We start from the raw sequence: 112,733 nt of genomic DNA on the forward strand, positions 1-112,733 counted from the left end.
AAGATATTATTTTCTAAATGAATATGTAGATGTAAATCTTTTTCAAATTCATCTAACATAGCATACGTTACTTTATAGGTATTACAAGCATCTGCAGGTGGCGTGTAATCTGCTGTTAATTTAGCTATTTCTCTAAATCGGACACCTTCATTATCATGCTCATGCATCATCATAGCAATAGGACTCTCAACACTACCAAAAGCCGGCGCTTGTAAAACACCATTGCTTAATTTAACTTTAACCATTTTCTTTATAAACGGAAACAAGATCAATTCCTCTTTTTTCATGTGTGATGCCAATTCGCCAGCAGACGCAGTAAACAAGTCGTTTATTTTAAATAATTCTGGATGATTTGCACCATGTACTTTGCATAATTTATCTAAAAACTGACGTAGTATAGGTGTTTTTTCTTCAACATAACGGTGGTGTTTCTTTTGGATATAATCCACTAACAAATCTATAGGCCAAGATTGATAATCTATATTTTGACCAGTAGTGCTTCGCATGATAGCATCCAATTCATCTAACAATAAATTACTATCAATATTATTTTTAGTACATACCTCCTCTACCGTCCTGTTTCCTCTACAACAAAAATCTATTTTATACTTACTAAAAAGCGCTGCTGTTCTAAAATCTTCGGCTACAAATTGCCCAATCTCTTTTTGACTATTTTCATGTAATGTTTCCATATCAATTCTATTTCGGATAAATCTATCCTATTTATGTTTAAATTTTTTTTAGGTCTTTAAAAACGAGGCTCCAGATTTTATACCCAGTGCCAATTCTTCTAAATTAGTAGTTTCTAACATCACTTTAAGTCCATCTCTTATAACCTTAAATTTATCATGTACCGGACAAGGATGATTTTCGTCACACTTACTTAAGCCCAAACCACAGCCACTATAAACAGCATCTCCGTCTATAGCCTCAACCACTTGAGATAACTTAATTAAAGCAATGTCTTTTTTATCAATTTCAAAACCACCGTAAGCTCCTTTTACAGAGTTAACAATGTTATTTTTAACTAATGCTTGTAAAATTTTAGCTGTAAAAGCTTGAGGCGAATCAATTTCTGCTGCAATCTCTTTAGGGCTAACGCGCTTGCCATCAAACGAATTTTTAGCAATAAAAATCGAGGCTCTAATACCGTATTCGCAAGCTTTTGAAAACATTATAATTCTTAATTAGTTACACAAAGATAATTAATATTTTTAAATAGGACTAATTTATCCTATTAAGAATATTTATGTCTAAACCAAACCTTTTGCCATTCTCTTTTTAAGATTAAAAAAGAAACCTGATCTGCCAATTGCAACGTATCACTACCATCCAATTGTTTTATCACCTCTTCAGACACATCTATGATGTATAATAGGTTTAGGTACTCTGCAAATTTTTCCTGAATAAGTTTATAAACCGTTTCGTGCAATAATAACTTTAAGCTACTAGGTAAAATATCTGGATCAAAATCCAAATCTATATTAGCGTATAAAAAATCTTTATTAAGTTGTAAAACTAATTTTTGATAGAGATCTAAAGTGTTTGCCTCGTCTATTAATTGATTAAATGTAGAAGGTAATTTCATTTATATTATACGCTTCTTGTCATCAAACTAGTTCCAAAAGTTTTTAATAAACTTTTCTTATCATCAGCAATACTAAGTGTATCTAAAACTTTAAAGGCTTCTTCTGTATATTCCTTTATAGCATCTTGTGTTGCTTTTGCAGAACCCGAAGTAATAAAGTACTGTTTTACTGTTTCTATCTTATCTGAATTATCATCTAATTGTACTGAAAATAATTGCTCTAATTGTATTCTATCTTTCTTATCTAAAAAAGCCAAGGCTTTTAAATATAAATAGGTCTTTTTATTTTCAATAATGTCTCCTCCCACTTGTTTACCAAAGGTTTCTGGATCACCAAAAGCATCTAGATAATCGTCTTGTAACTGAAACGCGATTCCTAATAAACGACCAAATTGATAAATATTATTCTGATTCTCTTCAGACGTTTCTGCAACAATAGCACCCATTTTCATGGCAGCTCCAACCAAAACCGCAGTTTTGTATTCAATCATTTTTAAATACTCAGGGATAGTGACATCATCTCTAGTTTCAAAATCAACATCGTATTGTTGTCCTTCGCAAACCTCTAAAGCAGTTTTACTAAATAACTTTGCTAACGCCTGAAATGTAATAGGATTATAGTTTTCAAATAACTGATAAGCCATAATCAACATCGCATCTCCAGATAAAATACCAGTATTAAGGTCCCACTTTTCATGCACTGTCTGCTGTCCTCTTCTTAAAGGCGCATCATCCATAATATCATCATGTACTAAAGAAAAATTATGAAACACCTCGATACTTAAAGCAGCATCTAAAGCTTTGTTATAATCAATACCAAAAATTTCGGCAGTCATTAATGTTAACACGGGGCGTAATCGCTTTCCTCCTAATTGCAAAATATAGTGTATTGGACTATATAAATTCTCTGGTTCTTTAGGTGACGCGTATCCTTCTAAGTAATCTGTAAAAGCAGATTGATATGATAAAATGTTTTGCATCATGCAAAAATAAAGCAAATAGTACTAACAAACTAAACTCTAGTAAAAAGCCAATGTTAAAAAACGACTAATACTTTGGAAACTTTTATTGTTTTTAAAGTTTCCTATTGTATATTTGCAGTCAAATATGAGAGAAAAAATTATAAATAAATCTGGAGAATTATTTTTAACACTTGGTTTCAAGAGTGTTACAATGGATGACATCGCTAATGAATTAGGGATCTCTAAGAAAACAATATATCAGCATTTTGCTAATAAAACTAAATTAGTAGAAGCGACCACACTAAATATGTTTAATAATATTTGTGATGGAATAGATTGTATTTGCGAAGCATCACATAATCCAATAGAAGAATTGTACGATATTAAGATGTTTGTAATGAATTATCTTAAAAACGAAAAAACATCACCACAGTTTCAGCTAAAAAAATACTACCCACAAATACACCTTCAATTACGCATGAAACAATTTGAGAAAATGCATGTTTCCGTAAAAGAAAGTATACAAAAAGGAGTTGACACAGATTTATTTAGAAAAAATATTGATGTGGATTTTATTTCTAGAATGTATTTTAATGGTATGTCTGGTATTAAGGATGAAACCATTTTTCCTTCAGAATTATTTACGATGGAGTATTTAATGGAAAACTATTTAGAATACCATTTAAGAGCTATTTGTAACGATAAAGGGTTACAAACTTTGAACAAATTTATAACTAACAATCAATCCTAAATAATGAGAAACATACTAATAATATTTAGTTTACTTCTTAGCACTATTGCCTATTCTCAAGAGACTGCCACACAGTTGTCTTTACAAGAGGCTATTAATTATGCTTTAGAAAATAACCGAACAGTAAAAAATGCTGCTTTAGATATTGATGCAGCCATAAAGCAAAAATGGGAAACTACAGCAACAGGACTGCCACAACTTAGTGCTGCAGTAGATTACCAAAACGCGTTAAAACGTAATGTATTTGTATTTGGTGATCAAATCATACAAGTTGGATCTCGACACACGTTAACTGGTACAGCTACTTTAAGTCAATTATTATTTGATGGGTCTTACCTTGTGGGATTACAATCTGCTAAAGTGTATTTAGAAATTTCTAAAAACGCAAAAACTAAAACAGATTTAGAAGTTAGAAAAGCGGTAATTAATGCCTACGGAAATGTCTTATTGGCAGAAGAAAGTATTTCGATTTTAAATCGAAATATTACTGTTTTGGACAAAAACCTAAACGAAGTAACAAAGATTTTTGAAAACGGTTTAGAAGAAGAAGAAAGTGTAGAGCAATTAAAAATCACACTATCTAGCGTAAAAAGTAGATTAAACAATACCACACGTTTAAGAGATTTAGCTTACCAAATGCTAAATTTAACTATCGGAAAACCTATTAATGACAAAACTGTTTTAACTGAGGATTTAGATGCGCTAACATTACAAAACATAAAATTAGAAGTACTAGATACTGATAACAACGTAGAAAATAATATTGACTACAAAATAGCCGAAAACGATAAGACAGCAAAAGAGCTATTAGTTAAGCTAGAAAAAAGTAAAGCATTACCAAGTTTAAGTGCTTTTATTAATGGTGCTTACACAGGAAACCGAGAGTCTTTCAACTTTACAAATACACAAGAAAAATGGTTTGGTTCTTCTATTTTTGGTGTGAGTTTAAATGTGCCAATATTTAGCTCAGGAATGAGAAGCGCAGCAACACAACGTGCAGCAATCAATTTAGAAAAAGCAGAAATTAATCTTACCGAAACTGAAGAGATGCTAAATCTTCAAGTAAATGCTGCTAAAAGTGATTACCAATTTGCAATAGAAGATTACCAAAACAAAAAAGATAACTTAACCTTAGCAGAGCGTATCGAACAAAAAAATCAAACTAAATTTTTTGAAGGTATTGGCTCTAGTTTCGATTTAAGACAAGCACAAACACAATTATATACTGCACAACAAGAATTACTTCAAACCATGTTAGATGTTATTACTAAAAAAGCAGAACTAGATACTTTACTAAACACAACTAACTAATCCCTTTACAAACACTAATTATGAAACATATAATAACACTTTCTTTTTTAGCTATTTTATTAGCCTCTTGTAATGGAGATAAAAAAAATACAGTCGAAAAAGTTCTAGAAAAAAACAACTTAGAAGACATTAGAACTAAAAGAGCAGCATTGGTTGCAGACCAAGATGCTATTCATTCTAAAATAAAACTATTAGATGACCGTATTAAAACATTAGATACGACACAAAACATTCCTCTAATAACAACCATTATTGCAAAAGAAGAGATCTTTAATCATGTGTTAGAGCTACAAGGTAACGTAACAACCAAAAACCTTTTAACTATTACACCTGAGTTTAGCGGTATCCTTACAAACGTATATGTTACAGAAGGGCAACGTGTTTCTAAAGGTCAAATTTTAGCTAAAATTGATGATGGTGGATTAAGCCAACAATTAGCTCAATATAAAATACAAGCAAACTTAGCTAAAACAACTTTTGAACGTCAAGAGCGTTTATGGAATCAGAAAATTGGAAGCGAGATTCAGTTTTTACAAGCTAAATCTTCTTACGAAGCGCAACAACAAGCTATTAACCAAATACAGCAACAACTTAATAAAACAACAGTTAGAGCGCCATTTAGTGGAACTATAGATGATGTTATTACAGAAAAAGGAAGTGTTGTTGGAGCTGGTCAAACACCATTAATGCAGATTGTAAACTTAAGCAATATGTATATTGAAACTGATGTCCCTGAAAGCTATGTAGCAGATGTCGTTAAAGGTAAAAATGTAATGGTTGAGTTTCCTGTTTTAGGAAAAACAATAGATACTAAAATCCGTCAAGCTGGAGATATTATCAATCCTGCAAACCGAACGTTTAAAGTAGAGATTGATGTACCAAACAAGGATAAAAGTATCAAACCAAACTTAACTGCAAGACTTAAAATTAACGACTATACAAACACGAAAGCCATCCTAGTACCACAAAGCATTATCTCAGAAAATGCAGAAGGAGAACAATACGTGTATGTTGTAAAAAACAAAAAGGATAACGACGAGGGTGTTGTTAGCAAGGTTATTATCAAAACAGGAAGAACGCAAGGTGATGTTATAGAAGTGTTATCAAACATAGAAAATGGTGCCGAACTTATTAAAGAAGGTGCACGTAGTGTTAAAGACGGACAAACTGTTAAAGTAATTAAATACTAAACCAAAAAAATATGACTAAAAAGAAAAAACAAGTCGATAAAGAATTTGGTTTATCATCGTGGGCAATTAATAACAAAACCACAATGTATGTGCTAATTGCTGTTATCTTTTACCTAGGTATTGCTGCCTTTTTCAGTATGCCTAGAGAAAACTTTCCGGAAGTAAACGAAACCAAGATTTACGTTAGTTCTATCTACCCAGGAAACACTGCTGAGGATATTGAAAAACTAATTACGGATCCCTTAGAGGACAAACTAAAAACAGTAAGTAATGTTGTAGAAATTACCTCAACATCGCAAGAAGATTACTCGATGTTAATTGTGGAGTTTGACGAGGGTATTACTGTAGATCAAGCCAAACAAAAGGTTAAAGATGAAATTGACACAGAAACGTCAGGCGAAGATTGGCCAACCTTTAATGGTGCTAAAGTAGAACCTGATGTGTTTGAATTAAGTTTATCTGAAGAAATGCCAATCCTGAACATTAATATTTCAGGAGATTATCCAATTCAAAAATTAAAAGATTTTGCTGAATACCTTCAAGATGATATTGAAGATTTACAAGAAATTAAAAAAGCAGACATCCGTGGTGCCCAAGAAAAAGAAGTTGAGGTTGCTGTAGACATCTATAAAATGATGGCTGCACAAGTTACTTTTAATGATATTATCGGCGCTATAAACAATGGTAACTTAACCATGTCTGCAGGTAATTTAAAAGCAAGCGGACAACGACGTACTATTAGAGTTTTAGGTGAAATTGAAAAGCCATCAGAATTAGAAAACTTTGTGGTTAAATCTGAAAAAGGAAATTCTATTTACCTTAAGGATATTGCTACTGTTACATTCCATGAAGAAGATAAAACAACATTTGCTAGAGAATACGGAGCTCCTGTTGTTATGCTAGATGTTAAAAAGCGTGCTGGTAAAAACATGGTTGCTGCTGCAGAGCAAATTCAGGTTATTGTTGCAGATGCTATTGCTAATGTATTTCCTCCAGATTTGAAAGTTACCATTACTAATGATCAGTCTTCAAAAACTATTGGTCAAGTAGACGATTTAGTAAACAACATTATTTTTGGTGTTATACTAGTAGTAACTGTCTTAATGTTCTTTTTAGGGTTTAAAAACGCACTATTTGTTGGTTTTGCTATTCCAATGTCGATGTTTATGTCTTTAATGATATTAGAGCTACTTGGACAAAGTTTAAATACAATGGTCCTGTTTGGTCTTATTATGGGACTTGGTATGTTGGTTGATAATGGTATTGTGGTTGTAGAAAACGTGTACCGTTTAATGGAAGACGAAGGTATGGGCAGGATTGAAGCTGCCAAGAAAGGTATTGGAGAAATTGCGTTTCCTATTATTATTTCAACAGCAACAACTGTTGCAGCCTTTACACCATTAGCCTTCTGGCCAGGAATTATGGGAGAGTTTATGAAAATTTTACCAATAACATTGTCTGTAGTTTTAGGATCGTCCCTATTTGTGGCCATATTTTTTAACTCGGTATTGGTATCAAAATTCATGACTATTGAAGATAAAGACATGCCATTAAAGCAAATTATCAGAACAACATTAATAGTGGCTACTTTTGGTATCCTTATACTATTATTTGGTGGGACTTATAAAGGTTTAGGAACCGTTATGATTTTTACAGCTGTAATGTTATGGGCGTATCGTTTCTTTATCCGTAAATGGGCAAATAGCTTCCAAAACAAAGCATTAGTAAATTTAGAAAACTGGTATGAGCGTCAATTACGTGGTGCACTTTCTGGATGGAGACCTTACGTTTTAAGTATTGGTACTTTCTTATTATTAATTGCGTCATTTATCGCTTTTGGTATGTCTTTAAGTGCTAAAAGAACTAAAGTTGAGTTTTTTCCAGATAACAAACCAAATCAGATTATTGTTTATATCGAGTATCCTCAAGGTACAGCAATCGAGAAAACAAATGCTATTACTAAAGAAATCGAAAAACGTGTCTTTACAGTTGTAAACCAAGAAAAATACATGTTTGAGGGTAAAAACTTTTTAGTAGAAAGTACCGTTGCTCAAGTTGGTGAAGGTGCCGGAAACCCACAAACTGATGGCGGATCTGCTGCAGAGATGCCTCATAAAGGGAAGATTACAGCATCCATGCGTGAGTTTAAATTTAGACGTGGAGAAGATAGTGAGTTACTACGTCAAGAAGTACAAGCCGCATTAGTTGGTATTTATCCTGGAGTATTAATTTCTGTCGAAAAGGATGCTAACGGACCGCCTGCTGGACCACCTATTAATATTGAAATTGAAGGTGACGACTATAACGAGCTAATTGCTACCGCAGAAAACATGCGAGAGTTTATTAATACTAAAAACATTTCTGGTATTGACGAGCTAAAAATAGACGTTAACAAGGACAAGCCAACCATGCGTGTTACTATTGACAGACAGAAAGCAGGAGAACTTGGTATTAGTGCTGTACAAGTAGGACAACAATTACGTAGTTCTATCTTTGGATCTAAAGCCGGTATTTATAAAGAAGATGGTGACGATTTTGATATCTACGTTCGTTTTAACGAAGAAAACAGATACAACAAAAGTGCTTTATTTAATCAAAACATTACGTTTAGAGACAATACTGGACAAATAAAAAGTGTCCCTGTTTCTGCAGTTACTAAATACGAAAACAACTCAGGATTTAGTGCCATTAAACATAAAGACACCAAGCGTGTTGTAACAGTGTATTCTGCATTATCTCCAGGTTATACAGATGCTGCTGCCATAGTAAGTCAAATTCAAAACGAAATGAAAAGTTATGAAGACTTACCTAAAAACATTAAAATTGATTACACAGGACAAATAGAAGAACAAAACAAGCAAATGCTATTTTTAGTTGGCGCGTTCTTTACAGGTTTAGGATTAATCTTTTTCATCTTAATCTTTCAATTTAACTCGGTATCAAAACCAACAATAATCATGATTGCTATTTTCCTTAGTTTTATTGGTGTATTTGGTGGTATTGTAATTTCTGGAAGTGCTTTTGTTATTATGATGACCATGGTGGGAATTATATCGCTAGCCGGAATTGTAGTAAATAATGGTGTGGTGCTTTTAGATTATGCACAATTGCTTATTGATAGAAAAAAAGCCGAATTAGATTTAGAAAAAGAAGACTACCTAACTAATCAAGATCTTTTTGAAAGTATTGTTAAGGCTGGTAAAGCACGTTTAAGACCTGTATTACTAACAGCAATCACGACTATATTTGGTCTAATACCATTAGCTATAGGATTAAATATTAACTTCTTTACATTGTTTGCTGAGCTTGATCCAAACATATATATGGGAGGAGACAACGTAGTCTTTTGGGGGCCATTAGCATGGACCGTAATTTACGGTCTATTAATCGCAACATTCTTAACATTAATTGTAGTGCCAATATTATTTTTCTTATCGGTTAAATTAAAAATGTGGTTAAGAGCTAAGTTTTCTTCAGATACAACAGAAGAAACGTTAACTATAGAATCACTAAATGAAGAATAATTGTTCTTTATAATAATAACAACAATGATTTAAACAAAAAATCCGAAGTCTTTACTTCGGATTTTTTACTTTTGCATTTCTAATAAAATATTATGTACAGAAGTCATAACTGTGGTGAGTTAACAGCATCACATATAAATACAGAAGTTACCCTTTCAGGTTGGGTTCAAAAATCAAGAGATAAAGGTTTTATGATGTGGGTAGATCTTCGTGATCGCTACGGAATAACACAACTTATTTTTGACGAAGAGCGTACACCTAAAGCAATGATGGAGCAAGCACAAAAGCTTGGTCGCGAATTTGTAATACAAGTTACGGGTACGGTTATAGAGCGTGAATCAAAAAATAAAAATATCCCAACAGGAGACATCGAAGTTTTAGTAAAAGAATTAAACATTCTAAACCAATCTTTACTTCCTCCTTTTACTATCGAAGACAAAACAGATGGTGGTGAAGATATTAGAATGAAATACCGTTACCTAGACATTAGACGTAATCCGGTAAAAAACAACTTGATTTTCAGAGCTAAAGTAACACAAGAAGTTAGAAACTTTTTATCAGGTAACGACTTTATTGAAGTTGAAACACCATACTTAATCAAGTCTACTCCAGAAGGTGCTAGAGATTTTGTAGTCCCTTCTAGAATGAATGAAGGCGAGTTTTACGCCTTACCACAATCACCTCAAACCTTTAAGCAATTGCTTATGGTTGGTGGAATGGACAAATACTTCCAGATTGTAAAATGTTTTAGAGACGAAGATTTACGTGCAGACAGACAACCAGAATTTACGCAAATTGACTGCGAAATGGCGTTTGTAGAGCAAGAAGATATTTTAAACGTGTTTGAAAACTTAACACGTCACTTACTTAAAGAAGTAAATGGTGTAGAGGTTGACAAATTCCCACGTATGTTATATGACGATGCGATGCGTTTATACGGAAACGACAAACCAGACATTAGATTTGGAATGGAGTTTGGCGAATTAAATGATGTTGCACAACATAAAGACTTTGGTGTATTTAACTCGGCAGAATTAGTCGTTGGTATTGCTGTTCCTGGCGGAAACGCATATACACGTAAAGAAATAGATAAATTAATTGATTGGGTAAAGCGTCCACAAGTTGGTGCTTTAGGTCTGATTTATTGTCGTGTAAACGAGGATGGAACATTCAAATCATCTGTAGATAAGTTTTTTGACCAAGACGATTTAGCTAAATGGGCAGAAAAAACTGGCGCAAAAGCAGGAGATTTAGTCTGTGTATTGTCTGGAGACACTAATAAAGTGCGTGCACAATTAAGTGCTTTACGTATGGAACTAGCAACACGTTTAGGTTTGCGTGACCCTAAAGTATTTGCTCCATTATGGGTTATTGATTTCCCATTATTAGAACTTGATGAAGAAACCGGTCATTACCACGCTATGCACCACCCTTTTACATCACCTAAACCTGGTCAAATAGAATTATTAGACACTAATCCTGGAGACGTAAAAGCAAACGCATACGATTTAGTCCTTAACGGAAACGAAATTGGTGGTGGATCAATACGTATACACGATAAAGCGACACAAGCTATCATGCTTAAACATTTAGGTTTTAGTGAAGCTGAAGCTAAAGCTCAATTTGGATTTTTAATGGATGCTTTTGAATATGGCGCACCACCACACGGTGGTTTAGCTTTTGGTCTTGACAGATTAGTTGCTATTTTAGGCGGTCAAGAAACTATTAGAGACTTTATTGCGTTCCCTAAAAACAATTCTGGTAGAGACGTCATGATTGACGCGCCTGCTCCAATTGATGATGCACAATTAAAAGAATTAAATCTTAAATTAGATTTACAATCATAAAAATAAAAATCCTGCAAATTGCAGGATTTTTTATTACATTTAATTAATGCCAAAGCAGCCACTACATAAACGTTTTTTTATTTGGAGAATTAAAAACATCTCCGAAAAAAACTTTACTTATATTTTAAGTGGACTAGTTGGACTATTGGCAGGATTGGCTGCGGTAACATTAAGAAACATTACGTTTACTATAGAGAGTGCTTTAGATAACCTTGTCGTATTTTCTAAAAATCAAGTCTATTTTATACTACCCGTATTTGGGTTGTTTTTAGTCTATTTATTTACCAAATATGTAACTAAAAAAAAGGTAGAACACGCCATCCCTTCCATATTATTTAAATTATCAAAACGTAGTGGACTAATAGAGCGTTCCAAAATTTACATTCCTTTAATAACCGCACCTTTAACTGTTGGTTTCGGGGGATCTGTCGGATTACTTGGACCAGCTATTGCTTCAGGATCTGCAATCAGTTCTAACTTAGGTAAGCTGTTTCATGTTAATCAACAAACACGTACATTATTAATTGGTTGTGCAGCAGCAGGCGCTATTTCATCTATATTTAAATCACCAATTGCAGCAATTATTTTTGCGGTTGAAGTATTTAGTTTAGACCTAACCTTCGCCTCGTTATTACCTTTATTAATAGCATCAGTATCTTCCGTGTTAACGTCGTACTTTTTTTTGGGTGACGACTTATTATTCAACTTTAATTTTGCTGATAAATTCGAAATCAAAGACACTCTGTTTTACGTCGCTTTAGGTATCGGAACTGGTTTTGCCTCAATTTATTTCACTAAAATGTATTTCTATATTTTAAAATTCTTCGAGCGTTTTAAATCTAGACTTGTCAAATTAACTATTGGTGGATTAGCTATTGGTGTCATGTTATATTTTATCCCTCCTCTTTACGGAGAAGGGTTCGGTTTTATAAACAACCTATTAGCCGGAAACCATTTAGCAGCATTAGGCACAACACCTTTTGATAGTCTAAACGATAATATATGGGTCGTCATTGCATTACTAATTGGTATAACAGTATTTAAAGCCATAGCCATGACCACCACATTTGCGGCTGGTGGAGCTGGAGGAATCTTTATTCCAACCATGGTAATGGGTAGCGCATTAGGTAATGTGGTTGCCAAAATTATCAACAATTTAGGTTTAGGATTTAATGTGTCGGAAACCAATTTTACCTTAATTGGTATGGCTGGATTAATTGCAGGTGTGCTACATGCACCACTAACTGCTATTTTCTTAATTGCAGAAATTACGGGTGGTTACGAGTTATTTATCCCATTAATGATTGCGGTATCCATGTCCTTTATTATTAAAAAAAACGCCATAGATTTTACCATTTACACCAAAGAATTAGCCTTAAAAGGCGAATTACTAACCCACGATAAAGATCAAAGCGTGCTAACCCTAATGTCTTTAGATAGTGTAATAGAAACTAATTTTGTAAAACTAAACCCCAACATGACGCTTGGAGATATGCTACATAAAGGCGTTGCAAAATCTACACGAAACCTATTTCCAGTGGTCAATAAAAACAAAGTGTTAGTAGGTATAATCCTTTTGGATGATGTCCGAGAAATCATGTTTAATCAAGCACTGTACGACACCACTTTAGTCGAAGACTTGATGCATAATCCACCCGATATTATAGACTACAAAACCGATTCCATGAAAGCCGTAATGGTCAAATTTCAAGACTCAAACGCATGGAATTTGCCCGTAATCAAAGATGGCAAGTATCTCGGATTTGTTTCAAAATCAAAATTACTAACCGCTTACAGACGCCAATTAATTAACTATACCACCACTTAGTAAAGCATTTTATATCTTTACAAAAAATAACGTCTTTTAAAACATGAAATACATCATCGCATTATCTTTTATCGCCTCAGTTGCTAGTATTATTTGTGGCTATTGGCTAGAAGTAGACTATGCACAAAAGTTAATAGGCTTTGGTGTTTTAGGCTTGTTTTTTGTAGTTATCCCATTATTTACGTACCACAGATGGAAAGACAGAGACGCCAAAGAGTATATGTTAACTAAAGAAAAAATAGAAGACATGCGTAAAAAAGAAGGCGACAGGCGTAAACTTTAATACCCGTTATTTGGGCATTACCCTTTTCCGCAAAAAGCTACAAAGCGTCGCGCTATCCACTGTATCTTTTTGTTTTTTTTTAGTAAAACAAAAAGGATGTCGTTACTATCGCTAATGCACTAAACCGCAAACACAGTCTATTAATTTAAGTTTCGTTTTTCGACAAAAAAGCGTTTTAATAAAGCTGATGCTTCTTCAGCTAACACACCACCTTCCATTTTAGTTTTAGGATGTAGCTTTGTGTTTAGCGCAATACAACCGCGGTCGTCATCTCTTGCGCCATATACAATTCTAGAAATCTGACTCCAATACAAAGCACCAGCACACATTTGGCAAGGCTCCAAAGTCACATACAGCGTACAATCTTTTAAATACTTACCACCTAAAAAGTTAGCAGCAGCAGTAATTGCTTGCATTTCGGCATGCGCTGTAACGTCGTTTAAAAGCTCAGTTAAATTATGGGCTCTGGCAATAATACGGTCTTTAATAACAATTACAGCACCAACCGGAATTTCGCCTTTATCAAAAGCTTCTTCAGCTTCCTGAAGTGCTTTTTTCATAAAATAAGTATCGTCGTATGGGTTTATCATATCAGTAAAAATACAATTTCTGATAAAATAAAGTGTAATCGGCAAGACTTTTGATGCCTATTAAAAAAATATCAATAATATGGCTAACTATTATTCTATTAAAATACCAGAGCCTTGTCATGAAGGTTGGGATACCATGACACCAAAGGACAAAGGTCGTTTTTGCGGATCTTGCAACAAAACGGTTGTCGATTTTACTAAAATGGACACTTATCAAATTCAAGATTTTTTACAAGAAAATAAAGACAAACGCATTTGTGGACATATTAAGCAAACACAACTGGATTCTATAAACTTAATAATTCCGTTAAGCTTAATTCAGCAAAAACACAGTGTTTATAAATCGTTCTTTTTAGCAGCTATGATTATTATGGGAACAACATTATTTAACTGCTCTTCAAAAAACGGAACACCAAAAAAAATTGACACGATAGAAGTTATTGATTCGACTAAAAATAAAGTTATTGATATTTTAGGATTAATCGAGAAACCTATTGAGACAGATAGTGTTGTTACTAAAAAGAAAGCCCCTAAACCTCCAAAAATCATTAACGCAGTAATCCCTCCTATTGATGGTGTTTTAATCGTGGAAAATGTTACTACTGGCGAAATAATAATGAAACCCGATCCTGTAAAAATAGATTCGTTAAAAATAGAACCTCCTATAATAGATATTATGGGAGATATGGAATTTATAGAATATCCAACAACAGAACCCTTTTCTATTTATAACATAGAAACATTACCAAAGTTTAAAAATACGCCTAAAAATTTATCAAAAAAAGAAGAACTAAAATACTTCCAATCACAATTAAGCACCTTTATAAAAGCCAATTTCTCTAAAGATTCAGCTATAAATTTAGACCTAAAAGGCATCCAACGTGTTTTCGTAAATTTTAAAATTGAAAACAATGGTGACATAACACTTATTGATATTAAAGCACCTCATCTTGGATTAAAAAAAGAAGCAGAACGTGTTATAAAAAAATTACCAAAACTTATCCCTGCTGTAAATCATGGTAAAAACGTTTCGATTATACATACTTTACCCATAATTTTTGATGCAGAAGATTAATAAAATCTCGTATTTTTGCTAAGTGCAAAACAATCTATTACATACCATTGACAACCCAAAACAGCTACGTCTTTTAAAACAAGACGACTTACCTGTTATTGCTAAACAGTTACGCGATTTTATTATCAATATCGTAGCTACAAAAGAAGGACATCTTGGTGCAAGCCTTGGTGTAATAGAGTTGACCATAGCGCTTCATTATGTATTTAATACACCAAAAGACCAACTAGTTTGGGATGTTGGACACCAAGCCTATGGACATAAAATATTAACCGGTAGACGTGACAATTTTGAAACCAACAGGCAACTAGATGGTTTAAGTGGTTTTCCAAACAGATCAGAAAGCAACTTTGACACGTTTGGCGTTGGACACTCCTCTACTTCTATATCAGCAGCTTTAGGTATGGCAATTGCCTCTAAATTAAAAGGTGATTTAGACACGCAACATATTGCAGTAATTGGAGATGCCTCAATTGCAAGCGGAATGGCTTTTGAAGGCCTAAATCACGCAGGCGTTACAGATGCTAACCTATTAGTTATTTTAAACGACAATGCTATTGGTATTGACCCAAGTGTTGGTGCGTTAAAACAATACCTAACCAACGTCAAAAAAGGCACAGAAAAACAAGACAATATTTTTGAAGCTTTAAACTTTGACTATTCTGGACCAATAGATGGGCATAATTTACCGCTGTTAATTGAAGAATTAAAGCGTTTAAAAAACGTAAAAGGCCCAAAGTTTTTACATGTTATAACCACAAAAGGGAAAGGACTACGTCAGGCAGAAGAAAATCAAGTCACCTATCATGCACCAGGAAAGTTTAATAAAGATACAGGCGAATTAAATCCAAAATCAAACACTAAGCAAGCGCCTAAATACCAAGATGTTTTTGGGCATACTATTGTTGAATTAGCAAAACAAAACGAAAATATAATTGGGATTACACCAGCAATGCCAACAGGAAGCTCTTTAAAATACATGATGGAGCAAATCCCAGAACGTGCTTTTGATGTTGGAATTGCAGAACAGCACGCTGTTACCTTTGCTGCAGGACTTGCTACACAAGGTATGGTCCCATTTTGCAACATATACTCGACCTTTTTACAACGTGCTTACGACCAAGTAATACATGACGTGGCACTACAAAACTTACCTGTAATTTTCTGTTTAGATCGTGCTGGTTTGGTGGGCGAAGATGGCGCAACACACCATGGTATTTATGATATAGCCTACTTACGTTGCATCCCTAACCTAATACTATTTGCGCCTAGAAACGAAATTGAACTACGTAATATTATGTACACTGCGCAGTTGGGACTAAAACAACCTATTGCTATTAGATATCCTAGAGGACGTGGCGAAAACTTAGATTGGCAACAACCATTTTCTAAAATTGAAATTGGTAAAGGACACTGTCTAAAACAAGGAACAACAACCGCAATTCTTTCTATTGGAAGTATCGCAAAAAACGTTACGGAAGCGCTAGATTTCTTGGAAGATACCTCAGCATTTTCTCATTATGATATGCGCTTTGTAAAACCATTGGATGTAGACATGCTTCATGAGGTTTTTAAAACACACAAGACTATTGTTACTATTGAAGATGCTTCAGTTATAGGTGGATTTGGTAGTGCAATAGCCGAATTTTCAGCAAAACATAATTATAAGAATACGGTAATTCTAAAAGGAATCCCAGATCAGTTTATTGAACACGGAACCGTTTTAGAATTACAGCAATCTATTCAGCTTGACTCTAAAAGCCTAAGCCTATTTTTAACACGTTTAGCTTAAAAACTAAACCCTCTTAATTTTTTATATTGAAGGATGGCTTGACTATCCGATAAACTAGACACAAAATGACACACGTCTAATAATCTAACATACAAACTTTCAGTATTTAAATCTAAGGTAGAAGGTAAGCCTTTTAATATCAACTTATCGTAATTAGAACCAGTCCCAGCATAGTTATTATTAATAGCTTTACTGTACGTATGCAATAAGGTATTTAAAACTTGATAGCCAGCAATCTCTTTATCTACGACCTCTTCCGACTGATAGACTTTATCAATACTTAATTTAATAATATCATTAATCTGCGCCTCGTACTTACTTTTATCTAACAAGCTAATATTAAAATCACCATTTAAAATCGCGTCTTCATTATCCATAAAAATGGTAACTGCTTCGTTAATTAAAGTATTAATCGCTAATGCTCTTAAATAACTTACTCGGTCTTTAGTATTTGTAAGTTGGTGGTATTTTTTAGTATTTATGGAGTCTCTTACTAAATTAATAAGGTATTCTAAAGCGTATTCCTCTGGGATTAACCCTAAATTAATACCATCTTCAAAATCAATTATAGTATAACAAATATCATCTGCTGCTTCTACTAAAAAGGCCAATGGATGACGTGAGTAACTAATATCTCCATCTTGACCTCTACTAGCTAAACCTAACTCATTAGCAACATCAATAAACGCTTCTTTTTCAGTTTGAAAAAAACCGTACTTTTTATCGGCTATATGCTTGGTTGGTTTTTTTGGTAATGATTCTTTTGGATATTTTGTAAAAGCACCTAAAATAGCATAACTTAATCTTAAACCACCTTCACGTCCAACCCTACTCTGTGTTACAATTTTAAAACCATTAGCATTTCCTTCAAAATCACAAAGGTCTTGATACTCTTTATCTGTTAATTGGTCTTTGTATTGTTGTCCTTCGCCAGAAATAAAATATTCTCCTATTGCCTTTTCACCAGAATGCCCAAAAGGTGGATTTCCTATATCGTGCGCTAAAGCAGCAGAAGCAACTATGGCTCCAAAATCGTTTGGAAGGTAACCATGTATATTTTGAAGATGTGGGTGTTTCTCTAAAATTTTCTGCCCTACCTTTCTACCTAAAGATCGTCCTACGACACTAACCTCTAAACTATGTGTTAAGCGTGTATGCACAAAATCTGTATTGGATAAAGGGATTACTTGTGTTTTGTCTTGAAGACTTCTAAACTCTGAAGAAAATATGACACGGTCATAATCTACCTCAAACCCTAAACGGGTTTCGTCTTGTTCTTTTCGTAATCTTTTATTGGTATCGCCAAAGCGTTTTAAAGAGAGTAACTGTTCCCAAATCATAGTCCATATTTTGAAATGCAAGATAACTATTTGATAAATAAAGTAAAGCACTTTCCAATGTTAACTTAACGTTTGGAAAAAATTACAGATAGATTAATTACATAACATTATCCTAACTTTTTGGTCATCAACTATTAATCCCTAGTTAACCTTGACTTTACAAGTTCGAAGTTTCTTTGCATGAAGAATTTAATAGTCAAAATGAAAAATTTTACATACTTACTTTTTGCTTTACTTAGCATTGCAACTTACGCACAAAACGGATCTGTTTCTGGAACACTAACAGATAAGGAGTTTAATAACGAACCGTTATCTTTTGCAAACATCCTTATTAAAGGAACTACAACCGGAACAACATCTGATATGGATGGAAGCTACACCTTTTCTGATCTTAAACCGGGAACCTATAATATAGAGTTTAGTTTTGTTGGATATGAAACGCAAACTATACCAGCAACGGTTGAAGCTGGTAAAAACACAGAAATCAATGTTGCGATGGGCGCAAGCGCTGCAACATTAGACGAAGTTGTACTAGAAACTGTTACTACTAAAAGAGAAAGTGAAACGGCTTTATTATTAGAACAGAAAAAAGCAGTCGAAATAAAACAAATTATTGGTGCTGAAGAATTATCTAGAAAAGGAGTCAGCGATGCAGCTGGTGCTGTTGCCAAAATATCTGGTGTGTCTAAACAAGAAGGCTCAAGTAATGTGTATGTAAGAGGGCTTGGTGACAGATACCTTAACACAACAATGAATGGTTTATCATTACCATCTAATGATGTTAACAAGAAAAACATTGACTTAAACTTATTCTCTTCGGACGTTATTCAAAACGTTTCAATAAGTAAGGCTTATGCGTCTCAGTTTTATGGCGATTTTGCTGCCGGTAATGTAGACATTACTTCTAAAGAACATAAAGGAGGTAGTTTTGTAGAAGCCTTTTCTGGAACAGGTTTTAACACCAATGCAATAGATAAAAACTTTGTAAGAAGCGAAGGGACTGGATACTTTGGATATTACGGACGTGGCGAGCATAATCCGTTTGCGATTGTATTATCTCATGGTGTAGATGCAGTTGCTGTGGACACACCTATTAATGTTGCCTATGGCGCTTCTGGAGGAAGTTCTTTCAATTTTGAAAATGGTTCTAGATTAAGTTTCTTTTTAACGGGTGGATTTGAAAACAACTACGAGTACAGAAAAGGAAAGTCTGTAGATTTCTCTACTGTAGAGAAAAAAGCATTTGAAGCCTCTGAAGAGTTTGAGTATTCTACGACTACAACTGCTATGGCTAATGTAAACTATAAAATAAATAGTGATAATTCAATTAGCTTTAATTCGGTATTCATAAACAGTTCTTCTGACGAGGTTGGCTACTTTGGTATTGACGGACAGGGACGTAACAGAGATGCCATATTAAACACAGACAAAGGTTTTTACCAACAAAACATACAATTTGACCAAACTAAAATGTTTGTCAATCAATTAATAGGAAATCACAAATCAGGTGATTATGAATTAGACTGGGGTTTTGGATACAACAAAGTATTCTCTGACCAACCAGACCGTAAGCGTTTTAGTGTAGAAAATTACGATTACGCATTGGATAACGATCCAACAACAAATCCAACATTTTATAGTAATGTCGTGTTCGATAACCAGCGTTACTTCCAAAAAATTGAAGATGACGAATATAACGGTCGTGTTAACCTTGCTTATAACGTTAACGATAATCTTAAATTCAATTTTGGATACAACGGTAGACACAAAACAAGACAATTTAATAACATCAGATATGGATATGACATCATTGATGGAGGTTACCAAATTGCAGATGTAAATAACCTTAATGCTATTTTTAACTTAGACAACCTAAACTTAAATACTGGAGATTCTGGATTATATCAAATCAAGGTTTTAAAACCATATCCTACATTATCAAACACTAACAGACCTGGGCTTTTTGAAAACACATATAATGGTAAACTAAATGTATATGCAGGTTATGCTGACGCAGAAATCAAAGCCGGAGACAAGTGGTTATTTGTACCAGGTGTAAGATTAGAAAACTTTGAACAAAGTATAGATTACAATGTAATAAACTTAGGTAACAACGGGGTAGATTCTAAAACCTCTAAAGAAACATTTATACTACCAAGTTTAAATATTAAATACAGTTTAAGCGATGATCAAAATCTTAGATTATCTGCTAGTAAAACGGTATCGACACCAGAATTTAAAGAAATAGCACCGTTTGTATATGAAGACGTATCGACACGTATTGGTGGTAATCCTGACGTCCTTGGTTATTCAAATGTTTTAAACATAGATCTTAAATACGAATGGTTTTTTAGCAGAAGTGAAATAGTATCTATCGGTGCTTTTACAAAACAAATTGAAGACCCAATCAACCTTGTAGTTGTTGGAGATGCTACCGGAACACAACGATATGTTAGAACAGGAGACAAAGCAACCGTTTATGGTATTGAAGTCGAGTTAAGAAAAGACATTTTAGTGGACGAAGATGATAATACTAATTTATCCTTCGGAGTTAACGCGACTTACATGAAAACAAATCAAGATTTATACGAAAATATAGATGGTACATTTGATTTAGCATTCAATAAAACTGAAGATCAATTACAAGGCGCATCCCCTTTTATCTTAAATGCAGATGTTAGCTACTCGCCTACTTTCGAAAACTACAAGCCTGTTGCCAACCTAGTCTTTTCATATTTCTCTGACAGAATAGACGCTTTAGGATCTGGAGATTTAGGAAATATTGTTGAGAAAAGCGTTCCAACATTAGACTTTATCTGGAAAAACACAATCAACGACAATTTTGAAATCAACCTTAGCGCTAAAAACTTATTAAACCCAACCATTCAATACGTAAGAGAAGACCAAAACCAAGGCGATGTACTAGTAGTATCTGCTAACGGAAAAGGAGTAACAGATTACAAAAGAGGACTAAATGTAGGACTTCAACTTAAATATAAATTTTAACAAAATAAACTTAAACACAAAATACAACTAAAACCAAAAACAATGAAAAAACAAATAATTTTAGGCTTAGCATTAGTATCAATGGTATTCTCTTGTTCAACAGATGACACTTCTGATATTGTAATTAATGACAATAGTGTTACAAACAACAACTCTGGAGGAGACGGAACAACAGACCCTGCAACTATTTTCTTATCTGGAACTTATACTGAAGACTTAACTTTAGATGCAAACAACACTTACAAGTTAAATGGATCTTTAATAATGACAAGTGGTACAACATTAACTATCCCTGCTTGTATGACAATTCAAGCATTAGCTTCCGGAGCAGATGTATACATTGCAATATCTCAGGGTGCAAAAATTATAGCAAACGGTACTGCAGATTGTCCAATTGTATTTACTTCTGACGCTGCAAGTCCAGCTGCTGGAGATTGGGGAGGATTAATCATATTAGGAAAAGCACCTATCAATTCTGTAACAGGAACAAACACTGCTACATCAGAAATTGCAAGTTTACCTTACGGAGGAAATGTAGCAAATGACAATTCTGGATCTTTAAACTATGTACGTGTAGAGTATTCTGGTGGTGCTGCAGATGGACAATCTGAAAACAACGGATTCTCTTTTTACGGTGTCGGTAATGCAACATCTGTAAACTACATTCAAGCATACGCAGGAAAAGATGATGGTATCGAGTTTTTTGGAGGAACAGTTAATGCTAGCTACATCTCTGTAATTAATGCAGAAGACGATTCTGTAGACTGGACAGAAGGTTTTTCTGGAACATTAGAACATGTATACATTTCTAACAGAGCGTCTGACGACAAAGCTATCGAAGCAGATGGTTACAACACGGACTTTAGCAATGCTACTGGAATATTCTCTAAACCAACAGTAAACAATGTAACTATAGTTGGAGAAGGTTCTGCTAACTCTTCTGAAGCAGTAAGATTAAGAGCAGGAACACAAGGTTTATTTAGTAACATAATGATTACTGGATATGCTGAAGGTTTTGACTTAGATGATTTAGAAACTGGAAACGGTGTTGTTAGTGATGATCTTCAAGTAACAGGTGTTACTTTTGTAGACGTAACAGATAAAGTAAAAAATGATACAACTGTAACATTTACAGATGCTGACTTTGCAACTGGAGAAGATACTGCAACAGGTACAGATTACACAACTTGGGGAGCAGGTTGGACAATCAACTAAATCTAAATTATTATCAAAAAAAAAAGCCTTGCGAATGCAAGGCTTTTTTTTTGTATTGTAACTTAATTACTTGTTGCTACTGGATTTTTTACTTTCCATTCGCTAACGTTAGCAATTTTGTTATTCGTATAATCTACTTCTTTAAGAGTGGCATCATTCCAATAAAACCACTTGCCGACTTTTTTACCATTATCATAATTTGCTGAAACTTGTTTCTTGCCTTCCGTGTCAAAACTCAACCACTCACCTTGTAATTTACCATCTGTAGTATAAGCACCTGTTTGGCTTACAACTCCATTGTCATGATAATAAACAACATCTATTAAGTTAGTGTTTGCATTTAGCTTTAAATCTCTTTTGTCTTGAGCAAAAGAAACCACAGTAAATAAAAAAGCAATTGAAACTAAAATTGATTTCTTCATAAATATGGGTTTTTAATATTATATACCAAATATACACATTACATAACATTTATACAACATTTACGTAACATTAAATTAACATTAGAAACGCAATAGCCTGATTCACAATTGTTTAATTAAATTATTTAACACAATAATCCTTAATAATTAGATAATATTAGGGTTACATTAATATCACCTTACTTAGTGATATTTGTTAGTGTCTTAAGACAACACAATTAGTACGTCATATAATCTATTAGTTTTTGTCGACTACATTATTATGATTTCTAATAAGGCTGCTTTAGGCCAAAGCAGCCTTTATTTGTTAAAAAAAACATAAAATAGTAATACTTAGGAAACGTTAAATTAACATTAGTGTTGGTTATTTGCAGCGACAAAAACTAATAACTTAACATGACACGTATTCTATACTTAGCACTTTTTATGTGCTTTACATTATCTGTAAACGCACAAGAAATAAGTGACACCTCTTTTGGAAAAGGGTTAATCAATTTTACTGCAAAGGACAGTTCTTTTAGCGTAAAGTTTGCGCCTCGCTTCCAAGTAAGGTCAATGTCATCATGGGATCATGATGGATCACAATACACAAGTCCAGAACATAATTTTATTGTACGTCGTGCACGTTTAAAATTTGATGGTTTTGCTTACAGTCCAAAATTAAAATACAAACTAGAATTAGGATTATCTAACAGAGACATCTCTGGAGCTAATCAATTTAACCGTAATACACCTAGATATATCTTAGATGCTGTTATTATGTGGCATTTTGCAGAAAACTGGGAGCTTTGGGCAGGTCAAACAAAATTACCTGGTAACGTAGAGCGTGTGGTATCTTCAGCCAATCTTCAACTTATTGATCGTTCTATGTTAAACAGTCGTTTTAATATTGACCGTGATTTAGGACTTCAACTTAGACATAAATCAGACTTAGGTGGTGGGTTTTTAATGCGTGAAAAATTAGCGATTTCTCAAGGAGAAGGTCGTAATGTTTCAGAAGGAAACGAAGGTGGTTTACAATACACTAGTCGTTTAGAACTTTTACCTTTCGGAACATTTAAATCAAAAGGAGATTATGTTCAAGCAGATTTAAAACGTGAAGAAACGCCAAAATTAATGGTAGGATTCACATATAACTACAACCAAAATGCAGTTAGAGAACGTAGTGGTCTAGGAGACTATATGTTTAAAAGTGATGGTAGTTTATACGAAACTAATGTGACAACGCTTTTTGCTGATGCCATGTTTAAATACCAAGGGTTCTCTTTTATGGCAGAATATGCTAATCGCGACGCCGACAACCCAATTGCTTTAGACACAGATGGTACAACGCCAACTGGAGATGTTGTATTGGTTGGAAATGCAATAAACCTACAAGCCGGTTACTTATTTAAAACTAATTATGAAATTGCAGGTCGTTTTACATCATTAACATACGACAGCGTTACAGGAAGTCTTCCAACAAAACAATATACACTAGGAGGTTCTAGATATCTTGTTGGACATAAACTAAAAGTACAAACGGACTTAAGTTACACAACAGTTGATGGTAACGAGGATAACATTACTTTTAGACTAGGATTTGACATTCATTTTTAAAGTCAAAACATAACATTGTCGTAACATTGCAATGGAAAACAGTAAAGATATTTGCAAACTTATTTTAATTAAAAATTATGGATAATATTTATTTATTTATGTTGATTGCCATCATAGTGTTGGCGGTAGTTGATATTGTTGTTGGTGTAAGTAATGATGCGATCAACTTTTTAAATTCTGCTATTGGTTCTAAAGCCATTTCTATGCGTACTATAATGATAGTCGCTAGTTTAGGGATCTTTATTGGAGCTGTATTTTCAAGCGGAATGATGGAGGTAGCACGAAAAGGTATTTTTGTACCTGCCATGTTTAGCTTTGAAGAAATCATGTACATCTTCATGGCTGTTATGATTACCGACATTTTACTATTAGACTTTTTTAACACCTTAGGATTACCTACATCTACTACAGTTTCGATTGTATTTAATTTGTTAGGGGCTGCGGTTGTTATGTCTTTAATTAAAATTAGCGGGTCAGACACGCAAACTTTTGCAGATTTAGGAAACTACATTAATACCAAGAAAGCTATAGAAATTATAACAGGAATAGTCATGTCCGTGTTTATAGCCTTTTCTGTTGGTGCATTAGTACAATGGGTTTCTCGTTTAATATTCACGTTTCAATATGAGAAAAAATCTAAACATTTTGGTGCAATATTTGGAGGAGTATCATTAGCTGCAATCACCTATTTTATTTTCTTAAAAGGATTAAAAGGAACACCTTTTTATAAAAGCATCAAAGGATCAATAGAAGGAAACGAGCTATACATCATACTTGGAAGTATTGTAGTATGGACTTTGTTCTCTTATGCTTTTCAAAAGTTAACTAAAAAAAGTGTTTTAATTATAGTAATTGCTGTTGGTACATTTGGTCTTGCATTAGCCTTTTCAGGAAATGACTTAGTAAACTTTATTGGTGTACCTATGGCAGCATTCCACTCTTTTGAAGCCATGCAAAATGCTTTTTTAACATCAGGGACATTACCAGCAGATTTCTCTATGGCAGTCTTAGAGAAAAAAGTACCTGCAGAGCCATTATTATTATTTATAGCTGGTGGTATCATGGTATTAACGTTATGGTTTTCTAAAAAAGCAAAAACAGTTGCTGAGACGGAAATTAGCTTATCTAGTCAAGGTGATACACATGAAAAATTTGAGCCAAACATATTATCAAGAGGAATCGTTAAAGGAACCTCTGCTTTATCTGATTACCTAAGTGTAATAATACCAAAATCTACACAGGAAAAAATAGGAAGAAGCTTTGAAAAACCAAGTGCAAAAGCTTTAACTAAAGCACAAAGTAAAGACTTACCTGCTTTTGATATGATTAGAGCAGCAGTAAACTTAATGGTGGCTGGAGTATTAATTGCATTAGCAACCTCTATGAAATTACCTTTATCTACAACTTACGTGACGTTTATGGTTGCAATGGGTACTTCTTTTGCTGACCGCGCTTGGGGACGTGAGAGCGCTGTTTACAGAGTAGCTGGTGTATTAAATGTTATTGGTGGTTGGTTTGGAACTGCATTTGGAGCCTTTTTTGCGGCTGGAACTGTAGTATTCTTAATCAATTGGAATCCTAAAGTAATGGCGCCAATATTATTATTACTGACGGCAATATTACTAGTAAGAAACTATTTAGCACACAAAGAAACATCTAACAAAACAATTCCTGAAGATAGCTTAACAGACTCAGAAAGTAGTTCTGTACAGGGTGTTATTCACGAAAGTGCAAAAAACATTGCTAACGTTGTAAAAAGAGGAAACAAAATTTACACTAACGCTATTAATGGTTTAGCTAAACAAGACAGTGTTTTACTTAAGAAAAACAAAAAACAGGTCATTAAATTATCTGACGAAGTAGATTCTCTAAGAGATAACATATTCTATTTTATTAAAAATTTAGATGAATCTAGTTTAAATGCAAGTAACTTTTATATTAACATATTAGGATACTTACAAGATATGACACAGTCTTTAGACTACATTACTAAAATGAGTCATAAGCATGTGAATAACAATCATAAAAAATTGAAATTCAGTCAAATTAAAGAGTTAAAAGAAATTGATGGTCGTTTTGATTTATTTTTCAATAACACGCAAAACGCTTTTAATTCAGGATCTTTCGAAGAAATAGGAGACATTCTAGGTAGAAAGAAAGAAATCATGGAACTAGTGACTTCTAAAATATTAAAGCAAGTAGAACGTACTAGAACGGAAGAGTCTAGTCCAAAAAACACAACTTTATATTTTAACTTATTATCAGAAACTAAAGATTTACTTAGCGCAACTATGAATCTTTTAGAAGAGTATCACAATGCACACGATGCGTCTGTTACTCCTGCAAAAATAGAAGAAGAATAAACTACAGTTAACTTATAATTTAAAAGCCACCTTTTATTAAGGTGGCTTTTTTTATTTAAAACAAACCAAATAATATATAACCTAAGGCTGCTCCAATTATAATAACCCAAATAGTGCTAACCTTGGTTTTAAACACTAAAAACAAAGCAGTCAAGGCTATAACTATTGTTTTCCAGTCCACTAATGTTTCTTTAGTCATAATAATTAAAACGGCTAGCATTATAGCAACTGCAGCAACATTTACAGCATCCAAAAAGTAACGCAATACTTTAGATTGTTGCATTCTTGAGATATAGGGGTTTAAAATAAGCACAAATAAAAAGGAAGGTAAAAAAATACCAGTAGTAGCAGCTAATGCTCCCGATAATCCAGACAATTGATACCCTATAAAAGTAGAAGTAGATAAAACTGGACCAGGCGTAAATTGTCCCACTGCAATAGCATCTAACAGTTCTACCCTAGTTAACCAGCCTTTAGTTACTAATTCTGCATCTAAATACGCAAATAAGACGTATCCACTACCATATAAAATAGCACCGACTTTTAAAAAAGTCCAAAACACATTAATAGCTGTTATTTTTAAAATAGAAGCACTAACACCAGACACCAGAAAAAAGGGCATTATAGAATTTAGACTATTAACCTTGCGCTCTTTTAAATAAAAATAAAGCATCCCAACTACACCCGCTGTTAGCAATGCAAAAACCTCATTGACACCTAATAAACTAGCTACCAACACCAAAACACCAATTACAGTAAGTTCTATTGTTTTGACCGCTTTTTTACCTAATTTGATAACCGCAGACGCAATAATAGCCAAAACTGCAGGTTTTATACCAATTACAAAAGGTTTAACTTTTGGCAAATCACCATACTTAACATAAAAATAAGCCAAAATAGCAGTTATAATAATGGCCGGAAAGATAAAAGCCAATCCTGCTACAAACAACCCTTTTTTACCAGCACGCTCATAACCGCAATGCATGGTCATTTCGGTAGAGTTTGGTCCTGGTATTAAATTAGTAGTCCCAATTAAATCCAAAAAATACGATCTAGTCATCCATTTTCTTTTGGTTACTACCTCCTCTTCCATCATAGCAATATGTGCTGCTGGACCACCAAAAGCAAAACACCCTAATCTAAAAAAAACAATTGCTACTTCTTTAAGCTTTGTATTCATCAAAAATCAATATTTAATGCTAAGTTAATTAATTACAAAGATCTTCAAAAGACAACAAGAATACTGCGGATTAGTTTAACCTTACCTATATTTTGTATTTTAGTAAATAAATTATAATATGAAATTATCACAAGTCGCATTTATATTAGTGTTCAGCTTAAGCTTAACCTACTCTTTTGGTCAAACTCTGACTGGTCAGCAATTACTAGAGAACGCTATAAAATATCACGATCCAAATAACCAATGGACCAACTTTAATGACACTTTAAATGTAACAATGGAACTGCCTAAAAGTTCAAGTAGAGACAGTCAAATTATAATAAACCTACCACAAGAAACTTTCTATTTAAAAGCTGTAAGAGATACCATAACTACAGAATATACCGTTAGAAAAGACACCTGTAACATAACCTATAACGGTAATTCTAAAATAACAGCAGCCTTTGCTAAGACACATAATTTAAGTTGTGAAAGAGCCAAAATGTTTAAAAATTACTATACCTATCTTTATGGTTTACCTATGAAATTAAAAGATCCAGGAACAATAATAGACCAAACAGTACAACAAAAAACATTTAAAGGAAAAGACTACTTAGTCTTAAAAGCATCTTATGATAAAGCTGTTGGAAGCGATGTTTGGTTTTTCTATTTTAACCCTGAAACCTTTGCAATGGAAGTATATCAATTTTTTAAAACAGATGACCAAGGAAAACTAAAATTAGATACTGGAGAATATATTTTGCTAACAGAGCAATTAGAGGTAAATCAAATAAAGATTCCAAAAGTACGTGCTTGGTACTATAACAAGGATGACAAGTATTTAGGAACAGATATCTTAAAAAAATAGACTTTAAAACATCTAAAAAGTGATGCTGTGCGTAAATACTATAATTAATTAGTTAAAACAAAATATGAAAAAAACAGCAATCTCACTACTAGCATTAATAGTATTAGCATCATGTGTATCTAAAAAGAAATATGTCGCACTAGAACAGCAAAATGGCGAAATTACTAGCCAATTACAAAAAACTCAAGTTGAAAAAGAAGACTTAGAAGCTAAATTCGCGAAAATAGAATCTAGAGTAAATGATTACAACTCTAAGATTAACAACCTGACTAATGAGGTTGGCGTTTTAACTGAAGAGAATCAAACTAAATTTGATGCAGTTGGTAATAAAGCTGTTATTTCTGAAAAAGCAAAAATTGGAATGCGCGAAACGTTAAGTAAAGTTAGTCCTGATGTAATGAAATATTACACAACGGTAGAAGACTCTATGAATCTTGCCTTATCCTTAAACCTTAAGCGTTTTGTGGATACAACAGATTTAGATGAAAGCGATGATATCTCAATAAGCATAGACAAAACTGTAGTAATGATATCTATATCTGACAAAATGTTATTTAACAGCGGAAGTTACAGAATTAACAAAAAAGCAGATAAAATTTTACAAAAGTTAGCTGATGTTATAAATTCTGAGCCAAGTTTAGATGTTATGATAGAAGGTCATACAGACTCTAGAAGTATTAGCACAAGTAAAGTTGCAGACAACTGGGATTTAAGTGTTTTACGTGCCACTTCTGTGGTTAGAAAACTTGAAAAAGACTTTGGTGTTGCGCCAGAAAAATTAATTGCATCTGGAAGAAGTAGCTACCAACCGCTAACAGAAAACGATACTAAAGAAGGACGTTCTAGAAACAGACGTACACGTATTGTTATATTACCAAACATTGATAAGTTTTTTGCTTTAATGGCGTCCAACTAAATCAAACAAAATACAGTAAAATAAAGTAAAAGAAGCATCCATAATTGGGTGCTTTTTTTTGTTTTAAAACGAATAAAAATTATAGTAATCTAGCATCAAAACAATCAAGTTGTGTAAAAAATGAATAATCATTCCTAACCATAGTGTATTGTATCGACTTCTTAAATACCCTAGCAATAAACCAAAAGGGAAAATCCAAAGAAAGGATAGCACAGAAAAATGTATTAAAGCAAATAAAAAGGCAGTTGCAACAATGGTTAACTTGTCCGTAGTAACCTGTTTTAATTGATTAAAAAGAACACCTCTAAAGGCCAATTCTTCAATAATTGGAGGTGTAATAGCTGTAAATAATATCGCCCAGAATAAAGGATGATCTAAGTATAAGTAACTCTCGTAATAGTTTGCAACATCTCCTGCCGAAAATAGGTAATTAACAAATTCGATAAAAAAGTAAACAAAAAAACTAGTAATAATAGGCGTTATGATTGAAAACCCAATCAGTTTTAAATTCACATTATCAAAACTATACAGCTTTAAAAGCGGTTTTAAATTTAAAGAAGCAAAACCAACGACGATGCAAGCAAAACCAATTTCGACAAGAATATCAGCTTCTAGATTAAACGGAAATGTGAGCTCTATATAATACACTAATACGATAAATACCAACATTGCTATATAAAAGCCAATAATAGTATTTACATTTTTAATTTTTGTTATGGTTGTCGTTTTGCCAACAGCGGTTCCGCATTGAGAACAGAATTTTACTTCAGTTTCAAAAGCTGCATGACAATGCTTACAAGATAACTCCATTAAGCAGATTTGGTTATTGAAGACGCAGAATAGATTCCTTTAGCTAAAAATACAATAATTAAGACTTTCCAAATTATACCTGCAACCAATGTTAACGGATCAGCAATAGCTGATATAACTATAACAGTCAAATATAATAGCAAACCTAAAAGTAGCGCTACTAAAGGTTTTCGGTTGGACCACGATCCTAATATTACATAAATAAAACCGACAATAACATTTATAAGTAAGGCACCAACATCACTATCTTGAAAGTATAAAAACAAGCCAAAAACAAGAACAATACCCGCTATAACATACAGCGTATTTCTAGCTGATTTTATTTTTTCAGCTGCATTATTGTTTTTACGCTTATTCATCACGCGTTTAGCATAAAACTTAGCAACGTCCTGTTCTGTTCCTTTTATTGGATACCCACATTCTTCACAAAATGAATCTTCTTCTCGTATAACCGAATCGCAGTTTTTGCATTCTAATGCGGATGTGATAATTTTAGGAGCTTCCATTAAGGGTTCGTTTTGAAATAGAAAGATACTATAATATTGTAGTTTTTAAATAAAAAAAGCATCCATTTCTGGATGCTTTTTTAGATTATAACACTTTAATTTAGATAAGCTCAGCAATCTTATCCATTCTTTTTAAGACCCGCACATAAGGCAATCATCACCTTCTGCTTCTTTAGCCTGAGCAATTAATGCTTTCATTTCTTCCGGCGACATTGCTTCTCCTTTAACACTAGAGGTATTTGCAAATTTAGCTGCTGCATCTGCTGCTGCTTGCTGCTTTTGTGCAACACCATCATTATTAGCAACCTCAACCGTAGCTTTAACTTCTACTGGCTCAGCTTTCTTTTGTTTTGTAACTGTCATTTTCTTAGCGTCCACTGCACTCTTAGATCTTAAGTAGTACATTCCTGTTTTTAAACCACTTTTCCATGCGTAAAAATGCATAGATGTTAGTTTAGCCATAGTTGCACCTTCTAAGAATAAGTTAAGCGATTGTGATTGATCTATAAAATAACCACGTTGTCTAGACATGTCAATAATGTCTTTCATGCTTAACTCCCAAACTGTTTTGTATAAATCCTTTATGTCTTGAGGAATAATATCTACATCTTGAACAGAACCGTTAGATCTCATGATTTCGTTTTTAAGATCATCATTCCATAATCCTAAGTCTACTAAATCTTCTAATAAATGCTTGTTTACTACAATAAACTCTCCTGATAATACACGACGTGTATAAATGTTAGACGTGTAAGGCTCAAAACACTCGTTATTACCTAATATTTGACTTGTAGATGCTGTTGGCATTGGCGCAACTAATAATGAGTTACGTACACCATGTTTTTTAACATCTTTTCTTAATTTATCCCAGTCCCAACGACCGCTTAAAGTATCTTCTTGAATATTCCATAAGTTATGTTGGAATTGTCCTTGACTTATTGGAGATCCTTCATACGTTTGGTATGGTCCGTCTACTTTTGCTTCTTCCATACTAGCTGTTAATGCAGCATAGTAAAGTGTTTCAAAAATATCTTGATTTAATGCTTTTGCTTCATCACTAGTAAAAGGCATACGCAATTTAATAAATGCATCTGCTAATCCTTGCACACCTAAACCAACTGGTCTATGACGGAAGTTAGAGTTTTCTGCTTCTTTAACAGGGTAGTAATTACGATCAATTACTCTGTTTAAGTTTTTAGTGACACGCTTAGTAATACGGAATAACTCTTTATGGTCAAATTCTCCATTTTTAATAAACATTGGTAACGCTATAGACGCTAGATTACAAACAGCAACTTCATCTTTAGAAGTATACTCCATAATTTCCGTACATAAGTTAGACGACTTAATAGTCCCTAAATTTTTCTGGTTTGACTTACGGTTTGCTGCATCTTTATACAACATGTAAGGTGTTCCTGTTTCGATTTGAGACTCTAAAATTTTCTCCCAAAGCTCACGTGCTTTTATAGACTTTCGTCCTTTTCCTTCTGCTTCATACTTAGTATATAATGCTTCAAACTCTTCACTATGCACATCAGATAATCCAGGACATTCATTTGGACACATTAACGTCCACTCTGCATTGTCTTGCACACGAGCCATAAATAAATCAGGCATCCACATGGCGTAAAATAAATCACGTGCACGTAACTCTTCTGCTCCTGTATTTTTCTTTAAATCTAAAAAGCTAAAAATATCAGCATGCCAAGGTTCGATATACATTGCAAAACTTCCTTTACGTTTTCCACCACCTTGATCTACGTAACGTGCTGTATCATTAAAAACCTTTAACATAGGCACAATACCGTTACTAGTACCATTTGTTCCTGCAATATAACTACCTGTAGCACGTACATTATGGATAGATAATCCAATACCTCCTGCAGATTGCGATATTTTAGCAGTTTGTTTTAATGTGTCATATATACCATCAATACTATCGTCTTGCATTGCTAATAAAAAGCATGAAGACATTTGTGGTTTTGGCGTTCCGGAATTGAAAAGTGTTGGCGTTGCGTGTGTAAAGAATTTTTTAGACATCAGCTCGTATGTTTCGATAGCTGAATCTAAATCGTTTAAATGGATTCCGATAGAGACACGCATTAACATATGCTGTGGTCTTTCGGCAATTTGTCCATTAAGTTTTAATAAGTATGAACGCTCTAAAGTTTTAAATCCAAAATAATCATAACTAAAATCACGATTATAGATAATCGTTGAGTCTAATTTTTCTTTATTATCCATGATAACTTTGTACACCTCATCAGATAATAAAGGAGCTTCCTTACCTGTTCTTGGGTTTACGTATACATACAAATCATGCATTACTTCACTAAATGTCTTTTTAGTGTTTTTGTGTAAGTTAGATACTGATATACGAGCAGCTAAACGTGCATAATCTGGATGAGACGTCGTCATTGTTGCTGCAACCTCTGCAGCTAAATTATCTAACTCACTAGTAGTTACACCATCATATAATCCTTCAATTACACGCATGGCCACTTTTAATGGATCTACAAGTTCGTTTAAGCCATAGCACAACTTACGCACTCTGGCAGTAATTTTGTCGAACATTATTTGTTCTTTTCTTCCGTCTCTTTTAATTACATACATACTTTACACATTTTTTAATGCTTTCCTGATTCGCCTTTCAGAAAAGGGGTTAACATCCTAACCTAAACTTACAATAAGCTGTATTCCAGCAACCTACTTGTTTAGTGATTAATTATATTCCTAGCATTGGAGCAAAAATTAGTACTTAGCATTACATACGTAATGCCTATATTATTTATGTCTCCAAATAAAATTATTTACGATTTGACGTCGATATTAAAAATCGAAATCCATATTGTATTTATCCTCATCAACTTCTTTGTTCATAACACCAGCTTTTTGGTAATCTCCCACTCTTTTTTCAAAAAAGTTAGTTTTACCTTGTAGTGATATCATTTCCATAAAGTCAAATGGATTAGCGGTATTATATACCTTATCGCAACCTAAGTCATCTAATAAACTATCGGTTACAAACTCAAGATACTGAGTCATTAATTTAGAATTCATACCAATTAAACTTACAGGAAGAGATTCTGTTATAAATTCTCTTTCAATGTTTAAGGCATCTACTATAATTTCTTTAATACGTTCTTTTGGTACTTTATTAACTAAATGATTTTCATGAAGGTGTACTGCAAAATCACAATGCATTCCTTCGTCACGAGAAATCAATTCGTTAGAAAACGTTAAACCTGGCATAATACCACGTTTTTTCAACCAAAATATAGCACAAAACGAACCTGAAAAGAAAATCCCTTCTACTGCTGCAAACGCAATTAAACGTTCTGCAAAACTTGGAGAATCAATCCATTTAAGTGCCCAATCTGCTTTTTTCTTAATAGCTGGAAACGTTTCAATTGCGTTAAATAAACCATTTTTCTCAGTTTCGTCTTTAACATATGTATCAATTAATAATGAATACGTTTCACTGTGTATGTTTTCCATCATAATTTGGAAACCATAAAAGAATTTTGCTTCACTATACTGTACTTCGTTTACAAAGTTTTCAGCTAAATTTTCGTTAACAATCCCATCACTAGCAGCAAAAAATGCTAACACGTGTTTGATAAAGTAACGCTCGTCGTCAGTTAATTTTTCTGTCCAATCCGTAATGTCTTGATGTAAATCAATCTCCTCTGCTGTCCAAATGCTAGCCATAGATTTTTTATACCATTCCCATAAATCATGATGTTGAATAGGGAAAATAACAAATCTATCTTTGTTTTCTGCTAAAATTGGCTCTATTTCTTGCGACATTGTATTGGGTTTTTCTGTGATTTTAAATTGCGATTATCTGCCTTGACTTGGGACTAACAAAGATTGGAAATAATCTATGATTTTAAAAGGTGGTTTGTGCTAAATTTTCTCAAAGTTTTTAACATTGATTGTTGAAATGTGGGGCTACAAGTGGCTGTTACTGATGTTGCGGAATTATTTAGTTTTTAATAAGTTTTTATTCCGAAAATTAAACCGAAAAAAGTCTGAAATAACAAAAAAAATCACTACTTTATAACTCCTTTTTTATGATAATTTTCAGAAATCCGCAATATACTGACGCTTAAATAGAAACAACTTTTTACAAGAAAAACAAGCGGTCACAACACTGAAAGTCAACAAAATACACAAAAACAAAATCTAAAAAAGCGTCGTTTTGACTCTCCTAAAAATATTAAAATGATTGTTTTTTATGAATTTAATCGTAAAATATTTATTGATTAACAGCCTTAACAAACACAATTATTATTTGAGAAAATAATTGACATCAATTAGTGTGTCAGATTTGCTTTACAAAACAAGAATTAGACATCAAATCGAACAATAAGCCACTCTGATTTTTACAAAAAACAATAAAGAAAAGACTCCAATTATTATCTTGACATTTTACTTGCCACTTTCTCTAATTCAGTATACCAATCTTCACCAAATCTTCTTACCAAAGCTTCTTTTACAAATTTATAAACTGGCACTTGTAACTCCTTACCTAAAGAACAGGCATCATCACAAATATCCCATTTATCATAATTTACGGCAGAAAACTCAGTATAATCCTTAACTCTAATCGGGTATAAATGACATGACACAGGCTTCTTCCACTCTACCTCACCAGCATTATAGGCTTGTTCAATACCGCACATCGCTGTTTTTTTGTCATCAAAAGTAACATAAGCACATTCTGCACCACCAACTAGAGGTGTTTCAAGATCCCCAAAACCAGTAATTATTGATGTTCCTTGAGCCTCAATAGACGCAATACCTTCTTCACGCAAATACGGCTTAACCTTAGGATAAATTTCTTTTAAAATCCGTGCTTCTTCTTCGCTCAAAGGTGCTCCCGCATCCCCTTCTACACAACATGCCCCTTTACAAGCAGACAGGTTACACACAAAATCTTTTTCGATTATAGACTCAGACACTATTGTTTTACCTAATTGAAACATAATTACGTCTTAATTGTTTTTTAGCAAATATAAAATATCTAATTAAAGTATAAGGTGTTTATCTAAAAAGTAAAACTTCTAGTTAGTTTACTATTGTATTTCAATCAATTACCACTATTTTTGCCGAAAATTTCAGGATAATTTAAATTATAAAATCATGCCTATCAATTTTAAAGAAATATTCACGGTCTTTATGGTGCTATTTGCAGTAATCGATATTGTTGGAAACATCCCGATTATCATAGATTTACGTAAAAAAGTTGGACATATTCAAAGTGAAAAAGCAGCAATTATAGCTGGAGTTATCCTAATTGCATTTCTATTTTTAGGAAAAAGTATCCTAAATCTAATTGGTATTAACGTGAGCTCTTTTGCGGTAGCAGGATCCTTTATTTTATTCTTTATTGCTTTAGAAATGATTTTAGGTATAACCTTATATAAAGAAGAAGACACAAATCCTATAACAGCTTCTGTGTTTCCTTTGGCATTCCCTCTAATTGCAGGACCAGGAAGCTTAACAACCCTATTATCATTACGCGCAGAATACGACATAAAAAACATTATAATAGCGGTTATTTTAAACGTTATTGTTATTTACATTGTGTTAAAAACTTCAAGACGTATAGAACGCTTTATTGGACAAAACGGGATAAACATAATTAGAAAAGTATTTGGAGTGATTTTATTAGCCATAGCAGTCAAGCTATTTACTGATAACATCAAAATACTATTAGCTTAATCCGTAATTATTGTATTTTTGTAAAAATTTTTTCAATGAAACTATTTACCTATATCACAACTATTTTAGCTATTGCGTTAATAATTTACAACGCTGGCAAACTTGATTTTTCTGCTTTATTTCAAGGCGAAAGTATTGTTGCCATGATTACCATTTTAGCTTCGCTTTGCGCTATTGCTTTAGTACAAATCTTACGTGTTTCTAAAAAAATTGAAGCAAAAACCAAAGGCTAATGCAATTTGACACTATAATAATAGGTGGCGGTGCTGCAGGCTTATCTTGTGCTTTAGTTTTAGGCTCTGGTTTAAGCAAACCCTTTGCGGAAGGCAAAACGGTTGCTATTGTTATGCATCAAAAAACATCGCATCTACAAAATGCTTTATTCAATAATGTTTTAGGTTTACAACCTGGTAGTTTAGGTAAAGACATACTTGAGGAAGGTGCGCAACAATTAGCCACTTTATACCCACAAGTAGTACAAATCGATAAAGAAAAAGTAGAACAAATAACTGAATCCGAACATGGTTTTAGCATTATAACCAACAAAACAACTTACACCGCAAAACGTGTTGTAATTGCAGTTGGCTACACCAATCTACTAAACATTAAAGGTTTAGAAAACTACATTAAACCACATCCAAAAGCCGCTATTGAAAAAGATAGAATCTGGTTAGAGAACACAGACCACCTAATCAAAGACAATTTATATGTTGCTGGCACATTGGCGGGTTGGAGAAGTCAGTTTGCTATCGCTTCAGGAAGCGGAGCACATGTTGCTACGGATATTTTAACGTTATGGAATAATGGAAAGCACACTAAAGTGCATGATAAAGCCTAGTTACTAGACGTTTGATTTAAATCAATGACTTTATCTATCATAATATCATGCTTGTTTAAAATTTTAAAGTAAGCACCAAAACCAAATAACTGTTCTGCTAAAGTAGCTTTTAAGTAGTGTTTAACCTCTTCTTTATAGGCAACAAAAACAATATTTGATCGTGTTTTTAGTTTTAAGTAATCCTCTAAAGCATGCACCATAGTATCACTAATTGTAAAATTCTCAAAAAAATCTGATTTAGAAATAGCTGCATAGGTAGCTCTATCTTTATCCAACTGTTCAAAAATAAAATTATTTAAATACCCTCTTTTTTCTAAAAACGTAAGGGTTTCGTTTTGCATACTAGTATCGTAAGGCACAAATACATCTGGTATTATACCACCGCCTCCATATACAATGTTTCCTTTAGGTGTTTTAAATTTTAATGAATCTGCTACCTCTATTTTCTTTTCATCTAAAAGCTCCCCTCTATTTAAACGATCTGCAAAATCATCGTAATAATCTCTGTTCCCGTTTTCATAAGAACGTTGGATTGACCGACCTGTTGGTGTATAATACTTTGAAACCGTTAAACGGACCGCACTACCATCACCTAATTTCATTTCGCGTTGCACTAAACCTTTACCATAAGATCGTCTTCCAACAATAGTCCCTTTATCGTTATCTTGTAAAGCACCAGCAATAATCTCGGATGCAGAAGCAGAGTTCTCGTCAATCATAACATAAACATGACCTTCCTCAAACTCGCCTCTACTTGTTGCGTAACTCCTATCTTCTTTTCCTTTTTTATTCCTAGTATAGACCACAAGTTTGTCATCTTCCAAAAACTCGTCTACAATATTTACTGCAATCTCTAAGAAACCACCTGGGTTTCCTCTTAAATCTAAAGCTAAACCAGTAGCACCTTGCTGCTTTAAATTTTTTAATGCTTTACTAAACTCTTTATAAGTACTTTCTGCAAAACGGTTTATTTTTATATAACCTAATGTTTCCGTTAACATGTAAGCAGCATCAACACTTTTAATAGACACCTCATCCCTTGTGACGTCAAACGATAATAGATCTGGCGTTCCTTTTCTAAAGACTTCTAATATTAAATTAGAATACCGCTCCCCTTTTAACTTATCTACTAGCGTATCATTATCATAACCACCACCTAAAAGCGACTCTCCATTAGCAGACACAATCCTATCACCACCAACAATTCCAGCTTTAGCACTAGGACCATTCTCAATCGTTTTAATGACCGTAATTGTATCTTTAAACGTGTAGAAGTTTATACCAATACCAACAAAATTACCTTTCATGTTTTCGGTAACTTTCTGCATGTCTTCTTTAGGAATATAAACAGAATGCGGATCTAAGTTATTTAGAATACCATTTACCGTAACATCTACGATGCTATCCGTATTAACATCTTCTACATACTCATAGTCTATATAATCAATAAGCCTATTAAGCTTATCCTTTTTACTATTAGCAGTAAATAACTTATCTGATGTATCTCCAAAATTTAGTTTTCCGCCAATAAAAATACCTGCCGCAATTGCAACACCTATTATTAAAGGAAAATATATTTTGGCTTTAGACATTATTCTTCTAATTGTTCTATTAATTGCAAATCGATACCAGCCTTTTCTAAAAATTTAAGCCCAGAATCGTCTTTATATCCTTGATTGTAAACCACACGAATAATTCCTGCTTGGTGTATTAACTTACTACACTCTTTACAAGGCGACATGGTTATATATAACGTCGCCCCTTTACAAGATTGGGTAGAAGATGCTACTTTTAAAATAGCATTAGCTTCCGCATGTAAAACATACCATTTTGTATAACCTTCGTCATCTTCACAATAGTTTTCAAAACCACTTGGCGTACCGTTATAACCATCTGAAATTATCATTCGGTCTTTAACTATTAAGGCTCCGACTTGCTTACGTTTACATGAAGATAATTTCCCCCATTCTGTAGCAATTCTAAGATAAGCTTTATCGTATTTAAGTTGTTTTTGTTTTGACATAATTTGGTAATATACAAATGAAAACGCGCACAAAGACGTGTTTGAATACTAACGAAGATACTCGCTTCATATTTCAATTACAATTCTAAACAATAAGTTTTATGAAAACTTTAGTGAAAACTAGTCTAGCATAGGACTATTTAAAAGCATCGGGATAACAAGACCAATAACTATTGCAGATATAACCATTACCCAATCACGTTTAGAAAATCTAAATACGGTTTGAAAAATATATCCTAAAAACAGGATTATAAACACTATAATAATTTGAGCAATTTCAATACCTAAAGCAAACTCAAAAAGCCTAAGTAACTTACTATCTCCTTTATCTAAACTCATCCTAAACTCTCTTGCAAATCCAAATCCATGGACCAATCCAAAAAACAAAGTAGAAACAAATAACAGACCCATTTTTTGACTTTTAGACTGTTTTCCTGCTGTAAACACATTATATATAGCCACAATCATGATGGTAACAGGTATTAAAAACTCTATTAAATTACCATCAATTTTAACCATTCCATAACTAGCCAACACTAACGAAATAGTATGACCAACAGTAAACGTAGTAACTAGCCAAAGCACTCGTTTCCAATCTCTAAACAAATACGGAACAGCTAAAACTATTAAAAATAAAACGTGATCATAAGCATTAATATCTAGCACGTGATTAATACCGTATTGTACGTGTAGCCAAAAGTCTTGGAGCATAAACATTGAGTTTTAGGGTTGCTGTAAAGATACATAAAAACAAAAATGCTTTCCAAATTCTGTGATTATAACACCATAAAAAAAAGGATTTGCTAAAAAACTATAAAATATACTGATAGTTTGGTAAATTTGACCCCAGACTATTATGCAATCAATGACATTATACCCACTAAAATTTAAACCGCTTTACAAATATAAAATTTGGGGTGGCAACAAACTGAGAACAGAATTAGGCAAAAGCTTTACCGAAGAAAACATTGGTGAATCTTGGGAAATTTCTGATGTTAAAAATGACGAAAACGAAGTTTTAGAGGGCGAATTAAAAGGTTTTACATTAAAACAATTAATAAAAAAATATAAAGACGCCTTTTTAGGCACATCAGTTTACAATACTTTTGGCAACGACTTTCCATTACTAATTAAGTTTATTGACGCAAAAACACCGCTTTCTATTCAAGTACACCCAAGTAACGAAATCGCAATAGAACGCCATAATTCGTTTGGAAAAAATGAAATGTGGTATGTCATGCAAGCTGAAAAAGAAGCAGAATTAATTGTTGGCTTTAAAGAACAAATTACTTTAAATCAATTTGAATCAAGCCTAGAAAACAACACACTCTTAAATGTAATGCATAACGAAGTTGTAAAAAAAGGAGACGCTTTTTACATTCCAACTGGTTACGTACACGCTATTGGAGCAGGTGTATTATTGGCAGAAATACAGCAAACATCAGATATAACCTACCGTATTTATGATTACGACAGAATAGAAGAAGCTACTGGACTAAAAAGAGAGCTTCATACAGAGCTAGCAAAACATGTTATTGATTTTGAAGTACACGAAAACTATAAAACAACCTATAGCAAAGCACCTAACAAATCTAACACGTTAATACATTCGCCTTACTTTAAAACTAATTTTATACAAGTAGAAGGTGATTTACAAAAAGATTATTCAACTTTAGATTCTTTTGTAATATACATCTGTGTAGACGGAAGCACGACATTACAGTGGAATAAGAATGTATTTAGTCTAAAAAGAGGCGAAACCATATTACTTCCCGCTGCTATTGAAAACATTTTATTATCTTCCGACTATTGCCAATTGTTAGAAGTTTATTTATAATACAAGCTATGAAAAAAATTACTTTAAAAGATATCGCTATTCATTTTAGTGTTTCAATTTCTACCGTTTCTAAAGCGCTAAACGACAGTCCTGAAATAAGTAAAGCTACATCTGAAGAAATTAAAGCTTACGCCAAAGAAATAAACTACACACCAAATTTTAACGCGTTAAGTTTAAAAAACCAACGCACAAAAACTATTGGGATAATTATCCCAAACATGCTTAACTATTACTTTGCTCAAGTATTAAAAGGAATAGAAAAAGTAGCTACACAAAAAGGATATAAAATAATAACCTGTATATCTAACGAGTCTCTTCAAAAAGAAATTGAAACAATACAGATGTTGTCAACAGGTGTTGTAGATGGATTTATTTTATCTGTTGCTGAAGAAACAGAAGCTCAAAAAGAGTATCAACATTTTAATTCTTGCATCGAAAAAGAAATCCCACTAGTCATGTTTGACCGTGTTGTAGAAGACATTAATTGTGACAAAGTTATTACTAACGATTTTATGGCTTCTGTAAATGCTGTAAACTATTTTAAAAATAAAGGCAGTAAAAAAATAGCTTTTGCTGGCGCAAACATGGATTTAAGTGTTGGAAAACTGCGTCATGAAGGGTATTTAGCCGGATTAAAGAACAACAATATAGAGGAAGACAAAGACATTATAATTACCACTCATGAGATGTATTACAGAAATCATGATGCAGTTGTAAGACCATTGTTTGACCATACATTTGATGCCTTAATAGCCTCAAACGAATCTGTTGCGATTGCAGCTATGAAAATAGCTCAAGAAAAAGGAATAAAAATACCAGAAGACCTTTCCATCTTAGCCTTTTCAAACGGTATTTTAGCAAGACACTCCAATCCAAGACTTACTACTATTAGTCAGCACGGTGAAATTATAGGAGAAAAAGCAGCTACTCTTTTAATTAACAAGCTTCAAAACAATATCACCACAACTAGTATTGAGACCGTGGAAACAGATATAGTTATTAGAGATTCTTCAAAATAAAACAGTTCTAAAAATAAAAAACCTTCAACTTATAAAGCTGAAGGTTTTACTTAGTACTCAAGGCGGGAATCGAACCCGCACTCCGAAGAATCGGATTTTGAATCCGACGCGTCTACCAATTCCGCCACTTGAGCAATCTGAATTTGATTTGGCAAAAATAAATATATTTTAGACAAATCCTTTAAAAATAGCGTCTAATATCTTTTAAAGCTGAAAAATTATAGTAAATTTGCACCTTATTAAAAATCACGCAGGCTAAAAACCTACACAACAACAGATTAACAATGCCGAATACAAAGCCCGAAGCTAAAATATTTTCAATTACGCAAAGTAAAGCTTTAGCAGAGAAAATTGCAGCTGCTTACGGAACTGATTTAGGTAAAGTAATTACCTCTACTTATAGCGATGGTGAATTTCAACCATCTTACGAAGAATCTATTAGAGGAACACGTATTTTTATTATAGGATCAACAAATCCTAGTTCTGAAAATTTGATGGAAATGTTGTTAATGATTGATGCTGCAAAACGTGCGTCTGCAAGACACATCACTGCAGTATTACCTTATTTTGGTTGGGCTAGACAAGACCGTAAAGACAAACCTAGAGTACCAATTGCTGCTAAATTAGTAGCTAAAATGTTGGAAACAGCTGGTGCAACTAGAATTGTAACAATGGATTTACATGCTGATCAAATACAAGGTTTTTTCGAGAAGCCAGTAGACCATTTATTTGCTTCAACAATTTTCTTACCCTATTTAAAAGAGTTAAATCTTGACAACTTAACTATTGCTTCTCCAGATATGGGAGGATCAAAACGTGCTTATGCTTATTCAAAAGCGCTACAAAGTGATGTTGTAATATGCTATAAGCAACGTGCTAAAGCTAATGTTATTTCTCACATGGAGTTAATTGGAGATGTAACAGGAAAAAACGTAGTATTAGTTGATGACATGGTAGATACAGCCGGAACATTAACAAAAGCTGCCGATTTAATGATGGAACGTGGCGCCCTTAGCGTAAGAGCAATCTGTACACATCCAATTTTATCAGGGGATGCATACAATCGTATAGAAAATTCAAAATTAGAAGAACTGATAGTAACAGATTCCATTCCACTTAGACAAGAAAGTAAAAAAATAAAAGTATTAAGTTGTGCAGATTTATTTGCTGAAGTAATGCAAAATGTACATTATAATAAGTCTATTAGCTCTAAGTTTTTAATGTAAAAACGAGCTCAAAAAAAAGAATACAAATAATTAAATATAAATAAACACAAATGAAATCAATTACAATCAACGGATCCAAAAGAGAAAGCGTGGGCAAGAAAGTAACAAAAGCCTTACGTAATGCTGGTCAGGTTCCTTGCGTATTATACGGAGGAGACAACCAAGTGCATTTCTCTGCACCAGAATTAGCCTTCTCAAAACTTGTATACACACCAAATGCGCATACAGTTGTTATTGAGTTAGAAAGTGGTGAGAAATTTGACGCTATCTTACAAGATATCCAATTTCACCCTGTAACAGATAGAATCTTACACGTAGATTTCTACCAAACATTTGCAGATAAAGAAGTAACAATGGACATTCCACTTAACTACATTGGAAACCCTCGTGGAGTTAGAAATGGTGGTGTTTTACGTAAAAACAAACGTAGCTTAAGAGTTAAAGCGGTACCAGGAAATTTACCTGATTTTATCGATGCAAACATCGAAGATCTTAAAATTGGTAATAAACTTTATATTACTTCTTTAGTAAACGAAGACTACACTTTCATGCACCCAGATAACACTGTTGTATGTTTAGTAAGACGTTCTAGAGCTGCTATTACAGTAGACGAAGATGATGATGAAGGAGAAGCAGAAGGAGCAGATGCACCAGAAGCGACTCAAGAATAACATCTTTAGTTAAATATTTAAAAAAAGCATTCTGTTAATTCAGGATGCTTTTTTATTTTTACAAAAAAAGTATCATGTTTGATTGGATTATTACACGCTTTAAAACAAAAAAAATATCAAACACCATTGAAGAACAAGATCCTATGAAAAAATTCTTAATTGTTGGCCTAGGAAATATTGGTGCTAAGTACGAAAATACGCGTCACAATATTGGTTTTAAGGTCTTAGATTTTTTAGCTGAAAAAGAAAGCATAACCTTTGAAACTCAAAAACTAGGTGATGTTGCTACTTTTAGATTTAAAGGACGTACGTTTATACTCCTTAAGCCTAGCACATACATGAATTTAAGCGGGAAATCAATCCTATACTGGATGACTAAAGAAAAGATTCCTTTAGAAAATTTATTAGTCATTACCGACGATTTAAATCTACCTTTTGGAAGTTTAAGAATAAAGACCAAAGGAAGTGATGGTGGTCACAATGGACTAAAAGACACACAAGAAAAATTAAACACCAGCAAATACAATAGGTTTAGATTCGGAATTAGTGATGCCTTTAGCACCGGAAGACAAGTGGATTATGTTTTAGGCGAATGGGAGGATGAAGAAAACAAAAAACTACCAGAACGCTTAGAAAAATCGGCAGAAGTTGTAAAATCATTTGGAACAGCAGGAATAAATAATACCATGAATACATATAATGGTAAATAAAAAAAAGGAAGCTAAATAGCTTCCTTTTTTTTATTATTTAATAATTGTATTACTACTACTTAACAATAACTTTTTTAGTTTGTTTATTAACCCCATCACTAACTTGTAGCATGTACATTCCTGATTGTACATTTTCTAAGTTAACTGTTTCGTTAAAAGTAGGAGAACTTTGGTATGTTTTATAAAATACACTTCTTCCTCTAATATCATAAACCGCTAAAACAACATTTTTAGTTGAAATGCTATTTAACTTAACATTAAACGACCCATTGTTTGGGTTAGGATATACTGTAAAATCTGAGATTGAAGTATTAAAATCTGATGCTGATAACGTACGCATTACACAAACTTCTAAATCAAAACTATTGAAAGTACCTCCGTCAAAATTAGCATCATCAACAATAGTTAACACCCAGTCTCCAGCAGACATCTCACCATATAAAGTAGATAAATCTCCTTCCGGAATAAAACTACCTGTAAACGGAGCAGCACCTGCTGTAATTAATCCATCAGTTCCCTCTTGATCAAAAATAGTACCTGTATAGTTATCTCCACTACTTCCATTATCCGACGTTAACTCAACCACTGTCCCATTTGGACTAGTTAAAGTTATATCTAAATCAGCAGACCACGTATGTGTAATATCAACAGTTACATTAACATCTGTAATTGGAAAATCTTCAGGGATATTGACAGTAGAAACAACCGTATTTCCTGCTCCACTTGCAGAGATATTTTGTGCTACACTATCCGTATATATTCCACAAGTCAAATTAGCAGTTTTAAAAGTAAATACCGCTGATGGATTGGAAGAAGCACACTGATTAGAACTAGTTACTCTCCAAAAATAATCAGTATTTACATCTAACATTGACGCTGTATACATATTAGTTTGTATTGTTGCAGACTCTACAATAGTTCCAAAACTAGCATCTGTTGCTATTTCAACTAAATAATCTACTGCATTAGGATCTAAATCCCAAGACAATTCTACATCAGAAGCAACATCTATAGCCCCATCTAAGGGTGATGCCAAAACAACACTTGCTAAAGTACCATTATACACATTAAGCGTTAATGGCACTGATTTAGTAATCGTACCAGATACAGCTTCTAAAGAAAAAGGATAAGAACCAATAAGTAATGATCCTGTCCCAGATACCGTTACAGTACCTGTTGTTCCATCAGCAGTAGCAGATGCAGGACTAACAACTGCAGATGCTCCTGCAGGCAGACCTAATACTGAAAAATTAGTAGTACCAGTAAAGCCTAAAAATGTATTGTATGTAAAGTTATAAACTGCATTTGCCGGTTCACAAACATCCATTTCTGGATTTGTTACACTAACAACAAACTCAGACTCTTGAATTGTAAAATTAGTTGAGTTAACAGCATAAAATATATTATTATTCCCTTCTACTATTACTCTTGCCATAGAAGTCACTGCTCCAATTGGCACAACAACATCATGAGATCCATCATTAGGCACATTGGATGCAATAGTCAAAGGAAATGTTAATCCACCATCCGTAGATAATAAAATATTAACTGTAGGCGTATTTACAGCACCTCCATCTGTTCCCGAAACATCCCAATTTACTACTTGAGTCGAACCTGCATCCCAAGTAACATTTGTAGTTTGAGAAGTGACAGCAAAAGGTCCAGAGGCACCATCGACTGTTACTAACATTTCATCAAAATCTGTTTGAGGCATTTGGCCAACACCACCACCTTCAGATCGATCCCTTACAGTTAATGCAAAATTTAAGTTTCTTCCTACGGTTGAAACAGTTTCCCAAGAAGTATTATCTACAGTTTCTACTGGATTAGACTCAGTCAACTGTCCATCTAAAACTCTGCTTAAAATTGGCATATATCTGTTAGGAGATGTACTTGGCGGTCTTGACCTCCAAACTGCTCCTGTTGTTTTTGTAGGCGCAAAATTTGTAAACGATGTTACCCCGTCATCTGTTTGCTCCCAAGTATACGTTAAAGTATCAGTAGCATCAGCATCTGTAGCAGCTCCTTTTAAAATAAAAGCTGTACCCATTGGGATCGTATAATCTGCACCAGCATCTGCAACTGGAGGATTATTAGTAATAGCAGTAGTTACTGCACAATTATTAGGAGCAGTCGTTACATTATCCAAAATTTGAGTAATACTGTAATAGTGAAAATAAGGATCACTATGATCCTGCACATCATTACCTCCGGTAATACCTGCATATCCCATAATAGTTGTTCCACTACCTGGTTCTGCATTTACTCCTGTTCCTTCAGAACTATTTGACCATGTATGATTTGCTCCCATTTGGTGACCAATTTCATGCGGTACATAGTCAATATCAAAAAAATCAGCCATAAAAGGGCCTCCATCATTATCCGTAAATTGGTGAGCTGAAAAACCACTCCCCTTACCACTCTGACAAACACAACCTATACATCCTGCATTACCATTATTTGCTGCAAAAGTCAAAAGATGACCTATATCATAATCAGTTTCTCCTACAGTTGCTGTTAAATTAGATTGTAAATCTGAGTTTAAGTTACTCCCATAAGGATCTGGAACTGCTGTAGAATAAATTAAATCCAACGCAGGGTCATCCGCAGTATCAACTAAAACAAATGTAATAGCCATGTCAACTTCAAAAACTTCATTATTTCTATCTAAAGTAGAAATCATTTGGGCCAATGCATCTGCTCTAGCATCTCCATTTGCTGCATTTCCATCATCCCAAAAAGAAGTATACTCCTGAGTTACTGACATTGCCATTCTAAAAGTCCTTAATAATTGGTCATTAGCATCGCGAGACACCTCGCTGCTAATAATTCTTTTAGAAATATCGACATCCTCTGTTAAACACTCAAATGTTTCAGAAGAATTTAATTGAGCCGTTCTATTATAAATAATATACTGCCCATTAGACACTTTAGTAATAGGTTGAATGTAAACAGTTTCTTTACCTGGCTCTGAAATCATCCCTTTCAAACCCAAAGGTGTTACACTAAATCTTACTCTAGTTCCTGAATTATCAGTTCTTGAACCTAGATATGTTTTAATATTAGGATGCTGTGCAATATTATCATTGGACGAGAAAATTTGAGTTTCTACAACTCTAAATTCATGCTTTTGTCCATTAATACTTGGAAAACTAACTATAGTATTAGATTTTCCATGAGATGTTCTTCTTAATGGCGCTCCTAATAATTGTTGTCTAAAATTTTGAATATTAAATTGAAAAACTTCAGAGTTATCCTTGTCTAAATTTTTTAGAGAAATACCAGTGGCATTCTCATTAAATGTTGTTTTTGACCATATTCCATCTTGAGCTAAAACAATATTAGCGAAGAGCAAAAAAGTTAGTAAAAAAACATAATGTATTTTTGTTTTCATAAGTGAGAGATTTTTGAATACTCAAATCTAAAGAAACTATTGTTTAATTAATAAAAATTTAACAACAACTTTAATGCATGCATAATTAAATAGCCACTTTTACAAAAAAAAGTTTAAATAAACCATTACTCTTTTTTAAATCAACCAATTGCAATCGCAAATGCTTAGATAAAAATATGGATGAGTCTGTTTCAAGAAAACTTATAAGAACACATACAAACTACTAAATTACAAGAACTAACATCAAACATACTTACATCCAATCTGTAAAAACTGTTAACCTAGATTATTTTAAATTTTAAAGGAAAACAAACTAAAAATACAATACAATAATTTTTGTATTGTATAATAACTTCAAAAATAAACTCGAATTATACCTTTTTAGAATCTTAATGTGTAAAATTTCCTACTAAAACAAGAAAATTACTGTTAAAATTTAAAAAAAACACAGATAACTTACCAATTTTAACAGACTACTTCTAAAAATTTACATAATTTCATCGCATAAATTCAAAAATCCCGTTTAATGAAAAAAATTACATTTTATTTTTTCACTGTTTTACTTGCGTGCGCATTCACATCCACCGCTCAAACATCAAAAAAAATAATAGACAGCTCGCCTAATACCGATAACATTATTAGATGTCATGCCGATGAAGTAAATGCCGAAAATTTAAAAAGCAACCCTAATATGATGGGTAGTGATGCTTTTGAAGACAAATTAAAAGCAAAAATACAGGAATTAAGTCAGCAAAGAAGTGCTGAACAAATGGTTGTTTTAACAATCCCTGTAGTGGTCCACGTCCTTAATAACGGAGAAGCTATCGGTGTAAACTCTAACATCTCTGATGCGCAAGTTTTATCTCAAATTGAAGTGTTAAACGAAGATTTTAGAAGAATGTTAGGAACTAGAGGTTACAACACCAACCCTATTGGTGCCGATGTAGAAGTTCAATTCTGCATGGCTCAAACAGCTCCGGACGGTAGCCCAACAAGTGGAATTAACAGAATTAACATTGGTCAAAATGGACTAACAGGTTCTGGGACTACTGCCAACGAAATAACTAATGATTTAGTAAACCAAGTTGAAGCTTTAAAGCCAAGTAGTATTTGGGATGCTTCACTTTATATGAATATGTGGTCAGTAAAGTTTAATAATGGAGGTCTTTTGGGTTATGCACAATTTCCAGGAGGAGCTGCAAATACTGACGGAGTAGTATCTAGACACGATTCTTTTGGAAGCAATGATGCTGCTGGTGTTAATATATCTGGAGACTTTAATTTAGGAAGAACAATGACTCATGAAGTGGGACACTTTTTAGGATTACTTCATACTTTTCAAGGAGGATGTACTGGTACAGGTGCTAACGCTGGAGATTTTTGCGCAGATACTCCTGCGGTAGCAAGCGACACATCAAATGGTAGTATTTGTAATACTGGAAATGACTCATGCCCATCAGACCCTGGTTTAGATATGGTTGAAAACTATATGGATTACAGTACAGATGCATGTATGGATACCTTTACTTTAGATCAAAAAGCAAGAGTCCAAGCAGTTTTGGCTACAGCAACTAATAGAGCTTCTTTAACCTCTTCAAATGCATGTAACTCGCCAACAACTCCGTATATTAATTTTGCTCCAGGATCAATATCTCCTGGTCAAGTAGCAGAGGGTAGTGATTGTAATTATACAGACTATGTTATTGATCTAAGCATGAACATTCCTGCAAATGCTAATGCTACAGCTTCATTGACTAATTCTGGTACAGCAACAGAAAACGTAGATTTTACATTATTAAATAACGCGGTAATATTTACAACCGGATCAACTACACCAAGTAATCCAATAACGTTAAGAGTTTTTAATGATAGTAGTATTGAAAATGACGAAACAATTACATTATCAATTAACGTAAACACGACAGGAGATGCATTAGCCGAAAATGACATATATGCCTACACTATTGAAAACGATGATAATGTTTTAGTAGACGAAGGTAACGCAGTACTTTTTAGCGATGGGTTTGAAACTTATCCTGATTTCACAATAACACCTGTTGGAGGTTGGACTTTAATTGATAATGATGGAGACTCAACATACTCTTCTGATGCATCTGACTTTCCAAATGAATCTTATACTGGGTCTTTTATCGTTTTTAATCCATCTGCAACAACACCTGTATCAAACGCAGGTTGGGACGCACACTCAGGAAGCAAAGGATACTATTGCTTTAACGCAACAGGATCTGTAAGCGGGACACCTGTAAATGATGACTACGCTATTACTCCTCAAATTGCCTTAAACGGAACGAATAGTGAGTTAAAATTTTGGGCAAAATCACTAACAGATAACTATAATGGTGGAGAACGTTTTAAAGTAGAAATTTCAACTACAAACACAAACGCTTCAAGTTTTACAACAATTAGCCCTGCACCTTACACTGTACCGCCTTTAACATGGACAGAGTATACCTATGACCTTTCTAGTTATGATGGTCAAAACATATACATCGCTATTCATGTTGTATCTGCGGATGAATTTGTATTTCTATTAGACGATGTTTCAGTAACAGCAGATGTAACGACATTAGTTCAAACGGAAGTAAATACAACTTCAGCAGACCAAATTAATCTTACTGGAGTTGGACAATCTTACGCAACAGATGCTACTACAAATAACATCATGTTAGATATTGATAACACAGGTGGTGATGACTATGGTTGTACTACAGTGGCTGTATCAAGAGATGCTACAACTGCAGGAGCTGCAGCAGTAGGCTATAACGGTGCTACTGACGCTACAGGATTTGTAACCGCTAAAACGTTTGACGTAACAGCAACAAATGCAGTAACTGGAACAGCAACTGTAAGCTTCTATTTTACAGAAGCAGAACTTGCTAACTGGGAAACTATGACTGGACAAGACAGAGCATCAATAAGTGCTAAAAATGATACTACAAGTGAAGTACAACCAGTAACAATCACTGCTTTTGGATCAGATTCTAAATTAACTGCAACATTTACAAGTGGATTAACCGGAACGTATTACTTTGGTCTTTCATCTACTTTATCTGTCGGAGATTTTGAATTAGCAAGTACTATTTCAATTTATCCTAATCCTACAGTTTCTGCCTTAACTATTAAGGTAAACAACAGTGATTTACCTACTGCTTACCAGGTATACAACATGTTAGGACAGTTAATTACTAAAAGTCAAATTAACAATGCTCAAGACTTAACTATCGATACTACTCCGTTTAGTAATGGAATGTACTTTATTAAAATATCTAAAGCAGGTAACGCTATTACATTACCTTTTATTAAAAAATAAAAACTAATTTTAAATAACTTAAAAGCCAATTGATTTTATTCAATTGGCTTTTTTACTTTTGTAGAATAACAATTACACATTGAAAACAAATCAAAAGCAACATACAGTACTAACTATTGGCACATTTGACGGTGTACATATAGGCCATCAAAAGATCATTAAAAGATTAGTTGAAGTTGCTAACATAAAAGATTTACAACCCTCACTACTAACGTTTTTTCCGCATCCTAGAATGGTGCTACAAAAAGACGCTAACATTAAGTTAATTAATACAATAAGCGAAAAAGAGCAACTTTTAAAACGTTTTGGTATTACTAACCTAGTGGTTAAAAAGTTTACAAAAGACTTCTCTAGATTAACCGCTGAAGTTTATGTAGAAGATATATTGGTAAATCAACTAAAATCTAAATATGTAATTATTGGTTATGACCATCATTTTGGTCGTAACAGAAATGCAAATATTGAAGATTTAAAACAATTTGGAACGCAATTTAACTTTGAAGTTGAAGAAATTTCAATGCAAGACATTAATGATGTTGCCATATCCTCTACAAAAATTAGAAGCGCATTACTCGAAGGAGATATAAAAACAGCCAACACTTACTTAGGGTATAATTTTATGCTAACCGGAACCATAATAAAAGGTAAAGGTTTAGGAAAAACAATCCACTACCCTACTGCTAATTTAAATATAGAAGAGTCCTACAAACTAATACCAAAACAAGGTGTTTATGTCGTCAAAGCTTTAATTGACGACAAAATTGAATTTGGTATGATGAATATTGGTAATAATCCAACAGTAAATGGTCAGTCAGAAACTATCGAGACACACTTTTTTAATTATGACCAATCGCTTTATGGCAAAAAAATAAGCATCGAATTATTGGAGCGTCTTAGAGACGAACAAAAGTTCGAAAATTTAGAAGAACTAACCAAACAATTAGATTTAGATAAGATTAAGGCAAAAGCCTTTTTAAGCCAATATGCTAAATAGATTTCTTTTTAAACAAATTGATAATAGTGCATTAATAGTTTTCAGAATTATTTTTGGACTACTTTGTTTTCTAGAATCTGTTGGTGCCATATTTACGGGCTGGGTCAAATACACTTTAATAGATCCAAAATTCACGTTTAACTTTATAGGTTTAGATATTTTACAGCCATTACCGGGTAATTGGATGTATGCCTACTACTTTATAATGGGTGTTTTTGGACTACTAATAATGGTAGGTTACAAATACAGACTTAGTATAATTGCTTTTACACTTATGTGGACAAGCACCTATCTAATGCAAAAAGCATCTTATAACAATCATTATTATTTACTATGCCTATTAAGCATTATAATGTGCTGTCTTCCTGCTAACAAATACGCGTCTATAGATGTCAAACTAAAGCCTAGCATAAAACAAATAAGTATGCCTAGTTGGTGCAAATGGATTTTTGTGATACAGCTTTTTATAATGTACACTTACGCTGCTATTGCTAAGCTATATCCAGACTGGCTTAATTTAACCGTGCCAGCACAATTAATGAAAGGTAAAATGGACTACCCAATTATTGGCAGTCTTTTACAACACCAATTTTTCACTTATCTAGTTGGTTACGGAGGTATATTGTATGATGGTTTAATTATCCCGCTACTACTTTATAAACCTACACGAAAATTTGCTTTTTGGGGTTCAATATTTTTTCATTTATTTAACTCAATAGTCTTTGGCGTTGGTATTTTCCCATACTTAGCACTGGCCTTTTCATTGTTCTTTTTTAACTCAGAGACAATCAAAAATATCTTTTTAAAAAGAAAACAATACTACAATCAAGCAGAAATCAAAATACTAAACTACAAACCGTATTTAGTTACATTAGCAACTATTTACTTTGTGATTCAAATACTACTACCTATTAGACATCATTTTATTGAAGATAACGTGTTATGGACAGAGGAAGGACATAGATTATCTTGGCGCATGATGCTAAGATCAAAATCTGGCTATGCTAATTTTAAAGTGGTGGATAAAGACACTAAAAAAACAACCATTGTAAACCTAAACAACTACCTTTCTAAAAAGCAAAAACGTATGATTGCCACCAAACCGGATGTTATCTGGCAATTTGCACAGCATTTAAAACAGGATTATAAAAGCAAAGGTCAAGATATTGAGGTTTATGTAACTGCCAAAACTAGTGTAAATGGTAGACCGTTTAAAACACTAATTAATCCTAAGGTTGACATGGCAAATGCCCGTTGGGAAGTCTTTAAACACAACAATTGGATATTACCGTCTCAATTAGATAAATAATTTATTTTAAAGCAACCAAAATCTTATTACTTTTACAGCTTAAAGTTGTAGTCAATAGACTGCGTTAAGGATTGAAGTGGCATCCTTTTTTTTGCTGCCATAAATGGCAAAAAAAAGATATAACGGAAAGCCTGACCTTTAGGTAACGCCAAAAAACAAAAAAACATGTTACAAGTACCATTTATTAGAGAAAACAAAGACTTAGTAATCAATAGACTTGCAGTCAGAAATATTGATGCTACTGCAATGATTGAAGAGGTGATAAATTTAGATGAAGCCCGTCGTGCTTTGCAAACTAAATTGGATGCAATACTAGCAGAATCCAATGCTATCTCTAAAGAAATTGGTATTTTATACAAATCCGGTCAAGCCGAAAAAGCAAATGCTTTAAAAAGTAAAACAGCTGATTTTAAGGAAGAATCTAAGGAATTAAACGACCAGTTAACATCGACTGCCGAAGCTTTAAACCAAGCACTTTACAAAATACCAAATATCCCACATGCGTCTGTACCTAAGGGTAACAGCGAAGAAGATAACGAAGAAGTGTTTTCTGAAGGTGAGATCCCTAAATTACATGATGGCGCATTACCACACTGGGAATTAGCTAAAAAATATGACATTATAGATTTTGAGTTAGGTACAAAAATTGCTGGTGCAGGTTTTCCTGTTTACAAAGGTAAAGGCGCTAGACTACAACGTGCTTTAATTGCTTACTTTTTAGACAAAAATACCGCTGCGGGTTACCAAGAGGTACAAGTACCACATTTAGTTAATGAAGCATCAGCCTTTGCTACTGGTCAATTACCAGATAAAGATGGACAAATGTATCACGCAACTAATGTTACGCCTAGTTTATATTTAATTCCGACGGGAGAAGTACCGGCTACAAACATTTTTAGAAATGACTTAATAGACGAAAAAGACCTACCTAAGTGTTTGACAACATACACACCGTGCTTTAGAGTAGAAGCTGGTAGTTATGGTGCACACGTGCGTGGATTAAATCGTTTACATCAATTTGATAAAGTAGAAATTCTACGCGTAGAACATCCTGACAATTCTTACAAAGCATTAGACGGTATGGTTGATCATGTTAAAGCAATACTTAACGAATTAAAATTACCTTTCAGAATATTAAGACTTTGTGGTGGTGATACAGGGTTTACGTCTGCTTTAACTTTTGACTTTGAAGTATTTTCTACAGCGCAAGACCGTTGGTTAGAAATCTCAAGTGTTTCAAATTTTGAAACCTTCCAAGCTAACCGTTTAAAACTGCGATTTAAAAACAGTGATGGTAAAAACGAACTGGCACACACTTTAAACGGAAGTTCTCTTGCATTACCTAGAGTATTAGCTGGAATCTTAGAAAACTATCAAACCGAAAATGGAATAAAAATCCCTGAAGTATTAATCCCGTACACTGGTTTTGAATACATTAACTAAAAATAAAGTAAGATTAAGATTACTTTTGTGTTAAAAAAAATCGACGAAAGGTTAAAACAAGCGTTGTTACGTTAGTTTTAACCTTTTTTCTTTTGTCTTTAGCTAAAAATAACTTTTCTTTGATTGACATGAGACTAGTTAACACAACTAGAAAACAATAAAAAAAATAAATTACATAGATAAATACCAATCAAAGTAATTGAATCTTATATTGAATATATATGATTAATAGCACATTTATGAGATTGGCTTAATGCCTGAACACTGTTCGGGCATTTTTTTTGCATAATATTTACAATGACTGACTTTGGTATTTGTTATATTTACAATCATGATTATTAAACGCGTACTAATACTATTACTATTAACACTCTCCTTTGCAGTTAACGCTCAGGAAGACCTTGTTGCGCGTGAGTATTTTAATACTGGTGAATTTGAAAAAGCTTTAATCAGCTATAAAAAATTATACACTAAAAACAGTAGAAACACCAATTACCTAATACAGATAATAAAAATAGAGCAACAATTAGAGCTGTATAAAGATGCTGAAAACAGATTAATTGACGCCATTCAAACCAAAGCTCAGCCTGACCTAATAGTGCATTTAGGATATAACTATCAATTACAAAACGATACTATAAATGCTAACATCTATTACAAACAAGCCTTAGCAACTTTGGATGAAAATCCAAATAATGTGTACCGCGTAGGACCTACTTTCCAGAAACTATCTCTTTTAGATAATGCTATTACAGCATACAACAAAGCTTCAGAATTAAAACCAACATTAAACTTTAATATGCAATTAGCGCGTATTTATGGAGAGCAAGGTGATGTTGAGAAAATGTTTACTAGTTACATTAATCTTATTGAGGATAGTGACAACTATCAAAACACGATAAAACGGAATGTTAGCGAGTTTATATCCGAGGATGGTAACAGTGAGAATAACATTTTTCTAAGAAAAATTCTATTAAAAAAAAGTCAGCAATCTCAAGATCTAATCTGGAATGAGATGCTAAGTTGGTTATTTATTCAACAAAAAGACTACAATAAAGCTTTTGTCCAAGAAAAAGCCATTTATAAAAGAGAGTTAGAAAGCTTAAGCCGTTTGGTAGAATTAGGTCTAATTGCACAAACGCAAAAACAATATGATGTCGCTTTGGACGTTTTCAATTTTATTATTGAAAGCACACAAAACAATGGTATGAAGTTAGCGGGACACTTAAAAGTCCTAGACATACAAACACAAATTGCGGTTTCTAAAGATTATCCAGCAATTAAAGACAGCTATGTTTTAATCTTAGAGACTTATGGCAAAACACCACAAACCTTAGAACTACAGATTAATTATGCTCATTTTTTAGCCTTTTATTTAAATCAAAAGGAAGACGCTATTAAATTATTAAAAGACACTTTAAAATACAATATTTCAGAATTAGACTTAGCATCAGTAAAACTAGAACTAGGTGACATCTTAGTATTAGAAGAAAAATTTAACCAAGCTTTAATATATTACACACAGATTGAGCGTAACTTAAAAAATAGTACAGTTGCACAAGAAGCAAGATTTAGAATAGCAAAAGCTAGTTATTATAAAGGTGACTTTAAATGGGCAGAATCTCAGCTAAAAATACTAAAATCGTCTACCTCTCAACTAACAGCTAATGATGCTTTAGATTTAAAACTACTAATTAGTGATAACAGAGCGGAGGATTCTTTACAAATTGCTTTAACCAAATATGCTAAAGCAGACTTACTGGCTTATCAAAATAAAAACGACGACGCTATTAATGTACTAGACACTATTCTAGAAGCACATAAAACGGAAGTTATCATACCACAGACCTTGCTAAAACAAGCAGCCTTATTTGAGGCAAAAAAGGACTATCAAAAAGCAAAAACAAACTACCAACGCATAATTGAAGATTTTAAGGACAGTATTTTAATGGATAACGCCTTATATAATCTAGCGGAACTATTAGTTAATCATTTAGCACAACCAGAGGAAGCTAAAAAATTATACGAAACCATATTGTTTGAACACGCAGATAGTATTTATGCTGTTGAGGCTAGAAAAAAATTTAGAGCACTACGCGGCGATGCTATAAACTAACCACTATTATGATCGTAGCAGAAACAGAACGTCTTATTATAACTAAATTTACAGTGGACGATGCACCGTTTTTTATGGACTTAATTAACACCCCAAAGTTTAAAAAATTTATTGGCGATCGTAAAATTAACACAATACAAAAAGCACAACAACGTATAAAAGAAGGGCATTTAAAAAATTATGCCGAGTTAGGCTATGGATTTTACAAACTGTTACTAAAATCAGAAAACAACATGCCTATTGGAACATGCGGACTAACTAAAAGAGAACATTTAGAGCTACCTGATCTTGGATTTGCAATGCTACCGGAATTTGAAGGTAAAGGGTTTGGGTTAGAATCCTCTAAAGCCATTTTAAAATTAGCAACGGAAACATTTAAAATCAAAAAAATTGGCGCAATAACGGCTCCAAATAACGCTGCATCCATAAAACTGATAGAAAAATTAGGTTTAACCTACGAAAAAAAGGTAAAACCCTTTGAGGACGACCAAGAACTTATGTTATTTGCAAAAACTTTACGCTAATAGCTATTTCTGCTTAAGCAGAAATCCTTTAAATCTAAAAAATGTACATATACAACGTCACAGTAAATATAGATGATAGCGCTCATGACGAGTGGTTAATCTGGATCAAACAACACATTCCAACAGTTTTAGCAACTGGTAAGTTTGAAAAAGCAACCTTAACAAAAGTACTTGTAGACGAGGAAATGGGTGGACAAACCTATTCTATTCAGTATAAATCATATTCTAGAGAAGCTTTAGATGCGTATTACAAAGAAGACGCAGATGCGCTTAGAAATGAAGGATTAAAAAAGTTTGCAGACAAAATGTTAGCCTTTAGAACGGAGCTTCAAATTGTGGACGAGTATTCGGTAACGTTTAAATAATTCAGCTTAAGCTGAAAAACAACCTATTTTATGGCACATCAAAAACATAACAATCATCAAGTTAAAGCAAAAAAATTCTTAGGGCAACACTTTTTGGAAGACGAAAGTATTGCAGAAGCTATTGCGGATTCCTTAACTTTAAATGGTTATAAAAACGTCTTAGAGATTGGACCAGGAATGGGTGTTTTAACCAAATACTTACTAAAAAAACCAATTACAACTTACGTTATTGAGATAGATAGAGACAGTGTAGAATACCTACAAAACAACTATCTTAATTTAGCGCCTAGAATTATAGAACAAGATTTTTTAAAATACGATTTAAGCACAACTTTTAATGAAGAGCCATTAGCTATAATTGGAAACTTTCCATACAATATCTCGACACAAATTGTATTTAAAACATTAGAGCTTCGCGACCAAATTCCAGAATTTTCAGGAATGTTTCAAAAAGAAGTTGCACAACGTATTTGCTCTAAAGAAGGTAGTAAGGTTTACGGTATTTTATCCGTGTTAACCCAAGCGTTTTATGATGCAGAATATTTATTTACTGTACCTCCAACCGTATTTAATCCACCGCCAAGAGTAGAGTCTGGCGTACTGCGTTTAATTAGAAAAGCAGATTACAGTTTACCATGTGACGAAAAACTATTTTTCAGAGTTGTAAAACAAGCATTTCAACAACGTCGTAAAACCATGCGTAACAGTTTAAAAACAATGGAATTGTCTGATAGTCTAAAAGCAAACCCTATCTTTGACAAGCGACCAGAACAAATTAGCGTTGCACAATTTTTAGAGTTAACAAGCCTTATCGAAAATGACAAATAATTAGTTGGTGGAAGACAATCAAAACATACAATTTCAGCTTACAGATGCCCTTATAGAGCAGGTAGAGTTGCTTATCGAGCAAAAAGACGATATAGCACTTAAACTACTTTTAGAAGAGTTTCACTACGCCGATATTGCCGAAATTTTAGACGAAGTAAATCTAGAAGAAGCAATGTATGTTATAAAACTTCTAGACTCTGAGACCACGTCCGATGTCCTAATGGAATTGGATGAGGATAATCGTGAAAAGGTTTTAAAAAATCTTTCTGCTAAAGAGATTGCAGAAGAAATTGAAGAACTTGATACCGATGATGCTGCAGATATTATTGCGGAGCTTCCAGAAGCGCGTCAAGCGGAGGTTATATCTCAAATAGAAGATCAAGAACACAAAGCCGAAATTCAAGAATTACTAGCCTATGACGAGGATACCGCTGGTGGATTGATGGCAAAAGAACTAGTAAAAGTATACGAGACTTGGACCGTTGCTGGTTGTTTACGTCGTATACGTGGACAAGCACAGCACGTTAGTCGCGTCCACTCTATTTACGTCGTAGACAAGCAAGAAAAACTATTAGGACGTCTATCCTTAAAAGATTTACTAACTGCAAAAAGCGAACAAAAAATAGCAGAACTATCTAACTCCAACGTAGACTATGTTTACGTAGAAGAAGATGCTGAAGAGGTCGCTAAAATCATGCAAAAGTATGATTTAGAAGCCATTCCAGTAGTAGATCAAAACAAGACCCTATTAGGACGTATTACCATTGATGATATTGTAGATGTTATCCGTGAAGAAGCCGACAAAGATTACCAAATGGCAGCAGGTATATCTCAGGATGTAGAGGCGGATGATAGTATCTTAAAACTTACAAAAGCAAGACTACCATGGTTACTTATTGGTATGTTTGGTGGACTTGGTGCTGCAAGTATTATTGAAGGTTTTAATGGCTCCATGGGCGAGTTTATTATACTTTTAAGCTTTGTACCATTAATACAAGCAACAGCAGGTAACGTAGGGGTACAATCCTCTGCAATTGTAGTACAAGGACTTGCAAATAACAGTATAGATGGCAACATTATAAAACGTCTTTTTAAAGAGGCTATATTAGGATTGGTAAACGGTGTAGCTATAGCACTTGTTGCAATAGTGGTGACTCATTTTGTATTTAAAACCCCCTATTTAATATCCATAACTATAGCAATAGCTTTAATTGCGGTAATAATAATGGCTGCTTTAATTGGTACTTTTATCCCTATATTTTTAGACAAAAGAGGTATCGATCCAGCAGTAGCAACAGGCCCATTTATTACAACAAGTAATGATGTTTTTGGAATATTATTATACTTTCTAATTGCAAAATCCATCTTAGGGTTTTAATATCATTTGGGCGTTACCTAAAGGTCGTGCCATCCATTATATCTTTTTTTTGCCATTTATGGCAGCAAAAAAAAGGATGCCATTTCTACCACTAACGCTTAAAAACACTACTTTTAAGCTATGAAAACATTAGACATTAATCAAAAACTATCTAAGTTTACAGATAACTGGCAACCACATCAAATTGCTATAGTAGATAATATGCAAGTCTTACTAGCCAAACTTAAAGGCGAATTTGTATGGCATAGTCATGAAAATGAAGACGAACTTTTTCAAGTAATTAAAGGCACATTATACATGCAATTTAGAGACCGTACAGAAGTAGTCCATCCTGGTCAAATTATTGTGGTACCAAAAGGAGTAGAACATAACCCGTGTACAAAAAACAACGAAGAGGTTCACGTCTTACTATTCGAAAAACTAAGTACCGCACATACCGGAACTATAAAACACGAATTAACACAAACCACTTACCCTAAAATTTAAACAATACTTATATTTCAAAATGAAAATACTTCATCTAGACGCCAATCACCCATTACTTATAGAGCAACTTAACGCATTAGGTTATACTAATCATGAAGATTTCACATCGTCTAAAGACGTTATTCAGCAAAAAATAAATCAATACGATGGTTTTATAATCAGAAGCCGATTTAGTATCGATGCTTCATTTTTAGATGCTGCAACAAACCTAAAATTTATAGGACGTGTAGGTGCAGGATTAGAAAATATTGACTGCGACTATGCAGAGCGCAAAGGTGTAACACTAATAGCTGCACCGGAAGGTAATCGTAATGCAGTTGGAGAACACAGCTTAGCCATGCTCCTATCGCTATTTAACAAGCTAAATAAAGCAGATAAAGAAGTTAGAGAAGGCAAATGGTTACGCGAAGACAATAGAGGTCTAGAACTAGACGGTAAAACCGTTGGGTTAATTGGTTATGGTAACATGGGAAAAGCATTTGCTAAAAAACTACGCGGTTTTGATGTCACTGTTTTTTGTTACGATCTTAAACCAAATATGGGAGACAAAAATGCTACTCAAGTTAGCTTAGCAGAGCTTCAAGAAAAAGCAGATGTTTTAAGCTTACATACACCAGAAACAGCATCTACAATAAAAATGATCAATTCAGATTTAATAAAAGGATTTGCAAAACCTTTCTGGCTTATCAATACCGCACGTGGTAAAAGTGTAGTAACCTCAGACTTAGTTTCTGCTTTAAAATCAGGACAAATATTAGGAGCTGGATTAGACGTTTTAGAATACGAAAAATCATCTTTCGAAAACTTATTTAGTGACAACAATATGCCAGAAGCCTTTAAATATCTTATTCAATCAGACCAAGTAATACTATCACCCCACGTGGCAGGTTGGACCATAGAAAGCAAAGAAAAATTAGCACAAACTATTGTAGACAAAATCAAAGCAAAATTTTCTTAGTTTTACAACACCACAACTAACTAAAATGAGCACTCAAATAAATACTCCGGAAGACTATATAGCACAACTACCAGAAGAAAGAAAAACGGCTATTAGCAAACTACATAATCTAATACTAAAACACATGCCAAAAGGGCTTGAATCAGGTATGGGTTATGGTATGCTGGCGTATTTTGTACCAAAATCTATTTACCCGGCAGGTTACCATTGTAAACCATTTCCGCCTTTACCGTTTATAAACGTTGCCTCTCAAAAAAATTTTATTGCTATTTATCACTCTGGTTTATATGCATACAAAGAACTATATAGCTGGTTTGTATCAGAATATCCAAAACACTGCAAATACAAAATAGATATGGGCAAAAGTTGTATCAGGTTTAAAAAGATAGATGATATCCCTTATGATTTGATTACTCAATTACTAGGTAAAATGACTATTAAAGAGTGGATCACAATTTATGAATCTACATTAAATTTAAAAAAATGAAAAAACGCGTCACAGGAATAGGAGGTCTATTTTTTAAAACAAAAGATCCTAAAGCCTCAAAAGATTGGTATAAAAAACACTTAGGGTTTAATACAGACGATTACGGATCTACCTTTTGGTGGAAAGATAAAGAAGGAAACGACTGTTCTACACAATGGAGTCCGTTTAAAGAGGATACTAAGCATTTTGAACCTTCAAAAAAAGAGTTCATGTTTAACTATCGTGTGGAGAATTTAGAAGAGTTAATAAAAGTCTTAAAAGAAGAAGGTGTTACTGTTCTAGGAGAAATTGAGGAATACAGCTATGGAAAATTTGGTTGGATACTAGACAACGATGGTAATAAAATAGAACTTTGGGAGCCTATAGATAAAACATTTTTAGAATAATCATTTATTATTGTAATATATTAGCCATCAGAAAACTAACACAATAAACATGAGCGAAGACCATAAAAACATCGAAAGCGAAGCAGAAGAGACTATTAACAATATAGAAAATACTGTGGAAGATACAGCTAACAATGCAAAAGAAGCTAGTAATGAAACATTAGACGCTGCAAAAGAAAAAACGTCTGAAGTATTAGACAAAGCTGAAGCAAAATTTGACGATATCAAATCGGAAGCAAAAGAAACTTTTGAAAAAGCAAAAGCTAAGGCGACAGAGTTTATTAATGAAGATGCTAAAGAGTTTATGGACGATGCTAAAGACAAAGCAAGCAAACTGGCTAAAGAAGCAGGAGATAAATTTGACGAGCTGTCTGATGATGCCAAAGAGACTTACGATAAAGTAAAAGCAAAAGCGACTGAATTTATTAATGAAGACGCAAAAGAGCTTTTAGATGATGCCAAGGATAAAGCCTCTAAGTTTGCTGATGAAGCGGGAGATAAATTAGAAGACTTAGCAGAAGATGCTAAAGAAGTGATTGAAGAAACAACTAAAAAAACTAAAAACTTTTTCCAAAGATTATTTGGTAAATAATTTTAAATCAAAAATTTAAAACCAAAATCGGTATTGATTTTGGTTTTTTATGTATTTTTATCATTGTGATATTGCAATAACACGTTTTAATAATATTTAATTATACATTTTACTATGGGGTTTTCAAAAAAACAATTGTTTAATGCTTCTCAAAATCAAGTCGCAAGTTTCACTAAAGTTTTAGGGCACCCTGCTAGAATAGCAATGATACAGCATATAAGCGAAAACAAAGATTGCAATTGTAATGCACTAGTAGAAAAAACCGGGTTATCGCAACCAACCATATCTCAACATTTAGGTGAGATTAGAAAAATAGGGTTATTAAAACAAAAGGTAAAAGGGAAAAATCTTTTTTACTCGATAGATTTAGACCAATTAAACGAATGCAGACGTGTAGTCAATGACTTTTTTGTAAAGACTCAGGTAAATTGTAATAAATAATCTTTACTCTAGATTATAATTAATTGGTAACATGGAGACTATTCTATTACTACCAAAAACACCGCCAAATAAGACACTGTTTACAGGCGAATGTATACCAAAAGCGTCTATATAAAATATGTTGTCTTCCGCATTTGGTAACAGAAAAGCTTGTTTTAAATTATCAAAACTAACCACTACTTTATTTGAATCAAAAAAAGACACTTCTTTTAAATCGCTTTCTGATTTAACCACTCTAAAAACAGAAGTCTGCGTTGTTTCAAACAATGGGTCAGAGTCATCCGCGCTTTCTCTTTTAAATAATCTAAAACCATTTTGCTTAAGTGTGTTTTTAGCCAAGCTTCGCATAAAATATAATAAAGAGGTTTTATAAACAACGTTTCGGTTTTGTATATAGCGTTTTTTAGTATTCTTTTTACTCAATTCAGAAAAAACACTTGTACCGCTATAAAGCACTTTACTAACATAGTTTAAACCAGAAGGTGGACTTTCGAATTCTATTTCAAAATCTATAAGATTATACTCCACCTTATATCCCAAATACTTATTGATTATAATTATTGGTTGATCAGCCATAGCGTACATGGTTTGATCTACTTTACTATATCTAAACCTAACCTTATCAAGGTTAGTTATTTTACAATCTTTACTATAGACTGAATGCCCTAAAAACTCACGCTTAAAATACCCTAGTTTTTTTGATCTTGACCAATCATCATCAGACAGAATAACCTCTTCTAAATTAGTAGTTTGAGGTTTCAATTTAATAATTGGATTGGCTTGAAGGATGTCCTTGTTTATAATTTGACTTTCATACCCTATAAAACTAGCGACTAAAGGAACGTTAATGTTTTGATTAGAGGTTATACTAAATAAACCGTCCAAGTCTGTAATGACACCTATTGTAGTACCATCAAAATAAACCGTTACATTAGGTAAAGGAAGATTACTATCTGCAGCTAATATTGTTCCAGTAAAAGTCTGCGCAAATCCAATTGAATTTACAAAAAATGCAAATACAATTATTAATTTGTTACTCATTCTGATCAGAAATCTTACGCTCTAACTCTGCTTGAAACTCTTCCATAACAGGTCTTACTGTACTTTCTGGAAGGTCTTCAATTTTGATATACATTAAACCGTCAACCGCATTATTAAATAATGGATCTACATTAAAAGCAACTAGACGTGCATTTTGTTTGATATATTTTTTAAGCAACACTGGCAATCTTAAAGCACCCGGCTCAATCTCGTCAATAATCTTATCAAACTTATTTAAATCAGCTTCAGTTGCATCAAAAACAAAGTCTTTATCGGCATCCTTAAGCTTAACCTTAAATTCTTTTTTAGGATGTACATATTGTGCAACATAAGGATCGTAGTAATGAGATTTCATAAACTCAATCATTAATGACTTAGAGAATTCTGAAAATTGATTACTAATACTTACCCCACCAATTAAATACTTATGCTCGGGATGGCGCAATGTTGTATGCACAATACCTTTCCAAAGTAAAAATAAAGGCATTGGTTTTTGTTGGTATTCTTTGATAATAAATGCACGACCCATCTCAATAGACTCGCTCATCATTTTATATAACTCAGGTTCAAAACCAAATAAATCTTGTAAATAAAACCCGTTTATGCCATAATTAGCAAATATTTGAGAACCTAATCCCATTCTATAAGCTCCAGCTAAAACATTAGCTTCACTATCCCATAAAAATAAATGATGGTAATAATTATCAAATTCGTCTAAATCTATTGGTTCATTAGTTCCTTCTCCAACCTCTCTAAATGTGATTTCTCTCAAACGTCCAATCTCACGTAAAAGATTAGGCATAGCTGCGGCTGTAGATAAAAAGACTTCGTAATTTTTACTAGTCAATAATTTACAGTCTTGTTCACGCAATGCATCCACTTCTTTAATAATGGCTTCCTGACTAACCGGAGTTACAATTTGCTTTGGCGCTTTTACAGATTTTGGCGCTTTTAAACTGGAAGAAATAGTATCTATAATCTTTTCTTTAGGTTGAAAAGCATTTGACAACATGTATGTTTTTCTTCTAATAAATTCTGAAAAATCAGATAACGATTCATGTTCTGCTTGGTCTTTAATAGAAATAGGTTTCCCTATTCTAACCTTAATGACTCTACGTTTTTGAGTAAATAATTCTGATGGTAATTTGGCAGTTCTAAAAATGTCACTAATCTTAGATAATTTATAAAATAACTTACTATTCTGAGCGTGAAAATATATAGGTACAACCGGTACATTCGCTTTTTTTACCAATTTCATAGCCGCTTCTTCCCAAGGTTTGTCGACAACTAATTTACCATCTCTGTAAGTAGATACTTCACCTGCAGGAAAAATACCTAAAGGATGTCCATCTCTTAAATGAGAAATAGCACTTTTAAATCCAGCCAAACTTGATTTAACGTCTTTTCTATCTTCAAAAGGGTTAACAGGCATTATATATGGCTTCATCGGCTCTATACGATGTAATAAGAAATTAGCAATAATTTTAAAATCTTCCCTTTGTTCAAGCATTAATTTTAAAAGCAAAATACCATCAATCCCACCTAATGGATGATTAGAAACAGTAATATAAGCACCATCTTTTGGTAAACGTTTTAAATCTTCTTCAGGAATTTCGAATTTAATTTGAAACTCATCCAAAATACCATCCAAAAACTCTATATCTGACAAATGCTTGTTGCGATTATAGACATTATTTAAGCTGGAAATTTTCAATACTTTCATTAGTATCCAACCAACAAATGTCCCTAAAAACCCGTATTTACTAAGGTTTATAGCGCTCGAAACTTCTTTTGCTGTGACTAATCCCATTTAATTTTTATCATATTTGAATTTACAAATGTAATTCATTAGATTTATTTTGTTACTATTTGTAATGTCTCTTGGAACATTTGTTTTAATAAAACAGTCTTTCCTGCCTCTAAATCAATAACCGATTTTTCATTGTAATGTCTTATGGTATATAGAGATACACCCGTATTACACGTCACTTTAAATTTTGCTTTTAAATGCAATAATAAATGCTCTAAATTATTGTAATTATTATCAAAACAGACAGAAAAACTAATCGCCGAGTTCTGAATAACGCTAACCTTCATTTTATATTTGGATAAAAGGTTAAAAATTTCACTAATATTATCCTCTACTATGTAGGAAAAATCTAGTGTTGAGAGCGATAGTAGCACTTGGTTTTGCTTGACAATAAAACACGGTACTAAAGGTATAACCCCTTCCGTTTTATTAACTACTGTTCCTGGCGCTTTTGGATTTAAAAACGACTTAACATATAATGGTATTTCTTTACGTTGTAATGGTTGTAAAGTTTTAGGATGTATGACTGATGCGCCATAAAAGGCTAACTCAATCGCTTCCGTATAAGATATAGAATTAAGCAGTTGGGTCTGCTTAAAATGTCTTGGATCAGCATTTAAAACACCAGGCACATCTTTCCAGATAGTAACATCATTTGCATTTAAACAGTATGCTAAAATCGCTGCAGTATAATCACTACCTTCTCTTCCTAAAGTTGTTGTAAAATTATTTTTATCGCTTCCTAAAAACCCTTGCGTCACATTTAACTTTTTAGAATCTATGTTTTTAGAGACCAATTGTTGTGTGGTTTCCCAATTTACATTGGCATTTCTATAATAATCATCTGTTTTAATAACTTGGCGTACATCTACCCAATTATTATCTATTTCTATTAAAGACAAATACTGACTAATAATGGTTGTTGACAACAATTCTCCAAATCCAATAACTTGATCGTAAACAAAGTTATAATCAGGAGACTTATTAGTATTCAAAAAGTTTTTAAGTTCTTCAATTAAATCACTTGTAACTTTAAAAACAGGATGATTTGTGTTTTCAAAAAGGGCAAGCATAATGGTATTATGATAATCTACCACGTCCTGAATAGCACTTTGTACTTCTCTTTTATCATTAAAATAACAACCAACCACAAGCTCTAATGCGTTTGTTGTTTTACCCATTGCAGATACTACAATAATCGTGTTAGCATGACCAACTTGCTCTAATACAGCTATTAGATTTTTAACCCCATTAGCATCTTTTACAGAAGCACCACCAAATTTAAATACCCTCATTTATATGTTATCGATGTAGTTTTTTATACTTGTTTCATCCATTTGGACTAAATACCAATCTTTTAATAGTGTTGCACCTTTACTTTCGTAAAATTTTATTGCTGGGGCATTCCAATCTAAAACTTCCCAACAAATACGTTTAACACCCAAACTGTAACCATACTTAATAACTTCGTTTAATAACAGCGTGCCTAATCCACTACCTCTGTGTGCATCACTAACAATTAAATCTTCTAAATGCACCGTTTGGCCTTTCCATGTAGAAAAACGAATATAAATTAATGCTATTGCAACTATTTTACTTTCTTTTTCTGCCACAAAACAAGTGAATAATGGCTTGTCTCCAAAACCATATTTTAACAAATCTGCTTCTGTCACAATAACCGCATCAGGCTCTTTTTCAAAAACAGCAAGCTCTTGTATTAAGCCTAAAATAGCACTGACATCTCTTTTTTCTGCAAAACGAATAGTATACTCCATAAATCATTAATTTACTCAAATATACTTTAAGAAAATTTCTTAAACCAAAATTTGATAGACTACAACGTTATAATTGTTAAAAAATGCGATATTTGTACAAATAAACACAACTACTACCCATGTCTAAGAAAAATCAAACTTTAGGAGAATTTATTATTGAAAACCAAGCGTCTTTCAAATTTACTTCTGGAGAATTATCTCGTTTAATAAATTCTATTCGTTTAGCTGCCAAGGTTGTAAACCATGAAGTTAACAAAGCTGGTCTAGTTGATATAATTGGTGCAGCAGGAGACACAAACATCCAAGGTGAAGACCAACAAAAACTGGATGTTTATGCCAACGATAAATTTATACAAACACTTACAAATCGTAACATTGTTTGTGGTATTGCAAGTGAAGAAGAGGATGATTTTATTACAATTAACAGTCAAGATGACAACAACCAAAATAAATATATTGTTTTAATTGACCCACTAGATGGGTCTTCTAATATTGATGTAAACGTTTCAGTTGGTACAATTTTTTCTATTTATAGACGTGTTACTCCAGTAGGAACACCTGTAACTATCGAAGACTTTTTACAACCAGGTAACCAACAAGTAGCAGCAGGTTATGTTGTGTACGGAACATCAACAATGTTAGTTTATACTACTGGACATGGCGTTAATGGATTTACACTAAATCCAGCAATTGGGACATTTTACTTATCACATCCAGACATGGAGTTTCCAGAAGACGGAAATATTTACTCTGTAAACGAAGGTAACTACACACATTTTCCACAAGGCGTAAAAAATTACATCAAATATTGCCAAATGGAAGAAAATGACAGGCCATATACTTCAAGGTATATTGGATCTCTAGTTTCAGATTTTCATAGAAACATGATTAAAGGTGGTATATATATGTATCCTAAAAGTTCAAAAAATCAAGACGGAAAATTACGTTTACTTTACGAGTGTAATCCTATGGCCTACCTTGCAGAACAAGCAAACGGGAAAGCTAGTGATGGTTTTAAACGTATCATGGATATTGAGCCTTCAGAACTGCATCAAAGAGTGCCTTTTTTCTGCGGAAGCAAAAATATGGTCATGAAAGCAGAAGAATTCATGCAAAACACTGATTAAATGCTATTATGTCTATTTTTTTGCTACTTTTGATACTTAAATTATCCTAATGGCAAAAACAGACAAATTTAAGGACGAAACCATGCAATCATCTACAGAAGCAACTTCAAAAATAGATGCAATAAAGCAACTTATTTTTGGTGAAAACATGCAGGCTTACGATAGTGAGTTTGAAACACTAAAAAAAGACATTCTTACTAAGAAGCAAGAATTAGAAGCATTAATGGACGACGTAAAGTCTGAGTTATTACAAAACATTGATAATCTTAGCACTGATATTAACATCAGAATTACAGAATTAGAAAATAGTTTTGAAGATAAAGCAGATGCGTTAAACGAAAAAAAGGTTGACCGAAAACTATTGGGTGAACTTTTTACCAAATTAGGCGAAAAAATAAGTCAATAAAATCTTGATTTACGCATGAATCAAGACGATAAATTAAAAATACTTAAAGACATCTTGCTTCAAGATGAGCATGAGTATGCTTCAGGATTAGAAGAAAAGATTAAAGCGCTTGAAGATTTAATCACTGAACATAATAATTTATCAAAACATATTGACCCCATTCTTGAGCAAAAACTAAAACAGTTTGTAAAAGAAATGCCCTCAACATTAGGACCTACAATTACAGAAGCACTTAAAGAAGAAATTAAAAACTCTCAAGACGCAGTAGTTGAAGCATTATATCCAATTATGGGTAAAATGATTAAAAAATATGTTCAAAAAGAGATTCAAATACTTTCAGAAAACATAAACAAAAGCTTAAGCAGCACCTTTTCTTTTAAAGGGTTTATGCGAAAGTTTAGGTCTAAAAAATCAGGTGTATCAGAAGGCGACTTATTGATTCAAGATCAATTTAAGTCAAAAATCGAACAAATAATGGTTATTGAAAGCGGTTCTGGCTTAATAGTTTCAGAATATTCAAAAACCGAAAATATAGATCAAGATACCGTTGCTGGTATGCTAACAGCTATTAAAAGTTTTGCAGAAGATGCGTTTACTACAGACGTACAAAATTTAGAATATATAGAGTATGAAAACTACCATATACATTTACAAAACTTCTCAAAATACTACATTGCAGTAGCCATTTCCGGGGCATTTACTGCTACCTACAGAAGCAAGCTTGAAGATAAACTTCTTGACTTTGCTCAGAATATAATAAACAAAACAGATTTAAACGATAGTGAGGTTTTCAGCACTAAACTAAAAGATTACTTTGACAATGAAAATATCTAAAAAAATAGTTTTAATAGGTCACTTTGGTGTAGGTAAATCTTCATTAATTAGACGATTTGTAGAAGACACCTTTAGTGAAGACTACAAAGTAACCATTGGGGTACACGTCTTAAAAAAAGAAGTAAATCTGCCAAAAACTAACGATGACATCACATTAGTAATTTGGGATTTAGAAGGTAATGACGACATTACTAATACCAGAGCATCTTACCTTATGGGTACTAATGGTTTTATTTATGTTTTTGACATGACTAGACCAGCTACGTATGAGAAGTTAGAGTTTGATCTAGATTATATTACAGATCGTTACCCAAAAATACCATTACGTGTTATTGGAAACAAGAAAGATTTAGTTACAAACGACTTTATTAAACAAAACAAGGATGTTTTTGGACGTTTTGTCGATTTTTACACAAGTGCCAAGTCAGGGAAAAATGTTGAAGATGTTTTTTCTAATTTAGCACAAGCTTTAATTAAAGACGCCACTAAATAATGTTAGAAAAATATAAAAAAGAATACTCGCAATCTGTTAATCAATATATAATTGTTGATTTTGACGGAATCGTAAAAGAATCTGACGATATCATTTTTAAAGATTTAGTTGGTCAAAACATAGCTACAGTACATCCGTTTTTTGAAAGTGTACACAGTGCATTACAAGATATAGATCAAACACACGTCTTTTCTTGTATACATCTAACTAATCCTAAAAATGAAACAATAATAACAGATATTATTGTTAAAACATTTGATGGAAAACAATTACCAATGATTGTCATTTTAGACTTGACAATACATTATAATAATTACCAAACTACAGCTCAAGTAAGAAATGAGTCCGTTATAAACTCGCAAATACTAGAGTTAAAAAATAATTATCTACAAGAAAAAGAAGCCTTTAAAAACGCATTTATTGCTAATTTTAGCCATGAGTTAAGAGACCCATTAACAGGTATACTAACCTTTTCTGATATACTAAAAAAGACTAACTTAAATGTAGAGCAACTTAATTACCTAAAAGTAATAGACTCCTCTTCTAACTATTTAAAACAATTAATAGAAGATATTTTAGACATTTCTAAAATTGAAGCAGGACGACTAGAATTAGTAATTAATCCTTTTAACTTAAGAGAGCTACTAGAAGATATAGAAAAAGTATTTAAAGTAAAAGCACAACAAAAAGGAATAGAATTAATAACTAATTTTAACGACAACCTTCCTGCAATAGTAGGTGGTGACACGTTACGTTTAAGACAAGTCCTAAGCAACCTGTTAGAAAACGCTATTAAATTTACAGAAGTTGGAACCGTTACTTTTAATGTATCACTTAACCAAATAAGAGCACAAAAAGCAAACGTTCATTTTCAGATAAAAGATACCGGAATTGGTATGGAAAAAGATCATCTAGAAGATATCTTTACTAGTTTTTCTCAAATAAACAGTAGTCAAGTACATAATAAAGGTGCAGGTTTAGGATTAGCTATCTCAAAACATTTAGTAAGCCTATCGCATAGTGTGATAAATGTAGACTCTACACCCGGAGAAGGTAGTACGTTTTCCACTAACATTAATTTTAAGTTAGACTTTAACTACAAAATTAAAAAGAAAAAGAAAGAAACCGTTTCAAAACCAAAATCTGACAAAAAATACAGCATCTTATTAGTAGAAGATTCTGAAATCACACAACTATCAATTCTTAAAATACTAGCCTCTAAAGGTAATTACTTCTTAGACATAGTAACCAGAGGAGAAGACGTGATACCAAGAATAGAAAGCTCTGAGTTTGATTTAGTCTTAATGGATATTAAATTACCAAATAGTTACGGTGACGAGATCACTAAGCTAATAAGACAAATGCCAGAACGCGAGCATAAAAAAGTGCCCGTAATAGCATTAACCGCTAGAGTTTTTAAAGACGATTTAAAACGTTATAAAAAAGCCGGTATTAATGATGTCATTAAAAAACCGTTTGACGAAGAAGCTTTAATATCAAAAATTGAAGAATACTTAAAATAAAAAAAAGCGAACTGAAAAGTTCGCTTTTTTTTATAACTATAAAACAGAATCTTATTATCTGTTCATTGTTTTAATCTCATCAGTAAAAGTATCTAAATCAACACCTTCATGCACCAACTCTAACGCTTTATGCGTCACATACTGTGCATTACTAGATTTAAATCCTAAACCAACACACAAACGCTCTAAAATAGCAGTTTGCTTTGGTCCTTCAATATGATCAGCCCAAACCATTCTTGACAAATCGTATAAACGTTCTAAACGCTGATCGTAAGATGTTGGAGGGTTAATTGGGTGCTCTTTATAGTCAACCAATATCTGCTTATATTCTTCTTCGCTAATATCTAAATTACGTGCTAAACGATCTAAAAACGCTTTCTCAGCCTCACTAATCACACCATCACTCATGGCTACACGTACAATTGCAGCAAAATGATCCTCATTACGCTTTTTAAACCCACTATCGAATAAATCTGAAAATGACATACTTTTATGTTTAATTTTAGACTGCAAATATAGTTAAACCGCACACCTTTTAAAATTAAAAGTTTCTTTTTTTGGGCGTTTATTTTGCACCTTTTTATTAGGTGCAAAAAACCAGGCTCTCGTGGCTCGCTCTCTGCGAGGAGCTCAGACAGACCACTCCATCCTTAACGCGTTAACTAATATAGACGTATAAAAGTTAAAATTTGTAAATCTAAAAGCTATTAATTTATGCAATGCTTATATTTGCACAAACTAAAGTTAAGTGAGTAAAACCTTAATCTCGCAGACCTATTTACAGTCTTTGCAATTGCAAAAACTGCAAACTGCTATATCCCAAACCCAAAGTAAAACGCATTTAAAAGGATTAGTAGGCTCTTCCCTATCCTACATAATCACTCAAACTTTTAAAAATACACAACTCCCGTTTTTACTTATTTTTAATGATAAAGAGGAAGCCGCATTTTACCTAAACGATCTAGAACAGCTAATTAATAAAACAGACGTCCTGTTTTACCCAGGTAGTTACCGTAGACCTTATCAAATAGAAGAAACCGATAATGCCAATGTATTACTGCGTGCAGAAGTACTAAACAGAATCAACTCGCGCAAAAAACCTGCTATAATTGTAACCTATCCTGATGCCTTATTTGAAAAAGTAGTCACCAGAAAAGAGTTAGAACGTAACACATTAAAAATAAATGTAAACGATAGCCTGTCTATAGACTTTGTAAACGAAATTCTTTTTGACTACAAATTTAAACGTGTCGATTTTGTAACAGAACCTGGCGAGTTTTCTGTACGTGGAGGAATTGTAGATGTCTTTTCTTTTAGCCATGATGAGCCTTACCGTATAGAGTTTTTTGGAGACGAAGTTGATAGTATCAGGACTTTTGACGTAGAAACACAATTATCCACGGAGCAAATAAAAAAAATTAGCGTCATACCCAATGTGGCCAATAAGTTAATGGACGAGTCCAGACAAAGTTTTTTAAACTACATTGCTCAAAAAACAGTAGTCTTTGGTAAAAACTTTGATTTAACTTTTGACCGTGTAGACGACTTTTTTGACAAAGCCATTACAGCTTTTGTAAAACTTAATCAAGATATAAAACACGCCAAACCATCAGAGTTATTCTGTAATGCAGCAGAACTAAAAAAACAATTATTAGATTTTACAATAGTGGAATTTGGTTCGTCTCCTGTTTTTAATCCAACAGAAACAATTGTACATAACACCTCGCCACAACCTACTTTTAATAAACAATTCAATTTATTAATAGACAATCTAAACAGTAATCATAATAACGATTACACCAATTATATCGCTTGCGTTAGTGAGCAGCAAGCCAAACGTTTTCATGACATCTTTGATGATGTAGATCAAAATGTACATTATCAAACGGTAACACTTTCATTATACCAAGGTTTTCTAGATCATGACAATAAAATTGTAGTCTATACAGATCATCAAATTTTTGAACGCTACCACAAGTTTCATGTTAAAAATGGTTATGCTAAAAAACAAGCCATTACTCTTAAAGATCTAACCAATTTAGATATTGGAGATTATGTTACACACATCGATCACGGAATAGGAAAATTTGGTGGACTTCAAAAAATAGATGTAGAAGGCAAAAAACAAGAAGCTATAAAATTAGTATACGGAGAACGCGACGTATTATATTTAAGCATCCATTCCTTGCACAAAATAACCAAATTTAATGGTAAAGATGGTAAACCGCCTAAAGTCTATAAATTAGGTAGTAAAGCATGGAAAGTACTTAAAGAAAAGACTAAATCTAGAGTAAAACACGTCGCATTTAATCTTATCAAACTATATGCTAAACGTAAACTAGAAAAAGGATATCAATATAAACCCGATAGCTATTTACAACACGAATTGGAAGCGTCATTCTTGTATGAAGACACACCTGATCAAATAACTGCAACTGCGGACATAAAAGTAGACATGGAGAGTGAGCGTCCAATGGACCGTCTTATTTGTGGAGATGTTGGTTTCGGAAAAACAGAAGTTGCCATACGTGCAGCCTTTAAAGCAGTGGATAATGGCAAACAAGTAGCCGTATTAGTACCTACAACCATTTTGGCATTTCAGCATCACAAAACATTTACAGAACGTTTAAAAGACCTTCCAGTAACTGTAGATTATGTCAACCGTTTTAGAACAGCTAAACAGAAAAAAGAAACTTTAGAAAAGCTAGAAAAAGGGCACGTTGATATTATTATTGGAACACACCAACTTGCAAGTAAAAATGTAAAATTTAAAGATTTAGGACTTTTAATTGTTGACGAAGAGCAAAAGTTTGGAGTCGCAGTAAAAGAAAAACTAAAAACATTAAAAGACAACGTAGACGTACTAACACTTACAGCAACACCAATACCTAGAACATTACAGTTTAGTTTAATGGCCGCAAGAGATTTATCCGTTATCACAACACCTCCGCCAAACCGTTACCCAATAGAAAGTAATGTTATACGATTTACAGAAGAAGCCATTAGAGATGCTGTAAGCTATGAGATTGAGCGTGGTGGACAAATCTTTTTTATTCATAATCGTATAGAGAACATAAAAGAAGTTGCCGGTATGATTCAACGTTTAGTGCCCGATGCCAAAATAGGTATTGGACATGGACAATTAGAAGGTAAAAAACTAGAAAGTTTAATGCTTGGTTTTATGGATGGAGAATTTGACGTTTTAGTTAGTACAACTATTATAGAAAGTGGACTGGATGTACCAAATGCAAATACCATTTTTATTAATAACGCCAATAATTTTGGGCTAAGTGATTTACACCAAATGCGTGGACGTGTTGGGCGTAGTAACAAAAAAGCCTTTTGTTATTTTATAACACCAGAATACTCGGCAATGACCGACGATGCCAGAAAACGTATCCAAGCTTTAGAACAATTTACAGAACTAGGTAGCGGTTTTAATATTGCCATGAAAGATTTAGAAATACGTGGTGCAGGAGATTTATTGGGAGGAGAACAAAGTGGATTTATAAACGAGATTGGTTTTGATACGTATCAAAAGATATTAAATGAAGCAATTGAAGAGCTTAAAGAAAATGAATTTAAAGATTTATATAATGAGCCTTTAGAAAACAAAGAATATGTAAAGGATATTACCATAGATACAGACTTTGAACTACTTTTCCCTGATGATTATGTAAATAACATCGCAGAGCGTCTAAACCTTTACACGCAACTAAACAACTTTAAAACTGAGGTTGAATTAGCCGAATTTGAAAAGCAGCTTTTAGACCGTTTTGGAGAATTACCAATTCAGGTTATAGACTTAATTGATAGTGTCCGCATTAAATGGATCGCAACTAAATTAGGTATGGAAAAAGTTATAATGAAACAAGGCAAGTTAATTAGCTACTTTATAAATGACCAACAAAGTAGTTTTTACCAGAGTCCTAATTTTACTAAGCTTCTAAAATACGTGCAAACGCATCCAAAATCATGTAAAATGAAAGAGAAGCAGACTAGAAATGGTTTGCGATTATTACTTACCTTTGACAACATCAAATCTGTAAAAAAGGCATTAAATGCTTTAGAACCAATTTTGGAATAGTTTTTGAAATTATAATAGAAAACCCATTAATAATGTATAAAAAAATACTTTTTTTATTAGCTATAGTGCCTAGTTTTATAGTTGCACAAAACACAATAAAAGGAACATTTACTCCAGCAGAGCAGTTTAAGTTTGCATTCCTGTACCAAGTAACTGCTGACACTTCAATTTTTGTAGACAATGCAGATATTGCAGAAGACGGAAGCTTTGTTTTTGAATTAAAAAAGACACAAGCACCAGGAACTTACCGTATTGTATACGCGCAACCTCAAGACGAATACAACTTTGATTTTCTTTATAACAATGAAGATATCGAGTTGACTTTTGATTTAGATAAAGGTGTAGAATTTGTAACGTCTGAAGAAAATAAACTTTGGACCTCTTATAATAACAGCATGTCAATGATCGGACAAAGCTTAAATACCTTTTATGGTTCAGGTGGAAAAAAAGAAAAGGATTTCAAAAAGATCATCCAAATACTTTTAAATACACAAACAGAATTTGAAAAAGCAGCAGAAGGCAAACTAGTACTTAATTTTATTACTGCTAGTCAACCTTACGCACCTCAACAATTAATTGATGCTAAAACATTTACTGAGAATGCTAAAAAAGCTTATTTCAGCCATATCAATTTTGGAAATCCAGTACTTCAAAATTCAAACTTCTTAATTGAAGCGACTTTAAATTACGTATTCAATTTTATTGATAACGATGATAAAAACGTATCCTATATCAACAATATCAATACGGTAGAAAAAGCTATTGGTAACAATAGTAAAGTAAAGAAAATCATATTAGAAATTTTATGGAACCAATTTGCAGTAGAAGAAATTGAGCCTGTAGCTAACCACATTGCAAACACTTACCTATTAGATATTGCTAGGCAAACTAATGATAATGAGTTAGTAAAAGAACTAACATATTTTAAAAATGCATCCGTTGGAAATGTAGGACAAGATTTTGAAATCATTATTTATGATGAAGAAGGTGCTGCTACCGCTAAAAAAATGCATGATTTAGACGAAGCTAACAACTACTTAGTTGTTTTCTGGAGTACAACGTGTTCTCATTGTTTAGACGAAATTCCAGAATTACATAAACTAGTTAAAACATTAGATAAAGGACAATTAAAAGTTATTGCTATTGCTTTAGATGAAGACCGTTACAGATGGAAGGATATGACTTACAAGTTTCCTGAATTTTATCATGTATTTGGTGAAGGAAAATGGGACAACCCAATTGGTGACAACTATAACGTAAAAGCAACGCCAAGTTATTTTGTTTTAGATAAAGACAAAAAAATAATCAAAAAACCTTACGACTTCAAAACTTTTGAAACGTATTTTAAAACGTTACCAAAACCAGAACCTAAGGTTGAAGTCAATGACGAAGACGAATTGGACTTAGAAAAAGAATAAGACACTATTAATTAAAATAGAAACAAAAAAACGCTTGCATTGCTGCAAGCGTTTTTTTTTGTTTTTAACAAAGACTATTACCTCTCTATCATTATCTTATACTATTTGGTATATTTTTTAAAATATTAAATCGCTTTACACAATTTAAACTTAGACAAACACAACGTCACATCGAGTGGTTTGTGAGGTACGAGCAAATTGTATCGATATGTCCTTAAAATAGTTCTCGATACAAAATGCTAAAAACGCATTTCACTCGAACTGACGAGAACTGCTTACTCTTACGTGTCTCATTGCCTACTTATATAGCAATTCAAACCCTAAGCACATCGTTAGAAACAATAACTACCAAACTAACACATCGATAAACATAACGTCACATCGAGTGATTTGTGAGGCACGAGCAAATTGTATCGAGATATCCTTAAAATAGTTATCGATACAAAATGCTAAAAAAGCATTTCACTCGAACTGACGTGACCTGATTACTCTTACTTGTCTTATTCCCCTACTTATATAGCATTTTAAAGCCTAAGCACATCGTTAGAAACAATAACTACCAAACTAACACATCGATAAACATAACGTCACATCGAGTGGTTTGTGAGGCACGAACAAATTGTATCGAGATGTCCTTAAAATAGTTCTCGATACAAAATGCCAAAAAAGTATTTCACTCGAACTGACGAAAACTGCTTACTCTTACTTGTCTTATTCCCCTACTTATATAGCATTTTAAAGCCTAAGCACATCGTTAGAAACAATAACTACCAAACTAACACACCGATAAACACAACGTCACATCGAGTGGTTTGTGAGGCACGAACAAATTGTATCGAGATGCTCTTTTTTAATATAGAGCAACACGCAGTCCTTAAAAAATTAATCTAACATGTTAACAGCAGTCGCTTGAAAACGATCATCCACCACAGCACCTGTAACCTCAGCTTTTCTAATCACCTCGCAAAAACCAGTACCTTCAGCGTGTGCATCACCAAAATCATCGATAGCTGCACCATCAACAAAATAAGCCTTGTCATCAAATCGTACTGCTAGACTACAACCGTCTTCCGATGTTAACCCAAATTGGCATTGTCCGCAAGAGATTTCAACAACTTTTACTTCTTCTTTTTTGTTACATGCTAAGCATAAAAACAAGGCTAAAACTAAACTAATATTTTTCATGATTTGAAGGTTTTTATTATTTTGAAATTGTGTTACTATTTTAGTTCTCGATACAAAATGCTAAAAAAGCATTTCACTCGAACTGACGCGACCTGATTACTCTTGGGGCTATTATCTTGTTCTACTCAATTTGTTCTACTCATTCAAATATAAACTTTGATATATAACTTCGTTACTTACCAAAACGACCAAACTAACACACCGATAAACATAACGTCACATCGAGTGGTTTGTGAGGCACGAACAAATTGTATCGAGATGTCCTTATAGTAATAGTTCTCGATACAAAATGCTAAAAAAGCATTTCACTCGAACTGACGCGACCTGATTACTCTTGGGGCTATTATCTTGTTCTACTCAATCAAATATAAACTTTGATATATAACTTCGTTACTTACCAAAACGACCAAGCTAACATAACGATAAACACAACGTCACATCGAGTGGTTTGTGAGGCACGAACAAATTGTATCGAGAGGTCCTTAAAATAGTTCTCGATACAAAATACTAAAAAAGTATTTCACTCGAACTGACCTGACCTGATTACTCTTACTTGTCTTATTATTAGTTATCTCAATAATTAGATTGCTTCGTGCCTCGCAATGAAGTTTGCCTCCTAATTACCCTACAATATTTACAATCTTACCAGGAACAACAATTACTTTTTTAGGAGTACGACCTTCTAATTGTGCAATTGTTTTTTCATTAGCCATGACTGTTTTTTCAATTTCGTCTTTAGACATATCCATTGGCAACTCTAACGTAAAACGCATTTTTCCGTTAAACGAAATTGGATAATTCTTACTGCTTTCTACTAAATGACTCGCCTCAAATATTGGAAATGGTGCAGTAGCAATTGATCCTTCGTTACCTAATTGACTGAATAATTCTTCAGTAATATGTGGTGCATACGGCGATAATAAAACCAATAAAGGTTCTAAGATGGCATTACTTGTACATTTTTGCGCAGTCAACTCGTTAACAGCAATCATAAATGTAGATACAGACGTATTAAAAGAGAAATTCTCAATATCTTCCTGTACCTTTTTTATTGTTTTATGTAACGTTTTTAAGTTGTCTTTTGTTGGCGATGCATCGTTTACAATTAACCCCGCTTCTCCAACATATAACTTCCATAGTTTTTTCAAGAAACCATGTACACCAGTAATCCCTGCGGTATTCCAAGGTTTAGCTTGTTCTAATGGTCCTAAAAACATTTCGTAAAGACGTAAACTATCTGCTCCATATTGCTCGCAGATAGCATCTGGACTAACAACATTATACTTGGATTTAGACATTTTTTCGACTTCCCGACCGACTTTATAAACACCATCTTCTAAAATAAATTCAGCATCTTTATAATCAGCTCCAAATTCGGCATCATTCTTTAAACCCTCTATATTTAATTCATCTGAAGCATTTACGTATTGTACTTTTACATGAATTGGAGCAACTTTTTTATCTTTAACCAAACCTTTAGAAAGGTAAGTATTTGTACCATCTTCACGATATATAAAAGCACTAGTCCCAAGTATCATTCCTTGATTGATCAATTTTTTGAAAGGCTCATCTACTCCAACAAATGCTCTATCTTTTAAAAACTTAGTCCAAAAACGAGAGTATAATAAATGTCCTGTTGCATGCTCACTACCTCCTATATATAAATCTACATTTTCCCAATAGTTAAGTGAATCTTGACTAGCAAAGTCTTCACCTCTTTTGGCCTTTTCTTCCATATAACTAAAGAAATACCATGAGCTTCCTGCCCAACCTGGCATGGTGTTTAGTTCTAAAGGGTAAATCCCGTTATCCTCACCTTCGACTGCGCTCAGGTTGACATTTGGTACAACTGTATTTGTATTGGTGTCCCAAGCCCAAACATCTGCACGACCTAATGGTGGTTCTCCTGTTTCGGTTGGTAAATATTTTTCTACTTCTGGCAATGTAATTGGTAAATGTCCTTTATCAATCATTTGTGGCATCCCGTTGACGTAGTATACTGGAAAAGGTTCTCCCCAATAACGTTGTCTAGAAAACACAGCATCACGTAATCTATAATTTGTTTTTCCTTCACCTTGCCCCATTTGCTCCAAATCGTAAATAGCACGTTTTGATGCTTTTTTATAGTTCATTCCGTTAAGGAAATCACTGTTTGCAATAACCACATTATCCTTAGAGGCGAAAGCTTCTTCAGAAATATCAGCACCTTCAAATACATTTGGAATCGCGATATTAAAATGCTTTGCAAAGTCGTAATCACGTTGGTCACCACAAGGGACAGACATTACTGCTCCTGTACCGTAACCTGCTAAAACATAATCTCCAATCCAAATTGGAATGGGCTCTTTACTAAATGGATGTTCTGCGTAAGCGCCTGTAAATGCACCAGAAATGGTCTTTACATCTGCCATACGATCGCGTTCGCTGCGTTTTGCAGTCGCTAAAACATAAGCTTCAACCTCCGCTTTTTGTTCTGGTGTAGTAATGGTTTGCACTAACTCATGCTCTGGAGCCAATGTCATAAAACTTACACCAAAAATGGTGTCTGGTCTTGTTGTAAAAACATCAATTTTCAAAGACTCTTCGACTGCGCTCAGAGTGACATTTGGAATAACATTAAAAGTGACTGATGCACCAACAGATTTTCCAATCCAATTACGTTGGCTTTCTTTAAGCGAGTCTGTCCAATCTATAGTATCTAATCCTTGCAGCAAACGTTCTGCGTAAGCAGAAATACGCATACTCCATTGCGTCATTTTTTTACGCATTACAGGATGACCACCACGTTCTGACACTCCGTTTACTATTTCGTCATTTGCTAAAACCGTTCCTAATGCAGGACACCAATTTACTTCTGTTTCGGCTAAATACGTTAGTCTATATTGTAATAGTATTTCTTGTTGTTTTTTAGAATCAAAAGCGTTCCATTGTTCCGCAGAAAAAGACTCGATATTATCATCACAAACAGCATTTACATTAGCATTTCCTTCCGCAGAAAATTTAGCTACTAAGGTCAATATTTCTTCAGCCTTATTAGAATCGTTATTATACCAAGACTCAAATAGTTGAATAAAAATCCATTGTGTCCATTTGTAATATTCTGGTGTTGATGTACGGACCTCACGACTCCAGTCAAAAGAAAAACCAATTTGATCTAATTGTCTTCTGTAGGTTTTTATATTAGTTTCTGTTGTAATTGCAGGATGCTGACCCGTTTGGATAGCATATTGTTCTGCAGGCAAACCAAAGCTATCATAACCTTGTGGATGCAAAACATTAAAACCTTTATGGCGCTTGTAACGTGCATAAATATCACTAGCAATATAACCTAATGGATGTCCTACGTGTAATCCCGCTCCAGATGGATAAGGAAACATGTCCAAAACATAATATTTAGGCTTGTCGCTATTATTTGAGGCTTTAAACGTTTGGTTTTCTGCCCAATATTTTTGCCATTTGGCTTCGATGTCGTTAAAATGGTATTGCATTTTTGTGTTTTTCCGCTTTATTAAGCAACAAATTTAAACTTATTATAAGACTATTAAAAGTTTGACGTTGTAATTATAGATTATATGAATAGGTTTCATTTTTCTTTTATATTTTTACATTATAAACTAACATCAATTTATGAGCTCTTCTTTTGAAAGATATCAAAAACGTAGATTAATTTCGTCTTACTTCTCAGTCGTATTAAGTATTGCTTTAGTATTATTTTTACTAGGTATACTAGGGCTTTTAGTGCTTAACGCGAAAAAGGTTGCCGACTTGTTTAAAGAGCAAGTAACGGTTACTATTTATTTAAAAGACAATGCCAAAGAGATCGAAGTCAAGCAACTTGAAAAAAGTTTAGCACTAGCTGATTACGTAAAATCTACTGTATATATCTCTAAAGAGCAAGCTGCCGAATCTATGAAAGCTGAAAATGGTGAAGATTTTATGGCGTTTTTAGGCTTTAATCCTTTACAGAATAATATTGATGTTAATCTTAAAGCCGATTTTGTTACTGCTGATAAATTAGAAGAATTGGCAGAAACTGCTTTAGAAAAAGGTTTTGTAGAAGAAGTTAGATATGACAAAGACTTAGTAACCTTAATGAATAGTCGCGTTAAAAAAATAAGCTTCTGGGTATTATTACTAAGTGCTATTTTTACTTTAATTGCGGTACTACTTATTAATAGCTCTATTAGATTATCTGTTTACGCCAAACGATTTACAATTAAAACCATGCAAATGGTAGGTGCAACTAAGCGCTTTATACGTCGTCCTTTTGTATGGAAAAGCATAAAACTTGGTGTCCTAGGTGCAGTGATTGCATTACTAGGTTTAGGCTTTATTGTTTTTTATGTAGATCAAGCGTTTCCTGAGCTAAACCTACGCCAAAGTCCAGTTTTAATAGGCGGATTATTTTTAATAATTTTCTTCTTAGGTATTATTATAACTTGGATAAGCACACATTTTGCGACACAACGTTTTTTAAATCTAAAGACAGACCAACTGTATTAATTTAACACAGTTTAACTAAAGCATTAACAATACTTCACACTTAAGCACGTTATATTTACTTAACCGAAAAACACATCGCTATTGACCAACTAATACTTTAATTGATTATTTAATCTAAAATTAATGATTATGAAACGAATCACATTTGTATTAATAGGTATGGTTGCAATTGTTGCTTATTTAGCATCAGTAAAACCGAAATTTGAAAATAAAGTCGCACAAACAGATCAGGTGACTTTAAAAAAACAGCAAGCTAAATTTATTTACGATTAAATTAAAAAGTTTAAATTTGTAGTAAATTAATAACATTACGACCTTGAGACAAGACACTGAAAACGATAAAATTATTGTGAGTTCACAACCAATCTTTGGTAAACACAACTATAAATTCATGTTTATTGGCTTAGGCACAATTGCTTTAGGCTTTATTTTAATGTCTGGCGGTGGTAGTGATGATCCTAATGTATTTAGTGATGCTATTTTTAGCTGGAGACGTATACGTCTAGCACCTGCTTTAGTTATTATTGGCTTTGGTATACAGGTCTATGCTATATTGTCTAAACCAAAAAAGGGCTAAGCAAGTTTTACTATTTTAAACTTTATTTTCAACAATAAATTATAACTTCAAATTATCAATTGGTCATAGTATTTTAATACTTTTGCCACATGGATATTTTAGATTCAATTATATTAGGTATTATACAAGGATTAACAGAGTTTCTCCCTGTATCTTCAAGTGGTCATTTAGAAATTGGTAAAGCAATTTTAGGAGATACTAGTATCCCCGAAGAAAGCTTACTATTTACTGTGATACTTCATTTTGCAACTGCATTAAGTACCATCGTTATTTTCAGAAAAGACATTTTAGAAATCATAAAAGGGTTTTTATCTTTTAAATGGAATGACGATACTAAATTTGTAACAAAAATTGTAATCTCAATGATTCCGGCTGCATTAGTCGGTCTGTTTTTTGAAGAACAATTAGAGCAACTTTTTGGTGGAAACATCCTTTTAGTAGGTTGTATGCTTATAGTTACTGCTGTCTTATTATTTTTTGCAGACAAAGCCAAAAACACTAATAAAAACGTCTCTTTTAAAAATGCCTTTATAATAGGAGTATCTCAAGCAATTGCTATGTTACCGGGTATTTCTAGAAGTGGCGCTACTATATCTACATCTGTACTATTAGGAAACGATAAAACTAAAGCTGCTCGTTTTTCCTTTTTAATGGTTGTTCCGTTAATTTTTGGAAAAATAGCAAAAGACATCTTAGGTGGTGATCTAAATTTTGAAAATCAAAATATAACTGCATTATCTGCTGGTTTTATTGCTGCATTTGTAGCCGGTTTATTTGCTTGTACTTGGATGATTAGTCTAGTTAAAAAAAGCAAGTTATCTTATTTTGCTGTTTACTGTGCTATTGTTGGTGTTATTGCTATATCATTTTCGATTTTAAATTAAGTTATGACTGGAGACGACTACCAAGCTGGACAAGTATTATTAATAGACAAACCTTTAAATTGGACTTCTTTTCAAGCCGTAAACAAATTACGTTGGGAAATCCGACAAGCTTTTAATATTAAAAAAATAAAAGTTGGACATGCCGGAACTTTAGATCCGTTAGCAACAGGATTACTAGTCATTTGCACGGGTAAAATGACAAAACAAATAGATACTTTTCAAGGTCAAATTAAAGAATATACCGGAACTATTGTTTTAGGAAGCACAACACCGTCTTACGATTTAGAGACCGAGGTTGATAATACGTTTGAAACAGAACATATTACTGAGGAATTAATCCACCAAACAACGAAACAGTTTACGGGAGAAATTGACCAATTCCCACCTATCTTTTCTGCATTAAAAAAAGAAGGGAAACGTTTATACGAATATGCACGAGCTGGCGAAACCGTAGAGATACCGTCCAGAAAAATTACAATTGAAACATTTGAAATTACAAACATTGATGGCTTAAATATAGATTTTAGAGTTGTTTGTAGCAAAGGAACCTATATACGATCCTTAGTTAACGATTTTGGAAAAGCGTTAAATTCTGGAGGACACTTATCGGCTTTACGACGCACAAAAATTGGTGCCTTTGATGTAAAAGAAGGATTATCCATTGAGGATTTTATTAAAAATCTCCAAAAAAAGGACTAACACTAGTCTTTTCGGGTTTTATAAACGTATATACATCACTAAATAGCATAACCGTTATTTTAATAGTTTGCCATTAATGACTTTAAATAATTCTCAAAAAGCATTAGCTATAACTTTATTAATTACAGGTACCCTGATACTTTCTGTATTAAATATAGGTGCTTATAAGAGAAGTACAGCTGTAGCTGAAACACTATATCAACTACAGGTTATTGAAGACGTTAGTATTCCTGATAAAGCTGAAGACATTATATTAAAAAACAATCCCAAAGCAACTAATAAGGCCTATAACACGTCAGAAAACTACAAACATTATTCGCAAGCCTATAAACCTATTGCACCACCTGAAGATTATACAAACCCTAAACTAGAGACATACAAAAACAGTCCTAAAAGTGATGCATCTTCAGAAAAAAGTAATGGTAACGCTGTTATATCAGAACAAACCTTAACTAGTTTTAATAGCGTAAATGAGGTGCTAAATAAGCAATCTCAAAATAAAAGTGCCAAACAAGGTAATGTCGCAAACACAAATAGTAGTGTGTATTTTTCTTTAAAAGGGCGTACTGATGTTTCATTACCTATCCCTGTCTATTTATGTAATGCAGAAGGTAAAATAGTAATTAATATCATAGTTAATAAAAGCGGTAATGTTATCGATACTTACGTCAATAACGCTTCGACTTCAAGCAACTTATGTTTGCAAGAACATGCATTGCAATATGCAAAAGAAGCCAAATTTAACACCTCCAATAAAGCAAAACAGATTGGATCTATAACTTTTCAATTTAAAGGAAAATAGTATAAATAGCTAGTAAGTAAACGTATTAATAAAAAAGCCTCTCTTAAATTAAGAGAGGCTTTTTTTATATAAATAATACAGTGTATAATTACCCCATTAAAGGCAATAAATCTGCAATAACAGTTTGACCTTTATCCTTATTGTACCAATGCTGTAATTCTTCTTTAAACTCTGGTGTTAAGCCACCATGCTGCACTTTATAGTCATTTACTAAAGCAGTTGCCGTACTTGGTCTAGGACCGTAAGTCCCAAGAACCTCTTTAGAGTCCGTATCTAACATTATTAGCTTAGCAATAGACCTAGAACCATTAGTTAAAAACTGGTCCATTAAAGTTTCGTTTTGATCTCTTAAAACCACTCTAAAATCAATACCGTCATTAAGCGCTGCCATTTTATTAATTACAGGCATTACATGTGCAGCGTCTCCACACCAACTTTCTGTAATAATAATCCAAGTTTGATTAATACTCTTGTGTTTTATAGCATCTGAAACAGCCTCTCCAACCTTAATTGTTTTATCCCAACGCTTCATACGCTTATTATTAAGCATGGTATAGTTAGCTAATGCCTCCGTCACTTCATGACCTGTATTAGCGTTTTTTTCGACTAAAGTCGAAACTAATTCTCTATACTCAGTATAGCTCATGCTATTATCTAAACCGTCTTGTATAATTTGTTTGATAATTGTGTCTTTAAGTGTTTCCATAGTACAAAAATACAGTAACTATTATGATTTTTAAGTTACTGTTGTTACATTAGTAGTAATTAATTAAAAACCTTACATTGAAAATAAATAAGCAACTAAAAGTAACTATTTAAATGACCTATTTTACTGGTTGGCTTGTTTTAAATATTACCACAATAGTTTGAAGGGTAATTAACAACGGAGTGTAACTTTTATGGTAGTTTAAAAGTGGCACTTATTATCGGTTTAATTATAGCGATAATACTTAATTTTAAAATCAATAAAAATGACAAAACATAAATGCGGTTGGTGTGTTGGAGATGAACTTTATGAGGCTTACCACGATAACGAATGGGGTAATCCTGTCCATGATGACGCCACACTATTTGAATTTTTAATTCTAGAAACTTTTCAAGCAGGACTTAGTTGGATTACTATTTTACGCAAACGAAATAATTTTTTTGATGCATTTGACCAGTTTGATTACAAAAAAATAGCAAATTATAATGAAGACAAAAAAGCTCAGTTATTACAAAATGCAGGCATTATAAGAAACAAGTTAAAAGTAAATGCAACAATAACAAATGCTCAATTATTTATGGACATCCAAAAAGAATTTGGAAGTTTCAGCAAGTACTTATGGGCTTTTGTAGATAATAAGCCCATTAAAAACACTATAGATTATTATAAAAATGCGCCAGCAAATACAGCTTTAAGTGATGCCTTAAGTAAGGATTTAAAAAAGCGTGGTTTTAAGTTTGTGGGATCCACAGTAATTTATGCTTTTATGCAAGCTGTTGGTATGGTAAACGATCACGAAGTGGGTTGCTTTAGATATAACGAAGTTTAAACTAAATACTCCAAAAACTGAGCTCTAGATATATCCTCCGCACCTAAACTTTCTAGGTGATTAGTATATACTTGGCAATCAATAAGCTTGTAATTGGTATTCTGTACAAAACTTATAAAGCCCACTTTACTAGCATTGCTAACTGTAGCAAACATACTTTCTCCGCAAAACACACCATTACCAAGATCCACACCATATAAACCGCCTACCAATTCTTTATTTAACCAAACCTCTATAGATTTAGCATATCCTAAATGGTGTAATTTGGTGTATGCATCAATCATCCCTTTGGTAATCCATGTGTCCTCTTGACCTATTCTTTTAGCTGCTGCGCATGCCTTAATTACCGAATCAAAACTTGTATTAACTGTAACTTCAAAATCTGAATTACGTAATACTTGCCTCATGCTTTTAGAGACTTTCAATGCTTCCGGAAATAAAACAAATCTAGGATCTGGAGACCACCACATAATAGTATTATCGTCTTCAAACCAAGGAAAAATTCCTTTTTGATAGGCTAGCAATAAACGTTGGGCACTTAAATCACCTCCAACAGCTAGCAAACCATCTTCGGTAGCATGGGACACATCAGGAAAAGAAAGATTACTATTTAAAAAATCCATTACAGGTTTTGTTTATCGAAAAATAAGGAAAAGGTCTAAAATAAAAAAACCTCAACACTATTGTATTGAGGTTTTATATAATTACGCTGCCAAAACAGCATTGTTTTTACTAGAAAGGTAAATCGTCATGATCTTCAGACTTAACATCTTTTGCAGGCTCAAAAGCTTGTGCAGGTGGCACTTCTGGCATACCCTGAGGTGCTGCTCCAGCTTGTACACCTTCAATTCTCCATCCTTGGATCGAGTTAAAATATTTAGTTTCTCCTTGAGGATTAACCCACTCTCTACCACGTAAGTTGATGTTTACTTTTACATCTTGTCCAACTTGGTAATTGTTTAATAAATCACATTTATCTTGAACAAACTCTACTAAAATATGTTGAGGATATTGTTCTTCTGTAGTTACTACTAACTCTCTTTTTCTAAATCCGTTGCTACCAAAACTTTGAGTTTCTCCTACTAGCTTAACTTTTCCTTGTACTTCCATTTTCTATATAATTATTAAATATTCGTCTATTTTGGTATCGCAAACTTACGATAATAACACTTTCCAAGCACTATCTACATCACTAAAGCTTAAAAAAGACTTTGCTTTTTCATGTTTCTGTTCTGTGGACAAAGAACTTAAATTATGTTGGTTTTTAAAAGCCTGAATGCTTTTTTCCTCAGGTAAGTTTTCAACATTCCCTAAAAGACCCAAATCATTCCCTGTTAAAACCGCACTTTCTCTAATCTCTTTTGGTAAGGCATCAACACCAATACCTAATGTTGATAGCGGTTTTGGAATTTCGAAAAACCCAGATTTTGCTCTACTATAAAAACTACCACCAGCTCTAGATACTAAATCAAGCTTGACTTGGTCAATTGCACCATTTTCATCTAAAACATCTTCTGAAACGTGCATTTTGACAACTTCGCAAATAATTAAATTTCCAGCACCACCTTCTGTACCTAATTTAACAATCTCGTTAACTTTACACTCCATTTGCACTGGGCTTTCAGCCACTCTAAACGGTTTTACCAAATCCGACTTTAACATCGTTAAACCAGCTTTATCAAACTCATTAACACCTTCAGCATACTCTGTGCTACTTAAAGACATCTGCTGTACAATATCATAATTTACAACATTAATAACAACTTCTTTAGTTAACTCGGCATTTTCCAAAGTGTGCTTAGTTGTATTATCTCTTACACGTCTTGCTGGCGAAAAGATTAAAATTGGAGGGTTTGCACTAAAGACATTAAAAAAACTAAAAGGCGATAAATTAGGATTACCATCTGCATCAATAGTACTAGCAAATGCAATTGGTCTAGGTGCTACAGCACTTAGTAAATACCCATGTAATTTAGCTGTTGAAAATTCTTGTGGAGTAAAAGATAACATAGTTGTCTGTTTGATTTTAGCAAAAATACATAATCTGTTTACCAACTAAAAGGTAATTACTGACCAACCATCACAATATTATTAACAGAATTGCATTATATTAACAACAAAAATTAACCATCATGTTTTTTACAAAACATCGCCAACTAATCCGTTGGATTATTATCATTGCTTCGTTTGCCATTATCTCTTTAATTTTATGGAATACCTATGTGTTTTTTCAAAAATTTAAAGCAGAAGAACGCCGTAAAATGGAAACATGGTCATACGCACAAAGTGATTTTCTAAACAGTTTTAATGATATTAATAGTGAAGTCAATAACGTAACTTCTTTTATAATTACGGATTCCACCTCAACAACCCCAATGATACTAGTGTCTCCAGAAGGCGACTTTCAAAGTTTAAAAAACTTAGATACTACAGGTATTAGAAACGTGACTTCTTTTTTAAAAAAAAGACAACAACAATATCAAGAAGAAAATAACCCAATACCATTATCTTACTTTAATAACGACTCTAATAGCGAAGAATCTATTGGGACCTTGTATTACGGTAACTCGCCACTATTAAATAAATTAAAATACTACCCATTAGCATTATTATTAATCATCGTTTTATTTGGAGCTGTAGTTTACTTTTTTTATCGTAGTTCAAAAATTGCAACACAAAATAAATTATGGTCAGGAATGGCTAAAGAAACTGCACATCAAATTGGAACTCCTTTATCTTCTTTAATGGGTTGGACAGAAATTTTAAAAAGTGAAGACACCAATCCTGAATATATTAAAGAAATTGAAAAAGACATCCATCGCTTGCAAACTATTACTGAGCGTTTTAGCAAAATAGGATCACTTCCAACGTTAGAAAAATCGGATATTATAGCCGAAACTCAAGAAGCCTATGATTATCTAAAAACAAGGTCCTCAAAACTAGTCAATTTTAGCCTCAAAATCCCAGAACACCCTATTTACGTCAATTTAAATAAGCAATTATATAGCTGGACTATTGAAAATTTAGTTAAAAATGCTATTGATGCCATGAAGGGAAAAGGTGATTTACAGGTTACTATATCACAACTTGAACAACAAGTAAAAATTACTGTAACAGATACCGGAAAAGGGATAAGTAAAAACGAATTTAACACTATCTTTGACCCTGGTTACACAACTAAAAGACGCGGTTGGGGACTTGGCTTATCATTGGCAAAACGAATCGTAGAAGATTTCCATGATGGTCGCATTAAAGTTCTAAATTCTGAAAAAGGAAAAGGAACAACGATGCAAATTAGCTTAAAAACGATATAGATGGCAGAAAGATTAATAACAATAAAAACAGTTAATTTAAATAACAATTGTCCTGAGTGCTTTAGCACTAAAGGGTTGCAATTAACATTTAAGCAACGTTTTATTGAAACTTCTTTTTACAAAAGCATTACCCAAGAGGTCAGTACTGAAATGAATTGCACCGTTTGCAATACGCCTATTTATCCAGCAAGATGGACGGACGATATCGAACGCGTTTTTGAATACCAAATGAAAGCTTTTCAGCCTAAAAAAGCATCTAAAAAATATAAAAGTTTGTTTTGGATCTTAGTTATTGCAGGTATAGCTGTAATTACAGCAGTAATAGGACTTGTGGTCTATAAACTATAGGTTGGCACTTATTGCTTTAGCCAAAGCTTCAAAAGTCTCCTTTTCTAATGTTACTTTATTAATAAATCTAGCATCCTCCATTGTGTTTAATGGTATTAAATGCACATGTACATGAGGCACTTCTAAACCAATAACACTTACACCAACACGCTTACAAAGCACTGTTTTTTCTAAAGCTATAGCGACCTTTCTTGAAAATTGCATTAAACCAATATATGCTGCTTCGTCTAAATCAAAAATTTTATTCACTTCCTTTTTAGGAATACATAACGTATGTCCTTTAGCATTTGGATTAACATCCAAAAAGGCTAAAAAATCTTCAGTTTCTGCTACTTTATAACAAGGGATTTCTCCGTTAACTATTTTTGTAAAAATGGATGCCATAATTATTTGTATATGATTTAAAGATAAAAAAAGATTCCTGCTTTGTACAAAAACAGGAATCTTTTTTATTTGAAATGGTTTTCAGCTTAAGCGAAATAAAACACCATTTATTTATCTACTTATTTCGACAATATCAAATTTAATAATACCGTTTGGCACTTGTATTTCTGCAACGTCCCCAACAGTTTTACCAAGTAAACCTTTCCCAATAGGACTGTTTACAGATATTTTTCCTGCTGCTAAGTCTGCTTCACCATCGGCCACCAAAGTATAATTCATCTCCATTCCATTAGTTTGGTTTTTGATTTTTACTTTTGATAAGACCAATATTTTTGACGTATCCATTTGAGACTCGTCAATAACACGTGCTCCTGCCATTTGATCTTCTAATTTAGCAATACGCATTTCTAGCATACCTTGCGCTTCTTTAGCTGCATCATATTCGGCATTTTCACTTAAATCACCTTTATCTCTTGCTTCCGCAATAGCTCTTGATGCTTTAACACGCTCTACATCCTTAAGTTGCTTTAACTCTTCACGCAACTTTTTTAATCCTTCTGCTGTATAATAAGATACTTTACTCATATTTTTTTCGTTTAAATAAAAAGGCGCTAAAACAATTTAGCGCTAAACACAAAAATCTCGTCGACACGAGATTTTGCATTACAAATATACAAAATATTTAACTCAACATTGTAATTGTTGTAAATTGCAATCTTAAAAAATTATTAAATTTATATGTTAAGGTCTATAGCTACAATAATATTCTGCTTTATATTAGTCACGTCTTGTCAAAAAAATGACGATAATGATACTAATAACTTTATCCCCAATATTGCATTTGACACTCTAAATTCAATAAATACAACACTACCACAATACAACTCCTTACAGTTTCCTAGCAACCACTTAGTACTTAACGGTTTTGGCTATAAAGGTATTGTAATTTATAATATTGGTAACAATATGTACACTGCTTTTGAAATTACCGATCCTAACCACGTCCCTTCCACTTGCTCTAAATTAACGGTATCTGGTATTACTGCTACCTGTAACTGCGAAGATGGAAATTCTTATAACATTGTAGACGGAGCACCATTTGATGGAACCTCTGGGCAATTTGCATTAAAACCTTATTTTGTTGAAGTTAACGGAAGTGTTATTAGAGTTTATAACAATTAAAAAAGCACCTCAAATTTGAGATGCTTTTTACTGGTTTACTTAAAAATTAGTGATTAAAATTTTAACGTTGCACCAACTAAGAAGTTAGTCGTTGCTTGTGGATAATATCCAGCACCTTCTATAGTTGTTGTTGTATTTGGATTAGACCATGTATCGTCATAGGTATAGTAATATCCATTAGACACATACTTTTCTCCAAAAATATTATTTACTAGTCCTGAGAACAGGATAGATTTAAAAATTTTATTTGTTTTAATCTCGTAGGTTACATTAAAATCGTTAACAAAGTAGCTGTCTAATTTTGAGGTATCAGAATCTGTGTTACCCATAAATTGTTCTCCCACAAACTTACTTAAAAGTGAAAACTGCAGATTATCCATTGGTTGAAATACAAATGCATTTGAAGCCACTACATCCGGTGAAAAAGAAATATTAGTCTTCCCTAAATTTACAAGTCCACCATCTCTATTTATAATCGTTTCGTCATTTTTATTTGAGCTAAACGTTACGTTAGGCTGAATAGAAAATTGATTACTTAATTTTACTACTGCTTCCAACTCGATTCCTAAACGTGAGCTTTTTCCAGAATTATCTCTGATAAACGATCCTACATCATCAATTGCTCCTGTTAGCACCAATTGCTCATTATACAACATGTAATAAGCATTCGCATTAAAAATTAAGTTTTTACTTTTGTATCTCCATCCTAGTTCAAAGTCATTTAATTGCTCTGGTTTAATATCTGGATTACTTTCAAAATCACTTCTACTAGCTTCTCTATTTGCTCGTGCATAAGAGAAATAAAAGTTATTACTAGGGTTTAAATTATAAGATAATCCTGCTTTAGGGTTGAAGAAATTATAGGTTTTATCTATTTCAAATAATACTAAGTCAGAACTAATACCGCTAGTATCATAATTTACACTTCTAAATTGCAAATCTCCAAACAGGCTTAACTTATTATTTAATTGGTACGTCGCTTTTGCAAACGCACTAAAATCATATTTATCACCATCACCCTCATAATAACGGTCTCTAATCTGGCTATTACTTGCGTATTGAGACCAGATTACTTCTCCAAAATGCTCACCATGGTAAGAACTGTAAAACACACCCGAACTTAAATTTAAGTTGTCATCTTTGTAATTAACACTAGCATTTAAAACATAAAAATTATTATCTAACCAACGTCTTCTAATTACATCAGTCTCGTTGATGGTTTCGTTCCCTAAAGTGATTGGATCAAAACCGTAAGTATCAAAATCTTCGTCTTCTTTATATTGTTCAAAATACCCACGTCCGTAAGTGTAATTTAAACCTAAATTAGTAGACCAATTATTATTAAATTTTTGATTCCAATGCAATTGGTAATGATCTTGTGTGTAATTGTCTACTTCGTTATCATAATAACGTGTAATACCATCTTGATCTTGATATTCTCCTGAAGGATTAAATGTTCTATCCTCTTTAAGTTTGTCTATATCTATACCATTCCAAGCTTGATAGGTAACTTCTTTACCACCAAAAGTAACCGCTTTAATAAGTGTATTATCATCCACATAAGTACCCTGAAGGAAGTACGATTTTAAATCTGACGTCGCTCTATCAATATAACCATCAGAATTAATTTGAGATAATCTACCTGAAATCTCTACATGGTCATTTAATAACCCTGTACTATATTTTACGGTATGCTTTCTGGTATTATAGCTTCCAAAGCTATTAGAAACTTCTCCCTTAGCTTCCTTTGCAACTGCATCTGTAAGCACATTAATACTCGCTCCAAAAGCACCTGATCCATTTGTAGATGTACCAACACCACGTTGTAGCTGTAAACTTTCTACTGAAGAAGAAAAGTCTCCTAAATTAACCCAAAATGTTCCTAGACTTTCTGAATCATTATACGGAATACCATTAATAGTAATATTTGTTGATTGCGCACTTACACCACGAACACGGATTCCAGTATATCCAACTCCTGCTCCGGCATCACTTGTAGTTACAACAGATGGTAAATAATTTAAAAGAATAGGTATATCCTGACCTAAATTACGTTTTTCTAAATCTGCTTTTGTAACATTAGAGTGTGTAATTGGCGAATCTGCCTCTACCCGAATAGATTGAATTAAGACTTCGTCTAGTTTGGTAATTTTTGTTGAGTCTAAGGTAACTGTTTTTTGGTCTTGCCCGTAAGCACTGGCCGATAACACTAAAAGTGTTAAAAAAAGAAATAAATTTTTCATTACGATTAAAATGATAATCGAATAAAAAGAGGTGATTATTCTTAATTGTTATTAATTAGTTTTTGCAACACTTAGACTATCTAAGTATCACTTAGTAACACAATAAAATGTGTTTCAAATTCCTAAACAGCATTACCTGTTCTAGGTTCAATGGGTATGATCTCAGCCGATATAGGCACCCCTTTTATGAGAACGCTGCAAAGGTAGATTAGAATTTTGATTTATGAAATAGCAATCTAACTTTTTTTTAAAATCTACAAAAACCAGCAAATATTAATATTGCAATTACACAATTAAGCCAATTTTAATAGTCTTTAATCTAAGCTTGGCTTTCTGCGACTATTTTTTAGATCAGAATTATATTTCTTATTTTTCAGACGTTTTCGGATAACCGCTCTCGGAATTTTAGTTGGTTTACGCTTGGCATCGACATGTAATGCACCTTCCAGAATGGAAAAAGCACGTTTTATTGCAATGCCTTTATTTTTTAACTGGCTACGACTTTCTCCACACTGCAATATCAAGACCTGCTCTTTAGTTAACCTCTTAGATAGGTTAACTAAAATTAACTCTTTTTGTTCTTCAGTTAATACAATTGATAGACTTACAGAAAAACTAAGTTCTATTTTTGTCGCTACTTTATTTACGTGTTGACCACCACTTCCTGAGCTGCGGATAGCTTTTAATTTAAACTCTTTTTCTAAAGCAACTTTATCTAACATATTAAGTGACTTGGTGTGTCGGTTTTAATAAATCGTTTACCGTTTTTACTGGGTTAAAAGTCACTAATGGCACTTCCACAAAAATAGTATTCCAATTAGACATACTTCCATTCCAAAGCCCCGGTAATTCAAGAGCCTTAATATCCTTACCTACCTTAGTTTTCATAGTAATAAAAGCTGTTTGCTGATCTACAAATTTTTGTAAATCATAAACTTCTCCTTTATAATTTTTAATACTACAAACTAAATCAACAGGGTTAAAATGTGTCGCTTTTTTAAGAATGCTTTTCTGAGATTTTTCTTTTTTATTAATTTGAGCGGACTCCACAATTTGTAATGACAAGTTAGCACCCTCATCCTTTACCCAAAACGGACCTCCTCCTGGTTCTCCTTCATTTTGAACCATTCCACAAATACGAATCGGTCTGTCTAGCTTACTTTTTAAGTATTCAATTTGATATTGCTTAGAATATTTCTCAAACTCAGAAGAAATAACAACATTCATTTTTGAAATTAAAAACTCTGCAATCTCAACAATATCATTATCAGACAATTCTTTTTCGTCTAAAGCTTTAGCGTATTTAAATGCTTGTTCTCTTACTTCAATCAGCAAACCTGCTAGCATCTTTTTAGACTTAGCAACTTCAAGCTCATATTCATGAACAACAACATTATCAATGTTTTTCACAAATATTATATCTGCATCAAATTCGTTTAAATTTTCAAGTAATGCACCATGTCCTGAAGGTCTAAAATACAACTCATCGTTTTCTTCACGTACAATTTCATTTTTTAAAGTAACAGCAATAGTATCTGTAGACTCTTTTTGATATGAAAATGACACATCAAATTTAGTCTTTGTTTTTTCCTCTACAATTTCCTGTATTCTCTCAAATTCTTCATGAAATTTATCCTTATGTTTCTCAGAAATTGTAAAATGAAGTGCTGCTTTACCTTTTACAGAAGCGTACAACGCTGCTTCAAATAAATGTTCTTCAAAAGCACTCGCAAGGTGTTTTTTATAGTTATGAAACGGCAGTAATCCTTTAGGGAAATCACTAAAATACAATTGATCGGCTTCCATTACTGCTTTTATAAATGCGTATAATTTCTGATCATTACTAGATTTTTTATCTATTTTATTATTGTCTTCTAAATATTGAATTACCAATTTGTAAAACGGCAATTTCTCTAAACCAATAAAAAACAAGGATAATTCTGACGCCTTATTTTTATTGATGTATGCATTTATACTTTGCTTTTTGGGCTTATAGTCTTTTAAAAACTCAAACAAAAACTTAAACATTCTAGTTGCTGCACCAGAAGCAGGCACAAATTTTACAACCTTTAAATCGTCTTTTCTTGAATCGTAATGACTAATTAATTGAGATGCCTTGTCGTAAGAAAACTGGAGTATGCCATCATCTATAGTTGCTGCTCTTTCTAAATTAATAAAAGGCAACCCCGCTTTAAGTAGATTTAATTGTTGCTCTACTTTTTTTTGTGTTAGCCCTTTTTGATTGATAAAATCTAAATCTTTTTTATTAAACTGCATCTCCAAATTTTTCTAATAATAAATCTATATGTTTTATAGCTAACTCTAATCTCGTTTTTTTATCTCCTTTTAATAACACATAAGGTTTTTTATGTTTTATTAATGCCGACTCAAACGCTTTAAACATAGCTTCTCGCTCTTCGGGCTTATCACGTAAGTCATCTGCCTCCCAAGGGGTATCAATATACGTTAAAAAGTATAAATCATATATATTTTTTAAAGCATATTTCTCAAGTGTAGGATCACAGATCCCAGAGTAATACGCTTCAGAATACACTTTAGTTTCCAATAAATCTGTATCACAGATTAAAACAGAGTCTGTTTTTTGAGCCAAATTATTCTCTAATGCCATTTGCCCGATTGCGATTGGCAATAAATCTTTAGGCTCACAGGTTTTACGCTCGTTATTCCATTTGTTTTGCAAATAATCTCTTGCATACTCTGGCACCCAAACCGAGTGGTAATGGCGTGCTAATTGTTGCGATAATGTTGTTTTACCCGTTGATTCTGGACCAAACAGCACAATTTTTATACAGTTTGCGGGTTGCTGTGTAAGTACTTTTTCCATGCTATATAGCCATAAAAGGCAATGATTGTAAATCCGAAATACTGAAAGGAAGTAAAGGTAAATCCTTTATAAAAATATAAAGGCACTGAGATAACATCTCCTATTATCCAAAAAATCCAATTTTCAATTTTACGTTTAGCCATTAACCACATACCTACAAAAAAGATTGCAGTTGTTATTGTATCCACGTAAGCTACCCAACTAGTCCATTTATCAAACCATTGGTATACAAAGTAAACAAAAAACAAGGTTCCTATAAATATAAAAAGACTCGTTTTTTTCTCTTTAGGTGTTGTTCTAGAAATTGGTGTCACGTGACTATCATCTACCTTCCTTGTCCAAATATACCATCCATAAACACTCATTAAAAAATAATAGGCGTTTATCATCATATCCCCCAATAATTGCCATTTAAATAATAAATAGACAAAAATTACGGTACTTATCATACCCGTTGGAAATACCCAAATTTTATTTTGTTTAGAACACCAAACAGACAAAAAGCCAAAAATGACTGCAATAATCTCTAAAACAACATCTGCTGTTTCGTATTCTAAATACTGTCCAAAAAGAAAATTAAAAATGTGGTTCATACTCGCTTCTATCTGTTTTTACCACTTTTATTGTTAGCACACAAATGTCTTGATTTTCAAAAGAAGCTTTAATTTTTTCATTTAAAAAAGGCATCAACTGGTCAAATTCACCAAAAATCTGAGTACTTAAAGGATTTTCTAATACCGTAAATTTTGACGCTCGTAATGCTTTTATAAAATCGATAACATGTTGTTCAAAATCATCACTTAATGGTGACAAGGTTAAGTCTACTGAGATATTCATTTTTACAATCTAATATGGTTAAAAAAATCTATGTTTTCTTCAAAAGCGGTCCCTATGACCACTAGATCCGCACCTGCTTTATAAGCATCGTTTAGTTGCTGTTTACTTCTTATTCCGCCACCAACAATTAGAGGTATAGTTAAATCTTGCTTCACAAATTTAATCATTTGTAAAGGCACGGGATGTAAAGCACCACTACCAGCTTCTAAATAAATAAGCTTTTTACCTAATAACTCGCCAGCTTTAGCTGTATCTGCAACTAAACTGTGTAAAGCAGTTGGTATTGGTTGGGTTTGAGTTACTTTTTGTACCGCGGTTTCTTTTCCATTTTCAATTAAAATATAACCCGTAGGAATCACCTCTAGATTGGTGTTTTTTAAAATGGATACAGCTTCAATTTGTTTTTCGATTAAGTACTTAGGGTTTCGTCCCGATATTAATGACAAAAACAAAATAGCATCAGCATCTTTAGAAATTTGCGTGACATCTCCAGGAAATAGCACGATGGGTAATTTAGTTAATGGTTTTAAAGCTGACACTAATTTTTGCGTCACCTCCACTTCTACTGTGCTTCCACCTACAAAAACATGAGTGATGATGGATTGATTAATTTTGTGAGCAAATTCAGAAATTAGATTAATTTCAAATTTATCCGGATCTATTAAAATTGCTAATAATTTTTCTTGTTTCGCTGCTGCGGAAAGTATGTCGTTGTAAACACTCATTATTCTATTACAAATGCACAAGTGAATCCCTCAAATTCCAAGTAATTGGCAGTATAGCGTTTTTTTAATCCTTTATAATCTATCCAACATATAGTCTCAGAATCTGCCATAGTAAATGGTATTACAAGAAAATGATCTCTAAATAACATACCTGGTGTGGCAAACAATTTATAAAGCGATTCTTTAATACCCCAAATAACAGTTAGCTTATTAATATAATCTGAAGCTTCTTTATTTAGATAATCAAACTCATAAGTAATAAACTTTTTAGCGATAACTTTAATTTTATCACGTTGGCGCTCAATATCAATCCCTACCTTACTATCACTTATAATCACGCCAGAAAACGTAAAACTATGTGTTATTGAGATTTGTTTTCCGTCTTTTAAATGCGGTTTTCCATTAGTATCATAAAACAGATCTTGATCTGTATAACCAAATGCTTTTAATAGGTGACGGACACTTAAAAAGCCACGCTGATGCAGTTGACTTTTCATACTTAAAACACGCGTCATACTTTCAGGTTTCAAGTCTAAACCACTGATTAATTGGTCATAAGACTCCTCAATCTTCCAGATTTTAACAGTAGTTTGTGAGTTAGGAGTAATGGTTTTATATAGAGGCATTTAATATTCTAAAATCTATTAGTTATCTTTGCATCGCCTAAGGCGAGTTACGCTTTTTTGTTAAGCGAATTTAACAATTTTAAGCAGTATTACCCAAAGGTGTTTCATTTATAAAAAAAAGAGATAAATAATATGAGTACAAAAAACGTTGCTTACGTACCAAACAAGGTAAAGGACATGTCGCTTGCGGCTTGGGGAAGAAAAGAAATTATTTTAGCTGAAGCAGAGATGCCAGGTTTAATGAGTTTACGTGAAGAATACAAAAACGAGCAGCCTTTAAAAGGAGCGCGTATTGCTGGATGTTTACACATGACTATTCAAACGGCAGTTTTAATTGAAACTTTACAAGCTTTAGGAGCTGAAGTTACTTGGAGTTCTTGTAACATTTTCTCTACACAAGACCAAGCTGCTGCTGCAATTGCAGATGCAGGTACGGCTGTGTATGCTTGGAAAGATATGACAGAAGAAGAGTTTGACTGGTGTATAGAACAAACTTTGTTCTTTGGTGAAGACCGTAAGCCATTAAACATGATCTTGGATGATGGAGGAGATTTAACTAATATGGTATTAGATAAATACCCTGAGTTATCTGCAGGAATTAAAGGTTTATCTGAAGAAACTACAACAGGTGTACATAGATTATATGAGCGTGTTAAAAATGGTACATTAACAATGCCAGCTATTAACGTAAACGACTCAGTAACTAAATCTAAATTTGATAACAAATACGGATGTAAAGAATCTGCTGTAGATGCTATACGTCGTGCAACAGATATTATGTTAGCTGGTAAACGTGTAACCGTTTGTGGTTATGGTGATGTTGGTAAAGGTACTGCTGCCTCTTTTAAAGGTGCTGGTAGTATTGTAACAGTAACTGAAATTGATCCAATTTGTGCACTACAAGCTGCAATGGACGGTTTTGAAGTTAAAAAATTAGAAACAGTTGTTGGTAACAGTGATATAGTAATTACTACTACAGGAAACAAAGATATAGTACGTGCTGAGCATTTTGAGGCAATGAAAGACAAAGTTATTGTAGCAAACATTGGTCACTTTGATAACGAAATCCAAGTAGGATGGTTAAACGAAAAGCATGGCGATACTAAAGATACAATCAAGCCACAAGTTGACAAATATACTATCAACGGAAAAGACATTATTCTTTTAGCTGAAGGACGTTTAGTAAACTTAGGTTGTGCAACTGGACACCCTAGTTTTGTAATGAGTAACTCATTTACTAACCAAACATTAGCTCAAATCGAACTTTGGAAAAACAGTGCAGCATACAAAAATGATGTATATATGTTACCAAAGCAATTAGATGAAAAAGTAGCTAAATTACACCTAGAAAAGATTGGTGTAGAATTAACAGAATTAGCACCATACCAAGCAGAATATATTGGTGTTACTGTTGAAGGACCATACAAGCCTGAGCATTACAGATACTAATTACAAATCTTCGCGAAAGCAAAGCATTTTTAATTATAATAAAAAAATCCCAAACTTCACGGTTTGGGATTTTTTTTATTTCTGGAACTTTTTATTGGCATAAAGCCAATAGAATCTTATGACCTACCAAACAACCCTGTTTATTTCTGTATTTGGAATTTAATTTCTAATCTATAAATTGTAACTTACCTAGCATAAACATAAAAATTATGACCTTAAAAAAGCTAACCACAGTGCTTGATACATTAGAATTTCACATTCAAAATCAAGACACTTCTAATACAAAAATCTCAAAAGAGAACGTAGCTTGGCATATAGACCATAGTCTTAAAGTTATAAATAATGTGAGTACCGCTTTAAAAACATCAGACCCCAATACTTACTCTAATAATTTTAGTCTGTTAGGCAAGGTGTTTTTTACGTTAGGATTTTTTCCAAGAGGAAAAGCAAAAGCTCCAAAACATGTAAAACCACCAGAAATCATCCTTAAAAAGGACCTTATAGCTCAAATAAACGAAGCGAAAGCTAATATCGGAACAATTAGTAGCTTAGACAAAAACGCACACTTTAAACACCCGATATTTGGAAATGTTAACACTAAGAGAGTTCCTCGTTTTTTAATTATACACACAACACATCATTTAAAAATTATAAATGATATTCTAAAATAATGGGCATAAAAAAAACCCTTTCCAATTGGAAAGGATTTTTATTTTTTTAGGATGTAAAAGTATTAAGCTAAAAAAGGCTCAATAGAAACGTAAGACTTGTTGTCTCTTTTCTTTGTAAATTTTACTAAACCATCTACTTTAGCGTGTAAAGTATGATCTTTTCCTTGGTATACATTTTCACCTGGGTGATGTGTATTACCACGTTGTCTTATGATAATGTTTCCAGCAATAGCAGCTTGTCCACCAAATATCTTAACGCCTAAACGTTTTGATTCTGATTCTCTACCATTCTTCGAACTACCAACCCCTTTTTTGTGAGCCATGATCTTAAGTTTTTAAATTGTTATACTTAAAGTGATTTAGCAATTACGCTTTACCACCATCTAATTCGTCTTGCCATTTCTTTAACTCATCCCACTTACCATCAGCAGCTAATTGTGCTTGTGCTGGCCAAGTATCAGTTACGTGATTACCACGTACACCTGAAATGATTTCAGAAATTTTAGCTGCATCAGTTTTAGCTAATTCAGCAAAAGTAGCGATTCCTGCTGCTACTAACGTCTCAGCAATTTTTGGTCCAATACCTTCAACTTTTTTCAAGTCATCAGCTTTCCCAGTTGCTTTAGCAGCCTTCTTAGGTGCAGCTTTAGCTTCTACTTTTTTAGTTTCTTTTTTCGGAGCAGCTTTTTCAGCTTTCGCTGTTGGCTTAGCTCCTGAAGCTACTATACTTTCAATAACAATTTCAGTTAAGGCTTGTCTGTGTCCGTTTTTCTTACGGTAACCTTTTCTTCTTTTCTTCTTGAAAACAATAACTTTATCACCTTGAAGGTGCTTTAAGACTTTTGCACTTACTTGTGCTCCGCCTATAGCTGGGGCGCCTACAGTTATGTTAGAACCATCTGCAATTAAAAGGACATTGTCAAAAGACACTGCTTCTCCTTCTTCTGTTGCTAAACGGTTAACAAAAACTTTTTGGTCTTTTTCAACTTTAAATTGATGCCCTGCTATCTCTACAATTGCGTACATAGCGTAACGTTTTTATTAATTAATTTATATAAAATAATCTCATTTTCCTGAGAAAACGGATGCAAATATACTTCTAATTAATTAATATACAAACGTTTTGTGTACTTACTACTAATATTTTTAATCCATATTACTTTCAACAGACTAAAATACATAAAATTAATAGTTTAGGATACCTTCTTTAAAGTAATTTCTCCATCTCTTTTACCTTCTGCATTTGGCGTATTTCGGCTATCTTTAAACAATTGCATAAACGTCAACGTTAATACTACTGTTGTGCTAAAGCCCATTATTGCAACTACAAAAGTTACCATACCAGCACCAACATTATATTGCCCTTCAAAAACTTCTAATAATTGTGCTAAAAATAAAGGATTAACTTCTGTTGCGTACAGCAAGAAAAAAGCTGAAAAAATTAAAGTACCTACAAACCCTGCAATTAACCCCTGTTTAAAACCATTGGCGTATGCAAACTGCTTACCTACTTTTATTTTGTAGTACTTAATAACTTCATAAATACCAAAAGCAGTAATTAATCCATTACCCAAACTAAATATAGGATTGGTATGTAAATTAAACAATGCTAAAAATAAAAAGTACGCAATTAGAGAGGCACTTATAACTATTCCAAATCGTATTGGGAGTGTGACATTTTTCATATTAAATAAATTTTATTGGTTAATAATCCTTTTAAATTTCGTGAAAACAAAACAAAATTTTTATAATTTGATGTTAATTTTTAGCACTTTAGCTATCAAAAACTACTTTCTATTGCTATTTTTGTAATAATTGTTGTAACAAAAACTTACAATGGTATACTAATACTTAAACTGATAAATTAAACAATCAAAACATGAAAAAAAGTTTATTCTCATTAGCTGCTTTGCTTTTAGCTGGTTTTACTGCTACCGCACAAGAAGTTAAGTACGAAGAGCTTGATTTAGATAACGGTTTACACGTTATTTTACATCAAGACAACTCTGCTCCGGTAGTAACTGTAGGCGTTATGTATGACGTTGGTGGTAAAGATTTAGGAGGAACACCAGAAACAGGTCTAAGAACAGGTTTTGCTCATTTTTTCGAGCATCTTTTATTTGAAGGGACTCAAAATATAGACCGTGGCGAATGGTTTAAAATTGTATCTTCTAACGGAGGAAGCAATAATGCCAATACCTCTTTAGACAGAACGTATTACTACGAAGTTTTTCCATCAAACAATTTAGAGCTTGGGCTTTGGATGGAGTCAGAGCGTATGCTTCATCCTGTTATTGACCAAGTTGGTGTAGACACACAAAATGAGGTTGTAAAAGAAGAAAAAAGATTACGTTATGACAACTCTCCTTACGGTCAGTTTTTATTTGCTGTAAGCGATAATTTATTTTCAAAACACCCTTACAAGAATAAAAATATTGGAGAAATGTCTGATTTAGACGATTCTACTTTAGAAGAGTTTAAAGCTTATTTCAAAAAATGGTACACACCAAGCAATGCTGCTTTAGTTATTGCTGGAGATATTGATGTTGCAGAAGCAACACGATTAGCTAAACTTTATTTTGAAGAGATTCCTGGCGGAGAAGTACCAGTAAGAAATTTTCAAAAAGAAGATCCTATTACTGAAGCTTTAGAAGCTACTTTTTACGATCCAAACATACAAATACCTGCTATTATTACAGGATACAGAACTCCAGGTTTTGCAGAGCGTGACTCTTATATCTTAAACATGATCTCTACCTATTTAAGTGATGGTAAATCTTCTAAACTTTACAAAAAACTAGTAGACGATAAAAAAATGGCATTACAAGCAGGTGCTATTAACATACCACAACAAGATTACAGTATTTATGCTATTTATGGTTTACCATTAGGCGAAACATCTTTAGAAGCATTACTTGCAGAAATGGATGAAGAAGTTGTAAAGCTTCAAACTGAGTTAATTTCTGAAAAAGATTTTGAAAAACTTCAAAACAAATTTGAAAACCAATTTGTTAATTCAAACTCAAGTGTACAAGGTATTGCGGCGTCATTAGCAACAAACTACATGTTATATAAAAATACAGACTTAATTAATTCTGAAATTAATATATACAGAAATGCAACAAGAGAAGACATTCAAGCAGTTGCTAAAAAGTATTTAAACCCAAACCAACGTGTTGTTTTAGAGTACTTACCTAAAAAAGACGAAAAATAAAAAGAAATTTTAATAGATATGAAAACAAAAATAACAGCCTTATTAGCGGTATTGTTTATATCAATTTCGGCATCAGCCCAAATTGACAGATCTAAACAACCAAAACCAGGTCCAGCTCCAGCAATTACATTGGAAATACCTGGAGAATTTGAATTAAAAAATGGCCTTAAAGTATTAATAGTAGAAAACCATAAATTACCAAGAGTATCTTACTCTTTAACAATAGACAACCAACCCATTACAGAAGGTAACAAAGCAGGGACATCTGCAATGTTAGGCGCTATGTTAGGTAATGGAACAACCTCTATTGCTAAAGATGCTTTTAACGAAGAAATAGACTTTTTAGGTGCTAGACTTAACTTTAGCTCTGACGGTGCTTTTGCAAGCGGTCTTTCAAAATACTCTGATCGTATCTTAGAGTTAATGGCAGATGCTGCTATAAACCCTTTATTTAATGGTGAAGAATTTGAAAAAGAAAAAGAACGTGTTTTAGAAGGTTTAAAAAACAGCGAAAAAAGTGTAGATGCTGTCGCTGGACGTGTTGGTAGTGCTTTATCTTACGGTGTAAAACACCCTTACGGGGAATTTATCTCTGAAGAAACAGTAAACAACATCGACCTAAATAATGTTCGTGCTTTTTACCAAAAATATTTCAACCCAAACAATGCATATTTAGTAATTGTTGGTGACGTAGATTTTAAAACAGTTGAAAAACAAGTTAAAAAATATTTCAAAAAATGGGATAAGGGTATTGACTTTTCTACAAACTTAATAACACCAAGTCCTAATGTTGCAAACACACAAATTGACTTTGTGGATATGCCAAATGCGGTACAATCAAACGTTGCTTTAACTAACAATGTTGTGTTAGAAATGAATGACCCTGATTACCATGCGGTATTAATTGCAAACAAAATTTTAGGTGGTGGATTTAACAGTTACCTAAACATGAACTTACGTGAAGCTAACGGTTGGACATACGGTGCACGTTCTAGTATTGGAACATCACGTTATGGTGCCTCTAGATTTTCTGCTAGTACAGCGGTTAGAAACATGGTAACAGACAGTACTGTAATTGAAACTTTAAAAGAAATTAAAAGAATTAAAAACGAACCAGTAACTGCAGAAGCTTTAGCAAATGCAAAAGCTAAGTACGTTGGAGATTTTGTTTTAGCTTTAGAAAGCCCTCAAACAATAGCTAGATATGCTTTAAGAATAAAGTTAAACAAATTACCTAGCGATTTTTACAAAACGTATTTATCTAAAATAAACGCAGTTACTATAGAAGATGTACAACGTGTCGCTAATAAATATTTCAAGCCAGAAAATGCTAGAATAATTATTGTTGGAAAAGGAAGCGAAGTAATCTCTGGATTAGAAAAAACCGGAATCCCGATTAACTATTACGACAAATACGCTAACCCAGTTGCAAAGCCAGAATTTTCTAAGCCAATACCTGCAGGTGTTACTGCTAAAACGGTATTAGACAACTACATTACAGCAATTGGAGGTACTAACAATATCAACATGGTAAACTCTGTAAAAATGGACGGTGATTTTGTTATCCAAGGTGCACCACCATTAACTGTAGAGTTAAAGAAAACTAAAGACAATAAAGAGTCTATGGAAGTTGCTATGCAAGGTATGGTAATGATGAAGTCTAAATGGAACGGTACTGAAGGTTACAGAGAGCAACAAGGTCAAAAAATGCCTTTATCAGAAACTGAAGTATCAGACAAAAAAGCTGAAGCTGGAATGTTCCCTGAAACTAAATACGATATGGCTAATGTAACATTAGTAAGTATTGTAGATATTGATGGTGCAGATAGCTATAAAGTAAAAGTAGTCAAAGGAGACGATGCGTCTTACCGTTATTATGATGTTGCAACAAACTTGTTAGTTCAAGAAGAAAGCACAACTGAGGCTCAAGGTAAAGAAATGACAACAACAGTAAAGTATGATAACTATTCTGAAGTAAACGGAGTTAAATTTCCTTACGCACAGACTATCATGGCTGGACCACAAACAATGTCTATGAATATTAAAAATGTAAAAGTAAACGAAGGTGTTACAGATGCAGATTTTAACTAATATACATTATATATAAATTAAAAATCCGAAGCTTAAACGCTTCGGATTTTTTTTGTCTTTCTGTTAGCTAAATACACTCCAATTAAAATAATAAGCGTTCCCAAACCTTGCGTCCAACTAAACGTTTCGCCATCCAACAAACCCCAAGCTAAAGCTACAATAGGCATAATATACGTTACTGAAGATGCAAAAACAGGTGTAGACATTTGCACCAATGTATTAAATAACACCTTAGCCAAAGCCGTCCCGAAAAAAGCAAGGATAACCACGTAACCAATTGCTTTATTAAAAACTGGGATATCAAAATTATTAAGATTAAAAAAATCAGTAAAAATCAGTACTAATAATGCAGGAATAAAAATAACCACGTAATTACCAACCGCTATCGCCAAAGGTTTCACTTCTTGTAAGTACCGTTTAATAATATTTACATTAACCGCATACATTACTGTTGATGCAATTACAAAACCAGCATACAAATAATTTTGATTCGGATTTAAATCCGCACCTTCCAAAATCAAAATAGACGTCCCGATAAAACCAATTATCACGCCAATAACCTGTCTAGTACTACTTGCTATTTTAAACACAGCAGCACCAAGCAAAACCGTATTTAATGGCACTAAACTATTCAAAACAGATACTACAGCACTATCAATTTCGGTTTCAGCAATAGCAAAGAAAAAAGCAGGAATAAACGATCCAAAAACACCGGATATCGCGACCCATTTCCAATGCTCTTTTTTAATGGTTTTTATCTTTTTATAGCCTACTGCTAACAAAAACAAACCCGTAATTAATGTCCGTAAAGCACCTAACTGATAAGCACTTAAACCTAACAGCGCCTTTTTAATTAAAATAAAAGAGGTACCCCAAATCAAGGACAAAACCAGTAAATACACCCATTTTTTAGAATTGTTACTCTGCATAGCATTGTTTTAGTGTACAAAAATCGATTTTTAAAGGCAATAAAGCATCTAAATTAGTAGTTTTGTATCTATATTATTATAAATAAATACAATACAAAATGAAAATATTTAAACACATACTAGTACTAGTGTTAGTAAGCGTATTTGCAGTTAGTTGTAAAAACGATGCTAATCCAGAAGTAAAGACAGCACCAGCAGCTGCAAACACAACAAAAGTAGCAGCAAAAAAAGCTATAAACCCTAATACTAAATTGGCTAAAGCCGAATTTAAAATTGAAGGAATGACTTGCGCCATGGGTTGTGCAAAAACTATCGAGAAAAAAATGGCTAAAATGGAAGGTGTAAAATCTGCAACTGTAGATTTTGATCGCGAATTAGCTATGGTAGAATATGACGAAGCTATAGTAACACCAGCTGCTTTAGAAACTACAGTAACAAGCGTAGCAGATTCTTACAAAGTAAAAGACATGCATACCGTAGATGCATTTACACCTGCTAAAAAAGAATGCACAATTAAGTGTAAAGAAGACTGTACTAAAAAAGATTGTGCTGACTGTGCTGCAAAAACTGCAGCGTGCAAATTAAAATGTGCAAACAAGACAGCTGCCGAAAAAATGGCATGTGCTAAAGATTGTAAAAAAGCATGTTGTGCAGACGTTAAAAAAGCGTAAACAACATCAAATCAAATAATTAAAAAAGCATCGCCCTGGCGATGCTTTTTTTTTGTGCCAATTTATTTTATTATTTTTAGTAAAATAAACCTACGCCATATGCCAGAGCTTCCAGAGATCACACTAAGCCGTATCTACTTTAAAAAAACACATCAAATAAAAATAAGCTTCGAATACAGCAATACAATAATAGCTGTTTTAAGAAAAATCAAGCAAGCACATTGGAGTCAAACACTAAAAAGCTGGTATATTAAAAACAACCCCGAAAACATAAAATTATTGTTTTCAGAATTTGAAGATTTAACCGCAATAAATGCTAAAGATGTATTTGATACTAGTATGCCACTACATCAATATCCTGATAAAAGAATAAGAAAGCTAAGCAAAGACAATAGGCAGATCTTAAATAATTTTTATAAATACTTAAAAGGAAAAAGATATAGTGTAAGTACAGTTGACACCTATACACAATTAATAGCCGATTTTATAGAATATCATAACGAGAAAGATACCGAGACACTAACCAATCGCGATGTAGAACTATTTATCGAAACCATTTATATAAAAAGGAATTATAGCATTAGCACACAACGTCAATTTATAAGCGCCCTAAAACTGTTTATTGTATTTTATCCTAAAATAGAAATTAACGAGATAACATTAGCAAGACCAAAAAAGTCTAAAAAATTGCCTGTAATATTATCCTATCAAGAAATGATACTATTATTACAAAACACAAAAAACATAAAACACCGTATAATTCTAGCCATTTTATACTCGGGAGGTTTAAGGATAAGCGAACTAATAAATTTAAAAATAGAACACCTACACATCCAAAGACATCAAATATTAATCAAAGACGCCAAAGGACGCAAGGACCGATTTGTGAGCATAGCAAAAAGCATACTCCCTTTATTAGAAAACTATTTGGTGACCTATAAACCAAGACTCTATTTAATAGAAGGTCCAAAAGGAGGAAAATATACATCTAGCAGTGTTCGTAAATTTTTACACAAATCAAGCAAACTTGCCAAAATCAACTACATTGTAACACCCCACACATTAAGACACAGTTATGCCACACACTTATTAGAGCAAGGTGTAGGTTTACGTCACATACAAGAGTTATTAGGACATAGCAGACCAGAAACCACAATGATCTACACTCACGTAGCCAGAAAAGATTTATTAGATATAAAAAGCCCGTTAGATAATGCTGTAGAATTATTAAGGAAAAACCAAAATCAGGAACAAAAGTTCCGCATATCCCGTGAAAATTGAGGGATATTTACTACTTTAGTCACCATATAACTAGTTGTGTACAATTATGAAAAACATCCTACTTATCATTTTAATTTTGGTTTCTACTTCAAGTTTTTCGCAAGTAAAAATTGACACATCTGAAATTAAATCAATAAGATTTGAATGGAATATTGATACCAAAACGAAAGACACAACACTTCACACAAAACTGACCGAATACAAAAGCGGATTTTACATTGAAAAAATAGAGTTCATGAATGACTCAACCGAATTTGGACACTTCTTTATTTACAAATCTGATAATAACGACATACTTACGAAAACGTCAATTGAAAACCACGTCACTGGAATGGGAAATGGAATTATTACAACATATTTTGACAAATACAGAAATCCTGACAGTATTGTTACTTTAACTCGAAAACCTGAATTTAAAAAAATCTTTGTTCCAATCGAAAAACGATATAAGAAAAAAGGGAAACTTGATTATATAAGTGATTTAGATGGTAAGAACTTTTACAAATACAATCTATTTGGTAAGCTAAAACGAATTGAACATTTTCGAGATACAACTCTTTACAAAATAAGTGAGTATCGAAAAAACCATTTGATAAGCGAAACATTTCCGACCAGAAAAAAATATAGAAAAAAGTTTACTTATGAATATGATAAAAAGGGTCGGATTATAAAAAGAGATGATAATGACCAAGATTTCTATCGTTACCAATACAACGAATTTGGTTTGAGTAAAATAGAAAAGATTTACAAGAAAAGAAATATGGTAACGGAATATACATTATACATCTATGACAAAAACGGAATACTGAAAAGAAAAAAAGAATTCATCCGAAATGATAAATTGAGAAACGAGTATATTTATGAATACAAATAACTGTACACAACACCGTGTATAATTAATTGCTTTGGCAAGTGCTTATTTGGAAAATTCCTTCGGAATTTTCTCTGGTTCGTATTTGTTTACTAATTTAGTTGCTTAACCACGCAACTAACCATACACAAGACCGTTGCCAACAATTATGAAAAACATCTTTGCCTTAATAATTTCACTACTAATTGGACAGTCTGTATATGGACAGAAAACACCAATTTCTTATGTGAATAATGAAAAAGTTAAAGACAGTTCTAATAATCCATTGATTATTGATAATCGAATAAGTCAAATTTCATTGACATCAAAAACCGAATTTGAG

The 112,733-nt window shown here is 33.1% G+C and carries 104 protein-coding genes, 1 tRNA gene and 1 riboswitch (1 of these 106 cut by a window edge); of the genes, 62 read left to right on the top strand and 43 right to left on the bottom strand.

What is annotated here, in order from left to right:
- From ric to CXF54_RS15160, 4 genes are all read right to left on the bottom strand, one after another.
- Positions 1 to 692: the 5' portion of an iron-sulfur cluster repair di-iron protein gene (gene ric, locus CXF54_RS15145; protein WP_101204141.1), read on the bottom strand. 43 nt of this gene lie to the left of the window's left edge; 692 of the gene's 735 nt are visible here — the first part of the coding sequence; its start codon is at positions 690 to 692; its stop codon lies off the left edge, out of view.
- A 48-nt stretch (positions 693 to 740) separates the two neighbouring features.
- Positions 741 to 1,175: an RrF2 family transcriptional regulator gene (locus CXF54_RS15150; RefSeq protein WP_090838128.1), complete on the bottom strand. Its 435-nt coding sequence runs from the start codon at positions 1,173 to 1,175 to the stop codon at positions 741 to 743.
- A 62-nt stretch (positions 1,176 to 1,237) separates the two neighbouring features.
- Positions 1,238 to 1,588, bottom strand: coding sequence for a hypothetical protein (locus CXF54_RS15155; protein ID WP_101204142.1), 351 nt, complete (start codon positions 1,586 to 1,588; stop codon positions 1,238 to 1,240).
- Positions 1,589 to 1,593: 5 nt separating this feature from the next.
- Positions 1,594 to 2,568 (bottom strand): polyprenyl synthetase family protein, encoded by a 975-nt coding sequence (locus CXF54_RS15160; protein ID WP_090838132.1) that lies wholly within the window; start codon positions 2,566 to 2,568, stop codon positions 1,594 to 1,596.
- 127 nt (positions 2,569 to 2,695) lie between these two features.
- Between CXF54_RS15160 and CXF54_RS15165 the strand changes: the two genes are divergently transcribed.
- The 7 genes from CXF54_RS15165 (at position 2,696) to CXF54_RS15195 (ending at position 13,284) form a co-directional block, all read left to right on the top strand.
- A complete protein-coding gene (locus tag CXF54_RS15165; protein WP_090838134.1) occupies positions 2,696 to 3,301 on the top strand; it encodes a TetR/AcrR family transcriptional regulator in 606 nt (201 codons plus the stop codon).
- A gap of 3 nt (positions 3,302 to 3,304) precedes the next feature.
- A complete protein-coding gene (locus CXF54_RS15170; protein ID WP_101204143.1) occupies positions 3,305 to 4,612 on the top strand; it encodes a TolC family protein in 1,308 nt (435 codons plus the stop codon).
- Positions 4,613 to 4,632: 20 nt separating this feature from the next.
- On the top strand, positions 4,633 to 5,802 hold the full coding sequence (locus CXF54_RS15175) for an efflux RND transporter periplasmic adaptor subunit (protein ID WP_090838138.1): 1,170 nt from the start codon (positions 4,633 to 4,635) through the stop codon (positions 5,800 to 5,802).
- An 11-nt stretch (positions 5,803 to 5,813) separates the two neighbouring features.
- A complete protein-coding gene (locus tag CXF54_RS15180; RefSeq protein WP_090838140.1) occupies positions 5,814 to 9,326 on the top strand; it encodes an efflux RND transporter permease subunit in 3,513 nt (1,170 codons plus the stop codon).
- Positions 9,327 to 9,418: 92 nt separating this feature from the next.
- Positions 9,419 to 11,173, top strand: a complete 1,755-nt coding sequence (gene aspS / locus CXF54_RS15185) for an aspartate--tRNA ligase (protein WP_101204144.1) — start codon at positions 9,419 to 9,421, stop codon at positions 11,171 to 11,173.
- Between the two features lie 46 nt (positions 11,174 to 11,219).
- Positions 11,220 to 13,001 (top strand): chloride channel protein, encoded by a 1,782-nt coding sequence (locus CXF54_RS15190; protein ID WP_101204145.1) that lies wholly within the window; start codon positions 11,220 to 11,222, stop codon positions 12,999 to 13,001.
- Between the two features lie 43 nt (positions 13,002 to 13,044).
- Positions 13,045 to 13,284 carry a hypothetical protein gene (locus CXF54_RS15195; protein ID WP_090838146.1) on the top strand — a complete coding sequence of 80 codons (240 nt, stop codon included), beginning with the start codon at positions 13,045 to 13,047 and terminating at the stop codon, positions 13,282 to 13,284.
- 140 nt (positions 13,285 to 13,424) lie between these two features.
- Here the strand turns inward: CXF54_RS15195 and CXF54_RS15200 are convergent, their stop codons facing one another.
- A complete protein-coding gene (locus CXF54_RS15200) occupies positions 13,425 to 13,874 on the bottom strand; it encodes a nucleoside deaminase (RefSeq protein WP_090838148.1) in 450 nt (149 codons plus the stop codon).
- A gap of 79 nt (positions 13,875 to 13,953) precedes the next feature.
- Here CXF54_RS15200 and CXF54_RS15205 point away from each other — a divergent pair, with 79 nt between their 5' ends.
- Positions 13,954 to 14,949 (top strand): energy transducer TonB, encoded by a 996-nt coding sequence (locus tag CXF54_RS15205; protein WP_101204146.1) that lies wholly within the window; start codon positions 13,954 to 13,956, stop codon positions 14,947 to 14,949.
- Between the two features lie 22 nt (positions 14,950 to 14,971).
- A complete protein-coding gene (gene dxs / locus CXF54_RS15210) occupies positions 14,972 to 16,741 on the top strand; it encodes a 1-deoxy-D-xylulose-5-phosphate synthase (protein ID WP_101204147.1) in 1,770 nt (589 codons plus the stop codon).
- On the opposite strand, the gene dgt is transcribed toward dxs, so the two are convergent.
- On the bottom strand, positions 16,738 to 18,081 hold the full coding sequence (gene dgt / locus CXF54_RS15215) for a dGTP triphosphohydrolase (protein WP_090838153.1): 1,344 nt from the start codon (positions 18,079 to 18,081) through the stop codon (positions 16,738 to 16,740). The genes dxs and dgt overlap by 4 nt on opposite strands.
- A 201-nt stretch (positions 18,082 to 18,282) precedes the next feature.
- On the opposite strand from dgt, the gene CXF54_RS15220 reads away from it, so the two are divergent.
- Entirely contained in the window at positions 18,283 to 21,087 is a 2,805-nt protein-coding gene (locus CXF54_RS15220) for a TonB-dependent receptor (protein WP_101204148.1), read from the top strand.
- Between the two features lie 42 nt (positions 21,088 to 21,129).
- A complete protein-coding gene (locus CXF54_RS15225) occupies positions 21,130 to 22,302 on the top strand; it encodes a multidrug transporter (RefSeq protein ID WP_101204149.1) in 1,173 nt (390 codons plus the stop codon).
- A gap of 62 nt (positions 22,303 to 22,364) precedes the next feature.
- Here CXF54_RS15225 and CXF54_RS15230 read toward each other — a convergent pair whose 3' ends face one another.
- Positions 22,365 to 22,724, bottom strand: a complete 360-nt coding sequence (locus CXF54_RS15230) for a toxin-antitoxin system YwqK family antitoxin (RefSeq protein WP_090838160.1) — start codon at positions 22,722 to 22,724, stop codon at positions 22,365 to 22,367.
- A gap of 396 nt (positions 22,725 to 23,120) precedes the next feature.
- On the opposite strand from CXF54_RS15230, the gene CXF54_RS15235 reads away from it, so the two are divergent.
- Both CXF54_RS15235 and CXF54_RS15240 read left to right on the top strand, forming a co-directional pair.
- The gene (locus tag CXF54_RS15235) at positions 23,121 to 24,323 is read left to right on the top strand and encodes a porin (RefSeq protein ID WP_101204150.1); all 1,203 of its coding nucleotides are present in this window, start codon (positions 23,121 to 23,123) and stop codon (positions 24,321 to 24,323) included.
- 77 nt (positions 24,324 to 24,400) lie between these two features.
- Positions 24,401 to 26,686, top strand: coding sequence for an inorganic phosphate transporter (locus CXF54_RS15240; RefSeq protein WP_090838164.1), 2,286 nt, complete (start codon positions 24,401 to 24,403; stop codon positions 26,684 to 26,686).
- Between the two features lie 55 nt (positions 26,687 to 26,741).
- On the opposite strand, the gene chrA is transcribed toward CXF54_RS15240, so the two are convergent.
- A complete protein-coding gene (chrA, locus tag CXF54_RS15245) occupies positions 26,742 to 27,866 on the bottom strand; it encodes a chromate efflux transporter (protein WP_101204151.1) in 1,125 nt (374 codons plus the stop codon).
- A gap of 118 nt (positions 27,867 to 27,984) precedes the next feature.
- Here chrA and CXF54_RS15250 point away from each other — a divergent pair, with 118 nt between their 5' ends.
- Positions 27,985 to 28,713: a DUF6503 family protein gene (locus CXF54_RS15250; protein WP_101204152.1), complete on the top strand. Its 729-nt coding sequence runs from the start codon at positions 27,985 to 27,987 to the stop codon at positions 28,711 to 28,713.
- A gap of 64 nt (positions 28,714 to 28,777) precedes the next feature.
- Positions 28,778 to 29,629 carry a flagellar motor protein MotB gene (locus CXF54_RS15255; protein WP_101204153.1) on the top strand — a complete coding sequence of 284 codons (852 nt, stop codon included), beginning with the start codon at positions 28,778 to 28,780 and terminating at the stop codon, positions 29,627 to 29,629.
- Between the two features lie 63 nt (positions 29,630 to 29,692).
- Here CXF54_RS15255 and CXF54_RS15260 read toward each other — a convergent pair whose 3' ends face one another.
- The 5 genes from CXF54_RS15260 to CXF54_RS15280 all read right to left on the bottom strand — a co-directional run bounded on the left by CXF54_RS15260 (position 29,693) and on the right by CXF54_RS15280 (position 35,936).
- Positions 29,693 to 30,439, bottom strand: coding sequence for a CPBP family intramembrane glutamic endopeptidase (locus tag CXF54_RS15260; RefSeq protein WP_101204154.1), 747 nt, complete (start codon positions 30,437 to 30,439; stop codon positions 29,693 to 29,695).
- Positions 30,439 to 30,945, bottom strand: coding sequence for a zinc ribbon domain-containing protein (locus CXF54_RS15265; protein ID WP_101204155.1), 507 nt, complete (start codon positions 30,943 to 30,945; stop codon positions 30,439 to 30,441). The genes CXF54_RS15260 and CXF54_RS15265 overlap by 1 nt, the downstream gene beginning before the upstream one ends.
- Before the next feature lie 132 nt (positions 30,946 to 31,077).
- Positions 31,078 to 33,558: a ribonucleoside-diphosphate reductase subunit alpha gene (locus tag CXF54_RS15270; protein ID WP_101204156.1), complete on the bottom strand. Its 2,481-nt coding sequence runs from the start codon at positions 33,556 to 33,558 to the stop codon at positions 31,078 to 31,080.
- A 216-nt stretch (positions 33,559 to 33,774) separates the two neighbouring features.
- Positions 33,775 to 34,755 (bottom strand): ribonucleotide-diphosphate reductase subunit beta, encoded by a 981-nt coding sequence (locus CXF54_RS15275; protein ID WP_090838178.1) that lies wholly within the window; start codon positions 34,753 to 34,755, stop codon positions 33,775 to 33,777.
- A 611-nt stretch (positions 34,756 to 35,366) separates the two neighbouring features.
- Complete coding sequence (locus CXF54_RS15280) at positions 35,367 to 35,936, bottom strand: DUF3109 family protein (protein ID WP_101204157.1); 570 nt, start codon at positions 35,934 to 35,936, stop codon at positions 35,367 to 35,369.
- Between the two features lie 157 nt (positions 35,937 to 36,093).
- Here CXF54_RS15280 and CXF54_RS15285 point away from each other — a divergent pair, with 157 nt between their 5' ends.
- Genes CXF54_RS15285 through CXF54_RS15295 form a run of 3 tightly spaced genes read left to right on the top strand, consistent with a single transcriptional unit; the run spans position 36,094 to position 37,513 of the window.
- Positions 36,094 to 36,675 carry a MarC family protein gene (locus CXF54_RS15285; protein WP_090838182.1) on the top strand — a complete coding sequence of 194 codons (582 nt, stop codon included), beginning with the start codon at positions 36,094 to 36,096 and terminating at the stop codon, positions 36,673 to 36,675.
- A 35-nt stretch (positions 36,676 to 36,710) separates the two neighbouring features.
- Complete coding sequence (locus CXF54_RS15290) at positions 36,711 to 36,908, top strand: hypothetical protein (protein ID WP_090838184.1); 198 nt, start codon at positions 36,711 to 36,713, stop codon at positions 36,906 to 36,908.
- Positions 36,908 to 37,513 carry an FAD-dependent oxidoreductase gene (locus CXF54_RS15295; protein ID WP_101204158.1) on the top strand — a complete coding sequence of 202 codons (606 nt, stop codon included), beginning with the start codon at positions 36,908 to 36,910 and terminating at the stop codon, positions 37,511 to 37,513. The genes CXF54_RS15290 and CXF54_RS15295 overlap by 1 nt, the downstream gene beginning before the upstream one ends.
- Here CXF54_RS15295 and CXF54_RS15300 read toward each other — a convergent pair.
- The 3 genes from CXF54_RS15300 to CXF54_RS15310 form a co-directional block, all read right to left on the bottom strand.
- Complete coding sequence (locus CXF54_RS15300; protein ID WP_101204159.1) at positions 37,510 to 39,105, bottom strand: S41 family peptidase; 1,596 nt, start codon at positions 39,103 to 39,105, stop codon at positions 37,510 to 37,512. The two genes, CXF54_RS15295 and CXF54_RS15300, sit on opposite strands and share 4 nt — an antisense overlap.
- The gene (locus CXF54_RS15305; RefSeq protein WP_090838190.1) at positions 39,105 to 39,536 is read right to left on the bottom strand and encodes a deoxycytidylate deaminase; all 432 of its coding nucleotides are present in this window, start codon (positions 39,534 to 39,536) and stop codon (positions 39,105 to 39,107) included. Before CXF54_RS15305 ends, CXF54_RS15300 begins: the two co-directional genes overlap by 1 nt.
- 120 nt (positions 39,537 to 39,656) lie before the next feature.
- Positions 39,657 to 40,247 carry a HupE/UreJ family protein gene (locus CXF54_RS15310; protein WP_101204226.1) on the bottom strand — a complete coding sequence of 197 codons (591 nt, stop codon included), beginning with the start codon at positions 40,245 to 40,247 and terminating at the stop codon, positions 39,657 to 39,659.
- 154 nt (positions 40,248 to 40,401) lie between these two features.
- Here CXF54_RS15310 and CXF54_RS15315 point away from each other — a divergent pair, with 154 nt between their 5' ends.
- The gene (locus CXF54_RS15315) at positions 40,402 to 41,373 is read left to right on the top strand and encodes a type I phosphomannose isomerase catalytic subunit (RefSeq protein WP_101204160.1); all 972 of its coding nucleotides are present in this window, start codon (positions 40,402 to 40,404) and stop codon (positions 41,371 to 41,373) included.
- A gap of 8 nt (positions 41,374 to 41,381) precedes the next feature.
- Entirely contained in the window at positions 41,382 to 42,392 is a 1,011-nt protein-coding gene (locus CXF54_RS15320; RefSeq protein ID WP_090838344.1) for a LacI family DNA-binding transcriptional regulator, read from the top strand.
- A 54-nt stretch (positions 42,393 to 42,446) separates the two neighbouring features.
- Here the strand turns inward: CXF54_RS15320 and CXF54_RS15325 are convergent.
- Positions 42,447 to 42,526 (bottom strand) — tRNA-Leu (locus tag CXF54_RS15325).
- Between the two features lie 150 nt (positions 42,527 to 42,676).
- Here CXF54_RS15325 and CXF54_RS15330 point away from each other — a divergent pair.
- From CXF54_RS15330 to pth, 3 genes are all read left to right on the top strand, one after another.
- Entirely contained in the window at positions 42,677 to 43,618 is a 942-nt protein-coding gene (locus CXF54_RS15330; RefSeq protein ID WP_090838193.1) for a ribose-phosphate pyrophosphokinase, read from the top strand.
- Between the two features lie 50 nt (positions 43,619 to 43,668).
- A complete protein-coding gene (locus tag CXF54_RS15335; RefSeq protein WP_090838194.1) occupies positions 43,669 to 44,289 on the top strand; it encodes a 50S ribosomal protein L25/general stress protein Ctc in 621 nt (206 codons plus the stop codon).
- 74 nt (positions 44,290 to 44,363) lie between these two features.
- The gene (gene pth, locus CXF54_RS15340; protein WP_101204161.1) at positions 44,364 to 44,999 is read left to right on the top strand and encodes an aminoacyl-tRNA hydrolase; all 636 of its coding nucleotides are present in this window, start codon (positions 44,364 to 44,366) and stop codon (positions 44,997 to 44,999) included.
- Positions 45,000 to 45,054: 55 nt separating this feature from the next.
- Here pth and CXF54_RS15345 read toward each other — a convergent pair whose 3' ends face one another.
- Positions 45,055 to 48,393: a reprolysin-like metallopeptidase gene (locus tag CXF54_RS15345; RefSeq protein WP_101204162.1), complete on the bottom strand. Its 3,339-nt coding sequence runs from the start codon at positions 48,391 to 48,393 to the stop codon at positions 45,055 to 45,057.
- A 526-nt stretch (positions 48,394 to 48,919) separates the two neighbouring features.
- Here CXF54_RS15345 and CXF54_RS15350 point away from each other — a divergent pair.
- The 15 genes from CXF54_RS15350 (at position 48,920) to CXF54_RS15420 (ending at position 64,031) form a co-directional block, all read left to right on the top strand.
- The gene (locus CXF54_RS15350; protein WP_101204163.1) at positions 48,920 to 51,724 is read left to right on the top strand and encodes a T9SS-dependent choice-of-anchor J family protein; all 2,805 of its coding nucleotides are present in this window, start codon (positions 48,920 to 48,922) and stop codon (positions 51,722 to 51,724) included.
- 79 nt (positions 51,725 to 51,803) lie between these two features.
- Positions 51,804 to 52,718, top strand: coding sequence for a bifunctional riboflavin kinase/FAD synthetase (locus tag CXF54_RS15355; RefSeq protein WP_101204164.1), 915 nt, complete (start codon positions 51,804 to 51,806; stop codon positions 52,716 to 52,718).
- On the top strand, positions 52,708 to 54,027 hold the full coding sequence (locus CXF54_RS15360; protein WP_101204165.1) for an HTTM domain-containing protein: 1,320 nt from the start codon (positions 52,708 to 52,710) through the stop codon (positions 54,025 to 54,027). The genes CXF54_RS15355 and CXF54_RS15360 overlap by 11 nt, the downstream gene beginning before the upstream one ends.
- A gap of 165 nt (positions 54,028 to 54,192) precedes the next feature.
- Complete coding sequence (gene serS / locus CXF54_RS15365; protein ID WP_101204166.1) at positions 54,193 to 55,470, top strand: serine--tRNA ligase; 1,278 nt, start codon at positions 54,193 to 54,195, stop codon at positions 55,468 to 55,470.
- Positions 55,471 to 55,801: 331 nt separating this feature from the next.
- Entirely contained in the window at positions 55,802 to 57,586 is a 1,785-nt protein-coding gene (locus tag CXF54_RS15370) for a tetratricopeptide repeat protein (protein WP_101204167.1), read from the top strand.
- Between the two features lie 8 nt (positions 57,587 to 57,594).
- Positions 57,595 to 58,110 (top strand): GNAT family N-acetyltransferase, encoded by a 516-nt coding sequence (locus tag CXF54_RS15375; protein WP_101204168.1) that lies wholly within the window; start codon positions 57,595 to 57,597, stop codon positions 58,108 to 58,110.
- A gap of 41 nt (positions 58,111 to 58,151) precedes the next feature.
- Positions 58,152 to 58,475 (top strand): DUF4286 family protein, encoded by a 324-nt coding sequence (locus tag CXF54_RS15380; RefSeq protein WP_090838210.1) that lies wholly within the window; start codon positions 58,152 to 58,154, stop codon positions 58,473 to 58,475.
- 30 nt (positions 58,476 to 58,505) lie between these two features.
- Positions 58,506 to 59,303, top strand: a complete 798-nt coding sequence (gene rsmA / locus CXF54_RS15385; protein WP_101204169.1) for a 16S rRNA (adenine(1518)-N(6)/adenine(1519)-N(6))-dimethyltransferase RsmA — start codon at positions 58,506 to 58,508, stop codon at positions 59,301 to 59,303.
- Between the two features lie 4 nt (positions 59,304 to 59,307).
- Positions 59,308 to 60,681, top strand: a complete 1,374-nt coding sequence (gene mgtE / locus CXF54_RS15390; RefSeq protein ID WP_090838213.1) for a magnesium transporter — start codon at positions 59,308 to 59,310, stop codon at positions 60,679 to 60,681.
- Positions 60,682 to 60,801: 120 nt separating this feature from the next.
- The gene (locus CXF54_RS15395) at positions 60,802 to 61,167 is read left to right on the top strand and encodes a cupin domain-containing protein (RefSeq protein ID WP_101204170.1); all 366 of its coding nucleotides are present in this window, start codon (positions 60,802 to 60,804) and stop codon (positions 61,165 to 61,167) included.
- Between the two features lie 19 nt (positions 61,168 to 61,186).
- Positions 61,187 to 62,125 carry a 2-hydroxyacid dehydrogenase gene (locus CXF54_RS15400; protein ID WP_101204171.1) on the top strand — a complete coding sequence of 313 codons (939 nt, stop codon included), beginning with the start codon at positions 61,187 to 61,189 and terminating at the stop codon, positions 62,123 to 62,125.
- A gap of 25 nt (positions 62,126 to 62,150) precedes the next feature.
- Complete coding sequence (locus CXF54_RS15405) at positions 62,151 to 62,612, top strand: DUF1801 domain-containing protein (RefSeq protein WP_101204172.1); 462 nt, start codon at positions 62,151 to 62,153, stop codon at positions 62,610 to 62,612.
- A complete protein-coding gene (locus CXF54_RS15410) occupies positions 62,609 to 62,998 on the top strand; it encodes a VOC family protein (protein WP_101204173.1) in 390 nt (129 codons plus the stop codon). The genes CXF54_RS15405 and CXF54_RS15410 overlap by 4 nt, the downstream gene beginning before the upstream one ends.
- A 49-nt stretch (positions 62,999 to 63,047) precedes the next feature.
- Positions 63,048 to 63,590, top strand: coding sequence for a hypothetical protein (locus CXF54_RS15415; protein ID WP_101204174.1), 543 nt, complete (start codon positions 63,048 to 63,050; stop codon positions 63,588 to 63,590).
- A 114-nt stretch (positions 63,591 to 63,704) separates the two neighbouring features.
- Complete coding sequence (locus CXF54_RS15420; RefSeq protein ID WP_101204175.1) at positions 63,705 to 64,031, top strand: ArsR/SmtB family transcription factor; 327 nt, start codon at positions 63,705 to 63,707, stop codon at positions 64,029 to 64,031.
- A 3-nt stretch (positions 64,032 to 64,034) separates the two neighbouring features.
- On the opposite strand, the gene CXF54_RS15425 is transcribed toward CXF54_RS15420, so the two are convergent.
- From CXF54_RS15425 to CXF54_RS15440, 4 genes are read right to left on the bottom strand one after another with little or no spacing between them, the layout of a single operon-like run.
- Complete coding sequence (locus CXF54_RS15425) at positions 64,035 to 65,072, bottom strand: carboxypeptidase-like regulatory domain-containing protein (protein WP_101204176.1); 1,038 nt, start codon at positions 65,070 to 65,072, stop codon at positions 64,035 to 64,037.
- Positions 65,065 to 66,882: a GNAT family N-acyltransferase gene (locus CXF54_RS15430; protein WP_090838229.1), complete on the bottom strand. Its 1,818-nt coding sequence runs from the start codon at positions 66,880 to 66,882 to the stop codon at positions 65,065 to 65,067. The genes CXF54_RS15425 and CXF54_RS15430 overlap by 8 nt, the downstream gene beginning before the upstream one ends.
- A 44-nt stretch (positions 66,883 to 66,926) precedes the next feature.
- The gene (locus CXF54_RS15435; protein WP_101204177.1) at positions 66,927 to 68,177 is read right to left on the bottom strand and encodes an aspartate kinase; all 1,251 of its coding nucleotides are present in this window, start codon (positions 68,175 to 68,177) and stop codon (positions 66,927 to 66,929) included.
- Positions 68,178 to 68,657 (bottom strand): GNAT family N-acetyltransferase, encoded by a 480-nt coding sequence (locus CXF54_RS15440; RefSeq protein WP_101204178.1) that lies wholly within the window; start codon positions 68,655 to 68,657, stop codon positions 68,178 to 68,180.
- A gap of 119 nt (positions 68,658 to 68,776) precedes the next feature.
- Here CXF54_RS15440 and fbp point away from each other — a divergent pair, with 119 nt between their 5' ends.
- The 5 genes from fbp to CXF54_RS15465 are packed head-to-tail and all read left to right on the top strand — an operon-like array spanning position 68,777 to position 73,040.
- Positions 68,777 to 69,784, top strand: coding sequence for a class 1 fructose-bisphosphatase (fbp, locus tag CXF54_RS15445; protein WP_101204179.1), 1,008 nt, complete (start codon positions 68,777 to 68,779; stop codon positions 69,782 to 69,784).
- Positions 69,785 to 69,833: 49 nt separating this feature from the next.
- A complete protein-coding gene (locus CXF54_RS15450) occupies positions 69,834 to 70,190 on the top strand; it encodes a fructose 1,6-bisphosphatase (RefSeq protein ID WP_090838239.1) in 357 nt (118 codons plus the stop codon).
- A gap of 15 nt (positions 70,191 to 70,205) precedes the next feature.
- A complete protein-coding gene (locus CXF54_RS15455; RefSeq protein ID WP_101204180.1) occupies positions 70,206 to 71,024 on the top strand; it encodes a cell envelope biogenesis protein OmpA in 819 nt (272 codons plus the stop codon).
- Positions 71,011 to 71,517, top strand: coding sequence for a Rab family GTPase (locus CXF54_RS15460; protein ID WP_090838243.1), 507 nt, complete (start codon positions 71,011 to 71,013; stop codon positions 71,515 to 71,517). The genes CXF54_RS15455 and CXF54_RS15460 overlap by 14 nt, the downstream gene beginning before the upstream one ends.
- Positions 71,517 to 73,040, top strand: coding sequence for an ATP-binding protein (locus CXF54_RS15465; protein ID WP_101204181.1), 1,524 nt, complete (start codon positions 71,517 to 71,519; stop codon positions 73,038 to 73,040). Before CXF54_RS15460 ends, CXF54_RS15465 begins: the two co-directional genes overlap by 1 nt.
- Before the next feature lie 54 nt (positions 73,041 to 73,094).
- Here the strand turns inward: CXF54_RS15465 and CXF54_RS15470 are convergent, their stop codons facing one another.
- Entirely contained in the window at positions 73,095 to 73,526 is a 432-nt protein-coding gene (locus CXF54_RS15470; RefSeq protein WP_090838247.1) for a TerB family tellurite resistance protein, read from the bottom strand.
- A 262-nt stretch (positions 73,527 to 73,788) separates the two neighbouring features.
- Here CXF54_RS15470 and mfd point away from each other — a divergent pair, with 262 nt between their 5' ends.
- Positions 73,789 to 77,127 carry a transcription-repair coupling factor gene (gene mfd, locus CXF54_RS15475; RefSeq protein ID WP_101204182.1) on the top strand — a complete coding sequence of 1,113 codons (3,339 nt, stop codon included), beginning with the start codon at positions 73,789 to 73,791 and terminating at the stop codon, positions 77,125 to 77,127.
- Between the two features lie 32 nt (positions 77,128 to 77,159).
- The gene (locus CXF54_RS15480) at positions 77,160 to 78,545 is read left to right on the top strand and encodes a TlpA family protein disulfide reductase (RefSeq protein ID WP_101204183.1); all 1,386 of its coding nucleotides are present in this window, start codon (positions 77,160 to 77,162) and stop codon (positions 78,543 to 78,545) included.
- Between the two features lie 882 nt (positions 78,546 to 79,427).
- Here CXF54_RS15480 and CXF54_RS15485 read toward each other — a convergent pair.
- Together CXF54_RS15485 and leuS are read right to left on the bottom strand one after the other, a co-directional pair.
- The gene (locus CXF54_RS15485) at positions 79,428 to 79,730 is read right to left on the bottom strand and encodes a DUF6370 family protein (protein WP_101204184.1); all 303 of its coding nucleotides are present in this window, start codon (positions 79,728 to 79,730) and stop codon (positions 79,428 to 79,430) included.
- A gap of 620 nt (positions 79,731 to 80,350) precedes the next feature.
- Complete coding sequence (leuS, locus tag CXF54_RS15490; RefSeq protein ID WP_101204185.1) at positions 80,351 to 83,218, bottom strand: leucine--tRNA ligase; 2,868 nt, start codon at positions 83,216 to 83,218, stop codon at positions 80,351 to 80,353.
- Positions 83,219 to 83,357: 139 nt separating this feature from the next.
- Here leuS and CXF54_RS15495 point away from each other — a divergent pair, with 139 nt between their 5' ends.
- From CXF54_RS15495 to CXF54_RS15515, 6 genes are all read left to right on the top strand, one after another.
- Positions 83,358 to 84,233 carry a cell division protein FtsX gene (locus CXF54_RS15495; protein ID WP_101204186.1) on the top strand — a complete coding sequence of 292 codons (876 nt, stop codon included), beginning with the start codon at positions 83,358 to 83,360 and terminating at the stop codon, positions 84,231 to 84,233.
- A 129-nt stretch (positions 84,234 to 84,362) separates the two neighbouring features.
- Positions 84,363 to 84,506 carry a hypothetical protein gene (locus CXF54_RS15750; RefSeq protein ID WP_157823479.1) on the top strand — a complete coding sequence of 48 codons (144 nt, stop codon included), beginning with the start codon at positions 84,363 to 84,365 and terminating at the stop codon, positions 84,504 to 84,506.
- A gap of 76 nt (positions 84,507 to 84,582) precedes the next feature.
- Positions 84,583 to 84,810, top strand: a complete 228-nt coding sequence (locus CXF54_RS15500) for a DUF3098 domain-containing protein (RefSeq protein ID WP_262497400.1) — start codon at positions 84,583 to 84,585, stop codon at positions 84,808 to 84,810.
- Between the two features lie 89 nt (positions 84,811 to 84,899).
- Entirely contained in the window at positions 84,900 to 85,694 is a 795-nt protein-coding gene (locus CXF54_RS15505) for an undecaprenyl-diphosphate phosphatase (protein WP_101204188.1), read from the top strand.
- A gap of 3 nt (positions 85,695 to 85,697) precedes the next feature.
- Positions 85,698 to 86,393, top strand: a complete 696-nt coding sequence (gene truB / locus CXF54_RS15510; protein ID WP_101204189.1) for a tRNA pseudouridine(55) synthase TruB — start codon at positions 85,698 to 85,700, stop codon at positions 86,391 to 86,393.
- A 76-nt stretch (positions 86,394 to 86,469) separates the two neighbouring features.
- Positions 86,470 to 87,195 (top strand): hypothetical protein, encoded by a 726-nt coding sequence (locus CXF54_RS15515; RefSeq protein WP_101204190.1) that lies wholly within the window; start codon positions 86,470 to 86,472, stop codon positions 87,193 to 87,195.
- Positions 87,196 to 87,283: 88 nt separating this feature from the next.
- Here CXF54_RS15515 and CXF54_RS15520 read toward each other — a convergent pair whose 3' ends face one another.
- Positions 87,284 to 87,901 carry a thioredoxin family protein gene (locus CXF54_RS15520; protein ID WP_101204191.1) on the bottom strand — a complete coding sequence of 206 codons (618 nt, stop codon included), beginning with the start codon at positions 87,899 to 87,901 and terminating at the stop codon, positions 87,284 to 87,286.
- A gap of 265 nt (positions 87,902 to 88,166) precedes the next feature.
- Here CXF54_RS15520 and CXF54_RS15525 point away from each other — a divergent pair, with 265 nt between their 5' ends.
- Positions 88,167 to 88,730 (top strand): DNA-3-methyladenine glycosylase I, encoded by a 564-nt coding sequence (locus CXF54_RS15525; protein WP_090838266.1) that lies wholly within the window; start codon positions 88,167 to 88,169, stop codon positions 88,728 to 88,730.
- Here CXF54_RS15525 and aat read toward each other — a convergent pair.
- The 3 genes from aat to CXF54_RS15540 form a co-directional block, all read right to left on the bottom strand.
- Entirely contained in the window at positions 88,727 to 89,353 is a 627-nt protein-coding gene (gene aat / locus CXF54_RS15530) for a leucyl/phenylalanyl-tRNA--protein transferase (protein ID WP_101204192.1), read from the bottom strand. The genes CXF54_RS15525 and aat overlap by 4 nt on opposite strands.
- A gap of 109 nt (positions 89,354 to 89,462) precedes the next feature.
- Positions 89,463 to 89,840: a DUF3127 domain-containing protein gene (locus CXF54_RS15535; protein WP_090838270.1), complete on the bottom strand. Its 378-nt coding sequence runs from the start codon at positions 89,838 to 89,840 to the stop codon at positions 89,463 to 89,465.
- 45 nt (positions 89,841 to 89,885) lie between these two features.
- Complete coding sequence (locus CXF54_RS15540; RefSeq protein WP_101204193.1) at positions 89,886 to 90,740, bottom strand: flavin reductase family protein; 855 nt, start codon at positions 90,738 to 90,740, stop codon at positions 89,886 to 89,888.
- A 122-nt stretch (positions 90,741 to 90,862) separates the two neighbouring features.
- On the opposite strand from CXF54_RS15540, the gene CXF54_RS15545 reads away from it, so the two are divergent.
- Both CXF54_RS15545 and CXF54_RS15550 read left to right on the top strand, forming a co-directional pair.
- A complete protein-coding gene (locus CXF54_RS15545; protein ID WP_090838274.1) occupies positions 90,863 to 92,044 on the top strand; it encodes a sensor histidine kinase in 1,182 nt (393 codons plus the stop codon).
- Positions 92,045 to 92,392 carry a hypothetical protein gene (locus CXF54_RS15550; RefSeq protein WP_101204194.1) on the top strand — a complete coding sequence of 116 codons (348 nt, stop codon included), beginning with the start codon at positions 92,045 to 92,047 and terminating at the stop codon, positions 92,390 to 92,392.
- Here the strand turns inward: CXF54_RS15550 and CXF54_RS15555 are convergent.
- Positions 92,387 to 92,776: an HIT family protein gene (locus tag CXF54_RS15555; RefSeq protein ID WP_101204195.1), complete on the bottom strand. Its 390-nt coding sequence runs from the start codon at positions 92,774 to 92,776 to the stop codon at positions 92,387 to 92,389. The genes CXF54_RS15550 and CXF54_RS15555 overlap by 6 nt on opposite strands.
- Before the next feature lie 111 nt (positions 92,777 to 92,887).
- Positions 92,888 to 93,361, bottom strand: coding sequence for a transcription elongation factor GreA (gene greA / locus CXF54_RS15560; RefSeq protein WP_090838280.1), 474 nt, complete (start codon positions 93,359 to 93,361; stop codon positions 92,888 to 92,890).
- Positions 93,362 to 93,514: 153 nt separating this feature from the next.
- Between greA and CXF54_RS15565 the strand changes: the two genes are divergently transcribed.
- Positions 93,515 to 93,958 carry a hypothetical protein gene (locus tag CXF54_RS15565; protein WP_101204196.1) on the top strand — a complete coding sequence of 148 codons (444 nt, stop codon included), beginning with the start codon at positions 93,515 to 93,517 and terminating at the stop codon, positions 93,956 to 93,958.
- A 53-nt stretch (positions 93,959 to 94,011) separates the two neighbouring features.
- On the opposite strand, the gene CXF54_RS15570 is transcribed toward CXF54_RS15565, so the two are convergent.
- The 8 genes from CXF54_RS15570 to CXF54_RS15605 all read right to left on the bottom strand — a co-directional run bounded on the left by CXF54_RS15570 (position 94,012) and on the right by CXF54_RS15605 (position 101,234).
- Positions 94,012 to 96,201 (bottom strand): TonB-dependent receptor, encoded by a 2,190-nt coding sequence (locus tag CXF54_RS15570; protein WP_101204197.1) that lies wholly within the window; start codon positions 96,199 to 96,201, stop codon positions 94,012 to 94,014.
- A 102-nt stretch (positions 96,202 to 96,303) separates the two neighbouring features.
- Positions 96,304 to 96,394, bottom strand: a riboswitch (TPP riboswitch).
- A gap of 121 nt (positions 96,395 to 96,515) precedes the next feature.
- Entirely contained in the window at positions 96,516 to 96,923 is a 408-nt protein-coding gene (gene arfB, locus CXF54_RS15575) for an alternative ribosome rescue aminoacyl-tRNA hydrolase ArfB (RefSeq protein ID WP_101204198.1), read from the bottom strand.
- Between the two features lies 1 nt (position 96,924).
- Positions 96,925 to 98,478, bottom strand: coding sequence for a DUF4301 family protein (locus CXF54_RS15580; protein ID WP_101204199.1), 1,554 nt, complete (start codon positions 98,476 to 98,478; stop codon positions 96,925 to 96,927).
- A complete protein-coding gene (locus CXF54_RS15585; protein ID WP_101204200.1) occupies positions 98,468 to 99,046 on the bottom strand; it encodes an AAA family ATPase in 579 nt (192 codons plus the stop codon). Before CXF54_RS15585 ends, CXF54_RS15580 begins: the two co-directional genes overlap by 11 nt.
- Positions 99,007 to 99,639 carry a nicotinamide riboside transporter PnuC gene (gene pnuC, locus CXF54_RS15590; RefSeq protein WP_101204201.1) on the bottom strand — a complete coding sequence of 211 codons (633 nt, stop codon included), beginning with the start codon at positions 99,637 to 99,639 and terminating at the stop codon, positions 99,007 to 99,009. Before pnuC ends, CXF54_RS15585 begins: the two co-directional genes overlap by 40 nt.
- Entirely contained in the window at positions 99,623 to 99,883 is a 261-nt protein-coding gene (locus CXF54_RS15595; protein WP_101204202.1) for a thiamine-binding protein, read from the bottom strand. The genes pnuC and CXF54_RS15595 overlap by 17 nt, the downstream gene beginning before the upstream one ends.
- 2 nt (positions 99,884 to 99,885) lie before the next feature.
- Positions 99,886 to 100,611: a geranylgeranylglyceryl/heptaprenylglyceryl phosphate synthase gene (locus CXF54_RS15600; RefSeq protein ID WP_101204227.1), complete on the bottom strand. Its 726-nt coding sequence runs from the start codon at positions 100,609 to 100,611 to the stop codon at positions 99,886 to 99,888.
- Positions 100,608 to 101,234 (bottom strand): 4'-phosphopantetheinyl transferase family protein, encoded by a 627-nt coding sequence (locus CXF54_RS15605; RefSeq protein WP_090838294.1) that lies wholly within the window; start codon positions 101,232 to 101,234, stop codon positions 100,608 to 100,610. The genes CXF54_RS15600 and CXF54_RS15605 overlap by 4 nt, the downstream gene beginning before the upstream one ends.
- 132 nt (positions 101,235 to 101,366) lie before the next feature.
- Here CXF54_RS15605 and ahcY point away from each other — a divergent pair, with 132 nt between their 5' ends.
- Positions 101,367 to 102,683, top strand: coding sequence for an adenosylhomocysteinase (gene ahcY / locus CXF54_RS15610; protein WP_090838296.1), 1,317 nt, complete (start codon positions 101,367 to 101,369; stop codon positions 102,681 to 102,683).
- Between the two features lie 209 nt (positions 102,684 to 102,892).
- Positions 102,893 to 103,354 carry a DUF1569 domain-containing protein gene (locus CXF54_RS15615; RefSeq protein WP_101204203.1) on the top strand — a complete coding sequence of 154 codons (462 nt, stop codon included), beginning with the start codon at positions 102,893 to 102,895 and terminating at the stop codon, positions 103,352 to 103,354.
- Between the two features lie 62 nt (positions 103,355 to 103,416).
- Here the strand turns inward: CXF54_RS15615 and rpmA are convergent, their stop codons facing one another.
- The 3 genes from rpmA to CXF54_RS15630 all read right to left on the bottom strand — a co-directional run bounded on the left by rpmA (position 103,417) and on the right by CXF54_RS15630 (position 105,039).
- Complete coding sequence (gene rpmA, locus CXF54_RS15620; protein WP_090838301.1) at positions 103,417 to 103,677, bottom strand: 50S ribosomal protein L27; 261 nt, start codon at positions 103,675 to 103,677, stop codon at positions 103,417 to 103,419.
- A gap of 43 nt (positions 103,678 to 103,720) precedes the next feature.
- The gene (gene rplU / locus CXF54_RS15625; RefSeq protein ID WP_090838303.1) at positions 103,721 to 104,380 is read right to left on the bottom strand and encodes a 50S ribosomal protein L21; all 660 of its coding nucleotides are present in this window, start codon (positions 104,378 to 104,380) and stop codon (positions 103,721 to 103,723) included.
- Positions 104,381 to 104,547: 167 nt separating this feature from the next.
- Positions 104,548 to 105,039, bottom strand: a complete 492-nt coding sequence (locus tag CXF54_RS15630; protein ID WP_101204204.1) for a DUF4199 domain-containing protein — start codon at positions 105,037 to 105,039, stop codon at positions 104,548 to 104,550.
- 194 nt (positions 105,040 to 105,233) lie between these two features.
- Here CXF54_RS15630 and CXF54_RS15635 point away from each other — a divergent pair, with 194 nt between their 5' ends.
- Entirely contained in the window at positions 105,234 to 106,568 is a 1,335-nt protein-coding gene (locus tag CXF54_RS15635) for a M16 family metallopeptidase (protein WP_101204205.1), read from the top strand.
- Between the two features lie 18 nt (positions 106,569 to 106,586).
- Positions 106,587 to 108,659 carry a M16 family metallopeptidase gene (locus CXF54_RS15640; protein ID WP_101204206.1) on the top strand — a complete coding sequence of 691 codons (2,073 nt, stop codon included), beginning with the start codon at positions 106,587 to 106,589 and terminating at the stop codon, positions 108,657 to 108,659.
- A gap of 32 nt (positions 108,660 to 108,691) precedes the next feature.
- Here CXF54_RS15640 and CXF54_RS15645 read toward each other — a convergent pair whose 3' ends face one another.
- A complete protein-coding gene (locus tag CXF54_RS15645) occupies positions 108,692 to 109,588 on the bottom strand; it encodes a DMT family transporter (RefSeq protein ID WP_101204207.1) in 897 nt (298 codons plus the stop codon).
- A 98-nt stretch (positions 109,589 to 109,686) separates the two neighbouring features.
- On the opposite strand from CXF54_RS15645, the gene CXF54_RS15650 reads away from it, so the two are divergent.
- The 3 genes from CXF54_RS15650 to CXF54_RS15660 all read left to right on the top strand — a co-directional run bounded on the left by CXF54_RS15650 (position 109,687) and on the right by CXF54_RS15660 (position 112,414).
- Positions 109,687 to 110,259, top strand: a complete 573-nt coding sequence (locus CXF54_RS15650) for a cation transporter (RefSeq protein WP_101204208.1) — start codon at positions 109,687 to 109,689, stop codon at positions 110,257 to 110,259.
- A gap of 99 nt (positions 110,260 to 110,358) precedes the next feature.
- Positions 110,359 to 111,540: a tyrosine-type recombinase/integrase gene (locus CXF54_RS15655; protein WP_101204209.1), complete on the top strand. Its 1,182-nt coding sequence runs from the start codon at positions 110,359 to 110,361 to the stop codon at positions 111,538 to 111,540.
- 46 nt (positions 111,541 to 111,586) lie between these two features.
- The gene (locus CXF54_RS15660) at positions 111,587 to 112,414 is read left to right on the top strand and encodes a hypothetical protein (protein WP_101204210.1); all 828 of its coding nucleotides are present in this window, start codon (positions 111,587 to 111,589) and stop codon (positions 112,412 to 112,414) included.
- The last annotated feature ends 319 nt before the right edge of the window (positions 112,415 to 112,733 follow it).

It is taken from the genome of Olleya sp. 1-3 (assembly GCF_002836085.1).
Classification (GTDB): Bacteria; Bacteroidota; Bacteroidia; order Flavobacteriales; family Flavobacteriaceae; genus Olleya; species Olleya namhaensis.

Excerpts from the sequence above, each read along its gene's own strand:
- CXF54_RS15645 (WP_101204207.1), bottom strand. The coding sequence starts at position 109,588 with ATGCAGAGTAACAATTCTAAAAAATGGGTGTATTTACTGGTTTTGTCC.
- CXF54_RS15345 (WP_101204162.1), bottom strand. The coding sequence starts at position 48,393 with ATGAAAACAAAAATACATTATGTTTTTTTACTAACTTTTTTGCTCTTC.
- CXF54_RS15480 (WP_101204183.1), top strand. The coding sequence starts at position 77,160 with ATGTATAAAAAAATACTTTTTTTATTAGCTATAGTGCCTAGTTTTATA.
- CXF54_RS15220 (WP_101204148.1), top strand. The coding sequence starts at position 18,283 with ATGAAAAATTTTACATACTTACTTTTTGCTTTACTTAGCATTGCAACT.
- CXF54_RS15660 (WP_101204210.1), top strand. The coding sequence starts at position 111,587 with ATGAAAAACATCCTACTTATCATTTTAATTTTGGTTTCTACTTCAAGT.
- CXF54_RS15650 (WP_101204208.1), top strand. The coding sequence starts at position 109,687 with ATGAAAATATTTAAACACATACTAGTACTAGTGTTAGTAAGCGTATTT.
- CXF54_RS15170 (WP_101204143.1), top strand. The coding sequence starts at position 3,305 with ATGAGAAACATACTAATAATATTTAGTTTACTTCTTAGCACTATTGCC.
- CXF54_RS15540 (WP_101204193.1), bottom strand. The coding sequence starts at position 90,740 with ATGTTATCTTTTACTCCACAAGAATTTTCAACAGCTAAATTACATGGG.
- CXF54_RS15320 (WP_090838344.1), top strand. The coding sequence starts at position 41,382 with ATGAAAAAAATTACTTTAAAAGATATCGCTATTCATTTTAGTGTTTCA.
- CXF54_RS15455 (WP_101204180.1), top strand. The coding sequence starts at position 70,206 with ATGAATCAAGACGATAAATTAAAAATACTTAAAGACATCTTGCTTCAA.
- greA (WP_090838280.1), bottom strand. The coding sequence starts at position 93,361 with ATGAGTAAAGTATCTTATTATACAGCAGAAGGATTAAAAAAGTTGCGT.
- CXF54_RS15335 (WP_090838194.1), top strand. The coding sequence starts at position 43,669 with ATGAAATCAATTACAATCAACGGATCCAAAAGAGAAAGCGTGGGCAAG.
- rplU (WP_090838303.1), bottom strand. The coding sequence starts at position 104,380 with ATGTACGCAATTGTAGAGATAGCAGGGCATCAATTTAAAGTTGAAAAA.
- CXF54_RS15195 (WP_090838146.1), top strand. The coding sequence starts at position 13,045 with ATGAAATACATCATCGCATTATCTTTTATCGCCTCAGTTGCTAGTATT.
- CXF54_RS15555 (WP_101204195.1), bottom strand. The coding sequence starts at position 92,776 with ATGGCATCCATTTTTACAAAAATAGTTAACGGAGAAATCCCTTGTTAT.
- leuS (WP_101204185.1), bottom strand. The coding sequence starts at position 83,218 with ATGCAATACCATTTTAACGACATCGAAGCCAAATGGCAAAAATATTGG.
- chrA (WP_101204151.1), bottom strand. The coding sequence starts at position 27,866 with ATGAATACAAAGCTTAAAGAAGTAGCAATTGTTTTTTTTAGATTAGGG.
- CXF54_RS15635 (WP_101204205.1), top strand. The coding sequence starts at position 105,234 with ATGAAAAAAAGTTTATTCTCATTAGCTGCTTTGCTTTTAGCTGGTTTT.
- pth (WP_101204161.1), top strand. The coding sequence starts at position 44,364 with ATGTTTGATTGGATTATTACACGCTTTAAAACAAAAAAAATATCAAAC.
- CXF54_RS15525 (WP_090838266.1), top strand. The coding sequence starts at position 88,167 with ATGACAAAACATAAATGCGGTTGGTGTGTTGGAGATGAACTTTATGAG.
- CXF54_RS15405 (WP_101204172.1), top strand. The coding sequence starts at position 62,151 with ATGAGCACTCAAATAAATACTCCGGAAGACTATATAGCACAACTACCA.
- CXF54_RS15545 (WP_090838274.1), top strand. The coding sequence starts at position 90,863 with ATGTTTTTTACAAAACATCGCCAACTAATCCGTTGGATTATTATCATT.
- CXF54_RS15265 (WP_101204155.1), bottom strand. The coding sequence starts at position 30,945 with ATGGAAGCTCCTAAAATTATCACATCCGCATTAGAATGCAAAAACTGC.
- CXF54_RS15465 (WP_101204181.1), top strand. The coding sequence starts at position 71,517 with ATGTTAGAAAAATATAAAAAAGAATACTCGCAATCTGTTAATCAATAT.
- CXF54_RS15415 (WP_101204174.1), top strand. The coding sequence starts at position 63,048 with ATGAGCGAAGACCATAAAAACATCGAAAGCGAAGCAGAAGAGACTATT.
- CXF54_RS15570 (WP_101204197.1), bottom strand. The coding sequence starts at position 96,201 with ATGAAAAATTTATTTCTTTTTTTAACACTTTTAGTGTTATCGGCCAGT.
- dgt (WP_090838153.1), bottom strand. The coding sequence starts at position 18,081 with ATGATTTGGGAACAGTTACTCTCTTTAAAACGCTTTGGCGATACCAAT.
- CXF54_RS15305 (WP_090838190.1), bottom strand. The coding sequence starts at position 39,536 with ATGTCAAAACAAAAACAACTTAAATACGATAAAGCTTATCTTAGAATT.
- CXF54_RS15535 (WP_090838270.1), bottom strand. The coding sequence starts at position 89,840 with ATGGAAGTACAAGGAAAAGTTAAGCTAGTAGGAGAAACTCAAAGTTTT.
- CXF54_RS15290 (WP_090838184.1), top strand. The coding sequence starts at position 36,711 with ATGAAACTATTTACCTATATCACAACTATTTTAGCTATTGCGTTAATA.
- CXF54_RS15240 (WP_090838164.1), top strand. The coding sequence starts at position 24,401 with ATGGATAATATTTATTTATTTATGTTGATTGCCATCATAGTGTTGGCG.
- CXF54_RS15460 (WP_090838243.1), top strand. The coding sequence starts at position 71,011 with ATGAAAATATCTAAAAAAATAGTTTTAATAGGTCACTTTGGTGTAGGT.
- CXF54_RS15260 (WP_101204154.1), bottom strand. The coding sequence starts at position 30,439 with ATGGAGTTATCTTGTAAGCATTGTCATGCAGCTTTTGAAACTGAAGTA.
- CXF54_RS15440 (WP_101204178.1), bottom strand. The coding sequence starts at position 68,657 with ATGGAGTATACTATTCGTTTTGCAGAAAAAAGAGATGTCAGTGCTATT.
- CXF54_RS15640 (WP_101204206.1), top strand. The coding sequence starts at position 106,587 with ATGAAAACAAAAATAACAGCCTTATTAGCGGTATTGTTTATATCAATT.
- CXF54_RS15235 (WP_101204150.1), top strand. The coding sequence starts at position 23,121 with ATGACACGTATTCTATACTTAGCACTTTTTATGTGCTTTACATTATCT.
- CXF54_RS15225 (WP_101204149.1), top strand. The coding sequence starts at position 21,130 with ATGAAAAAACAAATAATTTTAGGCTTAGCATTAGTATCAATGGTATTC.
- CXF54_RS15205 (WP_101204146.1), top strand. The coding sequence starts at position 13,954 with ATGGCTAACTATTATTCTATTAAAATACCAGAGCCTTGTCATGAAGGT.
- CXF54_RS15605 (WP_090838294.1), bottom strand. The coding sequence starts at position 101,234 with ATGCCTCTATATAAAACCATTACTCCTAACTCACAAACTACTGTTAAA.
- CXF54_RS15550 (WP_101204194.1), top strand. The coding sequence starts at position 92,045 with ATGGCAGAAAGATTAATAACAATAAAAACAGTTAATTTAAATAACAAT.
- CXF54_RS15470 (WP_090838247.1), bottom strand. The coding sequence starts at position 73,526 with ATGTCATTTTCAGATTTATTCGATAGTGGGTTTAAAAAGCGTAATGAG.
- CXF54_RS15175 (WP_090838138.1), top strand. The coding sequence starts at position 4,633 with ATGAAACATATAATAACACTTTCTTTTTTAGCTATTTTATTAGCCTCT.
- CXF54_RS15630 (WP_101204204.1), bottom strand. The coding sequence starts at position 105,039 with ATGAAAAATGTCACACTCCCAATACGATTTGGAATAGTTATAAGTGCC.
- CXF54_RS15285 (WP_090838182.1), top strand. The coding sequence starts at position 36,094 with ATGCCTATCAATTTTAAAGAAATATTCACGGTCTTTATGGTGCTATTT.
- CXF54_RS15380 (WP_090838210.1), top strand. The coding sequence starts at position 58,152 with ATGTACATATACAACGTCACAGTAAATATAGATGATAGCGCTCATGAC.
- CXF54_RS15400 (WP_101204171.1), top strand. The coding sequence starts at position 61,187 with ATGAAAATACTTCATCTAGACGCCAATCACCCATTACTTATAGAGCAA.
- pnuC (WP_101204201.1), bottom strand. The coding sequence starts at position 99,639 with ATGAACCACATTTTTAATTTTCTTTTTGGACAGTATTTAGAATACGAA.
- CXF54_RS15275 (WP_090838178.1), bottom strand. The coding sequence starts at position 34,755 with ATGTCGCAAGAAATAGAGCCAATTTTAGCAGAAAACAAAGATAGATTT.
- CXF54_RS15200 (WP_090838148.1), bottom strand. The coding sequence starts at position 13,874 with ATGATAAACCCATACGACGATACTTATTTTATGAAAAAAGCACTTCAG.
- CXF54_RS15165 (WP_090838134.1), top strand. The coding sequence starts at position 2,696 with ATGAGAGAAAAAATTATAAATAAATCTGGAGAATTATTTTTAACACTT.
- CXF54_RS15410 (WP_101204173.1), top strand. The coding sequence starts at position 62,609 with ATGAAAAAACGCGTCACAGGAATAGGAGGTCTATTTTTTAAAACAAAA.
- CXF54_RS15370 (WP_101204167.1), top strand. The coding sequence starts at position 55,802 with ATGATTATTAAACGCGTACTAATACTATTACTATTAACACTCTCCTTT.
- CXF54_RS15450 (WP_090838239.1), top strand. The coding sequence starts at position 69,834 with ATGGCAAAAACAGACAAATTTAAGGACGAAACCATGCAATCATCTACA.
- CXF54_RS15515 (WP_101204190.1), top strand. The coding sequence starts at position 86,470 with ATGACTTTAAATAATTCTCAAAAAGCATTAGCTATAACTTTATTAATT.
- CXF54_RS15150 (WP_090838128.1), bottom strand. The coding sequence starts at position 1,175 with ATGTTTTCAAAAGCTTGCGAATACGGTATTAGAGCCTCGATTTTTATT.
- fbp (WP_101204179.1), top strand. The coding sequence starts at position 68,777 with ATGTCTAAGAAAAATCAAACTTTAGGAGAATTTATTATTGAAAACCAA.
- CXF54_RS15330 (WP_090838193.1), top strand. The coding sequence starts at position 42,677 with ATGCCGAATACAAAGCCCGAAGCTAAAATATTTTCAATTACGCAAAGT.
- CXF54_RS15375 (WP_101204168.1), top strand. The coding sequence starts at position 57,595 with ATGATCGTAGCAGAAACAGAACGTCTTATTATAACTAAATTTACAGTG.
- CXF54_RS15360 (WP_101204165.1), top strand. The coding sequence starts at position 52,708 with ATGCTAAATAGATTTCTTTTTAAACAAATTGATAATAGTGCATTAATA.
- CXF54_RS15350 (WP_101204163.1), top strand. The coding sequence starts at position 48,920 with ATGAAAAAAATTACATTTTATTTTTTCACTGTTTTACTTGCGTGCGCA.
- CXF54_RS15230 (WP_090838160.1), bottom strand. The coding sequence starts at position 22,724 with ATGAAGAAATCAATTTTAGTTTCAATTGCTTTTTTATTTACTGTGGTT.
- CXF54_RS15750 (WP_157823479.1), top strand. The coding sequence starts at position 84,363 with ATGAAACGAATCACATTTGTATTAATAGGTATGGTTGCAATTGTTGCT.
- CXF54_RS15300 (WP_101204159.1), bottom strand. The coding sequence starts at position 39,105 with ATGTCTAAAGCCAAAATATATTTTCCTTTAATAATAGGTGTTGCAATT.
- CXF54_RS15280 (WP_101204157.1), bottom strand. The coding sequence starts at position 35,936 with ATGTTTCAATTAGGTAAAACAATAGTGTCTGAGTCTATAATCGAAAAA.
- CXF54_RS15315 (WP_101204160.1), top strand. The coding sequence starts at position 40,402 with ATGACATTATACCCACTAAAATTTAAACCGCTTTACAAATATAAAATT.
- CXF54_RS15295 (WP_101204158.1), top strand. The coding sequence starts at position 36,908 with ATGCAATTTGACACTATAATAATAGGTGGCGGTGCTGCAGGCTTATCT.
- aspS (WP_101204144.1), top strand. The coding sequence starts at position 9,419 with ATGTACAGAAGTCATAACTGTGGTGAGTTAACAGCATCACATATAAAT.
- CXF54_RS15435 (WP_101204177.1), bottom strand. The coding sequence starts at position 68,177 with ATGAGGGTATTTAAATTTGGTGGTGCTTCTGTAAAAGATGCTAATGGG.
- CXF54_RS15505 (WP_101204188.1), top strand. The coding sequence starts at position 84,900 with ATGGATATTTTAGATTCAATTATATTAGGTATTATACAAGGATTAACA.
- CXF54_RS15520 (WP_101204191.1), bottom strand. The coding sequence starts at position 87,901 with ATGGAAACACTTAAAGACACAATTATCAAACAAATTATACAAGACGGT.
- CXF54_RS15585 (WP_101204200.1), bottom strand. The coding sequence starts at position 99,046 with ATGGAAAAAGTACTTACACAGCAACCCGCAAACTGTATAAAAATTGTG.
- CXF54_RS15425 (WP_101204176.1), bottom strand. The coding sequence starts at position 65,072 with ATGAGTAACAAATTAATAATTGTATTTGCATTTTTTGTAAATTCAATT.
- rsmA (WP_101204169.1), top strand. The coding sequence starts at position 58,506 with ATGGCACATCAAAAACATAACAATCATCAAGTTAAAGCAAAAAAATTC.
- CXF54_RS15155 (WP_101204142.1), bottom strand. The coding sequence starts at position 1,588 with ATGAAATTACCTTCTACATTTAATCAATTAATAGACGAGGCAAACACT.
- arfB (WP_101204198.1), bottom strand. The coding sequence starts at position 96,923 with ATGTTAGATAAAGTTGCTTTAGAAAAAGAGTTTAAATTAAAAGCTATC.
- CXF54_RS15595 (WP_101204202.1), bottom strand. The coding sequence starts at position 99,883 with ATGAATATCTCAGTAGACTTAACCTTGTCACCATTAAGTGATGATTTT.
- CXF54_RS15395 (WP_101204170.1), top strand. The coding sequence starts at position 60,802 with ATGAAAACATTAGACATTAATCAAAAACTATCTAAGTTTACAGATAAC.
- CXF54_RS15430 (WP_090838229.1), bottom strand. The coding sequence starts at position 66,882 with ATGGGATTAGTCACAGCAAAAGAAGTTTCGAGCGCTATAAACCTTAGT.
- CXF54_RS15255 (WP_101204153.1), top strand. The coding sequence starts at position 28,778 with ATGAAAAAAACAGCAATCTCACTACTAGCATTAATAGTATTAGCATCA.
- CXF54_RS15420 (WP_101204175.1), top strand. The coding sequence starts at position 63,705 with ATGGGGTTTTCAAAAAAACAATTGTTTAATGCTTCTCAAAATCAAGTC.
- aat (WP_101204192.1), bottom strand. The coding sequence starts at position 89,353 with ATGGATTTTTTAAATAGTAATCTTTCTTTTCCTGATGTGTCCCATGCT.
- CXF54_RS15495 (WP_101204186.1), top strand. The coding sequence starts at position 83,358 with ATGAGCTCTTCTTTTGAAAGATATCAAAAACGTAGATTAATTTCGTCT.
- CXF54_RS15580 (WP_101204199.1), bottom strand. The coding sequence starts at position 98,478 with ATGCAGTTTAATAAAAAAGATTTAGATTTTATCAATCAAAAAGGGCTA.
- truB (WP_101204189.1), top strand. The coding sequence starts at position 85,698 with ATGACTGGAGACGACTACCAAGCTGGACAAGTATTATTAATAGACAAA.
- serS (WP_101204166.1), top strand. The coding sequence starts at position 54,193 with ATGTTACAAGTACCATTTATTAGAGAAAACAAAGACTTAGTAATCAAT.
- CXF54_RS15615 (WP_101204203.1), top strand. The coding sequence starts at position 102,893 with ATGACCTTAAAAAAGCTAACCACAGTGCTTGATACATTAGAATTTCAC.
- CXF54_RS15160 (WP_090838132.1), bottom strand. The coding sequence starts at position 2,568 with ATGCAAAACATTTTATCATATCAATCTGCTTTTACAGATTACTTAGAA.
- CXF54_RS15485 (WP_101204184.1), bottom strand. The coding sequence starts at position 79,730 with ATGAAAAATATTAGTTTAGTTTTAGCCTTGTTTTTATGCTTAGCATGT.
- ahcY (WP_090838296.1), top strand. The coding sequence starts at position 101,367 with ATGAGTACAAAAAACGTTGCTTACGTACCAAACAAGGTAAAGGACATG.
- CXF54_RS15655 (WP_101204209.1), top strand. The coding sequence starts at position 110,359 with ATGCCAGAGCTTCCAGAGATCACACTAAGCCGTATCTACTTTAAAAAA.
- CXF54_RS15190 (WP_101204145.1), top strand. The coding sequence starts at position 11,220 with ATGCCAAAGCAGCCACTACATAAACGTTTTTTTATTTGGAGAATTAAA.
- CXF54_RS15270 (WP_101204156.1), bottom strand. The coding sequence starts at position 33,558 with ATGTATGTAATTAAAAGAGACGGAAGAAAAGAACAAATAATGTTCGAC.
- CXF54_RS15565 (WP_101204196.1), top strand. The coding sequence starts at position 93,515 with ATGTTAAGGTCTATAGCTACAATAATATTCTGCTTTATATTAGTCACG.
- CXF54_RS15180 (WP_090838140.1), top strand. The coding sequence starts at position 5,814 with ATGACTAAAAAGAAAAAACAAGTCGATAAAGAATTTGGTTTATCATCG.
- rpmA (WP_090838301.1), bottom strand. The coding sequence starts at position 103,677 with ATGGCTCACAAAAAAGGGGTTGGTAGTTCGAAGAATGGTAGAGAATCA.
- CXF54_RS15310 (WP_101204226.1), bottom strand. The coding sequence starts at position 40,247 with ATGCTCCAAGACTTTTGGCTACACGTACAATACGGTATTAATCACGTG.
- CXF54_RS15250 (WP_101204152.1), top strand. The coding sequence starts at position 27,985 with ATGAAATTATCACAAGTCGCATTTATATTAGTGTTCAGCTTAAGCTTA.